The following is a 111,930-nucleotide window of genomic DNA, read 5'->3' as shown; positions in this document are numbered from 1 at the left end:
CGCTGGACGGGCTGCCCGGTACCCGCGTGGACAGGGCTTCCCGCCTTTACGCTACGCCGGCCTGGGGCAATGAAGACCAGCCGCCGTTCGTCAACGCGGTGGCTGCAGTCGAAACGGATCTGCCAGCCGACGAACTGCTGCAGGCGATGCTGTCGCTGGAGCGGCGCTTCGGCCGCGTGCGTGATCCGCAGGTGCACTGGGGGCCGCGCGCGCTGGATCTGGACCTGCTGATGCATGGCACGCAGGTGATCGATCAGCCTGGCCTGCAGGTGCCGCATCCTTACATGCACGAACGCGCCTTCGTGTTGGTGCCGCTGGCCGAAATCGCGCCGGATCTGGCCATTCCCGGCCATGGCCGCGTGCGGGATGCAGTGGTGCGGGTGGATGCCTGCGGGATCGCGCCGATAGGGTGATAATGCCCGGGTTATCTCCCCCGGTTATCAGCACATGAGCACCCACGCAGACAGCAAGCCCTGGACCGTTCCCGCCCTGGCCGAGGCCAAGCGCAATGGCCAGAAGCTGGTCATGTTGACCGCCTACGACGCCGGCTTCGCCCGCACCTTCGACGCCAATGGTGTCGATCTGATCCTGATCGGCGATTCGCTGGGCATGGTGGTGCAGGGGCATGACTCCACCTTGCCGGTGACCGTGGCCGACATGGTCTATCACACCCGCGCCGTGGCCCGCGTACTGCAGCGCGCACTGCTGGTGGCCGATCTGCCGTTCGGTGCCGATGCCACCCCGGAACGCGCACTGGACGCCTCGCTGCAGCTGCTGCAGGCCGGCGCCGAGATGGTCAAGATCGAAGGTGCCGGCTTCAAGGTCGACATCATCCGCTACCTGGTGGAGCGCGAAATTCCGGTCTGCTCGCACCTGGGCCTGACCCCGCAGTCGGTGCTGCGCCTGGGCGGCTTCAAGATCCAGGGCCGCGGCGATGCTGCGCGCCAGCTGGTGGAGGATGCCAAGGCCGTGGCGGCTGCGGGCGCCAGCCTGCTGGTGTTGGAGTGCATGCCGAGCCCGGTCGCCGCTGACGTGACCGCCGCCGTGGACGTGCCGACCATCGGCATCGGTGCTGGCCCGCAATGCGACGGCCAGGTGCTGGTGCTGCACGATTTCCTTGGCCTGGACAGTGGCCATCGCCGTCCCAAGTTCGTCAAGGATTTCCTTGCTGAAGGCGGTTCGGTGGCCGGTGCCACCCGTGCCTATGCCGACGCCGTGCGCGACGGCAGCTTCCCTGACGAACAGCACGCCTACGCCCAATGATCCAGACCTTCAACGAGCTCGGCGCACTGCGCGGGCAGATCGCCGAGTGGAAGCGCGAGGGCCTGCGCGTTGCGCTGGTGCCGACCATGGGCAACCTGCACGGAGGCCACCATTCGCTGGTGACCCTGGCGCGGCAATACGCCGACAAAGTGGTGGCCAGCATCTTCGTCAACCCGACCCAGTTCGGGCCGAACGAGGACTTCAGCCGCTACCCGCGCACGCCCGAGGCCGACGTGGCCGGGCTGGAGCAGGCCGGCTGCGATGCGGTGTGGCTGCCCAGCGTCGAGGCGATGTATCCGCTGGGCGTGGACAAGACCACGCAGATGCACGCACCCGGCGTCAGTGAAGTGCTGGAAGGCGCCAGCCGCCCGGGTCACTTCGACGGCGTCTGCACCGTGGTCGCACGCCTGTTCCTGCAGGTACAGCCGGACGTGGCGGTGTTCGGACGCAAGGACTATCAGCAACTGGCCGTGATCAAGCAGATGGTGGCCGAGCTGTCGTTCCCGATCCAGATCGTCGGCGCGGACATCGTGCGCGACGAGGACGGCCTGGCCAAGAGCTCGCGCAACCAGTACCTGAGCGCCGAACAGCGCCCGCTCGCGACCACCCTCCACCGCACCCTGCTGGGCATGCGCGAGGGGTATGTGGCTGGCCACTCGCGCACGCAGATCGAGGCCGATGCAGCCGCCGCGCTGCAGGCGGCCGGTTTCCAGGTCGACTATGCGGTGCTGCGCACGCCCGATTTGGCTGAGCCGACCTTCGATGGTGGTGGCCGAGTAGCGTTGATCGCCGCGCGCCTGGGTACGACCCGGTTGATCGACAACCTGGAATTCTGAGCTGCTGCGAGCAGCCTGGGAGGGCGCCCGCAATGGGCGCCTTTCACCTTCCCAAGGACGGGAGGCCGCAAATGAATACCCCCACCCATGACGCTGGCCGTCTTGCCCGGGCCTCGATCCTGGCCGTACTGGCAGCCGGCATGCTGCCCGCCCAGCTGTTTGGCGGGCTGTTGTTCGCGCTCGAATTCAAACGTACGCCGGTACCGGCGCTTACCGGTGGTGGGTTGATGTTCGTGCTGGCCGCCTGCAACGCCATCGCCGTACTGCTGCCGATGGCGCTGATCCTGCAGTCTCAGCAGCGCCTGCGCCGGATCTGGTTCGTGCTGGCTGGCTTCGGGCTGGGCGCGTTGGCGATGGCAACCTGCGCCTGGCCCGGCGCGGATAATGGCCCGCTGCTGCAGCGGCTGCGCTACGTCGATATGTTCGATGTGATCCGCTATGCCTTGTCAGTGCTGGCCGCAGGTGGCTTCGGGGTGGTCGCTGGGCTGGCTTTCCATGCGGTGTTCCGGCTGTCACTGCAGGGCGCTTCCGCCCATGCCGCGGCAGCGTCGCCGGGCGAGGGCGGCTGAACGGCCTTCAGCGTCCTGCCGCAGGCCCCTGACGACGGCCAAGCGGGTGCTAGAATCCGCTCTTTCCTTTGCCGTTGCAGCGCCCCCATGCACCTGTCCCTGCTCAAGACCAAGATTCACCGCGCCACCGTCACCCATTCCGAGCTGAACTACGAAGGCTCGATCGCCATCGATGACAACCTGCTGGCTGCCACCGGCATCCGCGAGTTCGAGCAGGTGCACATCTGGGACGTGACCAACGGTGCGCGCTTCTCGACCTACGCCATCCGCGCCGACGCCGGCAGCGGTGTCGTCTCGCTCAACGGTGGCGCCGCGCGCCACGTGCAGGTCGGTGACATCATCATCATCGCCGCGTTCGCCAGCATGACCGAGCAGGAAGCCGACAGCTTCAAGCCGAAGCTGGTGTACGTTGATGGCAAGAACCAGATCACCCACACCAACGACACGATCCCGACCCAGGCCGCATGACAACGAACAACGGATTCGACTCGCTGCATTCCCACGCCCAGCGCCTGAAGGGCGCAAGCATTCCCAGTCTGCTCGCCGCCGAACCTGGCCGCGTGCAGGACCTGGCGCTGCGGGTCGGTCCGTTGTATGTCAACTTCGCCCGGCAGAAGTACGACGCCGCCGCGTTGCAGGCGTTGTTGGCGCTGGCTGCCGAACGTGATGTCGGCGGCGCCATCACGCGCCTGTTCCGTGGCGAGCAGGTCAATCTGACCGAAGGCCGCGCTGCGCTGCACACTGCGCTGCGTGGTGACGTGGTCGATGCGCCGGTGGCGGCCGAGGCCTATGCCACCGCGCGCGCGATCCGCCAGCGCATGGGTGTGCTGGTGCGGGCGCTGGAAGACAGTGGCGTCACCGATGTGGTCAGCGTCGGCATCGGCGGTTCCGATCTGGGGCCGCGCCTGGTCGCCGACGCGCTGCGTCCGGTTACTGGCGCACGTCTGCGCGTGCATTTCGTGTCGAACGTGGACGGCGCCGCCATGCAGCGCACGCTGGCCACGCTGGATCCGGCCAAGACCGCCGGCATCCTGATCTCCAAGACCTTCGGTACCCAGGAAACACTGCTCAACGGCCAGATCCTGCACGACTGGCTGGGCGGCAGCGAGCGCCTGTACGCGGTCAGTGCCAATCCGGAACGTGCCGCCAGGGCTTTCGCCATCGCTGCCGATCGCGTGCTGCCGATGTGGGACTGGGTCGGTGGCCGTTATTCGCTGTGGTCGGCCGTTGGTTTCCCGATCGCACTGGCCATCGGTTTCGAGCGTTTCGAACAGCTGCTGGAGGGTGCTGCGCAGATGGATGCGCATGCGCTGGATGCACCGCTGGAGCGCAACCTGCCGGTGCTGCATGGCCTGACCGACATCTGGAACCGCAACCTGCTGGGTCATGCCACCCATGCGGTGATGACCTACGACCAGCGCCTGGCGCTGCTGCCGGCCTACCTGCAGCAGCTGGTGATGGAAAGCCTGGGCAAGCGCGTGCAGCGCGACGGCCAGCCGGTCACCACTGACACCGTACCGGTGTGGTGGGGCGGGGCGGGCACCGACGTGCAGCACAGCTTCTTCCAGGCGCTGCACCAGGGCACCAGCATCGTTCCGGCCGATTTCATTGGCTGCGTGCACAACGATGATCCGTATACCATCAATCACCAGGCACTGCTGGCCAACCTGTTGGCGCAGACCGAAGCGCTGGCCAATGGCCAGAGCAGCGAGGATCCGCACCGCGATTATCCGGGCGGCCGCCCGAGCACGCTGATCCTGCTCGACGCGCTGACCCCGCAGGCGCTGGGTGCGCTGATCGCCATGTACGAACACGCGGTGTACGTGCAGTCGGTGATCTGGAACATCAACGCCTTCGACCAGTTCGGTGTCGAGCTGGGCAAACAGCTGGCCAGTGGCCTGCTGCCGGCACTGCAGGGTGAAGACGTCGCGATTGCCGATCCGATGACCCGCGAGATCCTGGCGCAGTTGAAGGGCTGATGCTCTGGTAGTGCCGGCCGCTGGCCGGCATCCAGATGATGCGTCCCCCCGTCATGAGGTTGCCGGCCAACGGCCGGCACTACCCGTGACAGGCGACAGCGCCTCACCGGCTCGGGTCGCGCTCCGGGCTGGGCCGCTTGGCCAGCTTGCGCTGCAACGAACGCCGGTGCATGCCGAGCAGGCGCGCGGCCGCTGACACATTGCCGCCGGTCTCGTGCATCGCCTGTTGGATGTGTTCCCACTGCAGGCGGCTGATCGGTGTCATCGCATCTGGCACTTCCATTTCGCCATCGTCGGCCGGGCCGTCGTCTTCCTCACCGAGGGCGCGCAGGATCATCGGCACCGTGGACGGCTTCGGCAGGTAATCATCCGCACCCAGCTTGATCGCTTCCACTGCGGTGGCAATGCTGGCATAGCCGGTCACCAGCAGGATGCGCATGTCCGCGCGCAACGCGCGCAGCGGCTGGATCAGTGCCAGCCCCGAATCGCTGCCCAGCTTCAGGTCGATCAGCGCGAACGCCGGAGGGTGTTGGCGCGCCAGTGCCAGTGCACTGGCGGCGTCCTGTGCGGTCTGGGTTTCAAGCCCCTTGCGGGCCAGACTGCGCTGCAGGGTGCGCAGGTACAGCTCGTCGTCGTCGACCAGCAGGCCCAGGGTGGAATGGTGAAGGCTCATGGGGTGTCCTCGCGTGGGGCCAGCGGCAGGCGGAAACCGACGCGGCTGCCGGCCCCTTGGGCCGGGCGCATCCACATCTCGCCGTCGAGGCGTTCGATGGTGGCATGGGAAAGGGCCAGGCCGACGCCCATGCCCTCGCTCTTGCTGCTGCCGAACAGCTTGCCCGGCAGCACCGCGGCACGGGCGTCGAAGCCATGGCCGTAGTCGCGTACTTCGCCGATCAGGTCATCGCCTTCGATGCGCAGGTCCAGGTCTACGCGCGGCCGGCCGGCCTTCTCGCCGGCATCGGCGGCATTGTTGAGCAGGACCATCAGCAGATGGCCCACGCCCGGATCGAGTGGTAACCGCAAGGGTGCGTCATCGTTGCGATGCAGATCGATGGTCGGTCGCACCAAGCGCCACTGCTCCAGCACCTGCTGGGCGCTGGAATGGCTGCGTCCCGGTGCATCGGTCGAGGCCGGTGCGGCCAGTGCCAGCACGCGCTCCCGGCACTGCACCAGCAGTTCGCGCAGGGTTTCCATGTCCTCGCGCACTTCAGGCTCTTCGCTGCGCTCGGCCACATCGTCTGCGAGCAGGGTCATGGTCGCCAGCGGTGTGTTCAGTTCATGCGCTACCGAGGCCGCATGGGTGGCCAGGGCGACGATGCCCTCGTTGCGGGCGAAGCGCTCGCGCAGCGCCGACAGTTCCAGCTCGCGCTCCCGCAGCGCCAGTGCAAGGCGGGTGGAGAAGGTCAGCACCACGGCGGCGGAAATCAGGAAATTGGCGACCACGCCCCAACGGTTGAGGTCGTGCGCGCGGAAGTAACCGTCCGGCAGCGGCTGCCCGAAAATGCCACTGGCGGCATAGCCGATCAGGCAGGCCAGTGCCACCGCCAGCGCCCAGCGCAAGGGCAGGGCGAACGCGGCCAGCGCGATCAGGATCAGGAACAGCGAGCTGAACGGGTTGGCCATGCCGCCGCTCCAGCCGACCATCCAGGTCAGGATGATCACATCCACCAGGATGTGGCCGAATGCCGTCAGCGGTGCCGTGTCGGCCGCTTCCGGGCGCAGTTGGGTGTAGACGTTGAACAGGGTCAGCACCGCCACGCCGGCCCACAGCGGCAGCTGCGGCAATGGCAGGCCCAACACCCAGGTAGCAACCAGGATGGTGGCGGCCTGGCCGCCTACGGCAAGCCAGCGCAGGCTGCACAGGGTTCGGAGAAACGGGGCGTCGGGACCGGTCATTCACGCTCATCGTATGCGTTCATGCGTGACCGTGCCTGCGACAATCGGCCGCAGCCGTGCCGTCGGCTGAATGCGAGTCACCCGGAATGCAGAGCCGGGCGGTAGAATGCGCCCATGCACGACGCCGTCACCCGCCCGACTCCGCCCTCCGATGCCACTGCCTGGCCACGCCGCCAGACTCACGCCGTCCAGATCGGCGGGGTTACCGTAGGCGGAGGCAAGCCGGTGGTGGTGCAGTCGATGACCAACACCGACACCAGCGACGTGGCCTCCAGCGTGAAGCAGGTGGCCGAGCTGTGGCGTGCCGGTTCGGAGATGGTGCGGTTGACCGTCAATACGGTTGAAGCGGCCGCCGCGATCCCGCGCATTGTCGACAAGCTGGCAATGATGGGCATCGACGTACCGCTGATCGGTGACTTCCATTACAACGGCCACCAGTTGCTGACCGCCGAACCGGCGTGTGCCGAAGCGCTGGCCAAGTACCGCATCAACCCGGGCAACGTCGGCTTCGGCAAGAAAAAAGACCTGCAGTTCGCCCAGTTGATCGAGTTTGCGATCCGCTACAACAAGCCGGTGCGCATCGGCGCCAACTGGGGCTCGCTGGACCAGGCCCTGGCGGCGAAGCTGATGGATGAGAACAACCATCGCGAGCAGCCCTGGGATGCCGGCCGCGTGCTGCGCGAGGCCTTGATCCGTTCGGCGCTGGACTCGGCCGAACAGGCAGTGGAACTGGGCCTGCCACGCGATCGCATCGTGCTGTCGGCCAAGGTCAGCGGCGTGCAGGAACTGATCGCGGTGTACCGCGATCTCGCCCAACGCTCTGACTTCGCCCTGCACCTGGGCCTGACCGAAGCCGGCATCGGCAGCAAGGGCATCGTCGCGTCCTCGGCGGCGCTGAGTGTGCTGCTGCAGGAAGGTATCGGCGACACCATCCGCATTTCGCTGACCCCGGAACCGGGCCAGTCGCGCACGCAGGAAGTGATCGTTGCCCAGGAACTGCTGCAGACCACCGGCCAGCGCGCCTTCACGCCGCTGGTCACCGCTTGCCCGGGCTGTGGCCGCACCACGTCCGAGTTCTTCCAGGAACTGGCCAAAGTGGTGCAGAACCACGTGCGCGAGAAAATGCCGCTGTGGAAGATCCAGCACCCCGGTGCGGAGAACATGACCCTGGCGGTGATGGGCTGCATCGTCAACGGGCCGGGCGAGTCGCGCCACGCCAACATCGGCATTTCGTTGCCGGGCACCGGTGAAACCCCGGCAGCACCCGTATTCGTCGATGGCGAGAAGAAGGTGACGCTGCGCGGCGAAAACATCGCCCAGGAATTCGTCGCCCTGATCGATGACTACGTCGAACGTACCTATGTCCGAAGCGCCGGATAAGCCTGCGATCCTCGCTGCACCGGAGTCCGCCTCCGGGTTCCGCCACTGGATGGCGCGCAATGCCTGGCGCCTGCTCCTGCTGTTCGGCGGCGTGCTGCTGCCGCTGGCAGGCTTCGTCGCCTTGGCCGACGAAGTGCACGAGTTTGAATCGTTCCATTTTGACGCCCCTCTGCTGTGGCAGATGCATGGCCTGCATTCGCCGTTGCTGGACCGCTTCTTCGTGCTCATCTCGAAACTGGGCTACGAATGGTTCCTGATTCCGGCCGACGTGCTGATCATCGGCGTGCTGCTGGGCTGCCGGCGTTGGCGCGAGGCGACCTTCGTGGCGGTCAGTTTCGTGGGTTCGGCGCTGCTGAACATGGGCAGCAAGCATTTCTTCCAGCGCCAGCGCCCCAGCCTGTGGGAATCGATCGCGCCGGAATCGACGTTCAGCTTCCCCAGCGGCCATGCGATGGGTTCGATGACCCTGGCCGTGACCCTGGTGCTGCTGGCCTGGAACACCCGCTGGCGCTGGCCGGTGCTGCTGCTGGCGCCGGCCTTCAGCGTGCTGGTGAGCGTGTCCCGGGTCTACCTGGGGGTGCATTACCCCTCCGATATCCTGGCCGGATGGTGTGCCGCGCTGGTTTGGGTGGTAGGGTGCTATCTGGTCATGTTCAGTCGCCGGCACCCATGGCGACGTCACGGCTCGCCGCCAGCGAAGGCCAGCGAAGCATCATCACAGGGGGATTGACGTGGATGGCCCCTCCGGGACGTCTACGTGATAGAGCAGTTGTTTCGTTGCAGCAGGTTCTGCAAGACAGGGGGCAAGCACAACGCGCGGTAATGTGATGCGCAAGGCAGATCGCCAGCGCCGCATTCCAGACGCGCTTGCAGGGTATCGGCACCCTGCCTAGCTTGACCTGCAATGGCCGCATTCGAAGAGGTACGTGAATGACGATTCGAGTCTACCTGGTGGATGACCACGCGCTGGTCCGCACCGGGATGAAGATGATTCTGTCGGGGGAAACCGACATCGAGGTGGTGGGCGAAGCCGAGACCGGCGAAGACGCGCTGCGTGAAGTCCGCCAGCTGCTGCCCGATGTGGTGTTGTGTGATCTGCACCTGCCGGGCGTGAGTGGCATGGAAGTGACCGAGCGCATTGTCCGCAGCCACCGCAGCACCCGGGTGGTGATCGTGTCGGTGCTGGAAGATGGCCCGCTGCCCAAGCGCCTGCTTGAAGCCGGTGCTGCCGGCTACATCGGCAAGGGCTGCGATGCGCAGGAACTGCTGCGCGCGGTTCGCGACGTGGCCGGTGGCCGTCGCTACCTGGGTACCAGCATCGCGCAGAACCTGGCGTTGTCGACGGTGGAAGGCAACGGTTCGCCGTTCGACAGCCTGTCGCCGCGCGAGCTGGAGGTGGCACTGCTGCTGACCCAGGGCCTGCGCCAGGAGGACATCGCGCGTCGCCTGAGCCTGAGTGCGAAGACGGTGAACACGCACAAGGCGCGGTTGTTCGAGAAGATGGGGATCCACGACAACATCGCGTTGGCGCGGATGGCGAGCCAGTACGGTCTGGTGGATCCGGCGCGGCCGCTGTAAGGGTTTTCGGCCAACGGCGCAGCCCCTCGCGGTGGTGGTGCGGTTGGATTTCTGGGGTTGGCCCTGCGGAGGGACCGCGCAGGGGACGCCGTGAATCCATCCCTGGAGGCTCGGGCGCGCCATCCATGGCGCTTACGCCCCTGCGCGGTCCCTCCGCAGGGCCACGGACAATTTCCGTGCGCCGCCACCGCGGAATGAAGAAGCAAAAGCAGGAGCGGGTCGCGCGCTGCGCGCGCTCGTTGCACGGGGTCGGATCCCTTTCCCGGCGGGAAAGGGCTCTGACCCCGTGGTGATTCAGTGGCCGCGCACGCGCTTGATGATCTTCGCGGCGTCGGCGGCGCTGGCGCGCACCTTGTCCCATTCGCCCTCGGCGATCCAGTTGCCCGGCACCATCCACGAGCCACCGATGCAGACGACGTTCTTCTGCTCCAGGTACTCGGCGGCGGTGTTTTCGGTGATGCCACCGGTCGGGCACAGCTTCAGGTCAGCAACCGGCCCGGCCAAGCCCTTGATCATCGCCAGGCCACCCACAGCCGTGGCCGGGAACAGCTTGCAGACACGGAAGCCGCGCGCGTACAGCGACAGCAGCTCGGTCGGCGTCGCCGCACCCGGCACCACCGGCAGCGGGGCCGCAGCCAGCGCATCGGCCAGTACCGGCGGCGTGCCCGGGGTCACCAGGAAGTCAGCGCCCGCATCGATCGACTGCTGCATCTGCTCCACGGTCAGTACCGTACCCGCGCCCACCACCACATCCGGCAGCTCACGCTTGAGCATTGCCAGCGCTTCCATCGCCACCGGCGTGCGCAGCGTCAGCTCGATCGCCGGCAAGCCGCCTTCGAGCAGCGCCGCACTGACTGCACGTGCCTGGTCCAGCGTATGAATCGTCACCACCGGCAGGATGCCCGCCGCATGCAACAGCTCCGCCGCCTTCACCTGATGTTGTTCGATACCCATAGCTCTGCTTCTGCCTTTGCTTTCGAATTTGATTTTCAATGATCACTTCGCGGCGCGAGGGCGCCGGGAAACCGTCCTGAGGCGGCGGGTAGCCCCCACCAGGACCGTGAGCGGCATGGATGCCGCGACCGAGCCCCCATGGATGGGTTTACGGCGTGTCCTGGTGGGGGCTACCCGCCGCCTCAACCAGGACACTCACCGCCCACGCACACCCGCAACGCCCTTCAACCCTCAGGCGTCCTTCGCCTCATGCGGCGCCGCCGCCGCCGCGGCATCATGCCCCAGCTCATACTCCGCGTCGTACTCCCACGGCCCGCCATCGGCTGCCGCCGGCCCGCACGAAATCGAAATCGCGCCCTGATCCGCCGGACCCACTACACGCCGGTTGATCGCGAACAGGTTACGGCCCAGGTCATGGGCAGCCGGCGCCGTATTCGGCGCATGTGTACGCGCGGCCCATTCGGCCGCGTCCACCAGCACTTCCAGCGTGCCCGCTTCACCGTCGAGGCGGATCATGTCGCCTTCGCGCACTTTGCCCAGCGGGCCGCCACGCGCCGCTTCCGGCGTCACGTGGATCGCCGCCGGAATCTTGCCCGAGGCGCCGGACAGGCGGCCATCGGTGACCAGCGCCACGCGCCGGCCCTGGTTCTGCAGCAGGCCCAGCAACGGCGCCAGCGAGTGCAGCTCCGGCATGCCGTTCGCGCGCGGGCCCTGGTAGCGCACCACCGCCACGAAATGCTCGGGCAGCAGGCCACCAGCGTGCAGCTTGTTCAGTACCTGCGGGGCATCGACCACCACCGCCGGTGCTTCGATCGTGCGGTACTGCGGCTTCACCGCCGACAGCTTGATCAGCGACTTGCCCAGGTTGCCGCGCAGCAGGCGCAGGCCGCCCTGGTGTTCGAACGGATTGTCGACGCCACGCACCACTTCGTCATCGGCGCTGCGTTCCAGGCCTGGCAGGTAGACCAGCTTGCCGTCGCGCAGCTGCGGCTCGCGTGCATAGTCGGCCATGCCGCCACGCGCCACGCTGACCAGGTCGCCGTGCATCAGGCCGGCCTTGATCAGTTCGCCGAACACAAAGGCCGGGCCGCCTGCTGCAGCGAAGCGGTTCACATCGGCTTCGCCGTTCGGATAGACGCGCGCCAGCAGCGGAATCAGCTGCGACAGCTCGTCGAAATCGTCCCAGGTCAGCACGATGCCGGCCGCACGCGCCACGGCGATCCAGTGGATGGTGTGATTGGTCGAACCGCCGGTGGCCATCAACGCAATGACTGCATTGATGATCGCGCGCTCATCGATGATCCGGCCGAGCGGACGGAAGTCGTCGCCCAGTGCGGTGATGTCCAGCGCACGTTCGGTGGCTTCGCGGGTCAAGGCATCGCGCAGCGGCGTGTCCGGATTGACGAATGAGGCACCGGGCAGCTGCACGCCCATTGCTTCCAGCAGCACCTGGTTGGAATTGGCGGTGCCGTAGAAGGTGCAGGTGCCGACGCCGTGGTAGGAGGCGGACTCGGCTTCCAGCAGTTCCTCGCGGGTGGCTTCTCCGGCGGCATAGCGCTCGCGCACTTCGGCCTTCTGCTTGTTCGGAATACCCGGCGTCATTGGGCCGGCCGGCACGAACACCGCCGGCAGGTGGCCGAAGGCCAGTGCGCCGATCAGCAGGCCTGGCACGATCTTGTCGCAGACACCGAGGTGGATGGTGGTGTCGAACATGTCGTGGCTGAGGCCGATGGCCGTGGCCTGGGCGATCACATCGCGCGAGAACAGCGACAGTTCCATGCCGCCACGGCCCTGGGTCACGCCGTCGCACATCGCCGGCACCGCGCCGGCCACCTGGGCGGTGGCGCCGAGTTCGCGGGCGACCTCACGGATCTGCTCCGGGTAGGTTTCGAACGGCTGGTGTGCCGACAGCATGTCGTTGTAGGCGGTGATGATGCCCAGGTTCGGGGTCACGCCACCGCGCAGGCGGCTCTTGTCGGTACCGCCACAGGCGGCGAAACCGTGGGCGAGGTTGCCGCAGCTCAGGCGGCTGCGGAACGGGCCATCGCGCAGTGCGGCGTCGATCGCGGCCAGATAGGCGGCGCGCGAGGCGGCGCTGCGGCGGATGACACGTTCGGTGATGGCTTGCAGTTGCGGATGGAGGCTCATTGGCTACCGGCGTTCGTGGTGGCGAGAGGCTGGCGGCGGCACGGCACCGCCGCCGACATCAATCAGCCCAGTGGACGCGCAGGCGCGCGCCTTCCAGGTTGATTGCATTGAGAATCGGATACTGCTGGGCGTCGTTGCTGTCCAGCGCCTGGCGCAGCACCTGCAGCTTCTGCTTGCCGCGCAGCAGCAGCAGGCGCTGGCGGCACTGGCGCAGGCCATGCGGGGTGAGCGTGATGCGCAACGGCCACTGATTGGCGCCGGGGCAGCCGGTGGCATCCAGCGCCGCGTAGGGCAGGGTGCTTTCCAGCGCACGGACCAGGTCTTTCGACCCCGGGAACAGCGAGGCGGTATGGCCATCGTTACCCATGCCCAGCGCCACCAGGCTCGGTGGCTGGCTGTGCTGCGCCTGCAGGTTGGCGGTGTACACGCATTCCGGCAGCGGCTTGCCAACCCGCACCAGCGGATCGAAGTGGGCACCTTCGGCGCGCTTGAGCAGGTTCTCGCGCACCAGCCAGGCGTTGCTGTCGCGATCCTGCGGTGACAGCCAGCGCTCGTCGGCCAGGCTTACTTCCACCCGGTCCCAGTGCACGTCCAGTTCGGCCAGCGCCTGGTAGACCGGTGCCGGCGTGGTGCCACCGGACAGCAGGATGCGCGCACGGCCGACTTCGTTGATGTCGCGGTTGAGGGTCTGCGCCATCTCGTTGGCCACCGCCTCGATCCAGCCATCGGCATCGCCGTGGTTGATGAACTCGATGCGGTCGTCGTGGAAGGTGGGGCTCATGCGGCAACTCCAGGTGCGTCACGTTCGGCGTCGGCGGCATAGGCGGCGGCGCCCAGCAGTCCGGCGTGGGGATGCATCACGGCGAGCGAGGGGACCCGCGCCATGATCGAGGAGAACCGGCCCTTGTGTTCGAAGCGCTGGCGGAAACCGGAGTGCTGCAGCGAATCGAGCATTTTCGGGGTCAGCCCGCCGGTCAGGAATACGCCGTCCCAGGCACCCTGGGTCAGCACCAGGTCACCGGCGATGGCGCCGAACACGGCGCAGAACACATCAACGGTGCGCATCGCCTGCGGATCACCGTGCAGGGCGCGGGCGGTCACGTCCACCGGCTGCAGCTGGCCGGGATCGATACCGGCCATCTCGCATACCGCGCGATGGATGTTGACCAGGCCGGGGCCGCAGATCAGGCGCTCGTTGGAGACGCGGCCGAACTGCTCGGACAGGATCTCCAGGATGCGGATCTCCTCCGGGGTTCCCGGCGGGAAACTGACATGACCGCCTTCGGTTTCCAGCGGGTAGCAGCGGCCGTGGCGCAGGATGAGGCCACCCACGCCGAGCCCGGTGCCGGGCCCGATCACCGCGTAGTTGCGCGGCTGTCCTGGCTTGCCCGGTACCCAGGCGGCACCGCCGACCTGGATCACGTCTTCGGGCTGCAGCAGTGAAATCGCCATCGCCTGTGCGGCGAAGTCGTTGATCAGGTGCAGTTCGTCGAAACCGAGCATGGCCGCAGTACGGCTGCGCGAGATCACCCACGGATGGTTGGTGATGCGTGCTTCGTCACCATCAACACGCCCGGCGACTGCGAACACGCCGCGGCTGGCGGTGGCGCCGATCTGTTCCAGATGGTGGCGCGCGGCATCACCCAGCGACGGGAACTCCGCCACCGCGTACTCACGGATGCTGTCCTTCTGCAGCGGCGCATCCAGGCCGGTATCGGCCAGGGCAAAGCGGGCATTGGTGCCACCGATATCGGCGACCAGCACCGGCTGCGGGCTGGCACTCATGCCGAGGCCTCGCCGTCAGGTGCATCCACGCCCTGCGGCAGGAATCCGGTCGCGTTGTCCGGGCCCCACTGGCCCGCGGGGTAGGGTTCCAGCGGCAGCTTGGCTTCCTTCCAGGCATCGGCGACGCTGTCGATCCACGCCCAGGCAGCACGCACTTCGTCGTCGCGCACGAACAGCGTGTGGTTGCCGTTGAAGGCATCCAGGAACAGGCGTTCGTAGGCGATGCGACGGTGCAGGCCGGTCGGCACCGACAGCTCCAGTTCCAGCGGATGCAGTTCCAGTGCGCCCCATTCCGGGCCGGCCAGGCTGCTCATCAGGCCCAGCTCGATGTTCTCCTGCGGCTGCAGCTGGAACACCAGGCGGTTCGGTGCGGCCTGCGCGCGCTGCGGGCGCTCGAACAGCCAGTGGGTAACCGGCTTCAGCGTAACCACCACGCGGGTGGTGCGCTCGGGCAGGCGCTTGCCGGTGACCAGGTGGAACGGCACGCCGCTCCAGCGCCAGTTGTCGATGTGCGCGGTGACACCGGCGAAGGTCTCCACGTCGCTGCCTTCCGGCGGCTGGTAGGCCTGTGCCGGCTGGCCGTTGATGGTGCCGGCGGTGTAGCGGCCGCGGATGCTGTCACGCGCGGCGTGCTTGGCATCGAGCGGGCGCAGCGCGCGGAGTACCTTGACCTTCTCGTCGCGGATGCGATCGGCTTCCAGCGACGCCGGCGGCTCCATCGCCACCATGCACAGCAGCTGCAGGATGTGGCTCTGCACCATGTCGCGCAGCGCGCCGGAACGGGCGTAGTACGCGTCGCGGCCGTCCACGCCTTCGCTCTCGGCCACCAGGATGTGCACCGATTCGATGTAGTTGCGGTTCCACACCGCTTCCAGCAGCGTGTTGCCGAAGCGCAGCGCGATCAGGTTCTGCACCGCCGCCTTGCCCAGGTAATGGTCGAGACGGAACACGCGGTCCTCGTCGATCCACTGGCCGATGGTGCTGATGATTTCCTCGGCACTCTCGCTGTCGCTGCCGATCGGCTTCTCCAGCATCAGGCGTGCCGGCGCGGCGAGCGCGCCGCCCTTGGCCAGGCCTTCGCAGGTGGAGATGTACAGGCCCGGCGGGATGGCCAGGTAGCTGACGCACTTGCGGTCCACCAGGTCGGAGACTGCGGCGGCGACCGAGTCGACGTCGCGCAGGTCGACCGAGCGGTAGTCGATACGGCGCAGCAGGGCGCCGATGTCGTCCTGCGTGGCCATCGGCATGGCCTGCTGCAGGCGTGGCCGCAGGATGTCATGGAAGGCTTCGGTGTCATGCCCGGACAGGGCCAGCGCACGGATGCGGAAGTCCTCCGGCAGCAGGCCGTCGCCAAGCAGGCGAAGCAGCGAAGGGAACAGGTAGCGCTGGGCCAGATCACCTGTGGCACCGAACAGGAAGAGGGTGTCGTGCATCGCTCGAGTTTCAGATCCGGGTGACATCGTTGTCAATCGCTTCATGGCTGGGTTCGGGGGACATCCGCGCAACTGCCTGTCCAAGGTTCGTCTGCAGCGTTCTCCGGGCATCCGGAAGACCGTTCCATTCGAAACCACTACCTCGGCGGAACCTTCGTTCAATCGCCGACGCAGATCGGTGCGCACCGATCATCGGATAGTGCCACGTGAAAACGTTTACATGGCAGAATGGGCAACTGTATTCGATTGCAGTGCTCGCCGTCATGCGGCAAGCGCGCAATCATCACTGCCATCGGGAGGGCCGAGGCAGTCCCAAAAGACAGCCCGGCTTCGGGCGGACCGGATAGGTGATATGGCAAAAGTGCAGTTGCAGGGTGTGCGCAAGGTCTATGACAACGGCCAGGTCGCGGTGAAGGACGCCACCTTCGAGGTCGCCGATGGCGAGCTGATGGTGCTGGTCGGTCCCTCCGGCTGCGGCAAGTCGACCCTGTTGCGGATGGTGGCCGGCCTGGAAGAGATCAGTGGCGGCACGCTGACCATCGGCGACCGCGTGGTCAACGACGTGGCGCCGAAGGATCGCGACATCGCCATGGTGTTCCAGAGCTATGCGCTGTATCCGCACATGACCGTGGCCGAGAACCTGGCCTTCGGCCTGAAGCTGCGCGGCCACGACAAGGCCACGATCGAAAAGCGCATCAGCGAGGCGGCGCAGACCCTGGGCCTGACCGAGATGATGGACAAGCTGCCCAAGGCGATGTCCGGCGGCCAGCGCCAGCGTGTAGCGCTGGGCCGTGCGCTGGTGCGTGAGCCAGCGGTGTTCCTGCTCGACGAGCCGTTGTCCAACCTCGATGCCAAGCTGCGCCACAGCGTGCGCACCGAGATCGCGCAGCTGCACCGCAAGCTGGGCACCACCATGATCTACGTGACCCACGATCAGGTCGAGGCGATGACCCTTGGCCAGCGTATCGTGGTGCTGAAGGACGGCATCATCCAGCAGATCGATACGCCGATGGCGCTGTACGACCGCCCGGCCAACCTGTTCGTGGCCGGCTTCCTCGGCAGCCCGGCGATGAACGTGCTGCGTGGCACGCTGCAGGGCGATGCCGGCGGCGTGACCGTGGTCGATGGTGAATGGCGTGCTCCGCTGGGCCAGGCCACGATCGATCCGGCATGGCTGCAGAAGCCGATCGCAGTGGGCGTGCGCCCGGAGCACCTGCAGCCGGCGGGTAGCGACGATGCGCATGCGTTCACCGCGCGCATCGAAGGCATCGAGCCGGTCGGCAACGAGATTTTCGTCAACATGAGCAGTGGCCAGCATGCGCTGACCATGCGCGTGGCGCCGCAGTCGCTGCCGGCGGTGGGCGAGCAGATCCGCGTGGCGATCCACCCGCAGGGCCTGCATTTCTTCAGCCCGGAAACGGGCGAGCGCCTGTAAGGGGCGGTAGCGCCGGGCCATGCCCGGCGTCATCAAAGGCGTGCGGACCAACGGTCCGCACCTACCGGGTCGGTCAGTAGATCCACGCCATGCGTGGATGAAGGCCCTTCAAATTCAGCGCGCCAGCCCGTCCAGCAACGGCATGCGCTGCGCCACTGCATTGCCCGCCTGCAGATCCGCATCGCTGGCCTCCAGCGGCAGCACCGCCAGTGCCAGGTCGCCGGCCACGCTGGCAATCGTGCCCAGCGCCGCACCGTCCTGCTGCACGCCATCGCCGGCCTGCGCCGGTGCCGCGGTATGCAGCAGTTGCACCGCGCGCTTGGCCTTGCCGAGGAAGTGGGTGCGAGCAACGATTTCCTGGCCCGGGTAGCAGCCTTTCTTCACGCTGTAGCCATTCAGGCGGTCCAGGCCCAGCTGCTGCGGGGTCCATACTTCGCGCTGGCTTTCTTCCAACCGCGGCAGGCCGTAGCGCAGGTCGGCCTGGCGCCAGGCCAAAGCGAAAGCGGCCTCATTGGCTTCGCTGCCGGCGGCGAAGGCATCGGCGGCGCCAATGCGCAGGGTGCGCGGCAGGGCATCGCTGCCCAGGTCCAGCTCCCAGCCGTCACCTGCGGTCTGCGCAATCGCAGCGCCGCTGGCGGCCTCGGGGGCAGTGAAGGCACCGGCCACGGCCAGGTCGCTGCGCACTGCCACCTTCAGCTTGCGACGGAACACAAAACGCTGCAGTTGCGACGCAATCGCATCGGCATCACCGTCGGCCAGCACCAGCAGCACATGGTCTTCGGCCAGCCGAAGCAGCTGGAACACCGCCAGGGTGCGGCCTTTGGCGCTCAGCCACGCACTCCACTGCCAGTGGTGCAAGGGCAGGGCGGTGACGTCGCTGCTGAACTGGGCGTGGGCGAAAACGGCCGCATCCACGCCCTGCAGGCTCAGCAACTGGTGGCCGGGCAGGCGCGGATATCCGACGAAAGCAGGGGACAGGTTGTCAGGCACGTGAACGAGGTCTAAAATTTGTGCGTTGCGAGACCAACAATGATAGGCCAAACAACCCCCACTCCCGACGACGAATCTGAAGCTCCGCTGGTCCCCGCGGCACCCGTGCCCGTGGAACAGGAAAAAGCAGAGGAATTCGGCGGCCGCGGCGGACTTGATCCGGTGCGGTATGGCGATTGGGAGAAAAACGGACGCTGCATCGATTTCTGATCAGCATTGAGCCAACGCGGCCGTGTGCCGCCCAGCCGAGACAACGAGCCCAGCGAATGGCGACCAGACAACGCCCACTTTCCCCGCACCTTCAGGTGTATCGCTGGCAGATTCAGATGGCCACCTCGATCCTGCATCGAGCCACTGGCGTCTTTCTGTCTGTTGGTGCCCTCATCATCGCCGCCGGCCTGCTGGCCCTGATGATGGGGCCCGATTCCTGGAACTGCTTCACCGGCCATGCCGGGGCCTGGTATGGCCGCGTGTTCCTGTTCGCGTGGACATGGTCGTTCGCCTATCACCTGTGCAATGGCATCCGCCATGTGGTGCAGGACTTCGCCATCGGCTTCAGCATTCCCGCCTTCATCCGCAGCAGCTGGCTGTCGGTCATCGGCAGCCTGGTGATCACCCTGCTGGTGTGGGCCTATGTGATGTTCGGAGGTGCCGCGTGAGCAAGTTCCGTACTCCGTTGAAGGGTGTGCGCGGCCTGGGTTCGGCCAAGACCGGTACCGAGCACTTCGTGCACCAGCGCCTGACCGCCGCCGCCCTGGTGGCGCTGGGCATCTGGTTCCTGGTCTTCGTGCTGGGCCTGCTGGGCTCGGACTACGTGACCGCCGCCGCCGCCGTGGCCAAGCCGTGGAACGCAGTGCCGCTGATCGGCCTGCTGATCGCCATGTTCTGGCACGCGCAGCTCGGCATGCAGGTCGTGCTGGAAGATTACATCCACGAATCGCTGCTGGCCCTGGTGCTGCAGACCGCGGTGAAGTTCGTCGCCGTGCTCGGCATGATCGTCAGTGTGTTTGCGGTGGGCCGCATCGCCCTCGGCGTTGCCTGAGCCCAGGCACCAACACAGGAATCCAGATTAGATGTCCGCTTACAAGATCACCGAACACAAGTACGACATGGTCGTGGTGGGCGCCGGCGGTGCCGGCCTGCGCGCCACGTTCGGCCTGGCCGCCAAGGGCCTGCAGACCGTGTGCCTGACCAAGGTCTTCCCGACCCGCTCGCACACCGTCGCCGCCCAGGGCGGTATCTCCGCCGCGCTCGGCAACATGGGCGAGGACGACTGGCGCTACCACTTCTTCGACACCATCAAGGGTTCGGACTGGCTGGGCGACCAGGACGCCATCGAGTACATGTGCCGTGAGGCCATTCCGGCCATCATCGAACTCGAACACTACGGCGTGCCGTTCTCGCGTACCGCCGAAGGCAAGATCTACCAGCGTCCGTTCGGTGGCATGACCACCCAGTACGGCGAAGGCCCGGCGGCGCAGCGTACCTGCGCGGCGGCCGACCGTACCGGCCACGCGATGCTGCATACCCTGTACCAGCAGTCGCTGAAGCACGACGCGCGTTTCATGATCGAGTACTTCGCACTCGACCTGATCTTCGATGACGAAGGTGCCTGCCGCGGCGTACTGGCGCTGGACATGTCCGATGGCACGCTGCACCTGTTCCGCGCCCAGGGCGTGGTGCTGGCCACCGGCGGTTACGGCCGTGCCTACTTCAGCGCCACCTCGGCGCACACCTGCACCGGCGACGGTGGTGGCCTGGCCATGCGTGCCGGTATCGCCATGCAGGACATGGAGTTCGTGCAGTTCCACCCGACCGGCATCTACGGCGCCGGCTGCCTGATCACCGAGGGTGTCCGCGGTGAAGGTGGCATCCTGCGCAACAGCAGTGGCGAGCGCTTCATGGAGCGCTACGCACCGCACTACAAGGATCTGGCTTCGCGCGACGTGGTCAGCCGTTCGATGACCATCGAGATCCGCGAAGGCCGCGGCGTCGGCGAGCACAAGGACCACATCCTGCTCGACCTGACCCACCTCGGCCCGGGCGTGATCGACGACAAGCTGCCGGGCATCGCTGAAAGCGCCCGCATCTTCGCCGGCGTCGACGTGCACAAGCAGCCGATCCCGGTCATCCCGACCGTGCACTACAACATGGGCGGCATTCCGACCAACTACCACGGCGAAGTCGTCCGCAAGGATGGCGACAACCCCGATTCGGTGATCCCGGGCCTGTACGCGATCGGCGAAGCCGCCTGCGTGTCGGTGCACGGTGCCAACCGCCTGGGTTCGAACTCGCTGCTGGATCTGGTGGTGTTCGGTCGTGCGGTGGCCAACCGCTGCGCCGAGACCATCAAGCCGGGCGCATCGCACAAGCCGCTGGCGTCTGATGCCTGCGACAAGGCACTGGGCCTGCTGGACAAGCTGCGCCACGCCAACGGTGATACCCCGACCTCGGTCATCCGCGATCGCATGCAGCGCACCATGCAGGCCGACGCGGCGGTCTTCCGCACCAGCCAGACGCTGAAGGAAGGCTGCGAGAAGATGGACAAGATCTTCGACTCGTTCCAGGACGTGAAGGTCTCCGACCGTTCGCTGGTGTGGAACTCGGACCTGATCGAGACCTACGAGCTGAACAACCTGCTGCTGAACGCGGTGGCGACGATCAATTCGGCCGAACAGCGCAAGGAAAGCCGCGGCGCGCATGCGCACGAGGACTTCCCGAACCGCGACGACGTCAACTGGCAGAAGCACACCCTGGTCAGCGTCGACGAGAAGGGCAAGTGCAGCTTCGACTACCGTCCGGTGCACATGTACACGTTGACTGATGACGTGTCCGTAGTGCCGCCGAAGCCGCGCGTGTACTGATCCGCCCCCGCCTACCATGCAATCCGCGCCCAAGGGCGCGGGCCGCCTGAGCCAACGAGAGCAGCCATGGCCGAGTTTTCACTCCCCAAGAATTCCAAGATCACGAAGGGCAAGCACTTCCCCGTCAAGAACGGCGGCAAGAACGTGCGCACCTTCAAGATCTACCGCTGGAGTCCGGACGACGACAGCAACCCGCGCACCGATACCTATGAAGTCGATCTGGACGCCTGTGGCCCGATGGTCCTGGACGCCCTGATCAAGATCAAGAACGAGATCGACCCGACCCTGACCTTCCGCCGCTCCTGCCGCGAAGGTATCTGTGGTTCGTGCGCGATGAACATCGACGGCACCAACACCCTGGCCTGCACCCGAGCCATCTCGGACTGCGGCAAGAAGGAAGTGCCGATCTACCCGCTGCCGCACATGAACGTGGTCAAGGATCTGGTTCCGGACCTGACCCACTTCTACGCGCAGTACGCCTCGATCAAGCCGTGGATCCGCACGCAGACCCCGGCACCGCCGGACCGTGAGCGCCTGCAGTCGCCGGAAGACCGCAAGAAGCTGGACGGCCTGTACGAATGCATCCTGTGCGCCTGCTGCTCGACCAGCTGCCCGAGCTACTGGTGGAACGGCGAGCGTTACCTGGGCCCGGCGATCCTGCTGCAGGCCTACCGCTGGATCATCGACTCGCGCGATGAAGACACCGGTGCGCGCCTGGACGATCTGGAAGATCCGTTCAAGCTTTACCGCTGCCACACCATCATGAACTGCGCCCGGACCTGCCCGAAGGGCCTGAACCCGGCGCTGGCGATCGCCGAGATCAAGAAGCTGATGATGGAACGCCGCGCCTGATCGGGTCTGGCTGTACCCGGTAGAGCCACGCCAAGCGTGGCTGTGCCATCCCAGTAGAGCCACGCCATGCGTGGCTTTGCTGTATCTGGAGAAACACGATGGAAGAAGACGTTCTGCTGAAGAAGCTGCGCTGGCGCTGCCGCCGCGGCATGCGCGAACTGGACCAGCTGTTCGGTCGCTACCTGGACCGCGAGTGGAGTGGTGCGCCGACCGAAGAGCGCGAAGTTTTCCTGTTCCTGCTCGACTGCGAAGACGATAAGTTGTGGCGCTGGTTCATGGGCTATGAGGCCTGTCCGCATGCGCACGCGATCCCTCTCATGCAGAAGATCCTCGCCCTCAAGCCTTGAGTGGCGGCCATCGCGGTTGCAGGCTGCCGCTCAGCTGGCGGTGCTGCTGGCCACGCCCTGGCTCTTGCGCGCGACGGAGTTGCCGCCGCGCCTGCTGATGCCCGCAGTGTTGCTGGCCTGGGGCATCGGCCTGGCCGAGCTGGTATGGCGTCAGCGCAGGCCGCGCGTGCAGGTGCTTCTGCTGGCGCTGCCCGATCCGTTGCAGGTGGCCGGGCAGGACGTGGAGGCACCACAGCTGGTGGTGCGTGGGCCCTGGCTGCTGTTGCTCTGGCGTGAGGACCGGCGCCGCCGGCGCCTGCTGTTCTGGCCCGATGTGCTCGATCCCGGGCAGCGACGTGAACTGCGTCTGGCCGTGGCTGCACGTGCCGTTTCCCGTCGGCCCCGTACGATGGCACCATAAGCTGAATTGACTGGCGTGCCTGCATGTTCAAACCCCTTCCCGTAGCGATTGGCCTGCGTTACCTGCGCGCCAAGCGCCGCAACGGCTTCATCTCCTTCATCTCGATGGCATCGATCCTGGGCATCGCGCTCGGCGTTACGGTGCTGATCACCACGTTGGCGGTGATGAGCGGTTTCCAGAAGGAAATCCGCAGCCGCCTGCTGCAGATGACGGCCCATACCACCATCAGCCGCGACGGCGAGCCGATGCCGGACTGGATGCGGGTGGTCGACGTGGCCAGCAAGGACCCGCGCGTGGCCGGTGCCGCGCCGTACATCGAGATCCAGTCGATGATCAGCGGTCCGCGTGTGCAGGGGGCGATCATCCAGGGCATCGACCCGGCGCTTGAGCCGAAGGTGTCGGTGATCGACAAGAAGGTCACCAAGGGCAGCTACGACAGCCTCAAGCCGGGCAGCTTCAACCTGCTGCTGGGCAAGGAACTGGCGATCTGGCTCGGTGTGGACGTGGGCGACCAGGTGCTGGTGACCTTCGCCGAAGTGCAGGGTACGCCTGCCGGCGCGGTGCCACGGATGAAACGCTTCACCGTCAGCGGCCTCTTCGAGGCTGGCTACAACGAGGTTGACCGAGGTGTCGGCTTTGCCAACATGAAGGACCTGGAGCGCGTACTGCGTTCCGATGGCGCTACCGGCGTGCGCCTGAAACTGCACGATATGGACCGCTCGTTGGAAGTGGGCGTGGACCTGGCACAGAACCTCGGCGGCGCCTACCGCGTGAGCGACTGGACCCAGCAGAACGCCAACCTCTACCACTCGCTGCGCATGGAAAAAGTGGTGATGGGCATTCTGTTGTCGCTGATCATCGCCATGGGCGCCTTCAACCTGGTGTCCTCGCAGGTGATGCTGGTCACCGACAAGCAGGCCGACATCGCCATCCTGCGCACGCTCGGCCTGACTCCGGGCGGGGTGATGCAGGTGTTCATGGTGCAGGGCTCGCTGATCGGCATCTTCGGCACCCTGGCTGGCCTGATCGGCGGTATCACCCTCACCCTCAACTTGGAACGCATCCTCGGTGCCATCGAGAGCGTGTTCAACGTCAAGCTGATGCCGGAGGATGTCTACTACATCACTGGCCTGCCGACCGACATGCAGACCGGCGACGTGGTGGCGATCACCTTGGTCGCGCTGCTGATGAGCTTCCTGGCCACCCTGTATCCCGCCTGGCGGGCAGCACGCACCCAGCCGGCGGAGGCCCTGCGCTATGAATAAGGTCTTCAACCGCGGCGATGAAGTGATCCGCGCCGAAGCGCTTGGCAAAACCTATGCCGAAGGTCGCATGCAGACCCCGGTGTTCGATGGACTTGACCTGACCGTGACCGCTGGCGAGACGGTGGCGATCATCGGTGCCTCCGGTGCCGGCAAGAGCACGTTGCTGCACCTGCTGGGCGGGCTGGATACTCCGACCGCCGGCGAGGTCTACGTGACCGGCCAGCGCATGTCGACGCTGTCGGACACCGCGCGTGGCCTGCTGCGCAACCAGGCGCTGGGCTTCGTCTACCAGTTCCATCACCTGCTGCCGGAGTTCACGGCGCTGGAAAACGTGATGATGCCGGTGCTGCTGGCTGGCACCGCAGTGGCCGAAGCGAGCAGCCGGGCCACCACGCTGCTGGAAGCGGTCGGCCTCGGCCACCGCCTGGACCACAAGCCAGGCGAGCTGTCCGGTGGCGAGCGCCAGCGTGCGGCGGTGGCGCGTGCGCTGGTCAATCATCCGGCCTGCGTGCTCGGTGACGAGCCGACCGGCAACCTGGATGACCGCACGGCTGCAACGGTGTTCGAGCTGATGCTGGAACTCAACCGCGCGCGTCATACCAGCCTGGTGCTGGTCACTCACGACCGCAGCCTGGCGCGCCGCCTGGACCGGGTGTTGGAGCTGCGCGAAGGGCGCCTGCACGCACTGGCCCACGCCGACGTCTGAGGCGCTGGCCTGGCTCTGGTAGATGCCGACCTTGGTCGGCTGCTCCTGCTGGCAAGCGCCAACCAAGGTTGGCGACTACCGGTATCCGGAGCCTTGGGTCTGCTTTGGTAGAGGTCGACCTTGGTCGACCGCCGACCGGTGCCTGAATGGGGCTGCGGGTCGTCGCGCCAGCGTTGCCAGCCCAGGCGCATGATGGCGACAGTTCCCCGAGGAGATCGCCATGAAGACCCCGATCCTGATGGCTGGGCTCTGCCTGGCGCTGGCCGCCTGTGCGACCACCGGTCGGCTCAGCACTGCCGAGAAGCTTGACCTTTACCGTGCCCACGCCGGTGCGCCGCAGAACGACATGCAGTTCTTCGGCAGCCTCAATGGCTGGACCGAACTGGGTGACAGCGCACTGGCGGTATGGACGCGTCCCAGCGAGGCCTACCTGCTGGAGTTGAGAGGCCCCTGCCAGGACCTGCCGTATGCCACCGCCATCGGCCTGACCAGCCAGATGAACCGTGTTTCGGCGCGCTTCGACAAAGTGCTGGTGCGCGACCCTGCCGGCGGCCCACGCCTGCCGTGCTTCATCGACAGCATCCGCAAGCTGGACGTGAAGGCGCTGCGCGCCTCCGAGCAGGAGCTGCGCCAGGCGCAGGTGCAGGAGCGCGAGGAAAACGCGAAATAGCGTGGTAGTGCCGGCCGCTGGCCGGCATCGCGCAGATGCCAGGTTGCCGGCCAGCGGCCGGCACTACCTGTGCGTCAGGCTTCCGGAGTGAAGCCAGCCGGCTTTTCCGCGTCCTTCTCGAACAGGAACTTGACCAGTTCGCCTTCGAGGAACGCGCGATGCTCCGGCGTACGCGGCGACAGGCGGTTTTCGTTGATCAGCATGGTCTGGTGCGCCAGCCACGCGGCCCAGGCCTGCTTGCCGATGTTGTTGAAGATGCGCTGGCCCAGCTCGCCAGGGTAGGGCACGAAGTCCAGGCCCTCGGCATCGCGTTGTTCGTACTGGCAGAAGACGGTTCGGGGCATGGCACTCACTCGTGGTTGCGGGGTTTCTTGGAAGTTCGTTTCGGCGTCTTGATCGTGGCGCCGTCGAGCAGTTTGCGGATTGGCGCCGGCAGGCCCAGTGCGGGCAGCTCGTCGGCGGCGACCCAGCGCAGCGTGGGTGCTTCCACGCGCAGACCGTGCACCTGGCGCGACAGTACCTGAAGGTGCAGCTTGTAGTGGCTGAAGGTGTGTTGCAGTACCGGCAGCTCTTCGGCATCTTCCAGCGAGCCGTCGACATGGGCATCGAACCAGTCCTGCAGCACGCTGCCGGCGTCTGCCTGCGGCAGCGTCCACAGCTGCGCCCAGATGCCGGTGTCGGGCCGCTTCTGCAACAGCACGCGCTGCTGGGCGTCGCGCAGCAGCAGGGCCACTGCTTCGCGCTCGGGCAGGGTCTTGCTGGGCTTGGGCGTGGGTAGTTCAGCGGTGCGGCCTTCACGGCGCGCCACGCAGTCGTCCTGCAGCGGGCAGATCACGCAGGCGGGTTTGGCGCGGCTGCACACCGTTGCGCCCAGGTCCATCTGTGCCTGGGTGTAGTCGGCCATGCGGCCGTTGGGCACCCGTGCCACATGCGCCTCGGCGATCACCCACAGCTGCTTCTCGATGGCCGGCAGGCCGGGAAAGCCGTCGATGCCGTGGTAGCGGCTGAGCACGCGCTTGACGTTGCCATCGAGGATCGCGAACGGGTCGTTCCAGGCCTGGCTGAGGATCGCGCCAGCGGTGCTGCGGCCGATGCCGGGCAGCGCGTGCAACGCGTCGAAATCACGCGGCAGATCGCCGCCGTGCAGTTCCACGCAGCGCTTTGCAGCGGCATGCAGGTTGCGTGCGCGGGCGTAGTAGCCGAGCCCGGCCCACTGCGCCATCACCGCGTCATTGCTGGCAGCGGCGAGATCGGGCAGGGTCGGGAAGTGCTGCAGGAACCGCTGGAAATACGGGATGACCGTGGCCACCTGGGTCTGCTGCAGCATGATTTCCGACAACCACACGCGGTAGGGGCTGCGCGGGTGCTGCCAGGGCAGGTCGTGGCGACCGTGGTCGTCGAACCAGTGCAGCAGGCGGGCGACGAAGCCGTCTTCCTGGGTAGTGCTGGCGCTGGCGTGCGGCTGGCGGGGCATCGGTGTTCCGGAGGTGGGCAGCCACCCAAGGGGGGGCTCTACTGTGGTGGGTGCCGCCGCGATAAACCCCGCGCGGCCCGGAGCGCAGTAGAGCCACGCCATGCGTGGCTGCACGGTGTATCAGCCGCCCAGCGCTTCGGGCAGCAGGGCATCGACGAAGGCTTCCGGATCGAATACGCGCAGGTCTTCCGGGCGCTCGCCGATGCCGGCGAAGCGGATCGGAATGCCGAATTCGCGGGCCAGCGCGAACACCACGCCACCCTTGGCGGTGCCGTCCAGCTTGGTCACCACCAGGCCGGTCACGTTCACCGCCGCATTGAACTGGCGCAGCTGCGACAACGCGTTCTGGCCGGTGGTGCCGTCGATCACCATCAGCACTTCGTGCGGTGCGGTGGGGTCGATCTTGCCGAGCACACGGCGGATCTTGCCCAGCTCGTTCATCAGGCCGGACTGGGTGTGCAGGCGGCCGGCGGTGTCGGCGATCAGCACGGAAGTGCCGCGCGCCTTGCCGGCCTGCAGTGCGTCGAACGCTACCGAAGCGGCATCGGCATTCTGGCCTTGTGCGACCACGGCCACGCCATTGCGCTCGCCCCAGGCTTGCAGCTGGGCCACGGCGGCGGCACGGAAGGTGTCACCGGCGGCCAGCATCAGGCTGTGGCCTTCATCCTTGAAGCGCTTGGCCAGCTTGCCGATGGTGGTGGTCTTGCCGACGCCGTTGACGCCGACGGTCAGCACCACGAAGGGCTTGGCGTTGCGGTCGATCACCAGCGGCTTGGCCACAGGCTGCAGGATCGCGATCAGCTCGGCACGCAGCGCCGACAGCAGTGCGTTGGCGTCGACGAATTCCCGCGCCTTCATGCGCTTGCGCAGGCCTTCGACCAGATCGGTGGTGGCACCCACGCCGACGTCGGCGGTGATCAGTGCGGTTTCCAGTTCGTCCAGCAGGTCGTCGTCGAGCTTGGGGTTGCGCGAGAACAGGCCGCCAAAGCTGCGCGCGATGACACTGTTGCGCAGGCGCTCGCGCCAGCCGGGCTTGCCGGCGGGGGCTGGAATGGCATCGACCGAGGCGGCGGCCGGCAGATCGTCAGTGACCGGTACCAGTGCCGGGGTGGGCTCAGGCAGCGGTGTGGGTGCCGGTTCGATGGCCGGGGTCGCGACGGGGGCGACGTCGATCTGCGCCGCCGGCGCTGGAGCGCTCGGCGCCGGAGCTGCCGGAATCTGTGCCACCGGAGCCGGAACCACCGGAATGGGCTCGACGGCGACCGGAGCGATCGTCGGCGGCTCGACGGTAGCAGGCGCAGCCGGAGGCGCTACTGGGACCGGCTTCTTGTCCTCGGCCGGCGCGGCAGACGGGAACGCCGCCGCCAGCTCTTCAGCCGAGTAGTGCTGGGTCTTGGGTGCCTCCGTGGTGGGGGCATCCTGGGGCTTCTTGCGGCGGAAAAAACTGAGCATTGGCAAAAGGCGCTGAAATCAGAGGGATATGCTACCACTCGGGCCTGTCGGGCCGATGTGGACTCAAGGTCGCGGCCCATCAGCCGTTAACCGGTCCGAAGGGCTGCGCAGTGCGGCCCGGAAACCGCCATGAACAACGTGATGGGAATCGCCCTCGGCGGGATGCGCGCGGCTCAGCAGGGCATGCAGGTGGCCGCGCACAACGTGGCCAATCTGGCGACCGCCGATGCCCAGCGCCTGCAGTTGCAGCGCGGTGCCGCTGAGCAGGGGGGGGGCAGGCCTCGGTGATTCCCGCCGGCGCCGATGCCGCCGCGCCGCTGGGTGATCTGCTGGCGGCGAAAGCCGAGGTGGTGGCCTTCGCCGCCAATGCTGCGGTGATTCGTCGCCAGGATCAGATGCTGGGCTCACTGCTGGATCGCGAAGCCTGAGCCTCTCGGCAGGTGCCAACCGCCGCCCTTGGTGGGTGCCAACCTTGGTTGGCATGCTCGACCCGCCCTGGTAGGTGCCAACCTTGGTTGGCACGCTTATGTAGAGTCGAGCCATGCTCGACTGCTTTTCGAGCGCCAACCAAGGTTGGCCTCTACCAGGGCAGGAGCCGCCAACCAAGGTTGGCCTCCACCAGAGCATCGCCAGGTAGCGCCGGGCCATGCCCGGCGACCACCCTGTCGATCAGGCCGACAGCTCCAGCAGCAGCTTGTTCAGGCGTGCCACATAGGCGCCCGGGTCCTTCAAGCTGTCACCGGCAGCCAGCGCGGCCTGGTCGAACAGCACCCGGCCCAGATCGTCGAAACGCGCGCCATCGGCTTCGGCATCGAGCTTGGCGATCAGCGGGTGGCCCGGATTGATTTCCAGCACCGGCTTGCTGTCCGGCACCTTCTGCCCGCTGGCTTCCAGAATCTGGCGCATCTGCAGGCCCAGATCCTGTTCGCCGATGGCCAGCACCGCCGGCGAATCGGTCAGGCGGTGCGAGACGCGCACTTCGGCCACGTCATCGCCCAGCACCGTCTTCAGGCGCTCGACCAGGCCCTGCTTGTCCTTCGCCGCCGCTTCCTGTTCCTGCTTGTCGGCCTCGCTTTCCAGCGCGCCCAGGTCGAGGTCGCCACGAGCGATGTCGACGAAGCCCTTGCCGTCGAAATCGGTCAGGTAGCCCATCAGCCACTCATCGATACGGTCGGTCAGCAGCAACACTTCCACACCCTTCTTGCGGAACACTTCCAGGTGCGGGCTGTTGCGCACCTGGCTGTAGCTCTCGCCGGTCAGGTAATAGATCTTGTCCTGGCTTTCGGTCATGCGGCCGATGTAGTCGGCCAGCGACACGGTCTGCGCATCGGCGTCGCCTCGGGTGGAGGCGAAGCGCAGCAGGCCGGCCACCTTCTCGCGGTTGTTGTAGTCCTCGGCCGGGCCTTCCTTCAGCACCTGGCCGAACTCCTTCCAGAACGTGGCGTACTGCTCGGGCTTGTCGTTGGACAGCTTCTCCAGCATGTCCAGCGAACGCTTGGTCAGCGCCGCCTTCATCGAATCGATGACCGGGCCGGATTGCAGGATCTCGCGCGAGACGTTCAGCGACAGGTCGTTGGAATCGACCACGCCCTTGATGAAGCGCAGGTACAGCGGCAGGAACTGCTCGGCCTGGTCCATCACGAACACGCGCTGCACGTACAACTTCAGGCCCTTGGGCGCATCGCGGTGATACAGGTCGAACGGCGCGCGGCCGGGCACGTACAGCAGCGAGGTGTACTCCAGCTTGCCTTCGACCTTGTTATGGCTCCACGCCAGCGGGTCGCTGTGGTCGTGCGCCACGTGTTTGTAGAACTCGGTGTACTCGGCGTCGCTGATCTCGGTGCGCGGGCGGGTCCAGAGCGCGCTGGCGCGGTTGACGGTTTCCCATTCGACCGCAGCGCCTTCTTCGCCACCTTCCTTGGGCATCTGGATCGGCAGGCCGATGTGGTCCGAATACTTCTTGAGGATGCTGCGCAGGCGCCAGCCATCGGCGAAGTCATGCTCGCCGTCCTTCAGGTGCAGCACGATCTGGGTGCCGCGCTCGGCCTTGTCGATGGTGGCAACGTCGAAGTCACCTTCGCCGCGCGAGGTCCAGCGCACGCCTTCGCCCGCAGCCAGACCGGCGCGGCGCGAGGTCACTTCCACTTCGTCGGCAACGATGAAGGCGCTGTAGAAGCCGACGCCGAACTGACCGATCAGCTGCGAATCCTTCTTCTGGTCACCGGACAGCTGACGCAGGAAGTCGCCGGTGCCGGACTTGGCGATCGTGCCGAGGTGGGCGATGGCTTCGGCACGGCTCATGCCAATGCCGTTGTCTTCGATGGTGATGGTGTGGGCGGCCGGGTCGAAGCTGACGCGCACGCGCAGCTCGATGTCGCCTTCCAGCAGTTCCGGCTGGGTCAGGGCCTCGAAGCGCAGCTTGTCGGCGGCGTCGGCGGCGTTGGAGACCAGCTCGCGGAGGAAGATTTCCTTGTTGGAGTACAGCGAGTGGATCATCAGCTGCAGCAGCTGCTTGACTTCGGTTTGGAAGCCAAGGGTTTCGGTCTGGGTGGTCTCGGTCATCGATAAGGCTCCGTGTGCAATGCCGCGCCAGCGCGTGCGGCCTCGCCAAGGGGTATGGCTGATTGTCCCGAAATCAAGGGGTCGGTCTGGCAGGGCTGCGCCCTGCACCCGCAGAGGCCAAGGCAACAGCAACAGCAACAGCAACAGCAACAGCGGCATTCCGTGGGATGGCGGCGCACTGTGGGTTCGCGGGGACGCCGTGAACCCGTCCATGGGGGCTTGGTCGCCGCATCCATGCGGCTCACACCCCGCGAACCCACAGTGCCCCGCCTTCGACAGTTGGCCGGCGGCCAGTAGATCCACGCTATGCGTGGATGGAAATCTGTCAGATTCGGATTGCGTCTGGGGCAGAGCCCCCTGAGTCAGGGGGCGGCCGCGAAGCGGCGGGGGTATGGGCGTTGGTAAGGGGGGCCCGCGTTTCGCGCAGCGAAGCGTGGGAGCGACAGCGCGCATGCGTTGGCGCGTACCCGGGCAAAGCCCGGCCGAACTACAATCCCGCTCATGCTGAAATTCTCGAATGAACCCCACCGGGGGCGCTGGTGAGCGGCCGTGATGGCAATGACGGCCAGGTCCGCATCATCGGCGGGCGCTGGCGCAATACCCGCCTGCCGGTCCCGACCCTGCCGGGGCTGCGGCCCAGCAGCGACCGCGTGCGCGAGACCCTTTTCAACTGGCTGATGCCCAAACTGGGCGGCGCGCGGGTGCTGGACCTGTTCGCCGGCAGCGGTGCGCTGGGCCTGGAGGCGGTATCGCGCGGTGCCGCCCACGCCACCCTGGTCGAACGCGATGCGCAGCTGGGACGCAATTTGACCGCCGCCGTAGCCAAGCTGCAGGCCACCGACCAGGTCACCGTCGTGCAGGCCGATGCCCTGCGCTGGCTGCAGGGGGCGCAGGCGCAGCAGGCCGATCTGGTGTTCATCGACCCGCCGTTCGCCGATGGCCTGTGGCAGGACGTGCTGGCCCAGTTGCCGCGGCACTTGGCCGCCGATGCCTGGCTGTACCTGGAATCGCCGGCCGGCCACGTGCCGGTGCTGCCGCCGGACTGGCTGCTGCACCGCGAGGGCGGCACCCGCGAGGTGCGCTTTGCCCTGTACCGCCGCGCCACTGCTACACTTTGACCTCATCTGAACATCTGCAACCGCCCATGACCGTGGCCAATCGCCGCATCGCCGTTTACCCCGGCACGTTCGACCCCATCACCAACGGTCATATCGACCTGGTGAGCCGGGCCGCGCCGCTGTTCGAAAAGGTCGTGGTCGGTGTGGCGCAGAGCCCGTCCAAGGGCCCGGCGCTGCCGCTGGAGCAGCGCGTGCAGCTCGCGCGTGGCGCATTGGGCCATCACAGCAACGTCGAGGTGATCGGCTTCGATACGCTGCTGGCTCACTTCGTACGTTCGGTGCAGGGTGGCGTCCTGCTGCGCGGCCTGCGCGCGGTGTCCGATTTCGAGTACGAGTTCCAGATGGCCAGCATGAACCGCCATCTGATCCCGGAGGTCGAGACCCTGTTCCTGACCCCGGCCGAGCAGCACAGCTTCATCTCGTCCTCGCTGGTCCGCGAGATCGCGCGCCTGGGCGGCGACGTGTCCGGTTTCGTGCCGGCCGCGGTGCTCGAAGCCCTGCGCAAGGTCCGCGAAGCGAAGTCGGCACAGTCGTAAGCCCCGCTGTACCCGCACCCCCTTTACGTACAACACCACGCACCATTCCGGGAGGAAACCCATGAACACCACCATGCGCGCGATGCTGATCGCTTCGTTGGCCCTGGCCTTCACCGCCTGCAAGAAGGAAGAGGCCGCTCCGGTCGACGAGGCCAAGCAGGCTCTGGTCGCTCCGTCCAAGGACGACGATGCAGGCTGGAAGAAGTACCTGCAGGAAGTGGCGATCCAGAACATGGGCAACATCACCAACAGCCCGTTCCTGTACTACCTCTCGCCGGAATCGGACCCGGACTTCCAGGCCAAGTACGAGCGCCAGACCGAGAGCGCGACCCAGGCCGTGGCCCGTGGCGTGCAGCCGGGCAACATGCTGGCCTTCGGTTCGTCGGCCTCGGGCAAGATGGCTGACATGATCCAGGCCGTGTTCAAGGACGTGTCGCCGGACTCGATGAAGGGCGTGCGTGTCGTCTTCATCGGCCAGTCGGCCGACAACGCCCGCGTGCAGGCTGCGATCCAGCCGACCGGTGCCGAGTACATTTTCGTCGAAGCCAAGTAATACCGAGCCATGGCGGCCATGCTCCGGCATGGCCCGGGCGGCGCCCCGCAAGGGTGCCGCTGATGACCTGACCGGCCCGCGCGCCCGCGCTGGCCGGTCCTTTGTCCCAGGGCGCGGGCGAGGAGTATCGCCGTGTCGCTGAAAATCAACGAGCTCTGCGTCAACTGCGACGTATGCGAGCCGGCCTGCCCGAACCAGGCCATTGCGATGGGTGAAACCATCTACGTGATCGACCCTGCGCGCTGCACCGAATGCGTGGGTCATTTCGACGAACCACAGTGCGTGGTCGTCTGCCCGGTCGAGTGCATCGACCCGGACCCGGAGATCGTGGAAACGGAAGACCAGCTGCTGGCCAAGCTGCGCCAGCTGCAGCACGATCACCCCGAACTCTACGCGGAGCCCCCATCCGAATGAAGACGCTGATCGTCCGCCCCCTGTTGCTGCTCGGCCTGCTGCTGAGCCCGATCGCCTGGGCCGACAGCCCGGCCCGAGCCGAACACCCCGACGGCGCGGCCATTGCCAGTGGCCACCGGCTGGCCACCCAGGCCGGCATCGACATCCTGGCCCAGGGCGGCAACGCCTTCGACGCCGCGGTGGCGGTGTCGTCCACGCTGGCGGTGGTCGAGCCGATCAGTTCCGGCCTCGGCGGCGGCGGCTTCTTCCTGCTGCATGATGCGGCCACTGGCAAGGACGTGATGCTGGACGCGCGCGAAACCGCGCCGGCCGCTGCGACCCCGCAGGCCTACCTGGACAAGAAGGGCGACCTCGACCGTGACCGTTCGGTCAACGGGCCTTGGTCGGCGGGTATCCCCGGCCTGCCGGCCGCGTTGGTCGAACTCTCCACCAAGCACGGCAAGCTGCCGTTGTCGGCTTCGCTGCAGCCGGCGATCCGAATCGCGCGCGAGGGCTTCCCGGTATATGACCGCATGGCCAAGGGCTACGCCTCGCGCCGGGAAGTGATGGAGCGCTACCCCGGCACGCGCGAGGTCTACCTGCGCAATGGCAAGCCGATCGCTACCGGTGACCTGTTCCAGCAGCCGGAACTGGCGCAGACGCTGGAGCGCCTTGCAACTGACGGCTTCGATGGTTTCTACAAGGGCCAGACCGGCAAGCTGCTGCTGGCCGGCGTGAAGCAGGCCGGTGGCAAGTGGACTGCCGAGGAACTGGCCGGCTACCGCGTGAAGCTGCGCGAGCCGATCGTCTTCAACTACCGCGAATGGAAGATCACCACGGCCTCGCCGCCGTCTTCCGGCGGTATCGCCCTGGCCAGCATGCTGCAGATCCTGGAGGGTTGGGACCTGAAGTCGATGGATGAGGCCCACCGCACCCACCTGGTGGTGGAGGCGATGCGTCGTGCCTACCGCGACCGCACCTTCTTCCTTGGCGATCCGGACTTCGTGCAGATCCCGCAGAAGGTGCTGACCAGCAAGGACTATGCACAGGGCCTGCGCGCCACCATCCATCCGGACAAGGCCACGCCCAGCGACCTGCTGTCGGGCAATCCGACGCCGCTGGAAGACGACGAGACCACGCACTTCTCGATCATCGACCGTGACGGCAACCGTGTCGGCGCCACCCAGACCGTCAACCTGCTGTACGGTTCGGGCCTGATTCCGAAGGGCACGGGTGTGCTGCTGAACAACGAGATGGACGACTTCGCGTTGAAGCCGGGCACGCCCAATGCGTTCGGCGTGATGGGCTACGCGGCCAATGCGCCCAAGGCCGGCAAGCGCATGCTCAGCTCGATGACGCCGACCTTCATGGAGAACGCCGACAAGGTGGTGGTGCTGGGCACCCCGGGTGGCAGCCGCATCATCACCATGGTGCTGCTGGGCATTCTCGGCTACGACGCGGGCCTCGACGCGCAGCAGGTTGCCGCGCTGCCGCGCTACCATCACCAGTGGCTGCCGGACCTGATCGAAGCCGAGAACGATGCGTTCGACGCCGACACGGTGAAGCAGCTGCAAGCGATGGGTCACAAGATCGACCTGCCGGGCAATGTCGCGGCCGGTGGCCGCGGTTCCAGCCACGTGTGGGGCAACCTGCAGACCGTGGAATGGGACCGCAAGGCGAACACGCTGTTCGGCGGCAGCGACCCGCGCAATCCGGTGGGCAGTGCCCAGGTCGTACCGGCACGCTGATCCGGTAGCGCCGGGCCCTGGCTGGCAATCTGGCTCATTACCGAAACCCCGCCCGCACCGGCGGGGTTTCCTGTTTCCGTTCTAGCGATTATTTAACGACCCGGCGCCGATAATCGACACATGAAACTCTGGTCTATTCGTGGAAACTCGCAGCGCCTTGATGGCGGCGCGATGTTCGGCAACGCGCCGCGCGCGTTGTGGGAAAAATGGGCGGCACCGGACGAGCTCAATCGCATCGAGCTGGCCTGCCGTGCGCTGCTTGCCAGTCCGCTCGAAGGTAAGACGGTGCTGTTTGAAACCGGTATTGGTGCGTTCTTCGATCCGCGCATGCGCGAGCGCTACGGCGTGCAGGAAAGCCAGCATGTGCTGATCGATTCGCTGCGCGAAGCGGGGTTCGAGCACGAGGATATCGACGTGGTGGTGCTCAGCCACCTGCACTTCGATCATGCCGGTGGCCTGCTGGCGGCATGGAGCGAGGGGCGTGAGCCGGAGCTGCTGTTCCCGAACGCGACCTACGTGGTCGGTGCGCAGCACTGGCAGCGTGCGTTGCAACCGCATCCGCGCGATCGCGCCAGTTTCATTCCGGAACTCCCAGCCCTGCTGCAGGCCAGTGGCCGCCTGGAAGTGGTGGACGGTGAATACTCCAAGGCGCTGGGTCACAGCGTGCGTTTCAGTTACAGCGATGGCCACACGCCGGGACTGATGCTGGCCGAGATTGTCGGTCATGCACGCGCCGATGAATCACCGAAGGGTGGCGTGGTGTTCTGCGCCGATCTGATTCCGGGCCGCTCCTGGGTGCACGTGCCGATCACCATGGGTTACGACCGCAATGCCGAGCTGCTGATCGACGAAAAGCGGCGGTTCCTCGAAGACAAGCTGGCGCGCAATGTGCATCTGTTCTTCACCCACGACCCGCAGGTGGCGCTGGCGCAGCTGGGCCGCGATGACAAGGGCCGTTTCGTGACCCTGCATGAGCAGGGTGAACTGAAGGCGCGCGCCCTGGGGTAATGAAATGGCCGGGCGTCGCCCGGCCTTTCATCGATGGCGGTGCATCCACGCCATGCGTGGATGGATAGCCGTTGATATCAGTAGATCCACGCCATGCGTGGATGGGCCGCCGTTACGACGCCTTCAGGCAGCTGCTCATGAAGGTTTTGCGCGCATCACCGGCCAGCTTCTTCGTACCGGCATCGGCGTTGCATTTGCGCATGCGTTCCTGCGGAGTTGTCGCGGCCTTGGTATCGGCGGCGTGGCCGCTGAGGCAGGAGCTCTGCGCGGTCTTGTAGGCATCGCCCTTCAAGCCCTTGTTCTTGGCCGAGCAGTCGGCCATGCGCTGCTGCTGCGGCGTGGTGGCGTTGGCTGCCAGGGGCAGGCCGACCAGCAGGACAGCGGCCAGCAGGAAAGAGGCTTTCATCGGTGAGCTCCAAGGATGGCGGGTGCGCGGAGCATTCGCTTCCGGCCAGCAAGACCACGTGAAGAATCGCGCCATTGCCGCGCCTGCTTGCGGTGCCATTCAGAACGGCGTATTACTTAGCTATATGGGTAAGTATGATCCCGCCATTCAAGAGATCTTCCAGGCGCTGGCCGACCCGACGCGCTGCGCGATCGTGGCCGCGCTCGGGCAGGGGCCGTGCACGGTGTCGATGCTGGCCGAACCCTTTGAGATGGCCTTGCCTTCGTTGATGAAACACCTGGCCGTGCTGGAACGCAGTGGCGTTGTGCGCAGCCACAAGCAGGGGCGCGTGCGCACCTGCGAACTGGTGCCGGCGCGACTGGGCCAGGCCGAACAGTGGCTGGCCGGCCAACGCGCCGCGTGGGAGGCACGCGCCGACCGCATGGTCGATTTCGTTGAAACGCTTCACCGACAGGAGCAGGCCCATGGCCGTAGACGCAGGCAACAACCCTGACACCGATCTGATCATCAGCCGTGTGCTGAACGCACCGCGTGCCGCCTTGTGGCGGGCGTGGACCGACCCGGAACTGCTGCGCCAGTGGTGGTGCCCGAAGCCGTGGACCACCGAGGTGTGCGCATTCGATCTGCGCCCCGGCGGTGCCTTCCACACCTTCATGCAGGGCCCCGATGGCGGCAGCAGTGACAATCCGGGCAGCTTCCTTGAGATCGTGCCGCAACAGCGCCTGGTGTTCACCTCGATGCTGGGCGCGGGCTGGCGACCGCAGTCACCGTGGCTGGGCTTCACTGCCATCATCACGATGGAGGACGAAGGGCAGGGCTGCCGCTACACCGCGCAGGTGATGCACCCGGACAAGGCCCTGCGCGACCAGCATGAGCAGTTGGGCTTCTTCGACGGCTGGAACACGGTCATTGGCCAGCTGGAGGCCTTCGCGGCCAGCCTGTAGTGCCTCGCCTGGGGTCAGAGCCCTCTCCGCAGGAGAAGGATCCGACCCCGCATCTGTTGGGGTCAGATCCCTTTCGCTGCGAAAGGGATCTGACCCCGATTCGCCGGATCAGCCGACGCGGGTACCGAAGATGCGGTCACCGGCATCGCCCAGGCCTGGCAGGATGTAGCCCTTGTCGTTGAGCTGGGCATCGATGGCCGCGGTGTAGATCTCCACGTCCGGGTGTACGGCCTTGACCGCCTCGATGCCTTCCGGCGCGGCGACCAGGAAGATGCCCTTGATGCGTCGGGCACCAGCACGCTTGAGCATGTCGATGGTGGCGATCAGGGTGCCGCCGGTGGCCAGCATCGGGTCCAGGATCAGCGCATCGCGCTCTTCCAGGCGGCCGGTCAAGCGCTCGAAGTAGGGGACCGGCTGCAGGGTTTCCTCATCGCGCTGCAGGCCGACCACGCTGACGCGGGCGGCAGGGATCAGCGACAGCACGCCGCTGAGCATGCCCAGGCCGGCGCGCAGGATCGGCACCACGGTGATCTTTGCACCGGCGATGCGCTGCACGGTGACCGGGCCGGACCAGCCGGGCAGGGTATGCGGCTCGGTGTCCAGGTCGGCGGTGGCCTCGTAGGCCAGCAGGGTGCCCAGCTCGTTGGCCAGTTCGCGGAAATCCTTGGTGCTGAGCGCAGCGTTGCGCATCAGGCCGATCTTGTGCTGCACCAGCGGGTGGCGCACTTCGACGATCTTCATGGTCGGGAAGGGGATAAAGGAGAGAGGGCTTCATTTTGCCGGATCAGCGGGCCGAACCCAAACCCGGCCCGGACCGCCTTACACGAAATGTGCAGACGCATGTCACGGCCATGCAACCTTGCGGACATACCGTGCAGACCCATTCTTAACAGGAATGGGGATTCCCAGTGCATATCAAGACTCCGTTGGCCGTTGCCATCACCCTGACCCTGGCGATGGGGGCCGCAGCACCGCTGCAGGCCGCCGGGCAGCAGGCGGTTGCCGCCACCGGCGCCGTGGCCGCCGACGCGGTCGACCTGGACCGCATCGAAGTGCGCGCCCAGCTCGAATCGCAGATCCGCGCGGTCGATCTCAAGCGCAGCAGCGATGCCATCGAGGACGCCGTGTCTTCCGATGCCCTGGGCCAGTACCCGGACAAGAACGTGGCCGAGTCGCTGCAGCGCCTGCCAGGCATCAGCGTGACCCGCGACCAGGGCGAAGGCCGCTTCGTGGTCATCCGCGGCCTGGATGCCAGCCTCAACAGCGTCAGCGTGGATGGCATTGCGGTGGGTACCCCGGAGGATTCCAGCCGCGCCGCGCCGCTGGACGTGATCCCGTCCGACTCCACCGAGCGCCTGCGCGTGGTCAAGTCGCCGACTCCGGACATGCCCGGTGATGCCATCGGTGGCGCCGTGCTGGTGGAATCGGCATCGGCCTTTGACCGCGACGGTCGCAGCCTGCGTGGCAAGATCGAAGGCAGCCACCAGCAGCTGTCCGGCGAGACCAGCCCCAAGGCCGCTTTCAACTACAGCGAAGTATTCAACGATACCTTCGGCGTGGCGCTGGGCGTGAACTACCAGAAGCGCACGTTCGAGTCGGACAACACCGAAGTGGAGTACGACGGCGAGGACGATGCCGCCCCCGGCGATGTCACCGCGATCAACCTGCAGCACCGCAAGTACGAGATCGAGCGCAAGCGCATCGGTGCCAACCTCAACCTCGACTGGCGCCCCAACGAAGACAGCAAGTACTACCTGCGCACGCTGTACAGCCAGTTTGACGATGCGGAGACCCGCCAGCGCGTGATCTTCAACTTCGACGACGCCAAGATGGTCAAGACCGGCACCGACCAGTACCGCCTGGATGGCATGCCGAAGGATTCCATCGACAAGCGCATGCGCTACCGCACCAAGAAGGAAAACACCTTCGCGGCCAGTCTTGGTGGCGAGAACAAGCTGACCAACGCCGTGGTCGATTACCGGATCGGCTACACCCGCACCGAGGAGCGGGTGAACGACGAGATGGAGGCCCGCTTCAAGCTTGATGGCAAGGTCTTCAATGGCACCCTGGACCAGCGCAGCCGCCTGCCCAGCTACAGCTTCGACAACCCGCAGTGGATGGACAACAGCAGCTACGCGTTCGATCGCTTCGTGCTCTCGCCCAAGCAGGTCAACGACAAGGAGCACAGTGCGCAGGTCAACGTGCGTTTCGACGGCGACAGCAGCAGCATCAAGTTCGGCCTGCTGGGCCGCTGGCGCGACCGCGACGTGAATGTGGACGAGCGCGAACTGCGCGTCGGCCCGAAGGTGGCGCTGTCGAGCTGGGGCACCTCCTCGCCGGAACACCGCCACGGCAACCTGGGTGACGGCATGGATTCGGCCGCGATGCGTGCCTTCTGGGCGGCCAATGGCGGCCAGTACAGCGCACGCCCGCAGGACGTTGGTGGCAACGCGATGACATCGCTGGAAGAGGACTATGTGGCCAGCGAAGACATCTTCGCCAGTTATGCGATGGGTACCTGGGACGTGGGCGCGCTGCGCATCATCGGTGGTGTGCGCGTGGAAAACACCCAGTTCAAGGCGATCGGCAACCAGGTGGACGTGGCCGCCAACGGCCGCAGCTTCACCGTCACCCCGCGCGTGGCCAACAGCAGCTACACCAACGTGCTGCCGGGCCTGCACCTGCGCTATGACGCGGCCGATGACTGGGTGCTGCGCGCCTCGGCCAACAAGACCGTATCGCGCCCGTCGTTCGGTGACATCTCGCCGCGCGTGGGTTACAGCCGGGGTGATGGGGACGTGCGCCTGGGCAACCCGGAACTGGACCCGTACGAGTCGAAGAATATCGATCTGTCGGTGGAGAAGTACATCGGCAGCACCGGCATCGTCTCGCTGGGCCTGTTCCACAAGTCCATCGATGGTTACATCGTGGAAACCCTGCGCACCAATGATCCGGCCTACGGCGGCCTGGACGTGACCCAGCCGATCAACGGGCGCAAGGCCACCGTGCGCGGTGCCGAATTCAACTGGCAGCAGCAGCTGGCGTTCCTTCCGGCCGGCCTGGACGGGTTGCTGGTCGGTGCCAGCGGCACCTGGCTGGATACCAAGTTCGATGCCGGCATCAAGGACCGTGCAGGCGAGGACTTCACCCTCCCACGCGCCTCCAAGCATGTCTACAGCGCACACATCGGCTACGAGAAGTACGGAGTGAGCACGCGTCTGGCGGCCGTTTACCGCAGCGAATACCTGGACAGCATCGGCAAGGGCCGCGCCTTCGACATCTTCGTAGCCCCCAACACCCAGCTCGACTTCTCGCTGGATTACAAGTTCACTCCGCGCGTAAGCATGTACTTCGAAGCACAGAACCTGCTGGACAAGCCGCTGGAGCTGTACCAGGGTACGCGTTCGCGCACCCTGCAGATGGAAGAATATGGCCGCACCTATGCGCTGGGCCTGAAGGTGGCACTGTGATGGGGCGGGGCATCACTGTCCTGGCCGCTGCGCTGGCGGTAGCACTGGCTGCCGGCTGCACGCCGGCCACCGGTAACGATCCTGCCGCTGCCACAACGGCTGCAAAGGCCAGCGGCGAACGGGCGGTGGCCACCATCGCCGAGGCGTTCCTTTCGCCGATGACCCCGGCCGACAACATCGACTCGCCGGCGGCGTGGCGCGCTCCGGACGGCAGGTTGTGGCTGATCGCCACCGCAAAAGCGACCGACAAGCTGGTGGTCTACGACGGCAGCACCGGCCAGCACCTGCGGGATGTCGGCAGCAGCGGCACCGCACCAGGGCAGTTCGACCGCCCAAACGGCATCGCGGTGATCGACGATCTGCTGTGGATCGTGGAGCGCGACAATCACCGCGTGCAGGTGTTGAGCCTGCCGGACTTCGCGCCGCTGGCGACATTCGCTGCGGACGACCTGCGCAAGCCGTACGGGCTGTGGGTCGACCGCCGTGCCGATGGCTACAGCGTCTACGTCACCGACTCCTGGGACAACGGCGAGGATGCGCAGGGGCGTGACATCCTGCCGCCGTTGGCCGAGCTGGACAAGCGAGTGCGCCAGTACCACGTCACCCGCGACGGTGCGAAGGTCGAGGCGAAGCTGGAGGCCAGCATCGGCGATACCACCGAGGCGGGAGCGCTGCGCGTGGTCGAGTCGATCTGGGGCGACCCGGACAACGACCGTCTGCTGATTGCCGAAGAGGACGAGAGCTACGCCAGCGAGTTCAAGGTCTACACCCTGACGGGTCGCTTCACCGGTACCACCTTTGGTCGCGACGTGTTCAAGGCGCAGGCCGAAGGTGTGACTCTGCGCACCTGTGGCAAGGACGGCTGGTGGATCACCACCGAACAGGGCAAGCAGCGTAGCGTGTTCCACCTGTTCGACCGGCACACGCTGAAGCCGGTGGGTGCGTTCCAGGGCAATACCGTGGCCAACACCGACGGCATCTGGATGATGCAGCAACCCAGCGTGCGCTTCCCGCACGGTGCGCTGTATGCAGTGCATGACGACCAGGGCGTGGTGGCGTTCGACTGGGAGAGCATCGCCAAGCAGTTGGCGTTGCCGCTGGAGTGTGGCGCATGAGCGGGCATTGCGTGATGCGTACGCTGGCGCTGGGCCTGCTGCTGGCACTGCCGTCGCTGTCGTTCGCAGCGGCCGAACCGAATACCCAGGTGCCGGCGGGGAGCCGGCACTACGCAGCGACGACGGTACCGGACCGCATCGTCGCCTCGCCTGCGGTCGATTCCAGCCATGGGTTCGCCGTGGCCTGGCGTACCGACGGCAGCGTGCAGGCACCGCTGCTGGAGATTGCCCTCGCCGCTGATTCGCCGGCCATCGAGGGCATCCGCCAGGTTCGCGCAACGACCCGTGCGCTGCAGACCGAGAACGGTCTGTCGCATCATCATCGCGCCGACATCAGCGGCCTGCAGCCGGATACCCAGTACGTCTATCGCGTGCAGGGCAATGGCAGCTGGAGCGCCTGGAACCAGCTGCGCACGCTGGCCGCGGCCGACCAGCCGCTGACCCTGCTGTATTTCGGTGATACCCAGAACAAGAACGTCAGCCATGTCAGCCGGGTAGTGCGTGCCGCGCAGAAGGCTGCGCCGCAGGCGCGCATGAGCCTGTTTGCTGGCGACCTGGTCAGCGGCGGCGATAACATGGATGACAGCGAGTGGGGTGAGTGGTTTGCTGCTACCAGCTGGCTGGCGCAGGAAACTCTGGTGGCCCCGGCCATCGGCAACCACGAGTATTTCGAGGAATTCGAGGATACCCCGCAGGAACGTCGCGTGCTGGGTCGCCACTGGCCGGTGACGTTCGCGCTGCCGGGCAATGGTGCCACCGCCGCACAGCAGACCAGCTACTGGTTCGATGCGCAGGGTGTACGCGTGGCCGTGGTCGATGGCACGTCGGCACTCGATCTGGGCACCGCCAAGGCGCAGGCACAATGGCTGGACAAGGTGCTGACCGGTAATCCGCATCCGTGGACCATCGTGCTGCTGCACCAACCCTTCTACTCGCCGCGCGAAGGGCGTGAGAACGCCGCGCTGCGTGATGCGCTGCTGCCGGTGGTACGCCGCCACAACGTCGATCTGGTGCTGCAGGGTCATGACCACACATACGGTCGCCGTGGCGAAGGGCAGGCCGCGACGCCGCAATACGTGGTTACCGTAGCGGGGCCGAAGCAGTATCGCGTTTCCGACGAAGCACGCAGGACGATGGATCCGGTGGCCGAGGACACCCAGCTGTTCCAGGTGCTGAACATCGATCCGCAGCACCTGCGCTATGAGGCACGCACCGTGACCGGTCGTCTCTACGACGCCTTCGAACTGCGCCGCGACGCCAACGGTGGCAAGCAGCGCACGGAGCTGACCGAAGGCCGCATCACGCCACGCGACTGCCCGCGCGCGCAGACCGCCAAGGGTCGTGCCGACCGCTGCTGGGAATGAGGACGCACCGATGACCATGCCCCGTCGCATCCTTCCTCTCGCTGCCATCGGCGCCGCCCTGTTGTTGCTGGCCAGTGCGGTGACCGCGGGTGACGCGGTGCTGCACCCGTTCCTGGTGGCGCAGCCGAAGCAGGCGCCGGAGGAAGTCCTCCTGGCGGTGGAGATTCCGGCCGGCAGCTTCACCAAGTACGAGATCAAGGACGATGGTCTGGTGCATGTGGATCGTTTCCAGTCGATGCCGGTCGCCTATCCGGCCAACTACGGCTCGATGCCGCGCACCCTGGCCGGTGACAACGATCCGCTGGATGCACTGGTGCTGACTCGCGAACCGCTGCATCCGGGCGTGATCGTGCGCTTCCGGCCGATCGGCTACCTGAAGATGATCGATGGTGGCGAGCACGACGAGAAGATCATCGGCGTGCCGACCGACAAGGTTGACCCGACCTACGCCAATATCCGCGATCTGAAGGATCTGCCGGAGGTCGAGCGGCAGCGCATCGAGGCCTTCTTCCGGGTCTACAAGGACCTGCCGGCGGGGCGCAACCCGGTGCAGCTCAACGGCTGGGGCAACGCCGCCGAGGCGCGTGCGCTGATCAGCGAGGCGATGAAGCGCTTCGAAAAATAGATCCACGCCACGCGTGGATTCACCCTATCAATGTCTCGATGAACGACTTGGCCTGCAGGCGGTCGCCCAGCGCCCGGGCCACCGCCTGCATGGCTGCTTCCTGGTGTTCGGGGCGGATGCCGCCATCGTCATCGTCGTTGTAGAGGTCATCGCCGGCATCGAGGTACACCGTGCCTGCAGCAGCCAGAGCCGCCATCAGGGTCGGCGCATCGGCAATGATCTCGCCGGCATCCAGCAGGCCGGCACCGTGATGGCTGAACAGCACACGGCCGTCGTCCAGGTCGAGGATGAACGGATCAGCGCCGCGATCGGCAATCACCAGCCAGTTCGACGGCCAGCCGTCGATCGGTTCGCCGCTGATGCCATGCCATCGATAGCCGGCCTGATGGCTCCATAGGCGTTGCAGCGGCGGTATCCAGACATCAAGGCCGGGAATGGTGATGCCGGCGTTGCCCACCCTGGCATTGATCTCATGGCCCAGCGGCCCGACCTGCGCGTAGAAGCGCGCCAGTACCGGGGGCAACGGGAACGGGCCCTGCCAGTCATGCTCCTGCTGGGCATGCAGCAGCCCGAAGCGGGCGAATGAGGCGTGCAGATCATCCATGTCAGAGTTCAACGGGTAGCGGCCGGGCAGCCTAGCAGACGGCGTCTGCGTGCAACGCCTTCACCACCGCTGGCTATCATGTGCGCCTTCCACAACGAAGGCGATGCATGTGTCGGTAGCGTTGGTATGGTTCCGCCGTGATCTGCGGCTGCAGGACAATCCGGCCCTGCAGGCCGCGCTGGACGCGGGTCACGATGTGGTGCCGGTCTACGTTCACGCGCCGCACGAGGAAGGCGAGTGGGTGCCGGGCGCGGCCTCCGATGCGTGGCGCCACCGTTCTCTGGATGCACTGGACGCCGACCTGCGCGCGCGCGGTTCGTCGCTGGTGCTGCGCAGCGGTGACAGCCTGCCGGCCCTTCAGGTGCTGATTGAGCAGACCGGCGCCGAGGCGGTGTACTGGAACCGCAAGTACGAACCTGCTACGCAGCCACGTGACGCCACCATCAAGCGCACGCTGCGCGAGCGGGGCATCGACGCGCAGAGCTGCAATGGCAGCCTGTTGTTCGAGCCCTGGGACATCGCGACCCAGCAGGGCCAGCCGTACAAGGTGTTCACGCCGTACTGGCGCAACTTACTCAGTCATTGGCGCCTGCCTGCGCTGCAGGCTGCGCCGAAGAAGCTGGCATCGCATGGTGTCGACAGCCTCGCACTGGAAGAACTGCAGCTGGCACCGATGCTGGACTGGGACGCCGGCTTCTGGGAGCACTGGCAGCCGGGCGAGGCCGGTGCGCTGGAGGCGCTGTCGGTGTTTGAGGATGGCGCGTTGCGCGGTTACCGCGAGCAGCGCGACCTGCCGGATCGCGTGGGCACCTCTCGAATGTCGCCGCACCTGCATTTCGGTGAGATCGCGCCGTGGCGCATCGCCCATGCGCTGGAAGACCTGCGCAGTGCGGGCACTGATGCCGACATCGACGGTTACCTGCGCCAGCTCGGCTGGCGTGATTTCGCCTACCACCTGCTGCACCACTTCCCGAAAACGCCCACCGACAACCTCAACCCGCGCTTTGATCGCTTCGCGTGGGCTACGCCCAGTGCTGCGCAGCTGCACGACTGGCAGCGCGGCAATACCGGGGTGCCGATCGTCGATGCCGGCCTGCGCGAGCTGTGGCACACCGGCTACATGCACAACCGGGTGCGGATGATCGTCGCCAGCTACCTGTGCAAGCACCTGCGTGCGCACTGGCTGCATGGCGCGCGCTGGTTCTGGGACACCCTGGTCGATGCCGACCTGGCCAACAACACGATGGGCTGGCAATGGGTGGCCGGGACCGGCGCCGATGCCGCACCGTACTTCCGCGTGTTCAATCCGGTCACCCAGGCCGAGAAGTTCGACCCGCAGGCGCGCTACATCAGCCGCTGGGTGCCCGAACTGGCCGCGCTGCCGGTGAAGGCGCGTTTCGCGCCGTGGCAGCATCCGCTGCTGCTGGAGGCACATGCGCCCGGCTACCCGCGCACGCCGCTGGTGGATCTGGCGGCGGGTCGTGATGCCGCGCTGGCCGCTTACCGCCAGTCGGGAGCGGGGTAAAGAGCGCGCTGAGCGATCCGGTCAGATAGCTGAACGCGGCCCTGTCGGCGCGCTGCGTCATCATTCCGGCATCGCACCGGGCTGTTTATTCTCTTGGCGCCCGCAAGCCGCCGGCCGACCGGAAACCAAGGAGAACCCCATGATCCGCAACACCACCCGCAACGTCGCACTGGCCCTGATGAGTGCGGCCGTCCTGTCGGCCTGCGCCACCGGCGGCTCCTATGTGCAGAGTGACCAGTACGGCAACCCGACCGAGCAGCAGAACCGCACCGGCCGCAATGCGCTGATCGGTACCGCCATCGGTGTGGCCGCCGGCCTGCTGACCGGCGACAGCGCCACCGAGCGTCGTCAGCACGCACTGATCGGTGCCGGTATCGGTGCGCTCAGCGGCGCCGCCGTCGGCCAGTACCAGGATCGCCAGGAACGCGCGCTGCGCGAGCGCACTGCCAACACCGGCATCGATGTGCAGCGCCAGGGCGACAACATCATGCTCAACCTGCCGGACGGCATCACCTTCGACTTCGGCAAGGCGACCCTCAAGCCGCAGTTCTACGGCTCGCTCAACGGCGTGGCAGGCACCCTGCGTGACTACAACCAGACCATGATCGAAGTGGTCGGCCACACCGACAGCATCGGCAGCGACGCGGTCAACAATCGCCTTTCCAAGGAACGCGCCGACTCGGTCGCGCAGTACCTGGTCGGCCAGGGCGTGCAGAGCGTGCGCATCGAAACGCTGGGCGCTGGCAAGTCGTACCCGATTGCCGACAACAGCACCGATGCCGGCCGTGCCAAGAACCGCCGCGTCGAGATTCGGGTGATTCCGCTCAAGCAATAACGCTACGCGTTATTGCTTGAGCCGGTCCGGCCATCGGCCGGAACGAAAATGCCGCCCTTGCAGGCGGCATTTTTGTGGGTGCCGAGCGTTGCTCGGCACGCCGAGAGCGCTCCCGGTCGCGGTTTCTCCGAACGGCTCCGACCAAGGTCGGTATCTACCAGAAAATTGGCGCACGGCATCGTTGTGGGTCATGCAGCCGAAGCCGCGACCTTCTCCAGGATCCGCTTGCCGCTGTTTTCCAGCGCGGCGTCTTCCTTTTCCTTCTGCTGCTGCGCCAGCTTCGCGCCCGGGCACTGCGCCAGCATGTAGTTGGCGTCGAAGTTGAGCTTCTCGACCAGGAAGTCGACGAACGCACGCACCTTCGGCGAGACCAGGCGGCCACCGGCGAACACGGCATTGAAGTCCACTTCCGGGCCGGTCCAGCCGGCCAGCACGCGGCGCACCATGCCGGATTCAACGAACGGCTTGGCCATCACATCGCCAGTCAACAGCAGGCCTTCGCCACAGACCAGTGCGCCATTGAGTGCGGACATGTCGTTGGCCGTCATCAGCGGGGTGACCGGAAAGTCGCGCAGCTCGCCGCCGTTCTCGCCCAACTGCCAGGTGAAGCGCGGCGAGTTGCCGGTGTGGTACGGCTTGCGCATCGCCAGGATGCGATGGAACTGCAGTTCTTCCGGGTGCAGCGGCTCGCCATAGCGCTCGATGTAGGCCGGGCTGGCGAACACCTGGGTGCGCAGACTGCCGAGCTTGCGCGCGACCAGATTGGAATCGGGCAGGGCACCGACGCGCAGCGCCAGATCCGCTTCGCCGGCGATCAGGTCCAGCTTTTCGTTGCCCATGTGCATGTCCAGGCGGATCTCTGGATACTGCGCATGGAACTGGCCCAGCAGCGGCGCAATCCAGGTGATGCCGATGGAATAGGGCACGGTGAAGCGCAGCCAGCCGCGCGGGCCGGACTGCAACTGGCTGACCGCGCTCTCGGCTTCTTCAAGCTCGCGTGCGATGCGTTGGCAATGTTCGTGATAGATCGAACCGGCTTCGGTCAGGCCGAGGCGGCGCGTGGTCCGGTGCAGCAGGCGCGCACCCAGGCGCGTCTCCAGTTCCTGCACCTTGCGGCTGACCGTGGTCTTGGGCAGGCCGAGCGATTTGGCAGCGGCAATGAAGCTGCCTTGCTCGACCACTTTGACGAAGATCAGCGTCTCGTTGAGATCGTGGGACATGGTCGGGGATCCAGGACGTCGGGGATGGGACAATCGTGACAGAACGATTGGACCGGGAGCGGGATGATTATTCCCCTTAATCAGGACTAATCAAGTAAAGGTTTGAGGTCTATCGTGGCGCCATTCGTGAAATGGAGCCCCCCTCGCCATGAGCCTGCGCAACATTCTTGCCCGCCTCCGGCATGCCGGCCAGAACGCCCTGGATCTGGCGATGACCGTCGAAGTCCGCCCGAGTTCCTTGGTACACAAGGACTTTCGTGAGTTTACCGCGCCCATGCGTCAGCAGCGTGGCGGTGTGATCCGCCTGGCCCCGCACAAGGGGGACCGGCTGCGTCGAATCGGGACTATCCCGGATTTGGGAGGAAATGTCCCGTGAATGGGATGCTGACGCCCGAAGTCCTGGTCCTCGGCGGCACCGGTGCCGTCGGCCAGGGCGTGGTTGGCGCTTTGCTGGAAGCCGGTAGCCCGGTGCTGGTGATCGGTCGCGATCCGGGCCGGCTGGCGGCGCTGCATGAGCAGTTCGCCGACGAGCCAGGCCTGGAGACGTTGCTGGGCTCGCTCAGCGATGACGGTTCGGCACGCACGCTGGCCGAACGCATCGCGCAGCGCCCGCGCCCGCTGGCCGCTGTGATCGCCGCAATGGGCGGCCCCTACCGCCGCGGCCGGGTGACCGACCGCAACGGCGACGAACTGCTGGGCGCGATGCAGGCTGACCTGATGCCGCACGTGCATGCGGTGCGTCATCTGCTGCCGCTGCTGCAGGACAACGTGCATGCGCGCCGCTACGTGATGATCGGCAGCCCGGCCAACGCCAAGCCCTGGGCGGGTTACGGCGAGACCTCGATCACCACTGCCGCGCTGCGCATGTATGCGCAGGTGGTGCACCAGGAAGCGCAGGCGCTGGGCGTGCGTGCGCAGATGCTGGAAGTCTGCAGCCCGGTGTGTACGCCTGCCAACGCGGCCAATGCCTGCATCGAGTGGCCCAGTTCGCTGCTGGTCGGCCGCCGCGTGGTCTCCCTGCTTGATGGATGCCGCGATAACCGCGCCATTGTCCGGTGCGACACCAGCGATGCCGAACTGCCGCGCGGCCTGCTGCACCTTGAAATTCCTCCGCTGTGGCGCGACACCGCTGGCGTCGCTTGACCTCGACCATGGTTGAGGTCGCAGGATACGCCGCCTGTTTTTGCAACACGTTCTCATCTAGCTGTACCACCCCTCCGTACGGATGCATGCCATGACTTCCCCCAATTCCACTCCACATCGTTTTGGCCATCGCATCGCGATGGTCGGCGTGTCGATTCTTGCCGCGGCCGTGCTGGCGGCCTGCAGCGGCGGCCATGCCGAAGAAGCTGGCGCACCGCCGCCGCCGCAGGTCAGCGCCGCGCCGGTGCTGGTCAAGCAGGTCAGCCAGTGGGACGAGTTCAGCGGCCGCATCGAAGCGGTGCAGAGCGTTGAACTGCGTCCGCGCGTGTCCGGCTACATCGACAAGGTCAACTACGTCGAAGGCCAGGAAGTGAAGAAGGGCGAAGTGCTCTTCACCATCGACGCGCGCAGCTACCAGGCCGAGTACGATCGCGCCGCCGCAGAACTCGCCCGCGCGCGCACCCAGGCCACGCTGGCCCGCAGCGAATCCGAGCGTGCCAAGCGACTGTCCGAACAGCAGGCCATTTCCACCGAGACGGCCGAGCAGCGTCGTGCTGCGGCCGACCAGTCCGGTGCCGCCGTACAGGCGGCGCAGGCTGCGCTGGATGCGGCTCGCCTGAATCTGGAGTTCACCAAGGTGCGAGCACCCATCGATGGCCGTGCCGGCCGCGCGATGGTCACCGCCGGCAACCTGGTCACCGCCGGCGACAGCGCCAGCGTGCTGACCACGCTGGTCTCGCTGGACACTGTCTTCGTCTACTTCGATGCCGACGAAAGCACCTTCCTGCGTTATGCACAGATGGCACGCAAGGGCGAACGCCCGAGCGAGCGTGACAGCGATCTGCCGGTGAAGGTTGGCTTGTCCGGTGAAGAGGGCTACCCGCATTCGGGCAAGGTCGACTTCCTCGACAACCAGGTCGCCCGCAGCACCGGCACCATCCGCGTCCGCGCGCTGCTGGACAACGCCGACCGCCAGTTCACGCCGGGCCTGTTCGCCCGTGTGCAGCTGCTCGGCAGTGGCCAGTTCCAGGCCCTGCTGATCGACGACAAGGCCGTGCTGACCGACCAGGACCGCAAGTACGTGTACGTGGTCGACAAGGAAGGCAAGGCCCAGCGCCGCGACATCCAGCTCGGCCGCACCGCCGACGGCCTGCGCATTGTCGAACACGGCCTGGCTGCCGGTGACAAGGTGATCATCGACGGCGTGCAGAAGGTCTTCATGCCGGGCATGCCGGTGCAGGCCAAGGCTGTGGCGATGCAGCCGCAGGCCGCGCCGCCGGCACCGGGGCGCGATGCCACCGCTGCACTGAACCACTGATCCGCCGGCTCCTGAACCGCGTCTCCGCTTAGCTGCCGGCGCCAGCGGCAGCCGTTCCTGCCTTCGTCAACGTGACGAGGGGCGGGGCGGCTGTTGCTCGCCGAATGCCTTTCCCAGGAATTCCTCCATGGACTTTTCCCGTTTCTTCATCGACAGGCCGATCTTCGCGGCGGTGCTGTCGATCGTGATCTTCGCCGCAGGCCTGATCACGATTCCCATCCTGCCGATCAGTGAGTACCCGGACGTGGTGCCGCCGTCGGTGGTCGTGCGCACGGTGTATCCGGGCGCCAACCCCAAGGTCATCGCCGAAACCGTTGCCACGCCGCTTGAAGAGGCGATCAACGGCGTCGAAGGCATGATGTACCTGAAGTCGGTCGCCGGTTCCGACGGCGTGCTGCAGATGACCGTCACCTTCCGCCCGGGCACCGACCCGGACGCAGCGGCGGTGAAGGTGCAGAACCGCGTGGCGCAGGCGCAGGCGCGTCTGCCCGAGGACGTGCGCCGGCAGGGCGTGACCACGCAGAAGCAGTCACCGACCTTCCTGATGGTGGTGCATCTGACCTCGCCGCAAGGCAAGTACGACACCCTGTACCTGCGCAACTACGCCCGCCTGCACGTCAAGGATGCGCTGGCGCGTATTCAGGGCGTGGGTGACGCGCAGATCTTCGGTGGTGGCGACTACGCCATGCGTGCCTGGCTGGACCCGGACAAGGTCGCCTCGCGCGGCTTGACCGCCAGTGACGTGGTGCGCGCCATGCGCGAGCAGAACGTGCAGGTCTCGGCCGGCCAGCTCGGCGCCGAACCGTTGCCGAACAGCCAGTTCCTGACCCTGATCAATGCCCAGGGCCGCCTGAAGTCCGAGAAGGAATTCGGCGACATCGTGCTCAAGAGCGGCGTTGATGGCGAAATCGTGCGCCTGGCCGACGTTGCGCGCCTGGAACTGGGTGCGGGTGACTACACCCTGCGCTCGCAGCTGGATGGCAAGAACGCGGTCGGTATCGGTATCTTCCAGTCGCCCGGTGCCAACGCACTGGACATCCGTGACTCGGTCATCGCCACGATGGACGAGATGCAGAAGACCATGCCGGCCGACGTGAAGTACGAAGCGGTGTACGACACCACCATCTTCGTGCGCGACTCGATCAAGGCCGTGGTCTCCACGCTGCTGGAAGCCATCGCCCTGGTGGTGCTGGTGGTGATCCTGTTCCTGCAGACCTGGCGTGCGTCGATCATCCCGTTGATCGCGGTGCCGGTGTCGGTAGTGGGTACCTTCGCCGCGCTGTACCTGCTGGGCTTCTCGATCAACACGCTGAGCCTGTTCGGCCTGGTGCTGGCGATCGGCATCGTGGTCGATGACGCGATCGTGGTGGTGGAGAATGTCGAGCGCAACATCGAAGAAGGCCTGTCGCCCACTGCGGCAGCCCATCAGGCCATGCGTGAAGTGTCCGGCCCGATCGTGGCGATCGCGCTGGTGCTGTGTGCCGTGTTCGTGCCGATGGCCTTCCTGTCCGGTGTCACCGGCCAGTTCTACAAGCAGTTCGCCGTCACCATCGCCATCTCCACGGTGATCTCGGCGATCAACTCGCTGACCCTGTCGCCGGCCCTGGCCGCGCGCCTGCTGAAGGCCCATGGTGCTCCGAAGGATGCGCCGACCCGCATCATCGACCGTCTGTTCGGTTGGGTGTTCCGTCCGTTCAACCGCTTCTTCAAGTCCAGCTCGGAGAAGTACGAGCGCGGCGTGTCGAAGATCCTCGGCCGTCGTGGTGCCGTGTTCGTGGTCTACGCGGTCCTGCTGGTGGGTACCGGTGTGATCTTCAAGCTGGTGCCGCCGGGCTTCATCCCCACCCAGGACAAGCTGTACCTGATCGCGGGCGTGAAGCTGCCGGAAGGTTCGTCGATCGCGCGTACCGATGAAATGCTGCGCAAGGTCGCCAAGATCGCCCAGGAAACCGACGGCGTGGCCCACACCATCTCGTTCCCGGGCCTGAACGCGCTGCAGTTCACCAATACCCCGAACACCGGTGTTGCGTTCATTCCGCTCAAGCCGTTCGCCGAGCGTCATGGCCGTACCGCCGCGCAGATCAATGCGGAGATCAACCAGAAGATCGCCGGTCTGCAGGAAGGGTTTGCCTTCGCGATGATGCCGCCGCCGATCCTCGGCCTGGGCAATGGCAACGGCTACCAGATGTTCATCCAGGACCGTGGCAACCTGGGTTACGGCGCACTGCAGAATGCCGTGCAGGCAATGCAGGGCACCGTTGCGCAGACGCCGGGCATGGCCTTCCCGATTTCCAGCTATCAGGCCAACGTGCCGCAGCTGGATGCCGAGGTGGACCGCGTCAAGGCCAAGGCGCAGGGCGTGCAGCTCACCGAGTTGTTCGACACCCTGCAGACCTACCTGGGTTCGGCCTACGTCAACGACTTCAACCAGTTCGGCCGTACCTGGCAGGTGATCGCCCAGGCCGATGGCCCGTTCCGCGAGAGCGTGGAAGACATCGGCAAGCTGCGTACCCGCAATGACCGCGGCGAGATGGTGCCGATCGGTTCGATGGTCACCATCAAGCAGACCTTCGGCCCGGACCCGGTGCTGCGCTTCAACGGCTACCCGGCAGCGGACCTGGCCGGTGAAGCCGACCCGCGCCTGCTGTCCTCGGCCGAGGCGATGAACAAGCTGACCGAGATCGCTGGCAAGGTGCTGCCGGTGGGCATGGCTACCGAATGGACCGACCTGAGCTACCAGCAGGCGACCCAGGGCAAGGCCGCCTTCATCGTGTTCCCGGTAGCGATCATGCTGGCCTTCCTGGTGCTGGCAGCGTTGTACGAAAGCTGGTCGCTGCCGCTGGCAGTGATCCTGATCGTGCCGATGACCCTGCTGTCCGCGCTGTTCGGCGTATGGCTGACCGGTGGCGACAACAACGTGTTCGTGCAGGTCGGCCTGGTGGTGCTGATGGGCCTGGCGTGCAAGAACGCGATCCTGATCGTCGAGTTCGCCAGAGAGCTGGAAATGGGGGGCAAGGGCATCGTTGAGTCGGCACTGGAAGCCTGCCGCCTGCGTCTGCGCCCGATCGTGATGACCTCCATCGCGTTCATTGCCGGCACCGTACCGCTGGTGCTGTCGCACGGTGCAGGCGCCGAGGTGCGCTCGGTGACCGGTATCACCGTGTTCGCCGGCATGCTGGGCGTGACCCTGTTCGGCCTGTTCCTCACACCGGTGTTCTACGTGGCCCTGCGCAAGTTCGTCACCCGCAACGGTGGTGGCCAGCTGGTGCAGCACGGCGAGCCGACCATCCACCACTGACATGGAACCCCGTCGCCGCCGGTCACTGGCCGGCGGCGACTTTTCCCTCACAAGGCATGAATCCATGAACACCCATCAGAACAAGATCGCGCTGGTCACCGGCGCCACCCGTGGCATCGGCGCCGAGACCGTGCGCCAGCTGGCCCAGGCCGGCGTGCACACGCTGCTGGCCGGCCGCAAGCGCGAGACCGCTGTGGAGCAGGCGCTGAAGCTGCAGGCCGAGGGCCTGCCGGTGGAAGCCATCCAGCTGGACGTGACCGATGCAGCCAGCATCGCCGAAGCGGTCGAGCAGGTCCGCCAGCGTCATGGGCGCCTCGACATCCTGGTCAACAACGCCGGCATCATGATCGAGAACCCGGCGCAGGCGCCGTCCGAACAGTCGCTGGATACCTGGAAGCGCACCTTCGACACCAACGTCTATGCACTGGTCGCGGTGACCCAGGCCTTCCTTCCGCTGGTCAGGCAGGCCAAGTCCGGGCGCATCGTCAACGTGTCGAGCATGCTCGGCTCGCAGACCCTGCATGCTGATCCGACCTCGGGCATCTACGATTTCAAGATTCCCGCGTACAACGCGTCCAAGGCGGCGGTGAACAGCTGGACGCTGGCGCTGGCCCATGAACTGCGTAGCACCCAGATCAAGGTCAACACCGTGCATCCGGGCTACGTGAAAACCGATATGAACGGCGGCCATGGCGAGATTGAAATCAGCGAAGGCGCGCGCTCCAGCGTGCAGATGGCACTGATCGGCCATGAAGGCCCGAATGGCAGCTTTACCTACCTGGGCGAGGTGCTGCCATGGTGATCCGCACGTTGGCGATGGCCGTCTCCAGCCTGGTGCTGGCAGGCTGTGTCAGCGTCGGCCCGAACTACAAGGCGCCGGTACAGGAGCCGGTGGTGCTGCAGGGTGCGCAGCAGCCGGTGTTCAGCACCACCTCGCCGGTGGCGAGCTGGTGGGCGCAGTTCGATGATCCGGTGCTGGAAGAACTGGTTCACGGCGCACTCTCGGACAACCTGGACCTGCGCGTGGCCGTGGCCCGCGTCAGCCAGGCTCGTGCGGTGTTCGTCGAGAGCCGCTTCGACCAGGCGCCGCACGTTACCGCGGGCGGCAGCTACGATCGCCGCAAGCAACCCGATCCGCAGCTGGGTGGGCAGCGGGTGTTCAGTGAAAGCTACCAGCTCGGCTTCGATGCGGGCTGGGAGCTGGATCTGTTCGGCCGCAAGCGCCGTGCTGCAGAAGCTGCGCGTGCCGACCTCAACGCCGAGCAGGCCAACCTGGCCGACGCGCAGGTGCTGGTCGCCGCCGAAGTGGCACGCAACTACTTCGAACTGCGCGGCACGCAGAAGCGCATCGCGGTGGCCCAGCACACCCTGGTCAATCTGCGCGAAACGCAGAAGCTGACCGAGGCGCGCTGGGAACTGGGCGCCGGCAGCGAGCTGGACGTGCAGAGCAGCCGGGCGCGACTGAAGGCGATCGAGGCCGACATTCCGCTGCTGGAGGTAGCCGAGACGCAGTCGCGCAACCGTCTGGCGGTGCTGCTGGGCCAGCGCCCGGAAACGCTGACTGCCATGCTGGCGCCGCACGAAGTGCCGGCCTATGCCAAGGCCTTGCCACTGGGTGACACCCGCGAGCTGCTGCGCCAGCGTGCGGATGTGCGCGTGGCCGAGCGTCGCTTGGCCGCTGCCACCGCGCGCGTGGGTGTGGCTACCGCCGACCTGTTCCCGCGGCTGTCGCTATCCGGCTTCGTCGGCTTCCTCGGTGGCGATGCCAGCGGCCTGGTCAATGGCAACAACAAGGCTTGGTCGCTGACCCCGTCGCTGAGCTGGGCGGCGTTCGATTTCGGTACGGTCAAGGCACGCCTGCGTGCCAGCAAGGCCGAGGCCGAAGGTGTCGCAGCGCAGTACGAACAGGCGGTGCTGCTGGCGCTGGAAGATACCGAAAACGCGCTGACCCGCTACTCCAAGCAGCAGGCGCGCCTGTCCATTGTGGTCGAGCAGGCGCAGGCGGCACGGCGTGCCGAGTCGCTGGCGCAGATCCGCTATCGCGAGGGCTCGGAGGACTTCCTGACCTTGCTCGATGCACAGCGCACGCAACTGTCCGCCGATGATGCGTTGGCCGCGGCCGAAGCCGAGGTCAATGTCAGCGTAGTGGGGGTGTACAAGGCGCTGGGCGGCTGGGGGCAGTCGCCGCAGCAACCCAGCGTGGCGCAGGTGCAGTAAACCGAAGGGGACGGACGCGAAGGCTGCCGTCCCCTTCTTCTTCAGGGCCGTGATTGGATGGCACGGTGTGAGCCGTGCACGCGATCACAGTCGTGACGTATCTGACTCTGCCGAAAGCCGTGTCCGCCGTGTAACTAGTGGAGCAGGCTCTTGGGAGGACAGATGATGACCCACGGTAAACGGGATACCCAGCGGATGCTGTTCGGTGATCCGGGGCTGCCTGGCGCCGGGCTGTCGGTGGCGGTGGTGGTGTTGCTGGTGCTGGCGACGATGGCCGCTGCCATCGGGTTCCTGCGCCTGCCCGATCAGATGCTCGGCCTGGGCCTGATCGGAATCGCAGTGTTCGTCGCGGTGGGCGCGCGCATCTGCCAGGCGCGCGAGCACCATCAGGCCTTGTACCGGCTCTTGTCACGGCAGCCGCCACCGTAGCCGCGGCTGCCGCAGGCGTTCAGCGTTTCGGCCAGTCCAGCTCGACCACCAGCGGGAAATGGTCCGACGGCAGCACGCCACCAATGCGCCGATCATCGGTGAGGAAGCTGCGCGCATGGAAGCCGCGCACCAACACCCAGTCCAGTTGTGTGGTGGCTTTGCCGGTGAAGTCGTGGAAGGTCAGGCGCGGGCCCTGCGGAGCCTTCACCTGGGTGCGGGTGTCCTGCAGCACGCGGGTGAATGCCTTGTAGGTGTCACCCCCGGGCTCGCTGTTGAAGTCACCGGTCAGCACCACCGGTAGATCGGCCGGCAGAGCTTCCAGGCGCTTGCCGATCAGCTCCGCACCTTTCACCCGGCGCGGTTCGTCCTCGTCGCGATAGGGCAGATGGGTGTCCATGAAGTAGAAACGACGGTCATCATCGAGACGCCGGAACAGGGCCCAGGTAACCATGCGCGGGTACAGGTTGCCCCAGCTGATGCTGCCGGGCACCTCCGGCGTATCGGACAGCCAGAAGTTGCCCGACGCCTCGATGGCCAGCACCTTGCTGTCGTAGAACACGCCCATGTGTTCGTCGCCACTGCCACCGCGGCGGCCTTCGCCGAACCAGCGGTAGCCGGGCAGGTGCTCGGCCAGGTAGTCGGCCTGTTCCTTCACCAGTTCCTGGGTGCCGATCACGGCCGGGTGCGCGTCGAGGATGACCTTGACCATCGCATCGCGGCGGTCGGGCCAACGCTTGCCCGGCTCGCTATCGGCCGGTGTGCGGACATTGAACGACATCACCTTCAGGGGCGCCGGTGCTGCGGCCCAGGCGGCAGTGGGTAGCGCAAGCGCCAGCAACGCGAACAGCGCGGGGCGATGGAAATGCGGCAGCATCGTGGAATCCCTCCATTCCATGAAAACGATTTCAAGAAGCATCGCACGGATCCCCGGTCCATTGCTGTGCGCGCGCTGGCGTTTCCGGGGCCACCGCTGGCGCATTCAGGAGAACCTTGACGGGATCTTGACCTGGGCGAGCGGGTCTGCGTGCTAGAACGGCGGTGCCGGCCATTGAACCCGGCATCCGCAACAGCAACCCACAACGGAACCACAAGGAGCTGTGCCATGACACGATTGATTCGCGCCCTGCAGGTGTCGCTGAACCTGCGTTCGGACAATTCCACGCAGTGCATCCGTTCCAAGTATCGCTACTGGAATATCTTCTGACCGGAAGGACTCCACGTATTCGATGACATCGCCAGGGAAGGTCGATGATCTTCCCTGGCATCGGGGGCAGGGCATGGATGAGCGTGCAACGGATGCGGAAGTAGTGTCCATCGACGACCTGCTTGAGCGGGTGCGGCGCGAAGGGCCGGTACTGCGGTTCCAGAATGATGTGGTCGGCATCTTCGATCCGGCCCTGGCCGTCAAGATCGACAAGGCCAATACCGACCGGCATACCGTGCCGGATTCACTGATCGATTTTCTCGGCCTGCGCAGCAGCAAGGATCCGGTTGCGTGGCGCGAGGTGCGTGCGCTGTTGAGCGAACAGGCCGGACGGCTGGCCAGCCCGGCGCACATGCGCTCGCTGTATGCACGCATGCAGGATTTTCTGGCCGAGCGTGCAGGCCGCCCGCATGACCTGAGCGAACTGAGCTGGTGGATGATTTCGCAGTCGTTGCTGCCACTGCTGATTGATGGGTTGAGCCGATCCGATATGGATGCGCTCGTCGGCGAGCAGAAGACGCGATACAACGCCATCGTGCTGCAGAACTTCTCGTTCTGGCGGCGCATCATCGACTTCCACCTTTCCCGCCGCGCCGCACGCACCGTGTCGCGCCATATCCGCCGCCGATCGCGCGACGCCCACCCGCGCGAGGATTTCCTGCAGTCGCTGCTGCCGCTGGTACAGCGGGTGGGCGTGGACCGGGTGGCCTATCTGGTGTCGATGGTGCTGGCCGGCATGTCGGGGCTGCCGGGCATCACGGCGGCCAGCCTGCTCTACGCCATGCATCGTTTCCCGCAATGGCATGAGCGGATCCGTGAGGAAACATCAGCGCTCAGTCTGGATGAACTGTGCGCGGTGCCGATCAAGTCGCTGCCGTGCACTTCACGTTTCGTGAAGGAGACCCTGCGGCTGTGGCCCGGGCTGTTCGCCCTGCATCGCCCGGCGTCGCATGACATCGATATGGATGGGGTCTGCATCCGGAAAGGGGGGGCGTATGAGCTGTCGTCGTACTTCCAGCATCATTCGCCGGAATACTGGCAATCGCCTGACAGCTTCGATCCGGATCGCTGGTTGCCCGAGCGCCGGCAGCCGAACAAGGGCGCCTATGTTCCGTTCGGATTCTCTTCGCGCGCGTGCATCGGCAGCGCTGTGGGCCACGCACAACTGCTGTTGTTCTGCGCATTGGTGACGCGTGACTTCGAGTTGAAGGTGCAGGACGAACCGGCGCCGTGGATGCAGCTGGAAGGGTTCGCGATCCCGGTGGATTTCATCGGCACACTGACGCCCCGTCGGGCTTGAAGGCCGCCGGCACGCGAACCGGATGGCCGAAGTGCCGTAGTGGTGCTCAGTCTTCGATCTCGCCGCGACGGCTGGCAGCGCGTACCGCCTGCGCGGTGGTTGCCACGCCCAGGCGTTGGCGTGCGCGGCGCAGGTGGTTTTCCACGGTGCGCGCGGACAACCCCAGCGTGGCGGCGATCTCGGCCTGGCGCCGGCCCGCGGCGACCCAGCGCAGCACTTCACGCTCGCGCGCGCTCAATGCGCCGGCCGGCACCTCGGCGGGCACTTCGGCCAATCGTCGCGCCGCGCGGAAGGCTGCGGTCGCAACCGCTTCCAGCCGCAGGCGCGCGTGTGCAGATGCATCGATCGAGGTTCCGGCGAAGCTGATCGCACCCTCCAGCCCAGTGGTGCCGAACACCGGCACCTGTAATCCATGCAGGCCCTCACCGCGTGGTTGCTTCACCACCTGGTAGCGCTCGCCGCGTACACCTTGGCGCTTGCTCCAGAAAAACGGTGCATCACTGTCCAGCACGTGACGGTTGACCGGGCAGGCATGCAGGTAGCGGGCGAGGTCGGTATCGCTGCCATTGCCCAGCCAGTCGCCTTCAATCCAGTACACCCGCTGCGCATCGCGCTCCAGCCCGGTGCCGGTGGCGAACACCAGCACACGGTCGTAGCCGAGTGGTGCAGCGATGCCGCGCAGTGCCGCGCCCACGGCACTCAGCGCGTCGGCGCGTTCAAGCCCAAGCAGTGCCTGCACCAGCTCGGCCACTGGTATCAGCGCCCGGCCAGCGTGTCGAGCAGGGTGCGTGCGGCCAGCTTGCCCAGGGCGTTGCCGGCAAGCGGGCTGTCGCCGGTCAGCAGCAGACGATCCTGCAGGACGCTGCCATCGATGCCGTCGTTGACGATCTGCACGCCCTGCTGCGCCAGCCGTTCGCCGAAGAACCATTGAAGCTGTCCCGGCATGTAGCCGATCTCGGGCGTCTGCCGGTCCATTGCATCGGGGAAGGCACAGATGCGATAGCCACGGAACAGCGAGCCGCCATCGGCTTCGTCGACGCCTGCGGCCAGCAATGCGGCCGGACCGTGGCAGAGAGTGATGATGTGGCGTTGCTGGGCCATTGCCCACTGCAGGGTGGCCTTCACTGCGCGGCTTTCCGGCAGGCCGATCAGTGCACCGTGGCCACCGGGGATGAACACCGCTGCGTAGTCCGAATCGGCACCAAGGCCCGCCACCACGTCGTCCAGCTGCAGTGGCTGGCGGAAGCGCTCTTCATAGCGCTCATACAGTCCACCGATCTCCTTGTCCTCGCGCGGGAACGCCCACCATTCGAACTTGGCGGCATTGCCCGACAGCGTCGCCACGTCGATGTCGAAGCCGGCCTTGTCCAGGTGGTACATCGGCAGCAGGGTTTCCACCGGGTGGTTGCCGGTGGAGAAAAGGTGGCCGTTTGCGGTTGGCAGGTAACGTTCGTCGGCGGCGATCATCAGCACCTTCCAGCGGCCATCACGGCGTGCGTCCGGATAGTCGGCGCCAGACAGGTCGCTCTTCGCGGAAGTGAACTGCGACAGCGAGTACGGAGAAGGGAAGAAGGCATCGCGCTCGGCCGGGTCGGGGCTGGGCTGACGGCTGGGCTCTTGCGTGTTCATGCGGACCTCCGGTGGGGATGTGGGGCCAGCATAAGAGGCCGGGTGCACGCGCGCGATGAGGGAATTCCCCTCACGCCTTCGGCGCCGGCGCCTGTTGACGCCAGGTATTGGGGCTTACACCGAACTGGCGGCGGAACGCGCGGCTGAACGCGGGCTCGGAGAGATAACCGACATCCCCGGCGATCTGCGAAACCCGCCGGTTGCCGCTGCGCAGCAGCTGTGCGGCCAGTTGCAGTCGGGATTCCGCCAGATAGCGCATCGGCGACATGCCGGTGGCGAGGCTGAAGCGCTGGGCAAAGTTCGAGCGGGACTGGTTCAGGCACGCGGCCAGGGATTCGACCGTCCATGCGCGCGCGGGGTGTGCCTGGAGCAGGGCCAATGCCCGTCCGATCAGCGGATCGGCCAATGCGTGCAGACGCTGGCAGTTGTGAGGGCTGGAGGTTCCCAGCCAATAGCGCAGTGTCCAGACAAACAGCAGATCGAGCAGGCGTGACAGCATCAGCCCGCTGCCCAGCGTGGGCCGGGTCGCTTCAGCCTGGATCGCTGCCAGGGTTACCGCCATCCAGTCAGCGGAGTTGGCAGGAAATCCGCTGGGCATCCGGTCCACTCCAGGAACGTGAATCCAGCCGGGCAGCGCGTCGAGCAGCAGGCGGCTGCCCGGGCCCTCGAAGCCAAATGATGCCGTGGTCAAGCATGACGGCCCCGCGGCATCGGCTGCGCAGTCGATGCGGTGCGTGCGTCCGTGCGGCATCAACAGCAGCTCACCGGCCTGCAGAGATACAACGGCTGCGTCCGCGTGCAGGCGCGCGGTGGCTTGTTCGATGAAATGAAAACAACCTTCACCCTCGCCAATCACCAGCGATTCCCCGGGCTGCAGGAGATGACGAGTGACGGTGCCTCCCTGCATGCGCGAGGACTGGAAGATTGCGAACAGGGCGTCCGATCCGGCGTGCAGCGGAGGTGTGTCGTGGAGCCTTGGCATGGATTTCAGGAGTCCGTGCATCGTCGCTGGCCGAGGCGATGCGTAGTCTGGTCGAGGGCGTCAGGCAGCCGGAACCGCCACCCGCCAACCATCCCATCCAATCGAGGAGTTCTGCAAGATGAGCAAGCCAAGCATCATTCTGGTTCATGGATTCTGGGGCGGCGCCGCGCATTGGGCCAAGGTGATCCTTGAGCTTGATCGTCGCGGCTTCCACGACCTGCATGCCGTTGAACTGCCACTGACCTCGCTGGCCGAAGACGCCGAACGGACCCGTCGCATGATCCGCCAGGTGCAGGGGCCGGTACTGCTGGTCGGCCATTCCTATGGTGGCGCGGTGATCACCGAGGCGGGCAACGAACCCAATGTCACGGGACTGGTGTTCATCGCCGCATTCGCGCCGGACGCAGGTGAAAGTCCTGGCGGCATTACCCAGCAACAGCTGCCGCAGGCGGCGGCCAACCTGGCGCCGGACAGCGACGGCTATCTGTGGTTGCAGCCGGACAGGTTCCACGAAAGTTTCTGCCAGGACCTGCAGGCCGGCGAGGCGCGGGTGATGGCGGTCACGCAGAAGGCGCCGCTGGCGAGCACGTTCGGCGATGCCGTCAGCGATCCTGCGTGGCGGCACAAGCCGAGCTGGTACCAAGTGTCCAGCGCCGACCACATGATCCATCCGGACAATCAGCGCCGTATGGCGGAGCGGCTGCAGCCACGCGAACTGATCACCCTGGAAGCGAGTCATGCATCACTTGCTTCACAACCGGTGGCAGTGGCCGAACTGATCGAGAAGGCGGCTGTGGCCAGTTCCTGAAGGGTTGAACAGCGACGTCCATCGTGCCGAAACGCAGCGATCAACGCTGGCACCTGCAGCATCGGTTGCTGCGCTGCGGCATCGGTCCGGATTGGACAGCGGGATTATGTCGTGTTATCTAGCCGGTGCCGGGATAATCCCGGCATAACCACACAGCAAGCAAAGGAATGAAAATGAAAAGATTCGCCCGAGCATTGCGCGTCACTCTGAATATCCATCCGAACGAGAAGAGTAGTGTGTGGAATACCTGGCCGCTCTGGGTCGAGTTCTGATCCTGCGGGACACCCCCGCGACTGAGCGGTAGCAAGACGAAGGGACTCGTCTTTCGAGTCCCTTCCTGCCGGAGGCGCACTGCATGCAAGGGATGTCGAATGAAGGCAGCGCCGTTGCTGCCGAGCGGTTGGCCGCGCGCGTCGAGCGCGAAGGGCCGGTGCTGAAGCTGGAAACGGGCGGTATCGGGGTGTTCTGCCCGGAACTGGCCGGCAAGGTCGACAAGGAAAATTCCGAGCATCTGTTCGTGGTCGAATCGCTGGCTGACCTGTTCCGCCGGCACGAGCGCGTGCGCTGGACCGAAGTGCGCAGCTTGATCGCCGCCTGCAGTGCTGAACTTACCGGCGTGGATACCCTGACGGCGCTGCAGTCGCGCATGCGGCAGGCACTGGATGCACTGTGTGGGCATGAACTGGATGCGACGCCGGCAGTATGGAAGGTCATGGCGCATCCGCTCGTTCCGATGGTGATCGGTGGGCTTGATGCGCGCGGTACCGCCGCCATCGAGCGCGCCCTGCATCTGCGGTATACCACCCAGGTCGAGCAGGTCATTCATCGACGCCACCTGCTGCGCAACTTCTTCATCGGCCGTGGCGAGTCGCGGGCGATCCACGCAGAGCTGAAGCGCCGTGTCCGGAGTGGGCGCTCTGCACGCGACTACGCACAATCATTGCTGACGTTGCGTGAGCGCATCGGCCTGGACAAGGTCACCTATCTGGTCACGGTGCAGTTGATTGCCATCTCCGGGGTCCCGGGCATGATGGCCGCCTGCCTGCTGATGGCCCTGCAGATGCATCCGCAATGGCGGCAGCGCATTGAAGATGAATTCGCTCCGCTGTCGGACGCCGAGATCCATGCACTGCCCATCGCGCGCATTCCCTGCACGATGCGCTTCCTGAAGGAAGTGATGCGGCTGTACTCCACGCCCTTCAACAACCGGCGCGTGGCCGCCTGCGATCTGCAGGTGGAAGGTCAGTCCATCGCCGAAGGCACGGTGTTTGAGCTGAGCTCGTTCATCCAGCACCGGTCAGCGAAGTACTGGGACGATCCGCTGTTGTTCGATCCCGACCGCTGGTTGCCCGAGCGTCGCAAGCGGACGGCCGGCATCTATGTTCCTTATGGTTTCCCATCGCGTTCCTGCGTGGGATCTGCGGTGGGCAACGCGCAGCTGGTGCTTTTTTGTGCGTTGCTTTCACGCGAATATCGTTTCACCCCCAGCGCGGAGTACCGTCCCGAGGTCCGCATGGAGGGCTTCGCGATCCCAGCGGCGCTGCACGGCACGTTTTCGCGCCGCACGTCGGGTTCCTGAGGACAGGACAGGGCGGGTCAGTTGCCCGCCTGGTCATGGGCCTGCATGTCCTCATGCAGGATCCGCCGAAGTTCGACGATCGCCGGTGTGGCTTCCTGCACGCTGTGGCCGGACACGATCACCTTTTCCGATACGGCATGCGGCAGGTGCGAACTCCAGTAAGGCACCAGCCCATCGTCGGTCTTTTCCAGCGGGCCGTCGGCCTTGGCGCGGGCGATGATCGAGTGATAGTGCACCGTCGGAGCCATCGGCAGGTCGGCTATGGCGCGCACGAAGGGATCGTCCTTGTCCAGGTTCTGGATGCTGTTCATCTGGTAGCCGTGCTTGCCGTCATTGCGATCGATCTGGCCGTCATTGGCAATGGTGGCCACGTCCTCCAGTACGGTCAGCGGCAGCCGCACCAGGCGGCCGATCCAGCGGCCCAGGCGGGTGCCGGCCACATCGGTGCCGCGGTGTGGCGTAGCGATGAACACCACGCGCGATACTTCCGGCTCCGGCAGGAAGGTCAGTACTGGCGCACCCTTGGTACGCAGCAGCTCGCGCTGCGCCGGCGACATCTGCGCGGTTGCCAGCAGCGTGTCCACCAGATGGTCACCGGATGAGGAAATCATCAGTCGTGCGATCACCCCACCCATGCTGTGGCCGACCAGCACCATGTCATGCGCGGCCTGCGTCCTGCCGCTGGGGTCGAAATGCTGGAAGACCTCGTCCAGGGTGTGGCGCATCGCATCGTGGCTCATCGCGATGGGCATGTTGGTCGGGTAGTAGAACTGCCAGATCTGGAATTCCCGGCGGATCTCGTCGTCGCGCATCAGTTCGTTGGCAACGTTGACCCAGGCTTCCGGGCTGCTGGCCAGGCCATGGATCATCAGCAGCACGCGGCGGTTCGGATCGTAGGGCTGCATCATGTACAGATGCGGTGTATCGATGCCGCCCTTGCCGCCGAACAGCGAGCGCAGCGACTGGTGGCTGAAGTTGGAGCGGGCCAGCCACAGCGCGTAGCCAGCGGTGAAGTTCGCGGCCAATGGCACCTGTTGCCCGTGCAGGGTGACTTCGGTGATCTGGTAGGGATCGTGAATCTCCAGTTCCGGCTCGTCGTCGTGCAGCACTTCCCACAGGTTCTTTCCGGAGAAGCGCAGCAGCACGGTCATCGACGGCGAGGGCATCTCGCTCCAGCTGCGCTGCGCCGCTGCCGTCGCCACGGTGGAGGCGGTCGTGGGTGTGGCAGTGGCAGTGGCTGGATCATCCATCACCGCCACCAGTTCCGCGCCAAAGCCATCGCGCCGGTGCACGCTGCGCAGCGTGCCGGTGAACGACAGTGAGGCGGCCGGCACCAGCTCGGTGGGGGTACGCGTGTCCAGGGGCGATGCCTCGCCCGATGGGGCCAGCACAAAGGTCCAGCGACCCAGCTGGAAATGGCTGGCTTCGCTGTGTACCCGGCCGGTGGCATAGGCGTTGTACAGCTGCACGGAGGCTTCCTGCACGGCCAGGTTGTAATAGTCGCGGACCTGGGTCTGGCGATCTTCGAAGCCGCGTTGGTTGGCAGTGCGCTCAGTGAAGAACAGATACCCATATGCCTGCCGCGCGACCTGCATCCAGGCATCCAGGCGCGGCTGGAAGTCGGCATCCAGTTCGGTGATGGCGGTCTTGGCCCGGCCCGAAGCGGAGTACTCGCGTTTCGGTGCGGGCAGGGTCATCGCGTACTGCAGCCACAGCTCGGCCAGGCTCGAGCGCTTGTCTTCCTCGCGGACCACGATGGTGGCTTCCATCGCTTCGATGCAGGGCAGGCCGGGTTTGGCGCAGACACCTTCGTCCAGGCCGGCCACGCGCAGGGTCTCCAGGGTGGCCGAGCTGAGTTTGCCGGTGGTGAGGATGTCGCCGCGCTTGAGCGCGATGTACTGGCCGGGCGTGACCGAGGCCACCTGTACCGACGGCCCGAACTGGCGCAATGTCGCGCAGCCACCCAGGGTGAGCAGCACGGTGATGATGAGGGTCGTGCGGCCGATGAAGCCCAAGCCCGTGGTTGCCATACGATCCTCCTGCGCGGTGGCGCCACTCTAGCGGTCGGCATGTCAAAGCGGAAGATACCGGGCGGTCGGTTTGGGGCGCTGAAGCGCTGGCCTTCAAGCGATTCAGGCATTCCCGTGTGACACTGGGATGAATGGGGCGATGCAGGGACCGCGATGCGCTGGCTTGAGACCCGGATTCCTCCACCGCTGGTGATGCTTTCGTGCGGGGCGATCGGCGGGTTGGGCAGCCGGCTGTGGCCGGGTGCGGCGTGGTCGCTACCGATGCCGGCACTGCTGGCAGGTGGGGTGGTGGCCCTTGGCGTGGCGTTGAACCTGCTGCCCAAGTTGGCCTTCCGGCACGCGGGCACCACGGTCAATCCGCTGCGGCCGACGACGTCGAGCGCGCTGGTCACGCACGGGGTATATCGCTACACGCGCAACCCGATGTACCTCGGCCAGGCCACGGTGCTCGCCGGCGCCATGTTGTACCTGCAGAACCCGGTTGCGTTGCTGGCCGTGCCGCTGTTCGTGCTGTACATCACCCGTTGGCAGATTGTGCCGGAAGAGCGGGCACTGTCGGCCCGCTTTCCCGAGGCCTATGCCGGGTTCCGCCAGCACGTGCGGCGCTGGATATAGACCTGCGCCATCAAGGCGTGATCTGGCACTTCACGGCAGCGGAATAGCCTTCGTAATCGTCACCGGCAATCACGTGCAGGGTGTGGCGCTTGTCGATGCGCTTTACGTAGGAGGGCGCTTCGGTATTGGCATGTTCGTTGACCGTGGTCACCGACCAGGTTCTGGCCAGGCGCTTCGGATCGACACCGTTCAAGTACACGAAGAGGCTCTTCTCGCCCTCGGCAACATTCACATCGGCATGGGTGACGGTGCCGCCGAACAGGGCGACCGGCGTGGTCTCCGGCTCGAACGTGCCGCCCGGCTTCCTGGCCAGGCCTGCCGCCTGCAGGGCATCGATGGCCTCGGCTTCGCTGAAGTTCGAACCTGCCTTGCAGGCCAGCAGGGCTTCGAGCGTCGCGGTGCCGGGCGGCGCGATGGCGGATGCGGCCGCGTGCGCAGCCGGGACTGCGGCGAGAGCGGCCAGGAGCAGGGCAGAGGTGATGATCGTGGTTTTCATCGCAGATCCTTCTGTGGGTGGTGGGCAGGAATGCGGACGGAGAATGCCGCCTCATTGTGCGTTGATTCAATCGGTTCCGCGTGCAGCAATCGATCACGGGTCATCTCGATTGCCGTCGTCCGCTTCAAGCAGCACGGCGCCGCCGCCCCGTTGTGACAACTGGTCGCCAGGGTTTCGCAACGGGCAGTCCTTCAGTGACAGGCAGCCACAGCCGATGCAGCCGTCGAGCTGGTCGCGCAGCTGGATCAGGCTGCGGATGCGCTCGTTCAGCATGTCACGCCAGTTGCTGGACAGCCTTGCCCAGTCCTTCGAACTGGGCGCCCGTTCGGCCGGAAGTTCATCCAGCGCGACCTTGATCGTGGCCAAAGGAACGCCTGCCCGCTGTGCGACCTTGATCACGGCAATGCGTCGCAGCACGTCGCGGCGGTAGCGGCGCTGGTTGCCGTTGTTGCGCCAGCCATGGATCAGTCCCTTGGCTTCATAGAAGTGCACGGTGGCGATGCTGACCCCACTGCGACGCGCGACCTCGCCCACGGATAGCGGAATGCTGACATCGATCTTCATGGCCGGGGTTCCTTGACCTCATCAATACATGAGGTTTTATAAGACAGTTCCTTTTTTCCTGCATGTGAATCCTGGGCTGCAGGTCATGAATCATAGGTTTGAACGAAAATGGAACAGCAAGGCATCGCCGTCCCCGGCACCCGCTGGGGCGATCTCCTTTCCGGCCGCAATGCAGTGCGCTCACTTGCCCTGGCAGGTGGGGTCGCACTGCTTGCAGTCAACGTCTATATCGCCACCACCATGCTGCCAACCGTGGTGGAAGACATCGGTGGCCTGGATCTTTACGCATGGAACACCACGCTCTTCGTGGTCGCGTCCATCCTGGGGTCGGCACTGTCGATCAAGCTGCTTGAACGTGCCGGGCCCCGTGGAAGCTACGCGCTGGCCACGCTCATCTTCGCGACCGGTGCCGTGATCTGCGCTTTCGCAACCTCGATGCCGATGATGCTGGTGGGGCGGCTGGTGCAGGGTGTCGGCGGTGGTTTCCTGTTCGCGCTGGCCTACGCCATGATCCGGCTCGCGTTCGAAGAGCCACTATGGCCCCGCGCGATGGCCCTGGTTTCGGGGATGTGGGGCGTAGCGACGTTGATCGGGCCCGCAGTGGGCGGGGTCTTCGCCGAATGGGGCGTGTGGCGGGCCGCGTTTTGGTCGGTCACCGCCGTTGCCGTGCTGTTCGCACTGCTGGCGTCGAAGGTCCTTCCACAGCGGGAGGCATCGTCGTCAGCGACCGCCAGGTCCTCGGTCCCGTGGCTGCAGATCCTGCTGCTGACCCTGGCCGTCATCAGCATCTCACTCGGCAGTACGTCATCGAGCGCAGTCAACAACTTCATCGGCATCGTGATGGCCGTGTTCCTCGTGGTGGTGCTGGTGAGGATCGAGTCCCGTGCGAAGCAGACGCTGCTTCCCTCAGGCGCTCTCCAGTTCCGTTCACCCCTGGCTGCGCTGTATGGGCTGATGTCGCTGCTGGTGTTGATGATCACCAGCGGCGAGGTCTTCGTTCCGCTGTTTCTGCAGGTACTGCACCAACAATCACCGCTTGCTGCAGGCTACCTCGCTGCGTTGATGGCGGCCGGTTGGACGCTCGGGTCGCTGATCGGCTCTGGTTTCAGCGGCCGTGGCATCGACCGGGCGTTGATGATCGGCCCGGCGCTGGGATGGGTGGGCATGATCGGGCTGGCGCTGTTGGTGCCAGCTGCGGGCAGCGGTACGTGGTTGCAGATGGTGCCGATCTGCGTGGCACTGGCCGTTATCGGAATCGGCGTGGGCCTGGCCTGGCCGCATCTGCTGACGCGCGTGTTGACCTCTGCACCACCGGAGCAGCAGGAGCGCGCCGGTGCGTCGATCACCACCATCCAGCTGTTCGCCACCGCGGCCGGGGCAGCGCTTGCCGGCATGGTCGCCAATGCCGCGGGATTGATCGATCCGGGTGGAGCCGAGGGAACCGCCCATGCGGCCCGGTGGCTGTTTGCCACATTCGCGCTGGCGCCGATGCTGGGGATGCTGCTGGTGAAGCGGTGCCGCCTGCAGGTGGATGTGAACTGAGCAATGGAGGAGGGCGCAGCGACCTTGCCCGGCCGCTGCGCCATGCCATCAGTTGCTGGCCGCCTTCACGGCTTCCGCCGCGTCCACGATGCCTGGCCCGCAACCCCCCGGGCAGTTTGCTGCCGCGATCGGGTGTGCGGTTCGACGCAGGATGTCCTTGACCTGGTCGGTGGTCTTGGGCACCGGCGCCACGGCCTGCATGAGTGCGACGATGCCGGCGACGTGCGGCGCCGCCATCGAGGTGCCGGACATGAAGTCGAAGGCGTTGTTGCCCACGGTGGACAGAATGCCCTGTGCCGGATGCTGGCGGGTCGGTGCGCAGTTGCTCTGGCTCGGCGGCGTAGCCAAGGGCAGGAACTCGCCTACCGACGCACGGCACGACCAGGTCTCACCACCAGGCGCAGTGATGTGGATGCCTGCGCCATAGTTGGAGTAGAACGCACGACGACCGCCCTGATCGTTGGCGGCCACCGCGATCACGCCCTTGCAGTTCGCCGGGGCGAACTCGGACACATCCAGATTGCTGTTGCCGGCCGCGACCACCACGATCGTGCCTTGGGCAGTGATGTCGTCGATTGCATCCTGCTCGGCCGGCGAGCAGGCGCGGCGACCGCCCAGGCTGAGATTGATGACTTCGGCCGGGTTGGCATTGGCCGGGACATTGGGCACGTTGATACCCGCGCTCCAGAGCATGCCGTCGATGATGTCGGCGGAACCGCCATTGCCCTGGTTGCCCAGTACGCGCACCGGTACGACTTTCGCGTTGTAGGCCACGCCGGCCACGCCGATCTGGTTGTTGGTCACCGCAGCGACCGTTCCGGCGACGTGGGTGCCGTGTGCGATGCCCGAGGCATCGAAGGCATCAGCGTCGCGTCCGTCGCCATCGTCGGAGCCACCACAGCCGGGATTGAGACCCCCGATGATGCACTGCCAATCACTGAACGGACGGGTCGACGAGATCATGTCGTAACCCGGCAACAGGTTGGCCTGCAGGTCGTTGTTGTTGAGGTAGCCCGAATCGACCACCGCCACCACCACGCCCTGGCCGGTGGAGCGATCCCACGCAGCCGGCAGGCGCGCACCACTGGTCGGATTGCTGTAGTGCCACTGCTCGCCGTAGCGCGGATCGTTCGGTGTGGCGAACGCGCTCATCATGTAGTTCGGCTGCACGTACTCGACGTCCGGATCGTCGGCGATGCGCTGCATCAGGATCTGCGCTTCCGGAAGGTCCAGTGCCTTGTCCGTAGTAACGACGTCGGCACCACCGCCCATCCGACGCTGGTGGGTCACTGCTGCGGCCGGCGCAGCGCCGATCGAGCGTTTGCTGCGTTGCTGGATGCCGAGGCGTTTCTTCAGCGCATCCTGCGCGGTGGTGGCGGAGACGCGCTTGCTGCTGCCGTCCCGGTACTTGACGATGAAACTGCTGTACTGCTCGTTGCTGGCCATGCCTCGCGTCCATACCCGTTCGGTGGGTTGGGCGAAGGCGGGAGCGCTGACCAGGACCAGGGTGATGGCGCTGGCAAGGGAAACCCGAAGCGACGTACGCGTGGATACAGTTCCTTTGTGAAAGATGTGTCGAACAGGCCGTGCCCCCTCGGGCGCGGCTTGACGTGATGGGTGCAGGTGTCCCGTGGTCTCCTCTTGATGGCGACCAAGGACGAACGGCTTCGCGGACACATCCCCCCCAAGGAGAGGGTGGGAAAATTCTGAAGTGATTTAGTGATGTCGAAAGCGAGAGAAGATGCGCGGTGCCGACATTGCTTGACGGCATCGGACCGCGATTGCGCCGCGGCGTCGAACTTCGCAGCGAGGTGAGGTGGACAATAAAACGCCCGGAAACCCACATTGATGTGGAGTTTCTGGGCTTCTGCGGTTCGTGACTAGCTGTCTATTGACGCGGGTCCAATCGAGCCATCGCGTATTAGTCCTTCAGCCTTCCGGACACGGAATAGAGCGGTTCCAGTAGCCATTCATAAAGTTTGCGACGCTCTCCAATGATATCTGCCTCGAACTGCATGCCAGGGCGAAGCGGCTCCATCTTCCCGTATGCCAGCACCCCCTGCTGATCCAATGCGACCAGGACTCGATATAGAGACTGCTTCGTGTCGCCGTCCTTCTGGTTCTCCGTGAAGGCGCTGCGAGAGATGCGGATGACCTTTCCTTGGTGGGCTCCAAATTTCTGATGGGGATAGGCCTGGTAGCGCAGCAGAACCCGGTCGCCTGATTTAACGAAGCCTATGGCCGAGCTGGGCACCAGCAGCTGTGCTCGAAGCTCGGACCCCTTGGGAAGCAGGCTGAGAATGGGTTGGCCGGGCTGCACCGCCTGGCCAGCCTCAACGAGTCGATTTGCCACCAGCCCAGTTACCGGGGCTCGAAGGAGCAGCTCTCCGTCGGCCTCCATCCGGATGAACTCCTGGTTCAACGCGGCAAGGTCACGCTCAGACACTGCTTTGGCGGATAGCCTTTGATGGGGAATCTCTGCAAGTCGCTGCTCCAGTTCGGCCAGGTTCCGCCGAATCGAGGTTGCTTGGCGTTGAAGGGCTTGTTGCGCATTGACCGCTTCAAGCATCGATTGCTCCTGCTGGTTGATCTGAATCCGGCTTACGTAGCGCTCATCCTCGACGCTCCGATAGCGGGCGAGGGTCTCGCGCCCGATTCTCACCTGCTCGCCACGGGTATGGATCTCCGCGTCGATCTGCGAAAGCTCACGCAACATTGCAGCGCGCTGGGTATTGGCGCCATCCTGTTGAGCTGCCAACTGTCTATCCTGAAATTCGCTCATCGCATCCACACTGGCTATGCGGGAGCGTTGTGCGTCGAGCAATGTTGATACGGCGTCCTGGCCAGAGGACGTTACCCGAGGCACGTTGATCGTCAGCAGCCCATCCTGGCGTTGCACATGATCACCCTCTTCGACGTCCAGTCTTGCGACCACTCCAGCGGACGGAGCGACGACCGTGGAAAGCCCGAGGTCGGGCACAAGCTCACCAGGAACTCGCGATCTGCGCGAGTACTCGCCGATCCAGAAGAAGCTGACGATTCCTATGGCAGCTATCGCTGCGAATACCGCCAAACGCCAGAACCGGAGTGGCTGTACGAGGGATATCCCGCCCAGCCAGCTTTGCCGCTGGGCATCAATCGCCTCCTTGCGGAAGAGGCTGCTCATACAGTGAGCTCCGCTGCATCGCCTCGTTCCGGCGCCAGGGGGCTGGACGTGCTCTGGGTCAGTACGTGCGCCACCGCTCCCGCCTGCATGATCAGAACGCGGTCGGCGCTGGCGATGGTTTCTGGCCGATGGGCGATGATCACCCGAGTCAGTTCAAGCCGTTTTACGGCCTCATTAACCAGTCTTTCGCGCTCCACATCAAGGTGGCTGGTTGCCTCGTCCAGGAAGAGCAATCGAGGTTTTCGATACAGGGCGCGAGCGAGGATCACCCTTTGTTTCTGGCCTCCAGAGAGAGTCGTTCCCATGTCGCCGATCAGGCTGTTGTAGCCCATGGGCATGGCCACGATGTCGTCATGCACAGCAGCCAACTGCGCCGCCTCAAGCACTTTTGCTTCATCATGGTGATCATCTTCGAAGGAAATGTTGTCGCTGACACTTCCTGCGAAAAGCTGGTCATCCTGCATCACCGCTCCGATCATGCGGCGGTAGTCGCTTATGCTGATCCTTGATAGGGGCACGCCGCCAATGCGGACCTGACCCTCGGTCGGCTGTAGGAGTCCAAGGAGTATCTTGACCAGCGTAGTCTTCCCGCAACCCGAGGGGCCGATGATTGCGACCGACTCACCGGCGTCCACCACAAAGCTGCAGTTCTTCAACACCCATGGCTCCCCAGGGGCGTAGCGGAAGCCAAGTCCCTCGACCTCAATGCGGAGTCCGTCTGGCAACAGGGCGTTTCCGTTGGTAGTGTCGTGCTCTGGCTCGGTGAGAACAATGTCGGAAAGTCGCTCGCCATGAAGGTGAAGCATGCGGAACTCTATCCACTTATCGATCAACGCTCCGACGCGCTGCGAGAACTGGTCCTTGTAGGCAAGGTAAGCAATCAGCATGCCGACGGAGAACACATTGTCCATGGCCAGTAGTGCCCCGAGCCAGATCACTGCAATGCGTTCCAGGCCAAACAGCAATTGATTGGCACCATCGAAGCTCAGCCCAAACCTCGAGAGCCAAACCTCTTGATTGACAGTCTCGTTCATGAGGTTGAAGTAGCCCGCTTGGCGAACTGATTCGCGGCCAGCGACCTTTACCGACTGCACTCCCCGAATCGACTCAAGAAGATGGCTCTCCTGTCGTGCCCCGGCGATCAGGTGCTTCTCCGTACCTCGCCGCAGGGGATGGAATGCACAGGCACGTGCAATTGCATACAGAACAACCGCGAGCAGCGTGACCAGCGCTAGTTTCCAGCTGTACAGCAGCATCATTCCCAGGGTCACAACTGCCATGAGGCCGTCGATGAGTGCCTCTACGAAGCTGGTTGTCAGTGTTCTCTGAATGGCTTGGATGCTTCCCATCCGTGACGTGACATCACCCAGATGGCGCTTCTCGAAATAGTCCAAGGGCAGATGCTGGAGGTGGCGGAAGACGTTACCACTCCATTGCAGGTCGAGTCGATTTGATAGATAGATGACCGCCCTGCCTCGAATCTGCCCAATACACACCTGCAGCAAGAGCGCCAGAGCGAACCCCGTGCCTAGCACGGTCAGCAAGTCTCTGTCATAGGCGACGAGCGCTTGATCTACGGTCCACTGCATGAAGAAGGGTGCTATCAGGACGAATACCTGAAGTGCACCGGACAAGAGCACCAGTAGCCCAAAAGCTCGCCAGAGTCCCTCTACCTTTCCTGTCAGCTGTGCGAGCGAGACCGCTGGCGGGCGAGGGGTTACCTGGAACTCGGCAGTTGGATGCAACTCCAAAGCAATCCCGGTGAAGTGGCGCGAGACCTCCTCCAGGGAAAGCCTACGCTTGCCATAAGCAGGATCCAGAAGGGTGACGCCGTTGCGATGAACTTTGCTGATTACAACAAAGTGGTTGAGATCCCAGTGAGCGATGCAGGGCAACTGAAGTTGGCTCAGGTGCTTCAGGTCCAAGCGCAGGGGCCGACAACGGAATCCGAGATTTCCCCCGATCTCTACTATCTGGGCGAGGGTGGCACCTTTGAGGGAAAGTGCATGGCGGCGGCGAAGCTCCCGGAGTCCGATGTTGTTGCCATGATGCGAGGCGACCATGGCCAGGCAGGCGATTCCGCATTCAGCTGCCTCGGATTGAATCACGACTTCAATGGGCTAGACCCTCAATAATGTGATCTTGGGATGGAATGAGAGGGCAGCGGAGACGCAAAGCGATGGTGCTGTCAGAATCGCCAAGCGGGCAAAAGCAGGGGAGGCAATTGTTGGTTCCCGTTCCCGATGCGTTAGCGATAAATTATTCTAAAAGAGCGCCAACCCCGCTCCTGCGGTTACGATGACGAACCAAAGGTTGACTGAATAAATTCACGGAGTGTCGGATACAGAAGAACCCAATGCAGCATAGATAAATTGATGATGCCGTGAATTATTGATCGCTGCGCCGAGTTGAGATTGAAGAATTGCGTTCCGATGCAGAGGGTTACCGAGACGAGGAAGGCCGAAATCATTCCATCGACATGAACCGCTGCAAATAGCGCGCTTACGCCGATGGTGGCTGCCAGTCTCCCAAAGTAATGGGAGGCTCCATCCCAAAGGAGATGCCTCACAGTCTTCTCCTCAAATAGTGGAGCTACGATGCAGCTTGTCACTAGACCGAGGATATAGAACTTCAAGGGCACGTCCGATAGGGAGGGGAAGTTGGTTTCGTGCCTCTGGGGAAATCCAATGAAAAAAACCCAAATTGCCCCCCCCAATAGCCCGATAGTCACCAAGCTCAATCCAAGAGGGAATGTCCATTTTCTCCCGGGCTCATTGGGGAAAAGCCAAGCGCAGACAAGGAAGGCTAGCAGTTCGGTCATGGCTTTCGAGCCGAAAACGTCGAAATGGTTTAGAATTCCTTGCGCCGCACCGACGCTAACTATTGCGATCGCCGCCGCGAATATTTTGTTTTCTGCGATGGGGCGGGGCTTCCAGCGAGTCATTCTATTGAGCACAGATTTCGTTCTCCTATGCCTCGGCCCAGGCGAAAGCCTTGGCCGGGGCTGTTTCATTACCTCATCATGATGTGCTTCCAGATCATGCCTGCGGCGCCGACTCCGCTAAAGGGCGCGATTCTTCCATAGCGATACGCCATCTCTCCGATGTCGCGGAAGTTTCCACGCATGTGAGTGCCATTGCTCTGACCAATCTGGAATTGAATGCTGCCCGAACCACCCGAAATCTCTGCAACTTCAAGTCTATTTAGATCACGCATATGGAATCCTTGTTTCCCTGTTGTTGGGGTGGTCATCCTTGCGAGCCCCCTCTGGACCTGTCAACCGTGTTGTGAGATTTCGTTTCTCGCAGCGCCGCCGCCGAGACATGAACTTCGCCGAAAATGATCTGAAATCTCCGCAGCGATGGCTTCAGCACATGGGGCGAGTTCCAATTCTGCGATGCTCGATGGAATTCGAGATGCAGCGACTTTAGTGCTGAGTCCTCGTTGGGGCGGCAGGGTGGATGTGGTCGAAGGCGACACCAAATGGTTCTGCAGCCCAATTAGTAGGCGCGCCTAGGGTCAGAATTGATGTCGGAGATCATGAGTTTCAGCGACAACGAAGTGCAGACCTCCCGCCGGGCATGAAGTGGGAGGGTGCGTGAGAGCGACCGAAGCCGGTGCAATGGTCGTAGGGATTGACCAGCTGGAGGCGGGCAGCCGATTGAGAAATTGGTCCGGCTACAGGCCAATCGTCAGCAGCTTCTCCTTGCCGGCGATGCGGTACTTCCAGCGCCCGCTGTGTGCACCGGTCGGGGTGAGGTAGAGGTACAGGCCGCCGCCGTCGGTGATCTTCTGCGGCTTGTCGCTGGGCTTGGCGCGCCTGATGGCTGCGTCTGTCAGAGGCATTGGGGGTATCGCTTCAGTGGGTGCGGTCGGATACCCCTTGATATACCCCCACCGTCTCATGGATTGAAACGGATTGCCCCGGTCTGCTGCGGACAATAAAAAAGCCCGGAAACCCTTGTGATGCGGGGGTTTCCGGGCTTCTCCGGTCTTTGACGGACCGTTCGTTGGTGGAGGTGGGCGGAATTGAACCGCCGTCCGAAGGCACTCCATCCCCAGCACTACATGCTTAGCTCACCGTTGAATCTCATCCCCGAGCAGCACGGTGTGCAAAGCGCACCCGGGAACCAGCCTGTTGTGTTCTAGTGCCGGACTGACAGGCAGCCGCCCAGCGCGATTCCATGATAATGACTCTACGCTGCGAGCATGGACACAAGCAGTTTCGAGGCTCCGCCTAAGTCGGCAGAAGGTCACGCACCGCAGTTTTTAGGCTGCGAGAGCGACCGGAGCGTAGTTGTCGTCGTTGGCAACTAGAGTTTTGCAGCTGGATTTACGAGGAAAGCTACCCCCTCGGCATGCGCCAGGCGACTTCACAACCCCCGTCGAAACCAATGCACCCCCGGTTTCTTCAAGCATTGCAAGGCTTTGGGGCCAATGCCGGCAAAAAAGCTGACACTGGCCCTGCCCAACGACACGGATGTTACGGCAATCTTCCTGAACAGTCACGCGGGTGACCGTCCGGCCCCCTGCTGTTTGGCACGTTGCCATCCCTCGGGAGGCCATGCTCGAATTTCCGGACGCTACTCCACGGGGGTCTCATGGCCGTTTCCGTCAGCCCCGGCAAGATGCGGCTGGGATGGGCAGGTGCGCTTGCCGCAGCCGTTCTGGCGATGCAGGCGTGGCCCGTCGCAGCGACTGAATCTCCACGCCCGACGGTGGAGGTGGGCTACAGCCCTTCGCTGGACCTGTTCAATCTGCTCGACAACCTGCCGGATTGGTTGCCGGGATACACCTCGTCGCTCTACCAGAAGGCCTGGCAGCAGCGCTTTGGTCTGGACGGGCGGGACCGCGCGCTGCTCGCCGCCTACGCGGCCTTCCGCCGGCGCACTTCTGCCTTGGCACAGGACCATGAGGCGACGGCCGCGCTTGCCGACCGGCTGTTCGCTGGCGCAGAGACTCGAGACGGAGATCCTTACGTCAGCCATTTCCTGGTCGCAGGCTCATTCGATATCGCTGCGGAGGCAGCGATTGCTGACCAGAGCCGGGGAGATCAAGTGCTGTTGCGGCAGTACTACGCACGCTTCGTCCCACGTGCGCGGCAGCTGTTGGCAGGGCAGATGCCTTTCAGTGCGCAGCAGAACGAGCTTGTCCGGCAACTGGGGTCTGAGCGGGTCGGAGAGCTCGCGGGCCAGATGAGGTCCTTTTTCAATGTCGATGCTGCACCCACGTTCCAGGTGCGCTTCCTGTGGTGGCCGGAGGCGGCGCAGACCCAGGCAAAGCTGCGGGGCGGATACATCTTTCTGTTCTCGACGTTCGATGCCGGGGAAGACTGGGCGCCGATCGTGATGCACGAGTACAGCCACTTTCTTTCTGCCTGGCAGCCGCCGGCGCAGCGCCAGGTATTGGCCGAAGCCTTTGCCGCGCTCTGTCCAGCCGCGTTGACGCTACGCAACCCGTTGAACGCCCTTGAAGAGCCCCTGGCGATCTACTGGGGACAGTATCGGTTCGAGCATGAGCTGCGCGGTGGCATGCTGCCGGCTGAATCGTCCTGGTACATCCAGCCACATGCAGACCGTGCGGCGAAGGCCCTCGCGGGAGCGTTCCCGGCAACAGGTCCTGCACCAGGGCTGCAGGCCGATCCGTTGTTGAAGGCAGCGGCATCGGTCTGTGCTCAAGTCAGGCCGCAATAGCGCCGAAGGTTGGAGCGGGCCGGTGTAGGGGCGGGCAGGCTTGATAGCATCCAGATTCCTGAAGTGGAACCAGTGGAAGGACACCATGACGCTTGACGTTGCAGTAACGGATGCACCCAGCGACGAAGCGCTGGAGGTGATTGGCGCTGGCTTGGATCAGTTCAATCTTGACGCTGCCGGTTACACCGATCGGCGCGCGCTGGCGGTGCTGGTCACCGATCCGGCCAGTGGCGAGGTGGTAGGGGGCCTTACCGGGCGAACCTCACTGGGCCTGTGGTTCGTGGATCTGTTCCATCTGCCAGCGGCCTGCCGCGGCAACGGGCTGGGGTCGCGTGTGCTGAAGGCCGCAGAGGATGAAGCGCGGCGCCGCGGTTGCCGTTCCGGCGTGCTGTACACCCTCAGCTTCCAGGCGCCTGACTTCTATGTGAAGCATGGATGGGCCGTGTTCGGCCGGGTGCCATGCGATCCGGCCGGTACATGCAGGGTGTTCCTCAGCAAGGATCTGTCGACGGGCTGAGCGCTGCTGCCGTCCCGCGCATCCTGTCAATCCGCAACTTGTTGTACAGCGCCTGTCATAGCGGATTGCTAACTTCGTCGGCACGAATTTGCGACACACTGGCGACGACCATCCAGGCTAGGACAGACACGGAGACGGTGGGTGACCGATGCAAGCCAACAACGCAGCCTGCGGCAGCTGATCGGGCCGGTCGGTGCCGATTACCAGCGGCGCGCGTTGCCGCCGGGCTGGGTCTGGGCGGTGCTGGCGGTGCTGCTCGCAGCGACCTGGGTGACTGAGTTGCCGGCCACGGCCGCGGCGGCACTGGTCGCCAGTGCGGTGGTGGTGCACTGGTCGCAGCGCGGTCGCATCCATTGGCTGGGTTGGCGCCTTCCGGGCCTGGCAGTGCTGGCGGCCCTGCTGTGGGGGCCAGAAGTACTGTCGCAGTGGTTCGAGCACGGGCTGGCCGTGGTGCTGATGTCGCTGGCCAGTCTCAGTATTGGCGTGCACGTGTGGCAGTCGCGACAGATGGCGCGCCAGCTGCAGGGCGCGGCCGATGCACTGGACGACGCCCAGCTGCTGGCGTTGCTGCCGGCTGATGCCGCGAACCTGGCCCAACAGTGGCGCTCGGGCGATGACCGTTACGCGCCGGAGCTGGCGGTGGTGATGCACCTGGCGGTGATGCACGCAGCGCTGGCGCCGCGGATGCGCAGGCAGGGCATGCTGGCGGGTTGACCGGCCGGCGGCTTCTACAGCCGCTGCGGCCAGGAACCAGACAATGGTTTGCGCAGGTAGATCCGCTCATGACCGGGTGGGCAGTCGGGCAGTCGCCCATATACGGTGTAGCCCTGCCGCAGGTAGAAGGCTTCGGCCTGCCAGTCGAAGGTATCCAGCATCACGCTGCGGGCGCCATGGCGGTGCGCAACGGCTTCTGCTTCCGCCAACAGCCGCTGGCCGATGCCTTGCCCGCGCAGTTCCGGGTCTACCCACAGCACATGCACCTGCAGCCAACCGGCGCAGACGTCGGCCAGCACACCGCCGCGCAGCGTGCCTTGCTCGTCATGCCAGACCAGGCGGACTGGAGTCTCATCGAATGAATCGCCGCCGTGGGCCTGGTTGAAGGCCAGCAGGCGCGCGCACAACGTGCGCGTTTCATCGGCGCTGGCAGTCACCATGGCGCCGATGGGAGTGATCATGCGTCGCGGTTGCCGCGACGCATCACGCGCTGCTTCTCGATCGCCCAGTCGCGGTCCTTGGCGGCATCGCGCTTGTCGTGGGTCTGCTTGCCCTTGGCCAGCGCGACTTCGAGCTTGATCTTGTTCTTGCTCCAGTACATCGCCGTCGGCACGATCGTGTAGCCATCACGCTCGACCTTGCCGACCAGCTTGTCGATCTCGCTCCGGTGCAGCAGCAGCTTGCGCTCGCGCCGGTCGTTGGCCACCACATGGGTCGAGGCCTGGATCAACGGAGTGATCTGCGCACCGATCAGGAAGATCTCGCCATCCTTCACGTAGGCGTAGGCGTCGACGATGTTGCCACGGCCGGCTCGGATCGATTTCACCTCCCAGCCCTGCAGGGCCAGGCCGGCTTCGAAGCGATCTTCAATGTGGTACTCGTGGCGGGCACGCTTGTTCAGCGCGATGGTCTTGGTGGCCGTCGCGCTCTTTGCTTTATCCTTGACGCTGTTCTTGCTCATTTCCGTATTGTCTCCGATTCGGGCCCGCCCGGTCGATTGCCGAAACGTCCTGTATTCATGCCAACTATCCGCCGCAGTGCCCTGGTCGAACATTCGGCCGCACGCATGTTCGACCTGGTCAACGATGTCCAGGCTTATCCGCGCCGCTTCCGCTGGTGCTCGGCTGCCCAGATCCTGGAGCAGGGCGAGGACCGCCTGGTCGCGCGCCTGGACCTGGGCCTGGGTTCGTTCAGCACCTGGTTCCAGACCGAAAACACCCTGCAGCGCCCGCACAGCATCGACATGCAGCTGCGCGATGGCCCGTTCAAGCAGCTGCATGGCCGCTGGGAGTTCCATGCGCTGGCAGAAGATGCCTGCAAGGTCACCCTGACCCTGGACTTCGAGCCCAGCTCGCGGCTGTTGGGCCCGGCGCTGGCGCTGGGCTTCCAGAGCCTGGCCGACCGCATGGTCAACGACTTCATCCGCGTCGCCGACGAGGCCTGAACGATGATCGAGGTCGAGGTGCTGCTGGCCTGGCCGCAACACGTGTTGTCACGCCGGCTGCAGCTGGAAGAAGGCGCCACCGTGGCCGACGCCATTGCCGCTGCGGCGCTGGAGGGCAGTGACACCTGCCCGGCGGTGGCCGTGCATGGCGTACTGGCACGCCCGCAGCAGGTGCTGCTGGAGGGTGACCGCGTCGAGCTGTTACGTCCGTTGCAGGCCGACCCCAAGGACAACCGCCGGCGTCGCGCGCTCGGCGGTTGATTCCCGAAACCCGTCCTTATGGACGGGCAGGGAGCCTCAGCGGCCCTTCTTCTTCTTGTCCTTCGGCAGGTTGCGGCCGAACTGGCGGACGGTCTGCTGGGCCAGGGCCTTGTCGTTGCCCGGGAAATACTCGCCTTCCCAACGGGTCACGTTGTCGTTGTCGAAGAACACGGTGAAGTTCTTCACCTCGGTACGACCCAGGCGATTCACGCGCTGGCTGGCGGTGTAGTCCCAACGCTGGGCGTGGAACGGATCGGGAATGGACGGGGTGCCCAGCAGCGCGGTGACCTGCTGCTTGCTTTGCCCGACCTGCAGCTTGGCCACGGCATCTTCCCGGATCAGGTTGCCCTGATAGATGGGTTGCTTGTAGATGATGCCGCACCCGGTGGTGGACAGGGCGACGGCGGCGACCAACAGGAGATTGCGCATCGGGACTGGCGGTTGGGGAAATCAAACCGATGATACACTCCCGGCGTGCCACCGCGACCCAATCCGAGGCAGCTGGCGCTAAATCGCCAATGAACGGAGACCTATGGAAACCCACGACCTGCGTAAAGTCGGCCTGAAGGTGACCCATCCGCGGATGCGGATCCTGGCGCTGCTCGAGCAGCGCAATGCCCAGCACCACATGACTGCCGAAGACATCTACCGCCAGCTGCTGGAGCATGGTGACGAGATCGGTCTGGCCACGGTGTACCGGGTGCTGACCCAGTTCGAGGCTGCCGGCCTCGTGCTCAAGCACAATTTTGAGGGCGGCCAGGCTGTCTACGAGCTGGATCGCGGCGGCCACCACGACCACATGGTCGACGTGGACAGCGGCAAGATCATCGAGTTCGAAAGCCACGAGATCGAGGAGCTGCAGCGCAAGATCGCAGCCGACCACGGCTACGAGCTGGAAGAACACTCGCTGGTGCTGTACGTGCGCAAGAAGCGCAAGTAAGCCGTTCCGGCCAGCTGGATGCGACGAAACCCCGGGCTTGCCCGGGGTTTTTCGTTGTTTACAGTAGATCCACGCCCTGTGTGGATGGCCCCATCAGCGCCTCCAGATCCACCGCCTCGGCCATGGCCCGGTTACCCGCATCCCCCGGGTGCAGATGATCGCCCGAGTCGTAGGCAGCGGCCATCCGCGATGGAACGGCCGGGTCACGCAGCGCCGCGTCCAGGTCGATCACCGCGTCGAACGGGCTGTCCGAGCGCAGCCAGGCATTGAGCTGCTGGCGCAGGGCGTCCTTGTCCGCAGCGTAGTAGTCATCCAGCGGCGTGCCGGGCAGGGCGCCGGCGAACGGCGTCAAGGTGGCGCCCAGGATGCGGAGCCCGCGGGCATGGGCGCGTTCGACCAGGGCGCGATAGCCGGCCTGCAGCTGGGCCAGCGTCGGTCTGTCCTCGTTGCGGGTAAAGGCGGTGCCGGGCCAGCTGATGTCGTTGATGCCGATCAGGACGATCACGCTGGCCACCCCGGGCTGGTCAAAAACGTCACGCTGCATGCGGGCCAGGGCGGCGTGCCCCATGCCATCGCGCAGCAGGCGGCCGCCGGAGATGCCGGCGTTGACCACCGCCACGCCATGCGGGGCCAAGCGCCCGGCCAAGTGATCGGTCCAGCGCTGGTCCTGGTCGAGGCTGGCAGTGGCGCCGTCGGTGATCGAATCACCCATGACCACCACGCTGCGTGCGCTGGCCGGCGCTTCCACGTCGATACCGGTCAGGATCAGGCGCGCGGTGGTGGGTTCGGCGGCGCGCAGGGCCGGGGCCCTGCTCTGGTCGCCGGGCGCGATCCAACTGGTCTGGCGGCCTTCCCAATGGAATGTCTGCACAGGCATCGGTCCCGGCACAAAAATGCTGACCTGCAGTGCCTGGTGGTCATCCGTGGCCAGCGCCAGCGGATCACTCAGCCGCGCTTGTCCGGGTCCGATCGATACGCCGGGCTGGCCGTCGAAGCTGAGCCGCTGCGGTGTGGCGCCCGCCCGTGCGGCCACGCTCGCCGCGCCGATCCGCAGTGGCTGCGTGCCATACGCATTGCTCAGCCGAACCCGTAGGCGCGGCCCGCCCAGGCTGATGCGCGCCGTCTGGCGGAAGGTCTGGTCTTGCAGCTGCGCTGGCACCAGGGTCGGGAACAGAAAGTCAGGACCCCACACCGGTTGCGGGCTGGCCTGCCAGCTGGCGACCCAGTGGCTGGGGCTGGCAGGTTCAGCGTTGGCGGCGCCGGACAGGGCGATCAGGGCGGTGGCGGCAAGATGGCGGAAGCGGTTCATCGGGCGATCCCGGCAGGAGGGAACGCCATGGTGATTCCGCGCTCATCTGTGAACTAGACTGCACATGGACATTCATCTGTGAACTGGATTCATCGCCATGGCGCGACCCGACATCAACCGATCCGGCGAACTGGAAGTGTTCGTGCGTGTGATCGAGACCGGCGGTTTTTCCGCTGCGGCCCGCACCCTGGACATGACCCCATCGGCGGTGAGCAAGCTGGTGGCCCGCCTGGAGCAGCGGCTGGGTACGCGCCTGCTGCAGCGTTCCACCCGCCAGCTGCAGCTGACCCCGGAGGGCTGCGCGTTCTACGAGCGTGGCCTGCGCGTGCTGGCCGACCTGGAGGAGGCCGAGCGCTGCGCCAGCGCTCATGCCGAGCCGCGCGGGCGGCTGCGGGTCAATTCCAACGTACCGTTCGGCCAGCATTTCCTGTTGCCGTTGCTGCCGGCGTTCCTCGAGCGCAACCCGCAGGTGGGTGTGGATCTGACCCTCAACGACGAGGTGATCGATCTGCTTGAGCAGCGCACCGATGTGGCGGTGCGGGCCGGGCCGCTGAAGAGTTCCAGCCTGGTGGCGCGGCGGCTGGGCGCGACGCGCATGATGATCGTGGTTGCGCCGGCCTATGCGCAGCGCCATGGGCTGCCGCGCACCGCCGAGGAACTGCAGTCGCACAATCGGCTGGACATCGGCCATGCGCGCGCCATGCAGGGCTGGCCGCTGCTGCAGGACGGCCGCGAGCGGATGCTGCTGCCCAGCGGCAATGCCCGTGCCAGCAACGGCAACGCGCTACGGCAGCTGGTACTGGGCGGGCTGGGCATGGCGCGGTTGGCGACCTACCAGGTGCAGGAGGACATCGCCGCCGGGCGCCTGCTGCCGGTGCTGGAAGAGGCCAACCCCGGTGACCTGGAAGAGGTGCACGCGGTGTTCCTGGGGCAGGGCGGTTACCTGCCGTTGCGGGTGCGAGCGTTCCTGGATTTCCTGGTGGAAAAGGTGGATCTGGCACGGCCCCTGGGGTAAAGCGGGTAGTGCCGGCCGCTGGCCGGCAACCTCACGATCTTCGCCCACCCGCATCGGGGTGCCGGCCAGCGGCCGGCACTACCGCGCGCGTTGTAGATCCACGCCATGCGTGGATAACCGCGAACAGGCGTTACACCTGCAGCAGCTTGCGTGCGGCGGCGCGCGCTTCCTTGCTCACTTCCACGCCGCCCAGCATGCGCGCCAGTTCTTCTTCGCGCGCCTTGCTGTCCAGCTTTTCCACGGCGCTCTGGGTCATGCCTTCCACCGGGGCCTTGCTGACCCGGTAGTGGGCGTGGCCCTTGGAGGCGACCTGCGGCAGGTGGGTCACGCACAGCACCTGGCGCTTCTCGCCCAGGGCGCGCAGCTTCTGGCCGACGATATCGGCCACCGCGCCACCGATGCCGGAGTCGACTTCGTCGAACACCATGGTCGGCACCGCATCCAGGTCCAGCGCGGCCACTTCGATGGCCAGCGAGATGCGCGACAGTTCACCGCCCGAGGCGACCTTGCGCAGTGCGCGCGGCGGCTGGCCAGCGTTGGCCGCCACCAGGAATTCCACGCGTTCGGCGCCCTGTGGATCGGGCTTGCCGGCGTCCTGCGGCTCCAGCTCGATCAGGAACTGACCACCGCCCATGCCCAGCTCGGCGATGATGCTGGTGGTGGTGGCCGAGAGTTCGGCGGCGGCGCTGCGGCGGCTGGCGGTCAGCACTTCGGCCTGTGCGCGCCAGGCGGCGGCGGCCTTCTCGATCTCACCGGCCAGGCGCTGCAGGCGCTCGTCGGCACCGCGCAGCTGTTCCACTTCGGCATGCATGCGCTCGCGCTGCGCACCCAGCTCGTCCATCGGCACGCGGTGCTTGCGGGCCAGGTCGTGCAGGCGGCCCAGGCGGCGCTCGTTCTCCTCGAACTGTTCCGGGTCGGCATCCAGATCGTCGTGCACGCGGTCCAGCAGCGACAGGGCTTCGTGCAACTGGATCGAGGCGTTCTCGATCAGGTTGTCGACGTCGCCCAGGCGCGGGTCGTGCTCGATCAGGCGCGACAGCTCGTGGCGGACCTGCTGCAGAAGGTCCAGCGCCGAATTGCCGTCGTCACCGTTGAGCTGGTTGCTGGCGGCCTGGCAGGCGCTCAGCAGGGCGCTGGCATGGGCCTGACGGCGGTGGCTGGCACCGAGTGCGACGATCGACTCCGGCTCCAGGTCCTCGCGGTCCAGCTCGCGCAGCTGGTGTTCCAGGAAGCCGATCCGGTCAGTCACGTCGCCCTGTTGCGACAGCGCCAGCGACTCATCGACCAGTGCCTGCCAAGCGGCGGCAGCGCGGCGCACCTGACGGCGCTCGTCCTCGTTGCCGGCATAGGCATCCAGCAGGGCGAGCTGCGACGGGCGCGTCAGCAGGGCCTGTTGTTCATGCTGGCCATGGATTTCGACCAGCAATCCGGCCAGATCGGCCAGCTGGGCCAGCGTCACCGGGCGGCCGTTGATCCACGAGCGCGAACCGCCGTCGGCGCGGATTACCCGGCGCAGCTGGCACTGTTCCTCATCGTCCAGCTCGTTGTCGGCCAGCCACTGGCGCGCGGCCTGCAGCTGGTCCAGCGCGAATTCGGCCGACAGCTCGGCACGGGCGGCGCCGTGGCGGACCACGCCGCTGTCGGCGCGCAGGCCGGACAGGAAGCCCAGCGCGTCGACCATCAGCGACTTGCCGGCGCCGGTCTCGCCTGAAACAACGGTCATGCCGGGCCCGAACTCCAGTTCGGTGGCACGGACGACGGCAAAATCCTTGATCGAAAGATGTCTGAGCATGGGTACAGGGGTGTCTGAGCCGCGCAACGCTAGCACGCGCGGCGGGGAGGTCCAATGACTTGCCAAGGTGACGCGCCGCCATTATCTAGTGTCCGTGTCTCACAGGTTGATTCCATGCACGGTTCCCCCGACCAGCTTGCCCCGCGTGCGCGCCATCTGCTGCGCACGCTGATCGCACGTTACATCCAGGACGGCGAGCCGGTTGGCTCGCAGACACTGGCGCGCGTGGCCGGCCTGGAGGTCAGCCCGGCCACGATCCGCAACATCCTTGGCGACCTCGAAGATCTGGGGCTGCTGGCCTCGCCGCATACCTCGGCAGGGCGCGTCCCGACCGCGCATGGCTACCGGGTATTCGTCGACAGCCTGCTGCAGATGCAGCCGCCGGGCGAGGGCGAACTGGCCCGCCTGCGACAGGAGTTGGCCGGAGGCGGCAGCACCCAGGCCCTGCTGGGCAGCGCGTCGGAGCTGCTGTCGGCGATGAGCCACTTCGTCGGCGTGGTCAGCGCGCCGCGGCGCGAGCAGTTCGCCTTCCGCCAGATCGATTTCGTGGCGCTGGACGGGCGCCGGGTGCTGGCGATCCTGGTGTTTGCCGACAACGAGGTGCAGAACCGGGTCATCGAAACCCGACAGGACTTTGCCCCGGGCGAGCTGGAGCAGGTCGCCAACTACCTCAATGCCCATTTCGCGGGCCTGCCGATGGCCGAGATCCGCACCCGCCTGTTGCTGGAGCTGCGTGATGCCCGTTCCGAGCTGGAGCAGCTGTTGGCGCACAGCATCGAGTTGGCCGAGCAGGCCCTGCAGCCGCCGGCCGACGACATGCTGGTGGCTGGCCAGACCCGCTTGATGGGGGTTCAGGACCTGTCCGACCTGGAGCGCCTGCGCGAGCTGTTCGAGTTGTTCTCCAGCAAGCGCGAGATCCTGCAGCTGCTGGAGCGCACCATCCAGGCCCCGGGCGTGCGCATCTTCATCGGCGAGGAGACCGGGATGATGCCGCTGCAGGGCGTCTCGCTGGTCACTGCTCCTTACACGGCCAATGGTCAGGTGCTGGGCGTGCTGGGGGTGATTGGACCGAAGCGGATGGCCTACGACCGCATGATCCCGCTGGTCCAGGCCACCGCGGATGTGCTCGGTGCGGCCTTTTCACCGGCCGGGCGCGCTCCCGGAACATCCGACGCTTGAAACGCAGCATCCCGCCCACACTAGGGTGGGTGGAGGCGGAGATTGACCGCCAGGGACCCAGACATGAACCACGAACATCCAGATATCGAATCCCAGCAGAGTGCCGCCGATGCGGCCGCCGCCGCAGGCGTGAACGACGAAGTGGAGCGCCTGCGCGCCGAGCTTGATCAGGTCAAGGCCGACGTACTGCGCGAACGCGCCGACCTCGAGAACCAGCGCAAGCGCGTCGCGCGCGACATCGATCAGGCCCGCAAGTTCGCCAACGAGAAGCTGCTGGGCGAGCTGCTGCCGGTGTTTGACAGCCTGGATGCCGGCCTGAAGGCCGCAGGTGACGATGCCCATCCGCTGCGTGAGGGCCTGGAGCTGACCTACAAGCAGCTGTTGAAGGTTGCCGGTGACAACGGCCTGGTCCTGTTGGATCCGACCGGTCAGGCGTTCAATCCGGAGCATCACCAGGCCATCAGCCAGGTACCGGCCCCGGGCGCGGCCCCGGGCAGCGTGGTCACCGTGTTCCAGAAGGGCTACCTGCTCAACGAGCGCCTGCTGCGGCCGGCGCTGGTGGTGGTGGCCGCCGATTGATTGCCACGTCGGGTGAGGCCGTCGGGCATGGCCCGGCGCTACCTGACCCCGATCGGTATCGTCGGGCCCGCCCGGTTCGGTAGCGCCGGGCCATGCCTGGCGAAGGTTTTCCAGGCGCTGAACACAGCGTTCGGGGGATGGCTTGAATGTTCCACGGGCATCCCCCACTTCGTATTCATCCACCGGCCGAGCGGCCGGACTGACCCCAACTAGCAATCTTCAGGAGTCTCCCCCATGGGCAAGATCATTGGTATTGACCTCGGCACCACCAACTCGTGCGTGGCGATCATGGACGGCGGCAAGGCCCGCGTCATCGAAAACTCGGAAGGCGATCGCACCACCCCGTCGATCGTCGCCTACACCAAGGACGGCGAAGTCCTGGTCGGCGCCTCGGCCAAGCGCCAGGCCGTCACCAACCCCAAGAACACCTTCTACGCGGTGAAGCGCCTGATCGGCCGCAAGTTCACCGACGCTGAAGTGCAGAAGGACATCGCCCACGTTCCGTACGGCATCCTGGCCCATGACAATGGCGACGCCTGGGTGTCCACCAGCGATGCCAAGAAGATGGCGCCGCAGGAAATTTCGGCCAAGGTGCTGGAAAAGATGAAGAAGACCGCCGAGGACTTCCTCGGTGAGAAGGTCACCGAAGCGGTCATCACCGTGCCGGCCTACTTCAACGACAGCCAGCGCCAGGCGACCAAGGACGCCGGCCGCATCGCCGGTCTGGACGTCAAGCGCATCATCAACGAGCCGACCGCGGCCGCGCTGGCCTATGGCCTGGACAAGGGTGACAACAAGGATCGCAAGATCGTGGTGTACGACCTGGGCGGCGGCACCTTCGACGTCTCGGTGATCGAGATCGCCAACGTCGATGGTGAAAAGCAGTTCGAAGTGCTGGCCACCAACGGCGACACCTTCCTGGGCGGCGAAGATTTCGACAACCGCGTCATCGAGTACCTGGTTGAAGAGTTCAACAAGGACCAGGGCATCGACCTGCGCAAGGATCCGCTGGCCCTGCAGCGCCTGAAGGATGCTGCCGAGCGCGCCAAGATCGAGCTCTCCAGCGCCCAGCAGACCGAAGTGAACCTGCCGTATGTCACCGCTGACGCCTCGGGTCCGAAGCACCTGAACATCAAGCTGACCCGCGCCAAGCTGGAGTCGCTGGTGGAAGAGCTGATCAAGAAGTCGATCGAGCCGTGCCGCGTTGCGTTGAATGACGCCGGCCTGCGTTCGAGCGACATCAGCGAAGTGATCCTGGTCGGTGGCCAGACCCGCATGCCGAAGGTGCAGCAGGCGGTGACCGAGTTCTTCGGCAAGGAACCGCGCAAGGACGTCAACCCGGACGAAGCCGTGGCACTGGGTGCGGCGATCCAGGGCGGCGTGCTGGGCGGCGACGTCAAGGACGTGCTGCTGCTGGACGTGACCCCGCTGTCGCTGGGTATCGAAACCATGGGCGGCGTGTTCACCAAGATCATCGAAAAGAACACCACCATCCCGACCAAGGCCTCGCAGGTGTTCTCCACTGCCGAGGACAATCAGTCGGCGGTGACCGTGCACGTGCTGCAGGGTGAGCGCGAACAGGCCCGCTTCAACAAGTCGCTGGCCAAGTTCGACCTGTCCGGCATCGAGCCGGCGCCGCGCGGCCTGCCGCAGGTGGAGGTGTCCTTCGACATCGACGCCAACGGCATCCTGCACGTGTCGGCCAAGGACAAGAAGACCAACAAGGAACAGAAGGTCGAGATCAAGGCCGGTTCGGGTCTGTCCGAGGAAGAGATCGCACGCATGGTTGCCGACGCGGAAGCCAACCGCGAAGAAGACAAGAAGTTCCAGGAGCTGGTGCAGGCCCGCAACCAGGCCGACGCCTTGATCCACGGCACCCGCAGCGCGATCACCGAGCACGGCAGCAAGGTCGGCGGCGAAGTGATCGGCAAGGTTGAGGCGGCACTGGCCGATCTGGAGACCGCGATGAAGGGTGACGACAAGGCACAGATCGAAGCCAAGTCGAAGGCACTGGAAGAAGCCGGCCAGGCACTGTTCGCCGCTGCTTCGGCCGACCAGGGCGGTGCAGCCCCGGGTGCCGATGCCGGTAACGCGGGCAAGGCCCAGGATGACGTGGTGGACGCTGAGTTCACCGAAGTCAAGGACGACAAGAAGTCCTGATCCGGACCGACGCGGGACGCTGCTTGCCAGCGTCCCGTTGTCGTATCAGGGTCCTGACCGCCTTCTGGCGTGTCGGGGCGCCCGACGCAAGAGCGGACCTGGTTCCGCTCTTCCGCTTTGACGAATCCCGACTTTCCGGAATGCGATCCACGATATGAGCAAGCGCGATTACTACGAAGTGCTGGGCGTTGCCCGCACCGCCACCGACGAAGAGCTGAAGAAGGCTTACCGCCGTTGCGCGATGAAGTTCCACCCGGACCGCAACCCGGGTGATGCGGCGGCCGAAGCCTCCTTCAAGGAGTGCAAGGAAGCCTACGAAACGCTGTCCGACGGCAACAAGCGCCGCATGTACGATGCCCACGGCCACGCCGCGTTCGAGCACGGCATGGGCGGTGGCGGCGGTGGTCCGGGTGGCCCGGACATGAACGATATCTTTGGCGATATCTTCGGCAACATCTTCGGTGGTGCCGGCGGCGGTGGCCCGCGCCAGGCCCGCCGTGGTGCCGACATCGGTTACGTGATGGAGCTGGATCTGGAAGAAGCGGTGCGTGGCGTTGAACGCCGCATCGAGATTCCGACTCTGGCCGAATGTGGCGACTGTGATGGCAGCGGCTCGGAAGACGGCAAGGTGGAAACCTGCAACGTCTGCCACGGGCGTGGCCAGGTGCGCATCCAGCGCGGCATCTTCGCCATGCAGCAGGCCTGCCACAACTGCGGCGGCCGTGGCCAGATCATCGCCAAGCCCTGCAAGACCTGCCACGGCAACGGCCGTGTGGAGGAAGACAAGGTGCTGTCGGTGAAGGTGCCGGCGGGCGTGGACACCGGCGACCGCATCCGCCTGTCCGGCGAAGGCGAGGCCGGTCCGGCCGGTACGCCGCCGGGCGATCTGTACGTGGAAGTGCGCGTGCGTGAGCACGACATCTTCCAGCGCGATGGCGACGACCTGCACTGCGAAGTGCCGATTCGCATCTCGCAGGCCGCACTGGGCGACACCGTCCGCGTGGCTACCCTCGGCGGTGAAGCGGAAATCCGCATCCCGGCCGAAACCCAGACCGGCAAGCTGTTCCGCCTGCGTGGCAAGGGTGTGCGTTCGGTGCGCAGCCGCAGCGAAGGCGACCTGTACTGCCGCGTGGTGGTGGAGACCCCGGTCAACCTCACCAGCGACCAGCGCAAGCTGCTGGAGCAGTTCGAGGCCACGTTCAACGGTGAGGATGCGCGCAAGCACTCGCCGAAGTCGGCCACCTTCATCGATGGCGTGAAGGGCTTCTGGGATCGGATGACATCCTGAGTTCTTCAGCAGTAACGTACAACGGTAGCGCCGGGCCATGCCCGGCGTTTTCGTTTGCGGCCATTCAATCAATTCCGCAAAGCGCCGGTGGATCCCGCCATGCGTGGATACGCGGTGCCTGGCATCAACGGAAAAATGCCGCCGGTGTCTGCCCCAGCTGCCGCTTGAACATGCTGGTGAACGCACTCGGGCTGTCGTAGCCCGTCGCCAGCGCGACATCGATGACCTTGTCGCCAAGCGCGAGTTGCTCCATCGCTGCCAGCAGTCGTGCCTGCTGCCGCCACTGCCCGAAGGTCATGCCCAGTTCGCTGGCGAAATGGCGCTGGATGGTTTTCACATCCACCTGCAGTGCCTGCGCCCAGTCCTGCAGCGTGGCGTCATCGGCAGGATGCTTCTGGATGTGCAGGCAGATCTTCCGCAGGCGGGGATCGGAGGGTTCCGGCAGATGCAGCGGCAGCGCGTCCATCCGGTGCAGTTCGTCCAGCAGCAGGCGCACCACGCGGCCATCGCGGCTGTCTTCGACGTGCTCACCCTTGATCAGCGTGGCCGCCTGCAGCAGTTCCCGCAGCAGCGGTGCCACCAGCACCGCGAACGGTTCGGCCGGCAATTGCGGGGCGAACGATGGCTCTATGTAGAGGCTGCGCATGTGCACGGCGGCGATGCAGTCCACCGCGTGCACCATGCCCGCCGGCATCCAGATCGCGCGGGTCGAGGGCACCACCCAGCGACCCACCTCCGAGCGCACCACCATCAATCCCGACATGGCATAGACCAGCTGGTGGCGCTGATGCTTGTGCCCCGCGATGTGGGTACCGGCCGGGTACTGGGTGACCCGATAGGTGACCGGGCGGTGCTGCGGCACGTCCCGCCACGGCGCGGCCGGATCGACATCGCTGGCAATGTCCTTTTTGCGATAGGCCATGACCCGAACGCGGCAGAAGGGAGGAGGGGGGCAACCGTAGCATGCGTGGCTCGCCCCCAACCTGACTGCGTCCATGTCGACCCTGGCTTCCCCCGCAACGACCTCACGCCCGGTGGCTCCCGGCGTGCTGGCCGCCATCTCCACCTCGCATGTCGTCAACGACATGATGCAGTCGCTGATCCTGGCCATCTATCCGGTGATCAAGGGCGGCTTCAACCTCAGCTTCACCCAGATCGGCCTCATCACGCTGACCTACCAGCTCACCGCTTCGATCTTCCAGCCGCTGATCGGTATTGCAACCGACCGCCGTCCTGCGCCGTACTCGCTGCCGATCGGCATGGCCTCGACCCTGTGCGGCATGCTGCTGCTCGGCTTCGCGCCGAACTACACGATGGTGCTGCTGGCCGCGGCGATGGTCGGCATCGGTTCGGCCATCTTCCACCCCGAGGCCTCGCGCATTGCACGGCTGGCCTCGGGTGGCCGTCATGGTTTCGCGCAGTCGGTGTTCCAGGTCGGCGGCAACTTCGGCACTGCGTTGGGCCCGCTGATCGCAGCGGCAGTGATCGTGCCGTATGGCCAGCGCGCGGCCTCGTGGTTTGCCGGCGCCGCCCTGATCGGCATCGGCCTGTTGACCTATGTCGGCCGCTGGTACGCACTGCACCTCGGCACACCACGCCCGGCCAGCACTGCAACGATGGCACCTCGGCACCCGTCGCGCACCGTCGCCAAGGTGCTGGCGATCCTGCTGGTGCTGATCTTCAGCAAGTACTTCTACATGGCCAGCATCGGCAGCTACTTCACCTTCTACCTGATCCACCATTTCGGCATTCCGGTGGCACAGGCACAGCTGCACCTGTTCGCGTTCCTCGTGGCGTCGGCCGCAGGTGGCTTCCTCGGCGGCCCGCTGGGTGACCGCATTGGCCGGAAGCCGATCATCTGGACCTCCATCCTGGGTGTTGCACCGTTCGCGTTGATGCTGCCGCATGCCGATCTGTTCTGGACCACGGTGCTTGCAGTGTTGATCGGCTTCGTCCTGTCCTCGGCGTTCTCGGCGATCGTGGTCTACGCGCAGGAAATGATGCCGCACCGCATCGGCATGGTGTCGGGGCTGTTCTTCGGGTTTGCGTTCGGCATGGGCGGACTGGGTGCCGCTGTGCTCGGCCTGCTGGCGGACAAGACCAGCATCGAGTACGTCTACCAGCTGACCGCGTTCCTGCCGCTGTTGGGCATCGTGGCAGCGTGGTTGCCGCCGTCGCGACCTGCTGCTCACTGAGGGGGGGCTTTTGCAGGGCTTGCAGCCCTGCACCTGCCGAAGCAATGTCAACGTCAACAGCAGAAGCTGGCTATCCGTGGGTTGGCGGGGTGGGTCCGGTTGAGGGGGACGCTGCAAGTACGTCCATGTAAGCTCGGTCGCCGCATCCATGCGGCTCACGCCCCCTCAACCGGACCCACCCCGCCTTCGACAGTTGGCCGCGATCTGTTGGAGCAGCACTCTGCTCTGGTGGGTGTCGACCTTGGTCGACACGGTAGATCCACGCCATGCGTGGATGAATTCATTCGATATCTGACAGATGTGTCGACCAAGGTCGGCACCTACCAACAGCCGCGCGGAACGACAGCCGCAGTTACCAACAGCCGCGTGAACCTGTCGAAGGTGGGGCGGTGTCGGATTGCGGGGTGTCAGCCGCATGGATGCGGCTGCCAAGCCTACAAGGACGTACTTGCGGCGTCCCCGCAATCCGACACCGCCCCACCACCCCACGGAATGCCGCTTTGGCTTTGGCTTTGGCCGTTGCCGTTGCCGTTGCATTGAGCAGGTGCAGGGCGCAGCCCTGCCGAACCCTCCACCGGGCGTAGAATGCGGGCATGAGCGAATCCCTTGACAACCACCTGGTCCACGGCCGCCGCCAGCGGCCGGACGGGCCCTCGCCGATCGATGTCATCTCGGTCCAATCGCAACTGGTCTACGGCCACGCAGGCAACAGCGCCGCCGTCCCGCCGATGCGCGCACTCGGAGTGCGCGTAGCGGAAATCCCGACCGTGCTGCTCAGCAATGCGCCGTTCTACGACACCACGCGTGGCCGGGTGCTGCCTGCCGACTGGTTCGCCGACCTGCTGCTGGGTACCCGCGAGCGTGGCCTGCCGCAGCGGGCGAAGATGCTGGTGTCCGGCTACTTCGGCAGCACCGCCAACGGTGCCGCGTTCGCCGACTGGCTGGATGAAATCCTGCCGGCCTGCCCGCAACTGCGTTACTGCCTGGACCCGGTGATCGGCGATACCCATACCGGGCCCTACGTGGAACCCGGCCTGGAGGCGATCTTCGCCGAGCGCCTGTTGCCGCATGCCTGGCTGGTGACCCCGAACGCCTTCGAATTGAACCGCCTGACCGGCATGCCGGCGCTGGCCGAAGCCGATGCCATCGCTGCCGCACGCACGCTGCTGGGCCGCGGTCCGCACTGGGTGATCGCGCACAGCGTGGGCGGCAACCCGGGTGAGCTGGTGACCCTGGCGGTCGGTCGCGAGGAAACCTGGCGCTGGACCTCGCCGCTGCTGCCGGTGGATGTGGCCGGCACCGGCGACGTGCTGATGTCATTGGTGGTGTCGTTCCTGCTGCGCGGTGAGTCGATGCAGCAGGCGATCTCGCGCGCTATCGCCGGTACCCATGCGGCGCTGGAAGCGACCCTGGACAACGGCTTCGAGGAATTCGACGTTATCGCCGCAGCGCCCGCCGCGCTGGCCGAGGGGACGCGCTTCCGCGCCGAACGCGTGGCATGAGCGGCCTGCTCGAACGCACGCCGCGCACGGTCGGCATCGTCGGCAGCGCCGGCGCCTACGGGCGCTGGCTGACCCGCTTCTTCCAGCAGCACATGCAGCTGCAGGTAATCGGTCACGACCCGGCCGATCCGGACTCGCATACGCCGGAACAGCTGCTGGCACAGGCCGATGTGCTGGTGTTCTCGGCACCGATCCGGCATACGCCGGCGCTGATCGCCGAGTACGTGCGGCAATCGGCCGGCCGCGAGCAGGGCCGGCTGTGGCTGGATGTGACCTCGGTGAAGGATGCACCTGTGCAGGCGATGCTGGCCTCGCAGGCCGAAGTGGTCGGGTTGCACCCGATGACCGCACCGCCGAAGGCGCCGACCCTGAAGGGCCGGGTGATGGTGGTCTGCGAGGCGCGGCTGCAGCACTGGCAGCCGTGGGTTGAAGCACTGTGCGCCGCGCTGCAGGCCGAGTGCGTGCGCGCCACGCCACAGCATCACGATCAGATGATGGCGCTGGTGCAGGCGATGGTGCATGCCACCCACCTGGCCCAGGCCGGCGTACTGCGCCAGTATCAGCCGCAGCTGGGCGATCTGGCCGCGATGATGCCGTACCGTTCGGCGTCGTTCGAGCTGGATACCGCGATCATTTCGCGCATCCTGTCGCTGAACCCCGCGATCTACGAAGACATCCAGTTCGGCAACCCGTACGTGGCGCCGATGCTGGAGCGACTGGTCGGTCAACTGCAGGCCTTGCAGGCGCAGGTGGGGCAGGGCGACGACAGCGCACGCCATGCATTCCGTGAGCAGCTGTTGTCGGCCAATCGCAGCGCGTTCGGCGAGCAGGCCGTGGCCGACGGCAACTACACCTTCGAACGCGTGGGTTACCTGTTGGCCGACCTGACCGAACGCAACGCGTTGTCGGTGCACCTGCCGGAAGATCGACCCGGTTCGTTGCGAGAGTTGCTGAACGTGTTCGAGCAGCACCGCATCAGCCTGGCTTCGATCCATTCGTCGCGCACACCGGGCGGCGAAGTGCATTTCCGTATCGGGTTCGTGGAGGGCAGCGACCCGGCGGCAATGGCGCGCGCGGCAGCAGAAGTGGACGCCAGTGGCATCGGGCGGGTGCTGGGCTGATCGCATTCATCCACAGGCGGTGTGGATGGTTTCTGAGCAAACGTGTGGATAACCGCGTGCAGCCCTTGGCAGGCAAGGCTGTCAAGATGGTTGATCAAAAATTGGTCACGCTCTTTGTAGAGTCGAGCCATGCTCGACTGCCGTTGGCAAAAAGCGTGTCGACCAAGGTCGACGCCTACCAGAGCGGGGCGATGCGGAATCCGGTAGCGCCGGGCCGTGCCCGGCGAACCTCAGATCATCAGCCGCAGCTCACCGCCACTGGTGGTGAACTCGCGACCATCGCGCACCAGCGGCCGTCCATCATCCAGTTCATAGCGTGGCGTGGTTTCGGAACTGTGCCCGCTGCCATTCGCCTCGGGCTTGAACTCGATGATGATGTGGCTGTCGCCATTGCTGTCGACTGCAGGAAACTGTCGGAACGACATCGTCTACCTCCTTCAGCGGATGCTGCTGATGCGAGGCCAGCTTGGTCCGGCCGATGTTAGCGGGCCGTCATCAATCGATGAACTGCAGCCTTGCCAGTTCAGCGTACAGACCGCCTTCGGCCAGCAGCTGCGCGTGCGTTCCCTCGGCCACGATGCGGCCCTGGTCCATCACCACGATGCGGTCGGCCTTGAGCACGGTGGCCAGGCGGTGCGCGATGACCAGCGTGGTCCGGCCTGCCATCAAGCGCTCCAGCGCCTGCTGCACACCATGCTCGCTCTGCGCGTCCAGCGCGCTGGTGGCTTCGTCCAGCAGCAGGATCGGCGCGTCCTTCAGCAGCGCACGGGCGATCGCCACACGCTGCTGCTGGCCGCCGGACAGGCGGGCACCGCGTTCGCCCAGTTCGCTGTCATAGCCCTGCGGCAACGCACGCAGGAAGCCGTCAGCCTCGGCGGCGCGTGCGGCGTCCTCGACCTCGGCGTCGCTGGCCTGCAGGCGGCCATAGCGGATGTTGTCGCGCGCGCTCGCCGCGAACAGGGTGGGCTGCTGCGGCACCAGCGCCAGCTGGTCGCGCAGCTCGGCCGGATCGACCTCGCGGACATCGATACCGTCAACGCAGATGCGTCCAGCGGCCGGATCGTGGAAACGCAGCAGCATCGACAGCACCGTACTCTTGCCGGCACCTGAGGGGCCGACAAGGGCCACGGTCTCGCCCGGGCGCACATGCAGATTGAAGTGGTCCAGCGCTGCCTGGTCCGGCCGCTGCGGGTAGTGGAACACCACGTCGTCGAACTGGATCTCGCCGCGCAATGGCCGCGGCAACGCGTGTGGCTGTGCCGGTGCGCGGATCTCGATGTCTTCCTGCAGCAGCTCGCCGATGCGGCCCATGCCGCCAGCCGCGCGCTGCAGCTCGTTCCACACTTCGGCCAGCGCGCCGACTGAACCACCGCCGATCAGTGCATACAGCACGAACTGGCCCAGCGTGCCGGCGCTGAGGCGACCGTCGATGACGTCGTGCGCACCCAGCCACAACACGCCAACGATGGCACCAAACACCAGCAGGATGGCGCTGGCAGTCACCAGCGACTGTGCACCGATGCGACGGCGCGCGGCAGCGATGGCATCGCCCAGGGCCGTGTCGAAGCGACCACGCTCGTACGGCTCGCGCGCGTGCGCCTGCACCGTGCGCACCGCGCCCAGGGTTTCGCTGGCCAGGCTGTTGGCGTCGGCGATGCGGTCCTGGCTGTTGCGTGCCACCGTGCGCAGCTTGCGCGCGCCGATGATGATCGGCAGCACCGCCAACGGGATGCCCAGCAGCGACCACGCCGCCAGCCGCGGGCTGGTGACGAACAGCATCGCCAGGCTGCCGATCACGGTGACCGTGCTGCGCAGGGCCACCGACATGGTCGAGCCGACCACGCTGCGCAGCAGTTCGGTGTCTGCGGTCAGGCGCGAAACCAGTTCACCACTACGGCTGCGGTCGTGGAAGCCAGCGCCCAGGTGGATGAGGTGGGCGTACAGCTGGCTGCGCAGGTCGGCCACCACTTTTTCGCCCAGCAGCGAAACGAAGTAGAAGCGCGCCGCCGTGCCCAGTGCCATGACCACCGCCACCAGCATCAGCAGGGCGAACGCGCGGTTGATCTGGCCGCCACTGGTGAAGCCGTGGTCGATCATCTGCTTCACTGCCGGTGGCAGGCTCAGTGTTGCCGCCGAAGACACGGCCAGGGCCAGCAGCCACGCCGTGAACAGGCCGCTGTGGCGGCGCACGAACGGCCATAGCGTACGCAGGCTGCCGAGGCGGCGCAGCGGCGGGGTCGAAGCGGGGGCGTCGTCCTTGTCAGTCATCCTGGTCGTCATCTTGTATGCGGATACGGTCACGGGTGGCGTCGCGCAGGCGGATTTTCAATGCGTCGACCTGATCGGCAGGCAATTCGACCCGCAGGCACACACCGTCGGCATCGAACTGTTCATCGCGCTTTTCCGCGGCGAAGGCGGGCAGGCTGGCGTGCAGGGTACCCAGATCCTCGAACCCGGCCAGCAGCCGCAACCGGGCCATCGCCACCAGCGGCAGCCGCGGCGCAGTACGCAGGCATTCGGCCGCCGCACCACCGTAGGCGCGCACCAGGCCGCCCGCACCGAGCTTGATGCCGCCGAACCAGCGCGTCACTACCACCATCACCCGGTCGAAGCCCTGGCCGTCGATGGCGGCCAGGATGGGGCGCCCCGCGGTGCCTGCGGGCTCGCCGTCATCGCTGGAGCGGTAATCCTGTCCGTGCCGGTAGGCCCAGCAGTTGTGGGTGGCATCGGCCACCGCAACCTGCTGCAGGAATGCCATCGCTGCCGCGCCGTCATCGATCGGTGCGGCAAGGGCGATGAAGCGGCTGTGCTTGACTTCCAGCGTGTGGCTGACCGGTTGGACGAGGGTATCGGGCATCCCCACCATTCTACGGGGTTGCTGCGTGCCCCGGTCCGGCTCAGTCGTCCAGCAGCGGGCGCAGGTCACGTGGCAGGCGCGATTCCGGGTACTGCTGGATGTAGCGCTCCAGGCTGGCCCGGGCGAGGTCGCGCTGGCCTTCGTCGCGGCGTTCGCGGATCTTCTGCAGCCACTGCCGCCGTGGCAGCCGGGCGTCGGCAGCCACCTCGGCCTGCACCGTGTCCGCACTCAAACCAGCATCGCTGCCGCGGCGCATGACGCCCGGTGCCGAGCGGCTGGCAGCCTCGCGCTTCATCGAGGTGATCTCTACCCGATCCAGCGCCTGCGCCCGCTCGATCTCGGCGGCATTGGCTGCCGGTGCCGCAGCCGTGCGTGCTTTCAGTGCCCCGGACGCTGTCGGCGCGAATGCCGGTGCGGGTGCCGAGTAGGCGGCGGGTGCAGGTGGCGCAGGCGGTGCTGCTGCCGGCGCTGCGGCCGGAGCGGGCGGGAGGGCCGCAAAGGAGGTATCGGCGGCCGCATCCGCAGCCATCGAACGTGCAGCCTGGGTCGGCGCTTCAGCGGTCTCGGCCGGCGCAGGCATGGGCGCGCGTGCGATGGCCGGTGCCGGCGCAGCGGCAACAGGGGCTGCCTCGGGTGCTGCGGGCGCAGCGGCCGGTTCTGCAGCCGCCACAGCGCTGTCAGCTGCACTGCTCTCAGCGGACTGGTCGGCAGCCACGACGTCTTCTGCCGCAGCCGGTGCCGCAGCAACAGCGGCCTCACCCGCTGGAACCGGCGGCGGTTCCGGGCGCAGCTGCCAGGCGATGCCGATCGCGAACACCATCGATGCGGCGATACCGAACACCGCCGGCCAGCGCGGACGCACGCGGCGCGCGCGGGGGGCGTCAGGCGAGGCAACGGCATCGGTGGCCGGCGCATCCACGGCGGCACGTGCCGCGGCCAGGATGGTGGCATCCAGTGCGGCCGGCGGCGCCTGCTCGGCGCGACGGCCGAGCAGCTGGGCCAGCTCGCGTTCTTCTGGCGTCAGGGGTTCGTCTCGGTTCATGCGTTCAATCCCGCACGCAGCTTGTCCATCGCATAGCGCAGCCGCGATTTCACGGTTTCCCGGCCTACGCCGGTGATCTGGCCGATCTCCTCAAGGCTCAGTTCCTGATCCAGCCGCAGTTGCAGCACTTCGCGCTGCTCGGGCGGCAGTTGTTCCATCGCCAGTTGGATGCGGCGACGCTGTTCGAATTCGGAAAGCTCGGCTTCCGGGGTCTGCCCATCCTCGATCGCCGCCAGGCGCAGGTCGGCATCAGCCGGTGCGGCGGGGCGATGGCGGGCGGCGCGCCAATGGTCGTTCAAGCGGTTGTGGGCGATGCGGAACAGCCACGTGCTGAATGCCGCCTCGGGCTGCCAGCCGGCGCGGGCGCTGATCACCCGTTGCCACACATCCTGGAAGATCTCCTCGGCCAGCGCGGTGTCGCGCAGTTGCCGCAGCAGGAAGCCGAACAGGCGCTTGCGATGGCGCGCATACAGGCTTTCGAACGCACGCAGGTCGCCACCGGCCCAGGCCAGCATCAAGGCTTCATCGGTTGGCAGTGCGCTGGCTTCCACGGCGTACAGGGTAAGGCCTGCGGGCGATGGCGCATAGCCGGTGGGGAGGGCGTGCAGGGCGAGGTTCATGGCTCGGAAGGGGCTACGGTCAGCAGGAAAAACGTACGGGCGCACGATTCGGGGTTTACGGGCTTCCATTGCCCCCCGGGTGGCGCGCTATGCTCGGCGGCTCAGGGGAGGCGACGCACAGACGGCGCCAAGAGATTGTCATTTGTCCACGCATGCTGAACCGGCGGAAGAGCCATCACACGAGGTCGTGCTGAGCACGGCGCTGGTGCGCGCGTTGCATGCGCTTTTGCCTGAAACCGCCGTGGTCCGGGTTGGCTGGGACGACCCGCAGCTGGGCCATGGCCAGGGCGGCTGGCCAACACCTGTCGCCGCCGGGCACCGGCTGTCGGCGGTGGGTGCCGGCGATGGCCAGCATGGTTGGGAATATGACGGCGCGCGCCTGCTGCTGTCGGTGGAAGGCGCGATACCGTCGCCGGCCTGGTGGGGGCTGGCGCGGCAGGCGATGGAGCTGGCCCTGCAGCGCGGCCGCCAGGCCGGGCAGATCAAGGCACTGGAAGAAGCCGAGCGGCTGCAGCAGGCGCTGTTCCAGATCGCCGATCTGGCCGGTGCCGACCTGGAAATGGGCGAGATGCTGCGCCACGTGCATGGTGTGCTGGGCACGCTGATGTATGCGGAGAACTGCTACATCGTCGAGTACGACGACGTGCACGACCAGATCCGTTTCCTGTACTTCGCCGATCAGGTCGACGATTTTGTTGCCGACCCTTCGCAGAGCCATGCCGCCAGCGAGATGCCGCGCAGCCTGACCGTGGCGCTGCTGCGCCATGGCCGGCCGCTGAGTGGCCCCTCGCGGGAGCTGCTGGCGCGGGTGGTCGAACAGGAGCACGATCCGCAACGTGGCCCGGAAAGCCGCGACTGGCTGGGCGTGCCGATGCTGCGCGATGGCCGCGTGTGTGGCGCCATCGTGGTGCAGAGCTATGTGCAGGCCGACCGCTATGGCGAGGCCGAACGCGCCCTGCTGGGTTTCGTGGCACAGCACGTGCAGACCGCGATGGACCGGCGTCAGGCGCAGGTGCGGCTGGAACAGCAGGTGGAGCGCCGTACCCAGCAACTGCAGCGTGCCAACCACAACCTGCAGGACGAAGTGGCCGAGCGCCGCCGGGCCGAACAGCTGCAGACCGCGTTGTACAACATTGCCGAGATGGCGATGTCGGCCGACAGCCTGGCCCAGTTCTACGGGCAGGTGCATGGGGTGGTCGGGCGCCTGCTCGATGCACGGAATTTCTATATCGCGCTGGTCAACCCGGCCGGCAATGGCCTGGATTTCGTCTATTCGGTGGACGAGCACAATGCCAGCCGCGCGCCACGGCCGTTCAGCCGTGGCCTGACCGAATACGTGGTCCGCAACCGGCGACCGCTGTTGGCGTCACGCGCGCAGATCGATGCGCTGCTGGCCAATGGCGAGGTACGCGAATCCGGTGCGCGTTCGCATTGCTGGCTGGGCGTGCCGCTGTTGCGCGATGACGAAGTGGTCGGCGCCATCGTGGTGCAGAGCTACAGCGAGAACATCACCTTCAGCGTGCATGACCAGCGCCTGCTGACCTTCGTCGCGCAGAACATCGGCACCGGGCTGGCCCGCCAGCGCGACCAGCAACGCCTGCGTTCGGCGCATGCCGAGCTGGAAAAGCGCGTGGAAGAGCGCACCCGCGAGCTGGCCGAGGTCAACGAGAAACTGCTCGGCCAGATCGGCGAGCGCCTGCGTGCCGAGCAGCGCCTGACCCATCAGGCCATGCACGATGCCCTGACCGGCCTGCCCAACCGCCTGCATCTGCTGGACCGCTTGCAGGATGCGCTGGCGCTGGCCCGGCGCGAGGGCGGACCGGTGTTCGCCGTGCTGTTCCTCGATCTGGACCGCTTCAAGCTGGTCAACGACAGCATCGGCCATGCCGCCGGCGATCGCATGCTGGTGGAAGTGGCCAAGCGCATCGTGTCGATGGCCGGCACCGAGGACGTGGTGGCCCGGCTGGGCGGTGACGAGTTTGCAGTGTTGCTGCAGTGCCCGCAGGGCCTGGCGCAGGCGTTGGACTTCGGCCAGCGCCTGCTGCTGGCGTTGCAGGAATCGATGTGGATTGCCGGACGTGAACTGTTCCCGTCCGGCAGCCTCGGCATTGCCTTGTGGAACCCGCGCTACCGGACCGGTGAGGAGCTGCTGCGCGACGCGGATGCGGCGATGTACCGGGCCAAGGCGCAGGGTCATGATCGTTGCGCGATCTTCGACGAGGACATGCGCGAGCAGGCCATGCGCAGCCTTGATCTGGAAGCCGATCTGCGCCGTGCGATCAACAACCACGACTTCGTGCCGTTCTATCAACCGATCGTGCGCCTGTCCGATGGCGAGGTGGTCGGCCACGAGGCACTGCTGCGCTGGCAGCACGAACGCCGTGGCCTGTTGCTGCCAGGCGCTTTCCTTGAGTTGGGCGAGGAGAGCGGATTGATCGAACAGGTCGACTGGCTGATCTACGAACAGGTCATCGCCGGCCTGGCCGAACGCGGGCACAGCTATGTGTCGGTGAACGTGTCACCGCGTCATTTCCGCTCTGCGGAGTTCAGCGGCCGCCTGTTCGGCCTGCTGGATGCATACGGTGCCGATCCGCAGCGGCTGCGGCTGGAGATCACCGAGGTCGCGCTGCTGGATGACGGCCCGCATACGCTGCGTATCCTGCAGGGGCTGCGCGAGCGCGGCATCCAGGTGCAGCTGGACGATTTCGGTACCGGCTTCTCCGCGCTGTCCTACCTGCACCGTTTCCCGATCAGTACGCTGAAGATCGACCAGAGCTTCATTGCGGGGCTGCACGGACCGGAAGTGCAGAGCACGCGCGCACTGGTCGAGGGCGTGCTGTCACTGGCGCGCACGCTGGGCATCGAGACCATCGGCGAAGGTATCGAAACCGAGGCGCAGCAGCAGACCTTGCGCGAACTCGGCTGCGATTACGGCCAGGGCTATCTGCTGGGGCGGCCCGCCCCGTGGTCGCACGCGGCGGCCTGAGCCACCGCGTGCATGCGCTCATCGCAGGGCGGCGCGGCGCTTCTCGTCAATCCATTTCGAGGCCTGGGCCGGCTGGTAGTTCTTCATCCACGCCAGCATTTCTTCGATGTCCGAGCCGTACCACAGGTCCTGGCGCTGGTCCGGGTGCAGGAAGCGCTCTTCCACCATGCGATCGATCATGCCGATCAGCGGTGCGTAGAAGCCTTCCACGTCGAGGAACGCGCACGGCTTGTTGCCGATGCCCAGCTGGCGCCAGGTCAGCATCTCGAAGATCTCTTCCATGGTGCCGAAGCCACCGGGCAGGGTGACGAAGCCATCGGCCAGATCGAACATGCGCGACTTTCGCTCATGCATCGAACCGACGATCTCTAGTTCGGTCAGGCCGCGGTGCGCCACTTCCCAGTCGGCCAGCTGGCGCGGGATCACACCGGTCACTTCGCCGCCGGCAGCGAGCACGGCATTGGCCACGGTTCCCATCAGGCCGACGTTGCCGCCGCCGTACACAAGGCGCATCCCATCGCGGGCAATACGGTCACCCAGGGCAAGGGCGCGCTCGGTATAGGCCGGCTTGCTGCCAGCGTTGGAACCACAGTACACACAGATCGACTTCATGGATCTTCCTGTCTCTTGGCCGGAAACGAAAACGCCCCGTCGCCGACCGCAGAGCGGTCAGTGGACGGGGTGTCCTTGGATTATGGGCCCTTCCGTAGAGCCGAGCCATGCTCGGCTGCTCTTCGTTCAGATCGCGGCAAAGGCTGAGTCGAGCAAGCTCGACTCTACAAACACCGAGCCAGGCTTACGCGGCAGCGGCCTGTTCGCGGCGTGGGCCTTCACGCAGGGCGCGGCCGACCATCCCCACCAGCAGCTCCAGCTCCTCGCTGTCCATGCCGAAGTGCGGGGTGAAGCGCAGCGAGTTCTCGCCGCCGTGGATCACGTTGATGCCGTGCTGGCGCAGCCATTCTTCGGTGGAATTGGTGCCGTAGCACTTGAACTGCGGGGCCAGCTCGCAGGAGAACAGCAGGCCGGTGCCCTGTACCTTGGTGATCAGGCCGCCCAGTTCACCCTTGAGCTGCTCCAGCTTGCGCACCGCCTCGGCACCGCGCTCGGCGATATTGGCACGCACCTGCGGGGTCAGCTGGGCCAGGGTGGCGCAGGCCACGTCCAGCGCACGCGGGTTGCTGGTCATGGTGTTGCCGTAGATGCCCTTGCGGTACAGCTGCGCGGCATGCTCGGTCACCGCCAGCACCGACAGCGGGTACTGCGCGGCGTTGAGGGCCTTGGAGTAGGTCTCCATGTCCGGCGGGTCCAGGCCTTCGAAGCCCGGGTAATCGACCACCGAGAGCACGCCATGCGCACGCAGCCCGGCCTGGATCGAGTCGAGCAGCAGCAGGCTGCCATGCGCACGGGTCAGTTCGCGGGCCACGGCATAGAACGCCGGCGGCACCGAACGGCCCGGATCGCCTTCGCCCATCACCGGCTCCAGGAACACCGCCTCGATGAACCACTGGTTGCGTGCGGCGTCCTCGAACACCTTGCGCAGGCCGGCCTCATCGTAGGGTGCCACGGTGATCACCGAGTCCTCGCCACGGTAGCTGGCCAGGTGCTGCATGTAGCTCTTGCGGCTGGAATCCGAATACAGGGCGGGGCGGTCGGTACGGCCATGGAAACTGCCCTTGATCACCACGCGCTTGATCGCAGCGCCGGCGTGGCGGGCACCTGCGTCGGTCTGCAGCTTGGCATTGACGTCGGCGATGCGCGCGGCCAGGCCGACCGCCTCGGAACCTGAATTCAGGCACATGAAACGGGTGAACGGGCAGCCGCCGCGACGGTGGCCGATCTCGGCGCGCAAGGCGGTGATGAAGCGCTGCTGCGACAGGCTGGGGGTCATGATGTTGGCCATCACCTGCGGGCGGGCCATTGCCTCCAGCACAGCATCCGGGGTGTGCCCGAAGCCGAGCATGCCGTAGCCGCCGGCGTCGTACAGCACGGCGCCCTTCAGGGTGACCACCCACGGGCCGCGCGCGGCCAGCGCCACATATGGGGTCACCGCATCATCGGCGTAGAAATTGACGAAACCGTCCTGCATCGCGTCGATCTGCGCCTGTTCGTCCTGTGCCAGCAGCGGCCCCAGGTCGGCCTGCACGCGCGCGAATTCCTCGGCGGCGGCATCCACCGCGGCAATCAGCTGCGGGTGGCTGGCGGACAGGGCAGCCAGGGAGGCATCGTCCAGGCCGGTGGTGAGGCGGGTGCCGGGCTGGTTGCGCAGGGGGGCGAGGCGTTCGATGAAGCTCATTGCAGATCTCCTGAAACAATGGGTCGCACGGGTCTTCAAAAGCAAAACGCGCGTCATCACGCGCGCTTGGGGCAGGCTCGTGCAGCGGACTTCCAACTCGATGCTAGCACTTGTTTTTTTGCGCGATAACCCCGCAGAAACCTGCTGCATAGCAGCATTTTGCGCGACGTTCGCCGCGAAGCACGCGGGGTCGCAGACGCTGGACGTACAATGCGCGCCATTGTCGACCTGTTGCCGCCCACTGCCTTGAAGAAGTCCGATTTCCACTACGACCTGCCGGCTGAACTGATCGCGCAGGCGCCCCTGGCTGAACGCTCCGCAAGCCGCCTGCTGCTGGTGCCGCCGGCGCCGGATGCCTTCACCGACCTGCAGGTGCGCGACCTGCCGTCACTGCTGCAGCCGGGCGACCTGCTGGTGTTCAACGACACCCGGGTGATCCCAGCGCGCCTGTTCGGGCAGAAGGCCAGTGGTGGCCGCGTCGAGATCCTGATCGAGCGCCTGCTCGGTGGCCAGCAGGCCCGTGCCCAGGTGGGCGCGAGCAAGTCGCCGAAGGCCGGCAGCCGCATCGCGCTGGATGCCGGTGGCGAAGCCGAGGTGCTGGGCCGCGATGGCGAGTTCTACGTACTGCAGTTCCATGTACCTGAATCGCTGGAGCAATGGCTGCTGCACGCCGGTCGCCTGCCGCTGCCGCCGTATATCCAGCGCGAGCCGGGCATGGACGACCGTGAGCGCTATCAGACCGTGTTCGCACGCGAAGTGGGCGCGGTGGCAGCACCGACCGCAGGACTGCATTTCGACGAACCGCTGCTGGCTGCGCTGAAAGACAAGGGCGTGGACTTCGGCCACGTCACCCTGCATGTGGGTGCGGGCACCTTCCAGCCGGTGCGTGCCAATGACCTGAAGGACCACGTGATGCACCGCGAGTGGCTGAACGTCGGCGCCGAGCTGGTGCAGCAGGTGCGGCGCACGCGCGCCGGCGGCGGCCGCGTGATCGGCGTCGGCACCACCGTGGTGCGCGCGCTGGAAAGCGCGATGCGCGATGGCGAACTGCTGCCGTTCGCCGGTGAAACGCAGATCTTCATCACCCCGGGCTACCGCATCCGCAGCGTCGACGCGATGGTGACCAACTTCCATCTGCCGGAAAGCACGCTGCTGATGATGATCTCTGCGTTCGCCGGCAAGGAGCGCGTGTTCGAGGCCTACCAGCACGCGATCGAGCAGCGCTACCGCTTCTTCAGCTACGGTGACGCGATGCTGCTGTTCCCGCAGGCGGGGTAGGGTCGCAGCCTCCGCTTGTGGTGGGTGCGCACCGTTGGTGCGCACTTGCCGATACCTGGATGGGCGGAAAGCCACGCATGGCGTGGCTCTACTGCCGCTGGAATCAGTAGATCCACGCCATGCGTGGATGAATCCCAACCGAGTCAGCCAACCCGCGCCGTGCGTGAATTAAGCCGGTCCGTTGGCTGGATCTGCTGGAGTGGCTCAGCCGAAATCCACCTTGCATTCGCTGAGCGGGACGGACTGGCCGTCCGAAACCATCAAATGGTCACCTTGAATACGGGCTAGGCGAAGGCCCAGGGTCCTTGCCCCGGCTTCTACCGCCTTCCGCCATCCATCCAGATCGCCGTGGAACGAAAGGGCGAGGAAGCACTGGCCGTTGGGCAGGGTTATCCGGCAACTGTCCGATACGATGCCACCGCTGCTCGCGGTGAACTCGCCAGCAGAGTCCAGCAGTTTGCGGAACTGACTTGAAGCGCGGCTGGTTTCGAAATCCTCGTAATAGATGAACTCCACTCCGGCTACAGGGTTTATACCCGGGGCGGTTCGATCGGCTCGTTGCTCGATTTTTCCACCAAGGATTCTTTCCAGATTCTCTCGGTCGTTGTTCATTTGCTCGCCTTTGCTCATTCGTATGTGCGTGGATGCTGCCGCGCAAGTCTTGCTTCGTGGATCGGAATCTCAGAAGCATCGACTTCAAATCGACGCATCCACTGATCGGCGAGCCGGCCGATCAGCCTCGGCTCTGCGGACTTTGGATTGAAATGGAGATTGCCGACCGACGCAGGTCGGAGACCCCGGAGTTGATGGTCGAGCAGTACATATTCAGGGGGTCGAGGATCTTCTGCATCAACGCAGGCGAGGGGTCTTGCTCCAGCCTGGATCAAGACACCACTTCCATACCCCTGGAACCTGAAATATTGCTCCGGAAGAGCGCTGCGGAGCCGATCAAACCCTCCAGCCGCTGCCAGCCGGGCGTCATCCAGTAGGGTCAACCAGCTCACCGTCTTGAACTTGAGATGCTTGAGTTCCGCCCGGTTCGCCAGGAGGGCAGCGTTCCCCGCATCCAGGCCTGGAAGGCGCTGGGCCAGCACTGCTTCAATGGGCTCATTGCGCTCTCGGCGCACTGGGCTCAGATTCAAGGCGTAGCCCGCATGCCCATGTGCGGCCCTCAACCAGTGTGCACATTTGATCGCCAGTTCAATGAATTGGCATTTCTCTCCTGAGAAATGGCCGGTCGGGACCGACAACTCGAGGACACTCATGTCGTCGCCCATCCGGGTTTGCCAGCCGCGCTTGCCGTAAACAAGGAACTGCCAAGCTCCAGCGTCCTCGGCATTGGCGCCGCTGGTGTAGCAGAAGCTGAGGTGGTCGTCTTCCGACAGCGGCTCGATCATTTCGCGCAGATTTTTACTGTCCTTGACGCGCTGCCGGGGTGGGCCGTCCTTCGGTATCTCGCGCCAGAGCCATTGCAAAGCATCCCCCGCGAGCTCGCGGAACGCGTCGAAGCAAAGGCATAGGTTTTCTCTCGTGGAGGCCAGGTGTGCGCCCTTGAAGTACAGCGTCAGGCGTAGACACATCACTGCGCCTACGTAGTTCGCTGGGCCGCTCGGAAGAAAGAGGTCGCCAGGAAGCTCGAGTGACGTCTGTGCGTCCGGAGACCATTCAATTTCCAGGGGAAGGTCGTGCGGGGAGGGCATGAGTGGGGTGGCAGCATGTGGAGCTGGCCACACTAGGAAGAAGGTGTTCTGCCGCCAAGGCCAATTGCGACAAGCAGGTGTCGGATGGAGGCCCATTCAGGCCTGAATGGGCGACCGGCCCGATTTTGGGAGACAATGAACAACTATTTGCCCGAATGACCGTTCCATGTCCCGATTGCAGTTCCAGCTCCAGACCCGCGACGGCCGTGCCCGCCGTGGCCGCCTGACCTTCCCGCGTGGCACGGTGGAAACGCCGGCCTTCATGCCGGTGGGAACCTATGGCTCGGTCAAGGGCATCCTGCCGGACGATGTGCGCGCGCTGGGCGCCGAGATCATCCTCGGCAACACCTTCCACCTGTACCTGCGTCCGGGCCTGGACATCATCGCCGACCACGGCGGCCTGCACGGCTTCTGCCGCTGGGATGGCCCGATCCTGACCGATTCGGGTGGTTTCCAGGTGTTCTCGCTGGCCCACCGCCGCAAGATCACCGAGCAGGGCGTGACGTTCGCCTCGCCGACCGACGGCGCCCGTGTGTTCCTGGGCCCGGAGGAGAGCATGAAGATCCAGAAGGTGCTCGACTCGGACGTGGTGATGATCTTCGACGAGTGCACGCCGTACCCGGCCACCGAGGACGTTGCCCGTCGCTCGATGGAGCTGAGCCTGCGCTGGGCCCAGCGCAGCCGCAACGCGCATGACGAGCTCGGCAACGACGCGGCCCTGTTCGGCATCGTCCAGGGTGGCGTTCACACCGGTCTGCGCAGCCGCTCGGCCGAGGCCCTGCAGGCCATCGGTTTTGATGGCTATGCCATTGGCGGCCTGGCCGTGGGCGAGCCCGAAGACGAGCGCAACGCCATGCTCGACCACCTGGACCCGGAACTGCCCGCCGACCGTCCGCGCTACCTGATGGGCGTGGGCCGACCCGAGGACCTGGTCGAGGGTGTCGCGCGTGGCGTGGACATGTTCGATTGCGTGATGCCGACCCGCAATGCCCGCAACGGCCACTATTTCACCTCGTTCGGCACCGTCCGCATCCGCAATTCCCAGTACGCGCGCGACATGGACCCGATCGAGCCGGGCTGCGGCTGCGTGGCCTGCACCGGCGGCTACACCCGTTCCTACCTGCGCCACCTGGACCGCTGCAACGAGATGCTGGCGCCGATGCTGGGCACCCAGCACAACCTCTTTTATTACGAAAAACTGATGGCCGACATCCGCGCGGCGATCGAGGCGGGAACCTTCCTGACCTTCCGTGAGTCTTTCTACGCAGCACGCGGGGCGGTAGCGCCGCCCCTGTAACCCGAACGCCCCTGCCAAACGGCCCAAGGACGAACGCCCGGGGCCGTGGCATACTTCAAGGCTGACCCAGATCCGCGGTCGACACCCCGTGCCCGTGAAAGGGCCGGAGCGCCGCCCAACCAAAGGACCAACGATGAACCTGCTTGCCTTCCTGATTCCCGCCGCCCACGCCCAGGCCGCCGGCGGCCAACCGCAGGGCATGGGCCTGACCACGCTGCTGTTCCCGGTCATCCTGATCGCCATCATGTACTTCCTGATGATCCGCCCGCAGATGAAGCGGCAGAAGGAGCACAAGTCCATGCTGGAGAAGATCAAGCGTGGCGACGAAGTGCTGACCAACGGCGGCATCGCCGGCAAGGTCACCGACATCGGCGACAACTTCGTCACCATCGAAGTGGCCGAGAACGTGCGCATCCGCGTGCAGAAGGGCGCTGTTGGCAGCGTGCTGCCGACCGGCACCCTGGATTCGGCCAAGTAAGCCACTCCCTTTCCGATGCACAACCGCGGCGCCGGGGATGGCGCCGCGCGGGACCCAAGCAATGCTCGAATTTCCACGCTGGAAGTACGTCGTCATCGTGATCGTACTGGCGCTCAGCGCGCTGTACGCACTGCCCAACATCTACCAGAAGGACCCGGCCATCCAGATCACCGCCAACCGTGGCGGGCAGGTTGACGATGCGCTGCGCGACCGTGTGCTGGCCGACCTGAAGAAGGCCGGCGTCGCCACGCTGGGCGCAGAAAAGGAAGGGGACAGCCTGATCGTCCGCCTGTCGGACCTGAAGTCGCAGTCCGCCGCCAGCGATGCGCTGCGTGACACCGTCGGCGAGAACTACACGGTGGCCCTGAACCTGGCCTCGACCGTGCCGGACTGGCTGGCCAAGCTCGGCGGTCGTCCGATGGTGCTGGGCCTGGATCTGCAGGGCGGCGTGCACTTCGTGCTGCAGGTCGACCAGAAGGCCGCACTGGACAAGCGTCTGGATGCCTACGCCGAAGACGTGCGCAGCACCCTGCGTGACGCGCGCATCCCATACCAGTCGGTGGAGCGCCGTGCTGACAACAGCATCGTGGCCAACCTGAGCCCGTCCGCCGGTGACGACGCCGCGCAGCGCGCCCGTGCCGCGCTGGCCAAGGCGCAGCCGACCCTCGGCTACGACGTCAGTGGCAATCGCATCACGGTGACCGTGCCGGAAACCGAGATCACCCAGATCGCCAACGGCGCCATCGAGCAGAACATCAACACCCTGCGCAACCGCGTGAACCAGCTCGGCGTGGCCGAGCCGATCATCCAGCGCCAGGGTGCCGACCGCGTGGTTGTTCAGCTGCCGGGCGTGCAGGACACCGCCGAAGCCAAGCGCATGATCGGCGCCACCGCCACCCTGGAATACCGTGCGGTGGTCGAGGGCAACGCGCAGGACGCCATCGCCGCCGGCCGCATTCCGCCGGAAGCGAAGGTCTACCAGCAGCGTGATGGCCGCGGCCCGATCCTGCTGAACAAGCGCGTGATCGTCACCGGTGACCAGATGGTC

The 111,930-nt window shown here is 65.7% G+C and carries 109 protein-coding genes, 1 other RNA gene and 1 pseudogene (2 of these 111 cut by a window edge); 66 read left to right on the top strand and 45 right to left on the bottom strand.

Annotation, left to right across the window (positions count from 1 at the left end):
• The 6 genes from folK to pgi all read left to right on the top strand — a co-directional run.
• A protein-coding gene (folK, locus tag ABR323_RS17935) for a 2-amino-4-hydroxy-6-hydroxymethyldihydropteridine diphosphokinase (RefSeq protein ID WP_439450265.1) crosses the window boundary here: on the top strand, positions 1–413 show its 3' portion. The gene continues 73 nt to the left of window position 1, outside the view; 413 of the gene's 486 nt are visible here — the last part of the coding sequence; its start codon lies beyond the left edge, outside the window; it ends in the stop codon at positions 411–413.
• Positions 414–447: 34 nt separating this feature from the next.
• Complete coding sequence (gene panB / locus ABR323_RS17930; RefSeq protein ID WP_135273160.1) at positions 448–1,263, top strand: 3-methyl-2-oxobutanoate hydroxymethyltransferase; 816 nt, start codon at positions 448–450, stop codon at positions 1,261–1,263.
• Positions 1,260–2,099 carry a pantoate--beta-alanine ligase gene (panC, locus tag ABR323_RS17925; protein ID WP_439450264.1) on the top strand — a complete coding sequence of 280 codons (840 nt, stop codon included), beginning with the start codon at positions 1,260–1,262 and terminating at the stop codon, positions 2,097–2,099. Before panB ends, panC begins: the two co-directional genes overlap by 4 nt.
• A 71-nt stretch (positions 2,100–2,170) precedes the next feature.
• Positions 2,171–2,668, top strand: coding sequence for a hypothetical protein (locus tag ABR323_RS17920; RefSeq protein WP_439450263.1), 498 nt, complete (start codon positions 2,171–2,173; stop codon positions 2,666–2,668).
• A gap of 87 nt (positions 2,669–2,755) precedes the next feature.
• Positions 2,756–3,136 carry an aspartate 1-decarboxylase gene (gene panD / locus ABR323_RS17915; protein WP_439450262.1) on the top strand — a complete coding sequence of 127 codons (381 nt, stop codon included), beginning with the start codon at positions 2,756–2,758 and terminating at the stop codon, positions 3,134–3,136.
• On the top strand, positions 3,133–4,647 hold the full coding sequence (pgi, locus tag ABR323_RS17910; protein WP_439450261.1) for a glucose-6-phosphate isomerase: 1,515 nt from the start codon (positions 3,133–3,135) through the stop codon (positions 4,645–4,647). Before panD ends, pgi begins: the two co-directional genes overlap by 4 nt.
• Before the next feature lie 103 nt (positions 4,648–4,750).
• On the opposite strand, the gene ABR323_RS17905 is transcribed toward pgi, so the two are convergent.
• Positions 4,751–5,320 carry a response regulator transcription factor gene (locus tag ABR323_RS17905; protein WP_135273165.1) on the bottom strand — a complete coding sequence of 190 codons (570 nt, stop codon included), beginning with the start codon at positions 5,318–5,320 and terminating at the stop codon, positions 4,751–4,753.
• Positions 5,317–6,543, bottom strand: coding sequence for an ATP-binding protein (locus tag ABR323_RS17900; protein ID WP_439450260.1), 1,227 nt, complete (start codon positions 6,541–6,543; stop codon positions 5,317–5,319). The genes ABR323_RS17905 and ABR323_RS17900 overlap by 4 nt, the downstream gene beginning before the upstream one ends.
• A 114-nt stretch (positions 6,544–6,657) precedes the next feature.
• Here ABR323_RS17900 and ispG point away from each other — a divergent pair, with 114 nt between their 5' ends.
• The 3 genes from ispG (at position 6,658) to ABR323_RS17885 (ending at position 9,501) form a co-directional block, all read left to right on the top strand.
• Complete coding sequence (gene ispG, locus ABR323_RS17895; protein ID WP_135273167.1) at positions 6,658–7,923, top strand: flavodoxin-dependent (E)-4-hydroxy-3-methylbut-2-enyl-diphosphate synthase; 1,266 nt, start codon at positions 6,658–6,660, stop codon at positions 7,921–7,923.
• Positions 7,904–8,653, top strand: a complete 750-nt coding sequence (locus ABR323_RS17890) for a phosphatase PAP2 family protein (protein WP_135273168.1) — start codon at positions 7,904–7,906, stop codon at positions 8,651–8,653. Before ispG ends, ABR323_RS17890 begins: the two co-directional genes overlap by 20 nt.
• A 200-nt stretch (positions 8,654–8,853) precedes the next feature.
• The gene (locus ABR323_RS17885) at positions 8,854–9,501 is read left to right on the top strand and encodes a response regulator (protein ID WP_135273169.1); all 648 of its coding nucleotides are present in this window, start codon (positions 8,854–8,856) and stop codon (positions 9,499–9,501) included.
• Between the two features lie 294 nt (positions 9,502–9,795).
• On the opposite strand, the gene eda is transcribed toward ABR323_RS17885, so the two are convergent.
• The 5 genes from eda to zwf all read right to left on the bottom strand — a co-directional run bounded on the left by eda (position 9,796) and on the right by zwf (position 15,821).
• Positions 9,796–10,455 carry a bifunctional 4-hydroxy-2-oxoglutarate aldolase/2-dehydro-3-deoxy-phosphogluconate aldolase gene (gene eda, locus ABR323_RS17880; protein WP_135273171.1) on the bottom strand — a complete coding sequence of 220 codons (660 nt, stop codon included), beginning with the start codon at positions 10,453–10,455 and terminating at the stop codon, positions 9,796–9,798.
• 231 nt (positions 10,456–10,686) lie between these two features.
• Positions 10,687–12,603: a phosphogluconate dehydratase gene (edd, locus tag ABR323_RS17875; protein ID WP_439450259.1), complete on the bottom strand. Its 1,917-nt coding sequence runs from the start codon at positions 12,601–12,603 to the stop codon at positions 10,687–10,689.
• A gap of 58 nt (positions 12,604–12,661) precedes the next feature.
• Entirely contained in the window at positions 12,662–13,384 is a 723-nt protein-coding gene (pgl, locus tag ABR323_RS17870) for a 6-phosphogluconolactonase (RefSeq protein ID WP_135273173.1), read from the bottom strand.
• Entirely contained in the window at positions 13,381–14,388 is a 1,008-nt protein-coding gene (glk, locus tag ABR323_RS17865; RefSeq protein ID WP_439450258.1) for a glucokinase, read from the bottom strand. The genes pgl and glk overlap by 4 nt, the downstream gene beginning before the upstream one ends.
• Entirely contained in the window at positions 14,385–15,821 is a 1,437-nt protein-coding gene (zwf, locus tag ABR323_RS17860) for a glucose-6-phosphate dehydrogenase (protein WP_439450257.1), read from the bottom strand. Before zwf ends, glk begins: the two co-directional genes overlap by 4 nt.
• 352 nt (positions 15,822–16,173) lie before the next feature.
• Here zwf and ABR323_RS17855 point away from each other — a divergent pair, with 352 nt between their 5' ends.
• Positions 16,174–17,256 (top strand): ABC transporter ATP-binding protein, encoded by a 1,083-nt coding sequence (locus ABR323_RS17855; protein WP_135273176.1) that lies wholly within the window; start codon positions 16,174–16,176, stop codon positions 17,254–17,256.
• A 114-nt stretch (positions 17,257–17,370) separates the two neighbouring features.
• On the opposite strand, the gene ygfZ is transcribed toward ABR323_RS17855, so the two are convergent.
• Positions 17,371–18,246, bottom strand: a complete 876-nt coding sequence (gene ygfZ, locus ABR323_RS17850; protein ID WP_439450256.1) for a CAF17-like 4Fe-4S cluster assembly/insertion protein YgfZ — start codon at positions 18,244–18,246, stop codon at positions 17,371–17,373.
• Between the two features lie 39 nt (positions 18,247–18,285).
• Here ygfZ and ABR323_RS17845 point away from each other — a divergent pair, with 39 nt between their 5' ends.
• The 10 genes from ABR323_RS17845 to ABR323_RS17800 all read left to right on the top strand — a co-directional run bounded on the left by ABR323_RS17845 (position 18,286) and on the right by ABR323_RS17800 (position 25,350).
• Positions 18,286–18,456 (top strand): DUF1674 domain-containing protein, encoded by a 171-nt coding sequence (locus tag ABR323_RS17845; RefSeq protein WP_005409075.1) that lies wholly within the window; start codon positions 18,286–18,288, stop codon positions 18,454–18,456.
• A 56-nt stretch (positions 18,457–18,512) separates the two neighbouring features.
• Positions 18,513–18,905 (top strand): succinate dehydrogenase, cytochrome b556 subunit, encoded by a 393-nt coding sequence (sdhC, locus tag ABR323_RS17840; RefSeq protein ID WP_004153151.1) that lies wholly within the window; start codon positions 18,513–18,515, stop codon positions 18,903–18,905.
• On the top strand, positions 18,902–19,288 hold the full coding sequence (gene sdhD, locus ABR323_RS17835; RefSeq protein ID WP_439450255.1) for a succinate dehydrogenase, hydrophobic membrane anchor protein: 387 nt from the start codon (positions 18,902–18,904) through the stop codon (positions 19,286–19,288). The genes sdhC and sdhD overlap by 4 nt, the downstream gene beginning before the upstream one ends.
• 31 nt (positions 19,289–19,319) lie before the next feature.
• Positions 19,320–21,110 (top strand): succinate dehydrogenase flavoprotein subunit, encoded by a 1,791-nt coding sequence (sdhA, locus tag ABR323_RS17830; protein ID WP_439450254.1) that lies wholly within the window; start codon positions 19,320–19,322, stop codon positions 21,108–21,110.
• A gap of 66 nt (positions 21,111–21,176) precedes the next feature.
• Positions 21,177–21,962, top strand: coding sequence for a succinate dehydrogenase iron-sulfur subunit (locus ABR323_RS17825; RefSeq protein ID WP_005409079.1), 786 nt, complete (start codon positions 21,177–21,179; stop codon positions 21,960–21,962).
• Positions 21,963–22,060: 98 nt separating this feature from the next.
• The gene (locus tag ABR323_RS17820; RefSeq protein ID WP_126929116.1) at positions 22,061–22,309 is read left to right on the top strand and encodes a succinate dehydrogenase assembly factor 2; all 249 of its coding nucleotides are present in this window, start codon (positions 22,061–22,063) and stop codon (positions 22,307–22,309) included.
• Entirely contained in the window at positions 22,260–22,709 is a 450-nt protein-coding gene (locus ABR323_RS17815) for a hypothetical protein (protein WP_439450253.1), read from the top strand. The genes ABR323_RS17820 and ABR323_RS17815 overlap by 50 nt, the downstream gene beginning before the upstream one ends.
• Positions 22,710–22,732: 23 nt before the next feature.
• Positions 22,733–23,974, top strand: coding sequence for a lipoprotein-releasing ABC transporter permease subunit (locus tag ABR323_RS17810; protein ID WP_439450252.1), 1,242 nt, complete (start codon positions 22,733–22,735; stop codon positions 23,972–23,974).
• Positions 23,967–24,680: a lipoprotein-releasing ABC transporter ATP-binding protein LolD gene (gene lolD / locus ABR323_RS17805; protein ID WP_135273180.1), complete on the top strand. Its 714-nt coding sequence runs from the start codon at positions 23,967–23,969 to the stop codon at positions 24,678–24,680. The genes ABR323_RS17810 and lolD overlap by 8 nt, the downstream gene beginning before the upstream one ends.
• Positions 24,681–24,900: 220 nt before the next feature.
• Positions 24,901–25,350 carry a DUF6491 family protein gene (locus tag ABR323_RS17800; protein WP_439450251.1) on the top strand — a complete coding sequence of 150 codons (450 nt, stop codon included), beginning with the start codon at positions 24,901–24,903 and terminating at the stop codon, positions 25,348–25,350.
• 74 nt (positions 25,351–25,424) lie between these two features.
• On the opposite strand, the gene ABR323_RS17795 is transcribed toward ABR323_RS17800, so the two are convergent.
• The 3 genes from ABR323_RS17795 to ftsY all read right to left on the bottom strand — a co-directional run bounded on the left by ABR323_RS17795 (position 25,425) and on the right by ftsY (position 28,276).
• Positions 25,425–25,694, bottom strand: a complete 270-nt coding sequence (locus tag ABR323_RS17795; RefSeq protein WP_014036808.1) for an oxidative damage protection protein — start codon at positions 25,692–25,694, stop codon at positions 25,425–25,427.
• A gap of 5 nt (positions 25,695–25,699) precedes the next feature.
• Entirely contained in the window at positions 25,700–26,824 is a 1,125-nt protein-coding gene (gene mutY, locus ABR323_RS17790; protein WP_439450250.1) for an A/G-specific adenine glycosylase, read from the bottom strand.
• A gap of 120 nt (positions 26,825–26,944) precedes the next feature.
• On the bottom strand, positions 26,945–28,276 hold the full coding sequence (gene ftsY, locus ABR323_RS17785; protein ID WP_439450249.1) for a signal recognition particle-docking protein FtsY: 1,332 nt from the start codon (positions 28,274–28,276) through the stop codon (positions 26,945–26,947).
• 129 nt (positions 28,277–28,405) lie between these two features.
• Here ftsY and ABR323_RS17780 point away from each other — a divergent pair.
• Positions 28,406–28,704 (top strand): annotated as a pseudogene (locus tag ABR323_RS17780) (hypothetical protein).
• Between the two features lie 241 nt (positions 28,705–28,945).
• Here ABR323_RS17780 and htpG read toward each other — a convergent pair.
• On the bottom strand, positions 28,946–30,838 hold the full coding sequence (gene htpG, locus ABR323_RS17775) for a molecular chaperone HtpG (protein ID WP_439450248.1): 1,893 nt from the start codon (positions 30,836–30,838) through the stop codon (positions 28,946–28,948).
• A gap of 539 nt (positions 30,839–31,377) precedes the next feature.
• Here htpG and rsmD point away from each other — a divergent pair.
• The 6 genes from rsmD (at position 31,378) to ABR323_RS17745 (ending at position 36,194) form a co-directional block, all read left to right on the top strand.
• Positions 31,378–31,956 carry a 16S rRNA (guanine(966)-N(2))-methyltransferase RsmD gene (gene rsmD / locus ABR323_RS17770; protein ID WP_439450247.1) on the top strand — a complete coding sequence of 193 codons (579 nt, stop codon included), beginning with the start codon at positions 31,378–31,380 and terminating at the stop codon, positions 31,954–31,956.
• 26 nt (positions 31,957–31,982) lie between these two features.
• A complete protein-coding gene (gene coaD, locus ABR323_RS17765) occupies positions 31,983–32,492 on the top strand; it encodes a pantetheine-phosphate adenylyltransferase (protein ID WP_008267036.1) in 510 nt (169 codons plus the stop codon).
• Positions 32,493–32,553: 61 nt separating this feature from the next.
• A complete protein-coding gene (locus ABR323_RS17760; RefSeq protein ID WP_004153167.1) occupies positions 32,554–33,045 on the top strand; it encodes a hypothetical protein in 492 nt (163 codons plus the stop codon).
• Positions 33,046–33,177: 132 nt separating this feature from the next.
• Positions 33,178–33,459 (top strand): YfhL family 4Fe-4S dicluster ferredoxin, encoded by a 282-nt coding sequence (locus ABR323_RS17755; RefSeq protein WP_004153175.1) that lies wholly within the window; start codon positions 33,178–33,180, stop codon positions 33,457–33,459.
• A complete protein-coding gene (ggt, locus tag ABR323_RS17750; RefSeq protein ID WP_439450246.1) occupies positions 33,456–35,186 on the top strand; it encodes a gamma-glutamyltransferase in 1,731 nt (576 codons plus the stop codon). Before ABR323_RS17755 ends, ggt begins: the two co-directional genes overlap by 4 nt.
• Positions 35,187–35,306: 120 nt before the next feature.
• Positions 35,307–36,194: an MBL fold metallo-hydrolase gene (locus ABR323_RS17745; RefSeq protein ID WP_439450245.1), complete on the top strand. Its 888-nt coding sequence runs from the start codon at positions 35,307–35,309 to the stop codon at positions 36,192–36,194.
• Between the two features lie 112 nt (positions 36,195–36,306).
• Here the strand turns inward: ABR323_RS17745 and ABR323_RS17740 are convergent, their stop codons facing one another.
• A complete protein-coding gene (locus tag ABR323_RS17740) occupies positions 36,307–36,600 on the bottom strand; it encodes a PsiF family protein (protein ID WP_135273189.1) in 294 nt (97 codons plus the stop codon).
• A gap of 58 nt (positions 36,601–36,658) precedes the next feature.
• Here ABR323_RS17740 and ABR323_RS17735 point away from each other — a divergent pair, with 58 nt between their 5' ends.
• Positions 36,659–37,093: an ArsR/SmtB family transcription factor gene (locus ABR323_RS17735; protein ID WP_439450244.1), complete on the top strand. Its 435-nt coding sequence runs from the start codon at positions 36,659–36,661 to the stop codon at positions 37,091–37,093.
• Positions 37,065–37,544 carry an SRPBCC family protein gene (locus ABR323_RS17730; protein ID WP_439450243.1) on the top strand — a complete coding sequence of 160 codons (480 nt, stop codon included), beginning with the start codon at positions 37,065–37,067 and terminating at the stop codon, positions 37,542–37,544. Before ABR323_RS17735 ends, ABR323_RS17730 begins: the two co-directional genes overlap by 29 nt.
• Positions 37,545–37,652: 108 nt before the next feature.
• On the opposite strand, the gene upp is transcribed toward ABR323_RS17730, so the two are convergent.
• Entirely contained in the window at positions 37,653–38,285 is a 633-nt protein-coding gene (upp, locus tag ABR323_RS17725) for a uracil phosphoribosyltransferase (RefSeq protein ID WP_126929103.1), read from the bottom strand.
• A gap of 215 nt (positions 38,286–38,500) precedes the next feature.
• Between upp and ABR323_RS17720 the strand changes: the two genes are divergently transcribed.
• The 4 genes from ABR323_RS17720 to ABR323_RS17705 are packed head-to-tail and all read left to right on the top strand — an operon-like array spanning position 38,501 to position 44,118.
• The gene (locus ABR323_RS17720; protein WP_439450301.1) at positions 38,501–41,014 is read left to right on the top strand and encodes a TonB-dependent receptor; all 2,514 of its coding nucleotides are present in this window, start codon (positions 38,501–38,503) and stop codon (positions 41,012–41,014) included.
• The gene (locus ABR323_RS17715; protein WP_439450242.1) at positions 41,014–42,129 is read left to right on the top strand and encodes a phytase; all 1,116 of its coding nucleotides are present in this window, start codon (positions 41,014–41,016) and stop codon (positions 42,127–42,129) included. The genes ABR323_RS17720 and ABR323_RS17715 overlap by 1 nt, the downstream gene beginning before the upstream one ends.
• Positions 42,130–42,143: 14 nt before the next feature.
• Positions 42,144–43,493: a metallophosphoesterase gene (locus ABR323_RS17710; RefSeq protein ID WP_439450300.1), complete on the top strand. Its 1,350-nt coding sequence runs from the start codon at positions 42,144–42,146 to the stop codon at positions 43,491–43,493.
• Between the two features lie 10 nt (positions 43,494–43,503).
• Complete coding sequence (locus tag ABR323_RS17705; protein WP_439450241.1) at positions 43,504–44,118, top strand: inorganic diphosphatase; 615 nt, start codon at positions 43,504–43,506, stop codon at positions 44,116–44,118.
• A 19-nt stretch (positions 44,119–44,137) separates the two neighbouring features.
• Here ABR323_RS17705 and ABR323_RS17700 read toward each other — a convergent pair whose 3' ends face one another.
• Positions 44,138–44,722, bottom strand: coding sequence for a hypothetical protein (locus tag ABR323_RS17700; RefSeq protein ID WP_439450240.1), 585 nt, complete (start codon positions 44,720–44,722; stop codon positions 44,138–44,140).
• 109 nt (positions 44,723–44,831) lie between these two features.
• Between ABR323_RS17700 and ABR323_RS17695 the strand changes: the two genes are divergently transcribed.
• Together ABR323_RS17695 and ABR323_RS17690 are read left to right on the top strand one after the other, a co-directional pair.
• A complete protein-coding gene (locus ABR323_RS17695; RefSeq protein ID WP_439450239.1) occupies positions 44,832–46,247 on the top strand; it encodes a cryptochrome/photolyase family protein in 1,416 nt (471 codons plus the stop codon).
• A gap of 139 nt (positions 46,248–46,386) precedes the next feature.
• Positions 46,387–47,082, top strand: coding sequence for an OmpA family lipoprotein (locus ABR323_RS17690; RefSeq protein ID WP_012510724.1), 696 nt, complete (start codon positions 46,387–46,389; stop codon positions 47,080–47,082).
• A 188-nt stretch (positions 47,083–47,270) separates the two neighbouring features.
• On the opposite strand, the gene ABR323_RS17685 is transcribed toward ABR323_RS17690, so the two are convergent.
• Positions 47,271–48,302 carry a LysR substrate-binding domain-containing protein gene (locus ABR323_RS17685; RefSeq protein ID WP_439450238.1) on the bottom strand — a complete coding sequence of 344 codons (1,032 nt, stop codon included), beginning with the start codon at positions 48,300–48,302 and terminating at the stop codon, positions 47,271–47,273.
• A 148-nt stretch (positions 48,303–48,450) separates the two neighbouring features.
• On the opposite strand from ABR323_RS17685, the gene ABR323_RS17680 reads away from it, so the two are divergent.
• The 7 genes from ABR323_RS17680 to ABR323_RS17650 all read left to right on the top strand — a co-directional run bounded on the left by ABR323_RS17680 (position 48,451) and on the right by ABR323_RS17650 (position 56,707).
• The gene (locus ABR323_RS17680; RefSeq protein WP_439450237.1) at positions 48,451–48,678 is read left to right on the top strand and encodes a hypothetical protein; all 228 of its coding nucleotides are present in this window, start codon (positions 48,451–48,453) and stop codon (positions 48,676–48,678) included.
• Entirely contained in the window at positions 48,675–49,445 is a 771-nt protein-coding gene (locus tag ABR323_RS17675; protein WP_439450236.1) for an SDR family NAD(P)-dependent oxidoreductase, read from the top strand. Before ABR323_RS17680 ends, ABR323_RS17675 begins: the two co-directional genes overlap by 4 nt.
• Positions 49,446–49,536: 91 nt before the next feature.
• The gene (locus ABR323_RS17670) at positions 49,537–50,763 is read left to right on the top strand and encodes an efflux RND transporter periplasmic adaptor subunit (RefSeq protein WP_439450235.1); all 1,227 of its coding nucleotides are present in this window, start codon (positions 49,537–49,539) and stop codon (positions 50,761–50,763) included.
• A 127-nt stretch (positions 50,764–50,890) separates the two neighbouring features.
• On the top strand, positions 50,891–54,061 hold the full coding sequence (locus tag ABR323_RS17665; RefSeq protein WP_439450234.1) for an efflux RND transporter permease subunit: 3,171 nt from the start codon (positions 50,891–50,893) through the stop codon (positions 54,059–54,061).
• Between the two features lie 64 nt (positions 54,062–54,125).
• Complete coding sequence (locus ABR323_RS17660; RefSeq protein ID WP_126929095.1) at positions 54,126–54,863, top strand: SDR family oxidoreductase; 738 nt, start codon at positions 54,126–54,128, stop codon at positions 54,861–54,863.
• On the top strand, positions 54,857–56,278 hold the full coding sequence (locus tag ABR323_RS17655; RefSeq protein WP_439450233.1) for an efflux transporter outer membrane subunit: 1,422 nt from the start codon (positions 54,857–54,859) through the stop codon (positions 56,276–56,278). Before ABR323_RS17660 ends, ABR323_RS17655 begins: the two co-directional genes overlap by 7 nt.
• Before the next feature lie 165 nt (positions 56,279–56,443).
• Positions 56,444–56,707 carry a hypothetical protein gene (locus ABR323_RS17650; RefSeq protein ID WP_439450232.1) on the top strand — a complete coding sequence of 88 codons (264 nt, stop codon included), beginning with the start codon at positions 56,444–56,446 and terminating at the stop codon, positions 56,705–56,707.
• Positions 56,708–56,726: 19 nt separating this feature from the next.
• On the opposite strand, the gene ABR323_RS17645 is transcribed toward ABR323_RS17650, so the two are convergent.
• The gene (locus ABR323_RS17645; protein ID WP_439450231.1) at positions 56,727–57,581 is read right to left on the bottom strand and encodes an endonuclease/exonuclease/phosphatase family protein; all 855 of its coding nucleotides are present in this window, start codon (positions 57,579–57,581) and stop codon (positions 56,727–56,729) included.
• A 433-nt stretch (positions 57,582–58,014) separates the two neighbouring features.
• Between ABR323_RS17645 and ABR323_RS17640 the strand changes: the two genes are divergently transcribed.
• Positions 58,015–59,211, top strand: a complete 1,197-nt coding sequence (locus tag ABR323_RS17640) for a cytochrome P450 (RefSeq protein ID WP_439450230.1) — start codon at positions 58,015–58,017, stop codon at positions 59,209–59,211.
• A gap of 46 nt (positions 59,212–59,257) precedes the next feature.
• Here the strand turns inward: ABR323_RS17640 and ABR323_RS17635 are convergent, their stop codons facing one another.
• The 3 genes from ABR323_RS17635 to ABR323_RS17625 form a co-directional block, all read right to left on the bottom strand.
• Entirely contained in the window at positions 59,258–59,962 is a 705-nt protein-coding gene (locus ABR323_RS17635; RefSeq protein ID WP_439450229.1) for a PA1136 family autoinducer-binding transcriptional regulator, read from the bottom strand.
• Positions 59,963–59,967: 5 nt separating this feature from the next.
• A complete protein-coding gene (gene hchA / locus ABR323_RS17630) occupies positions 59,968–60,840 on the bottom strand; it encodes a glyoxalase III HchA (protein WP_135273208.1) in 873 nt (290 codons plus the stop codon).
• Between the two features lie 70 nt (positions 60,841–60,910).
• A complete protein-coding gene (locus ABR323_RS17625) occupies positions 60,911–61,843 on the bottom strand; it encodes a cupin domain-containing protein (RefSeq protein WP_439450228.1) in 933 nt (310 codons plus the stop codon).
• Between the two features lie 97 nt (positions 61,844–61,940).
• On the opposite strand from ABR323_RS17625, the gene ABR323_RS17620 reads away from it, so the two are divergent.
• Positions 61,941–62,630, top strand: a complete 690-nt coding sequence (locus ABR323_RS17620; RefSeq protein ID WP_439450227.1) for an alpha/beta hydrolase — start codon at positions 61,941–61,943, stop codon at positions 62,628–62,630.
• Positions 62,631–62,985: 355 nt separating this feature from the next.
• Positions 62,986–64,209 (top strand): cytochrome P450, encoded by a 1,224-nt coding sequence (locus ABR323_RS17615; RefSeq protein WP_439450226.1) that lies wholly within the window; start codon positions 62,986–62,988, stop codon positions 64,207–64,209.
• 17 nt (positions 64,210–64,226) lie between these two features.
• Here the strand turns inward: ABR323_RS17615 and ABR323_RS17610 are convergent, their stop codons facing one another.
• Positions 64,227–66,239, bottom strand: a complete 2,013-nt coding sequence (locus ABR323_RS17610) for an esterase/lipase family protein (RefSeq protein ID WP_439450225.1) — start codon at positions 66,237–66,239, stop codon at positions 64,227–64,229.
• 153 nt (positions 66,240–66,392) lie between these two features.
• Here ABR323_RS17610 and ABR323_RS17605 point away from each other — a divergent pair, with 153 nt between their 5' ends.
• Complete coding sequence (locus ABR323_RS17605) at positions 66,393–66,854, top strand: methyltransferase family protein (RefSeq protein WP_439450224.1); 462 nt, start codon at positions 66,393–66,395, stop codon at positions 66,852–66,854.
• A 10-nt stretch (positions 66,855–66,864) separates the two neighbouring features.
• On the opposite strand, the gene ABR323_RS17600 is transcribed toward ABR323_RS17605, so the two are convergent.
• Both ABR323_RS17600 and soxR read right to left on the bottom strand, forming a co-directional pair.
• Positions 66,865–67,350 (bottom strand): hypothetical protein, encoded by a 486-nt coding sequence (locus tag ABR323_RS17600; RefSeq protein WP_439450223.1) that lies wholly within the window; start codon positions 67,348–67,350, stop codon positions 66,865–66,867.
• A 93-nt stretch (positions 67,351–67,443) separates the two neighbouring features.
• Positions 67,444–67,914, bottom strand: a complete 471-nt coding sequence (gene soxR, locus ABR323_RS17595) for a redox-sensitive transcriptional activator SoxR (RefSeq protein ID WP_439450222.1) — start codon at positions 67,912–67,914, stop codon at positions 67,444–67,446.
• A gap of 108 nt (positions 67,915–68,022) precedes the next feature.
• Here soxR and ABR323_RS17590 point away from each other — a divergent pair, with 108 nt between their 5' ends.
• Entirely contained in the window at positions 68,023–69,456 is a 1,434-nt protein-coding gene (locus ABR323_RS17590; RefSeq protein WP_439450221.1) for an MFS transporter, read from the top strand.
• A gap of 48 nt (positions 69,457–69,504) precedes the next feature.
• Here ABR323_RS17590 and ABR323_RS17585 read toward each other — a convergent pair whose 3' ends face one another.
• The 7 genes from ABR323_RS17585 to ssrA all read right to left on the bottom strand — a co-directional run bounded on the left by ABR323_RS17585 (position 69,505) and on the right by ssrA (position 77,026).
• Complete coding sequence (locus ABR323_RS17585; RefSeq protein ID WP_439450220.1) at positions 69,505–70,902, bottom strand: S8 family serine peptidase; 1,398 nt, start codon at positions 70,900–70,902, stop codon at positions 69,505–69,507.
• 475 nt (positions 70,903–71,377) lie between these two features.
• Positions 71,378–72,622, bottom strand: a complete 1,245-nt coding sequence (locus ABR323_RS17580) for an HlyD family secretion protein (RefSeq protein WP_439450219.1) — start codon at positions 72,620–72,622, stop codon at positions 71,378–71,380.
• Positions 72,619–74,739: a peptidase domain-containing ABC transporter gene (locus ABR323_RS17575; RefSeq protein ID WP_439450299.1), complete on the bottom strand. Its 2,121-nt coding sequence runs from the start codon at positions 74,737–74,739 to the stop codon at positions 72,619–72,621. Before ABR323_RS17575 ends, ABR323_RS17580 begins: the two co-directional genes overlap by 4 nt.
• Positions 74,740–74,915: 176 nt before the next feature.
• Positions 74,916–75,566, bottom strand: a complete 651-nt coding sequence (locus ABR323_RS17570; RefSeq protein ID WP_439450218.1) for a CPBP family glutamic-type intramembrane protease — start codon at positions 75,564–75,566, stop codon at positions 74,916–74,918.
• A 68-nt stretch (positions 75,567–75,634) separates the two neighbouring features.
• Complete coding sequence (locus ABR323_RS17565) at positions 75,635–75,838, bottom strand: hypothetical protein (RefSeq protein ID WP_439450217.1); 204 nt, start codon at positions 75,836–75,838, stop codon at positions 75,635–75,637.
• A 462-nt stretch (positions 75,839–76,300) separates the two neighbouring features.
• The gene (locus ABR323_RS17560; protein WP_439450216.1) at positions 76,301–76,468 is read right to left on the bottom strand and encodes an Arm DNA-binding domain-containing protein; all 168 of its coding nucleotides are present in this window, start codon (positions 76,466–76,468) and stop codon (positions 76,301–76,303) included.
• A gap of 165 nt (positions 76,469–76,633) precedes the next feature.
• Positions 76,634–77,026: a transfer-messenger RNA gene (gene ssrA / locus ABR323_RS17555) on the bottom strand.
• Between the two features lie 197 nt (positions 77,027–77,223).
• On the opposite strand from ssrA, the gene ABR323_RS17550 reads away from it, so the two are divergent.
• The 3 genes from ABR323_RS17550 to ABR323_RS17540 all read left to right on the top strand — a co-directional run bounded on the left by ABR323_RS17550 (position 77,224) and on the right by ABR323_RS17540 (position 79,546).
• Complete coding sequence (locus ABR323_RS17550) at positions 77,224–78,315, top strand: hypothetical protein (protein WP_439450215.1); 1,092 nt, start codon at positions 77,224–77,226, stop codon at positions 78,313–78,315.
• 85 nt (positions 78,316–78,400) lie between these two features.
• Entirely contained in the window at positions 78,401–78,832 is a 432-nt protein-coding gene (locus ABR323_RS17545) for a GNAT family N-acetyltransferase (RefSeq protein ID WP_439450214.1), read from the top strand.
• Between the two features lie 141 nt (positions 78,833–78,973).
• Entirely contained in the window at positions 78,974–79,546 is a 573-nt protein-coding gene (locus tag ABR323_RS17540; protein ID WP_126930175.1) for a hypothetical protein, read from the top strand.
• 14 nt (positions 79,547–79,560) lie between these two features.
• Here ABR323_RS17540 and ABR323_RS17535 read toward each other — a convergent pair whose 3' ends face one another.
• Positions 79,561–80,007, bottom strand: coding sequence for a GNAT family N-acetyltransferase (locus ABR323_RS17535; protein WP_439450213.1), 447 nt, complete (start codon positions 80,005–80,007; stop codon positions 79,561–79,563).
• A complete protein-coding gene (gene smpB, locus ABR323_RS17530) occupies positions 80,004–80,507 on the bottom strand; it encodes an SsrA-binding protein SmpB (protein ID WP_439450212.1) in 504 nt (167 codons plus the stop codon). The genes ABR323_RS17535 and smpB overlap by 4 nt, the downstream gene beginning before the upstream one ends.
• 57 nt (positions 80,508–80,564) lie before the next feature.
• Here smpB and ABR323_RS17525 point away from each other — a divergent pair, with 57 nt between their 5' ends.
• On the top strand, positions 80,565–80,990 hold the full coding sequence (locus tag ABR323_RS17525) for a type II toxin-antitoxin system RatA family toxin (RefSeq protein WP_010484449.1): 426 nt from the start codon (positions 80,565–80,567) through the stop codon (positions 80,988–80,990).
• Positions 80,991–80,993: 3 nt separating this feature from the next.
• Entirely contained in the window at positions 80,994–81,251 is a 258-nt protein-coding gene (locus ABR323_RS17520) for an RnfH family protein (RefSeq protein ID WP_439450211.1), read from the top strand.
• A 36-nt stretch (positions 81,252–81,287) separates the two neighbouring features.
• On the opposite strand, the gene ABR323_RS17515 is transcribed toward ABR323_RS17520, so the two are convergent.
• Positions 81,288–81,680 (bottom strand): outer membrane protein assembly factor BamE, encoded by a 393-nt coding sequence (locus ABR323_RS17515; protein WP_135273223.1) that lies wholly within the window; start codon positions 81,678–81,680, stop codon positions 81,288–81,290.
• 103 nt (positions 81,681–81,783) lie between these two features.
• On the opposite strand from ABR323_RS17515, the gene fur reads away from it, so the two are divergent.
• The gene (gene fur, locus ABR323_RS17510) at positions 81,784–82,191 is read left to right on the top strand and encodes a ferric iron uptake transcriptional regulator (RefSeq protein WP_005409235.1); all 408 of its coding nucleotides are present in this window, start codon (positions 81,784–81,786) and stop codon (positions 82,189–82,191) included.
• A 58-nt stretch (positions 82,192–82,249) separates the two neighbouring features.
• Here fur and ABR323_RS17505 read toward each other — a convergent pair whose 3' ends face one another.
• Positions 82,250–83,500, bottom strand: a complete 1,251-nt coding sequence (locus ABR323_RS17505) for an SGNH/GDSL hydrolase family protein (protein ID WP_439450210.1) — start codon at positions 83,498–83,500, stop codon at positions 82,250–82,252.
• A 97-nt stretch (positions 83,501–83,597) separates the two neighbouring features.
• Between ABR323_RS17505 and ABR323_RS17500 the strand changes: the two genes are divergently transcribed.
• Positions 83,598–84,515, top strand: coding sequence for a LysR family transcriptional regulator (locus ABR323_RS17500; RefSeq protein ID WP_439450209.1), 918 nt, complete (start codon positions 83,598–83,600; stop codon positions 84,513–84,515).
• 130 nt (positions 84,516–84,645) lie between these two features.
• On the opposite strand, the gene recN is transcribed toward ABR323_RS17500, so the two are convergent.
• Positions 84,646–86,307, bottom strand: a complete 1,662-nt coding sequence (gene recN / locus ABR323_RS17495; protein WP_439450208.1) for a DNA repair protein RecN — start codon at positions 86,305–86,307, stop codon at positions 84,646–84,648.
• Between the two features lie 114 nt (positions 86,308–86,421).
• Here recN and hrcA point away from each other — a divergent pair, with 114 nt between their 5' ends.
• The 4 genes from hrcA (at position 86,422) to dnaJ (ending at position 91,513) form a co-directional block, all read left to right on the top strand.
• Positions 86,422–87,486 (top strand): heat-inducible transcriptional repressor HrcA, encoded by a 1,065-nt coding sequence (gene hrcA / locus ABR323_RS17490; RefSeq protein WP_135273227.1) that lies wholly within the window; start codon positions 86,422–86,424, stop codon positions 87,484–87,486.
• Between the two features lie 63 nt (positions 87,487–87,549).
• On the top strand, positions 87,550–88,065 hold the full coding sequence (gene grpE, locus ABR323_RS17485) for a nucleotide exchange factor GrpE (protein ID WP_135273228.1): 516 nt from the start codon (positions 87,550–87,552) through the stop codon (positions 88,063–88,065).
• Between the two features lie 234 nt (positions 88,066–88,299).
• Complete coding sequence (dnaK, locus tag ABR323_RS17480; protein ID WP_135273229.1) at positions 88,300–90,225, top strand: molecular chaperone DnaK; 1,926 nt, start codon at positions 88,300–88,302, stop codon at positions 90,223–90,225.
• A 154-nt stretch (positions 90,226–90,379) separates the two neighbouring features.
• Positions 90,380–91,513, top strand: coding sequence for a molecular chaperone DnaJ (gene dnaJ, locus ABR323_RS17475; protein ID WP_439450207.1), 1,134 nt, complete (start codon positions 90,380–90,382; stop codon positions 91,511–91,513).
• Positions 91,514–91,637: 124 nt separating this feature from the next.
• Here dnaJ and ABR323_RS17470 read toward each other — a convergent pair whose 3' ends face one another.
• Positions 91,638–92,435 carry an AraC family transcriptional regulator gene (locus ABR323_RS17470; protein WP_439450206.1) on the bottom strand — a complete coding sequence of 266 codons (798 nt, stop codon included), beginning with the start codon at positions 92,433–92,435 and terminating at the stop codon, positions 91,638–91,640.
• Positions 92,436–92,508: 73 nt separating this feature from the next.
• Between ABR323_RS17470 and ABR323_RS17465 the strand changes: the two genes are divergently transcribed.
• The 3 genes from ABR323_RS17465 (at position 92,509) to ABR323_RS17455 (ending at position 96,331) form a co-directional block, all read left to right on the top strand.
• Positions 92,509–93,708, top strand: coding sequence for an MFS transporter (locus tag ABR323_RS17465; protein WP_439450205.1), 1,200 nt, complete (start codon positions 92,509–92,511; stop codon positions 93,706–93,708).
• 593 nt (positions 93,709–94,301) lie between these two features.
• On the top strand, positions 94,302–95,210 hold the full coding sequence (pdxY, locus tag ABR323_RS17460) for a pyridoxal kinase (RefSeq protein ID WP_439450204.1): 909 nt from the start codon (positions 94,302–94,304) through the stop codon (positions 95,208–95,210).
• Complete coding sequence (locus tag ABR323_RS17455; protein ID WP_439450203.1) at positions 95,207–96,331, top strand: prephenate dehydrogenase; 1,125 nt, start codon at positions 95,207–95,209, stop codon at positions 96,329–96,331. The genes pdxY and ABR323_RS17455 overlap by 4 nt, the downstream gene beginning before the upstream one ends.
• 230 nt (positions 96,332–96,561) lie before the next feature.
• Here ABR323_RS17455 and ABR323_RS17450 read toward each other — a convergent pair whose 3' ends face one another.
• The 5 genes from ABR323_RS17450 to ABR323_RS17430 all read right to left on the bottom strand — a co-directional run bounded on the left by ABR323_RS17450 (position 96,562) and on the right by ABR323_RS17430 (position 100,745).
• On the bottom strand, positions 96,562–96,756 hold the full coding sequence (locus tag ABR323_RS17450) for a hypothetical protein (RefSeq protein WP_439450202.1): 195 nt from the start codon (positions 96,754–96,756) through the stop codon (positions 96,562–96,564).
• 70 nt (positions 96,757–96,826) lie between these two features.
• A complete protein-coding gene (locus ABR323_RS17445; RefSeq protein ID WP_135273236.1) occupies positions 96,827–98,599 on the bottom strand; it encodes an ABC transporter transmembrane domain-containing protein in 1,773 nt (590 codons plus the stop codon).
• Positions 98,592–99,188, bottom strand: a complete 597-nt coding sequence (locus ABR323_RS17440; protein ID WP_439450201.1) for an IMPACT family protein — start codon at positions 99,186–99,188, stop codon at positions 98,592–98,594. Before ABR323_RS17440 ends, ABR323_RS17445 begins: the two co-directional genes overlap by 8 nt.
• Before the next feature lie 40 nt (positions 99,189–99,228).
• Positions 99,229–100,230, bottom strand: a complete 1,002-nt coding sequence (locus ABR323_RS17435; protein ID WP_439450200.1) for a hypothetical protein — start codon at positions 100,228–100,230, stop codon at positions 99,229–99,231.
• Entirely contained in the window at positions 100,227–100,745 is a 519-nt protein-coding gene (locus tag ABR323_RS17430; RefSeq protein ID WP_238378638.1) for an RNA polymerase sigma factor, read from the bottom strand. Before ABR323_RS17430 ends, ABR323_RS17435 begins: the two co-directional genes overlap by 4 nt.
• A 247-nt stretch (positions 100,746–100,992) precedes the next feature.
• On the opposite strand from ABR323_RS17430, the gene ABR323_RS17425 reads away from it, so the two are divergent.
• Positions 100,993–103,836: a bifunctional diguanylate cyclase/phosphodiesterase gene (locus tag ABR323_RS17425; RefSeq protein WP_439450199.1), complete on the top strand. Its 2,844-nt coding sequence runs from the start codon at positions 100,993–100,995 to the stop codon at positions 103,834–103,836.
• Positions 103,837–103,854: 18 nt separating this feature from the next.
• On the opposite strand, the gene ABR323_RS17420 is transcribed toward ABR323_RS17425, so the two are convergent.
• Together ABR323_RS17420 and ABR323_RS17415 are read right to left on the bottom strand one after the other, a co-directional pair.
• Positions 103,855–104,448, bottom strand: a complete 594-nt coding sequence (locus ABR323_RS17420; RefSeq protein WP_012510766.1) for a TIGR00730 family Rossman fold protein — start codon at positions 104,446–104,448, stop codon at positions 103,855–103,857.
• Between the two features lie 184 nt (positions 104,449–104,632).
• Complete coding sequence (locus tag ABR323_RS17415; RefSeq protein WP_439450198.1) at positions 104,633–106,129, bottom strand: aminotransferase class III-fold pyridoxal phosphate-dependent enzyme; 1,497 nt, start codon at positions 106,127–106,129, stop codon at positions 104,633–104,635.
• 210 nt (positions 106,130–106,339) lie between these two features.
• Between ABR323_RS17415 and queA the strand changes: the two genes are divergently transcribed.
• Positions 106,340–107,407: a tRNA preQ1(34) S-adenosylmethionine ribosyltransferase-isomerase QueA gene (queA, locus tag ABR323_RS17410; RefSeq protein ID WP_439450197.1), complete on the top strand. Its 1,068-nt coding sequence runs from the start codon at positions 106,340–106,342 to the stop codon at positions 107,405–107,407.
• Between the two features lie 204 nt (positions 107,408–107,611).
• Here queA and ABR323_RS17405 read toward each other — a convergent pair whose 3' ends face one another.
• Both ABR323_RS17405 and ABR323_RS17400 read right to left on the bottom strand, forming a co-directional pair.
• Positions 107,612–108,037, bottom strand: coding sequence for a hypothetical protein (locus ABR323_RS17405; protein ID WP_439450196.1), 426 nt, complete (start codon positions 108,035–108,037; stop codon positions 107,612–107,614).
• Complete coding sequence (locus tag ABR323_RS17400) at positions 108,034–108,987, bottom strand: type VI immunity family protein (protein ID WP_206141063.1); 954 nt, start codon at positions 108,985–108,987, stop codon at positions 108,034–108,036. The genes ABR323_RS17405 and ABR323_RS17400 overlap by 4 nt, the downstream gene beginning before the upstream one ends.
• Positions 108,988–109,273: 286 nt before the next feature.
• On the opposite strand from ABR323_RS17400, the gene tgt reads away from it, so the two are divergent.
• From tgt to secD, 3 genes are all read left to right on the top strand, one after another.
• On the top strand, positions 109,274–110,404 hold the full coding sequence (tgt, locus tag ABR323_RS17395; protein WP_439450195.1) for a tRNA guanosine(34) transglycosylase Tgt: 1,131 nt from the start codon (positions 109,274–109,276) through the stop codon (positions 110,402–110,404).
• A gap of 133 nt (positions 110,405–110,537) precedes the next feature.
• The gene (yajC, locus tag ABR323_RS17390) at positions 110,538–110,882 is read left to right on the top strand and encodes a preprotein translocase subunit YajC (RefSeq protein ID WP_012510769.1); all 345 of its coding nucleotides are present in this window, start codon (positions 110,538–110,540) and stop codon (positions 110,880–110,882) included.
• A gap of 61 nt (positions 110,883–110,943) precedes the next feature.
• Positions 110,944–111,930 carry the 5' portion of a protein translocase subunit SecD gene (gene secD, locus ABR323_RS17385; protein ID WP_439450194.1) on the top strand. Its footprint extends 870 nt past the window's final position, so only the first 987 of its 1,857 coding nucleotides appear in the window; its start codon is at positions 110,944–110,946; its stop codon lies beyond the right edge, outside the window.

Origin of the sequence: Stenotrophomonas sp. ATs4, from assembly GCF_051861585.1 — a bacterium.
In the GTDB taxonomy this organism is placed as follows: Bacteria; Pseudomonadota; Gammaproteobacteria; order Xanthomonadales; family Xanthomonadaceae; genus Stenotrophomonas; species Stenotrophomonas maltophilia_AS.
The sequence above is the reverse complement of the archived record's forward strand: the minus strand, read 5'-3'. Positions and strand labels throughout refer to the sequence as shown.

Bases quoted from the DNA above. Each gene is read 5' to 3' on its own strand.
- queA (WP_439450197.1), top strand. From the start codon at position 106,340: ATGCGCGCCATTGTCGACCTGTTGCCGCCCACTGCCTTGAAGAAGTCC.
- ABR323_RS17590 (WP_439450221.1), top strand. From the start codon at position 68,023: ATGGAACAGCAAGGCATCGCCGTCCCCGGCACCCGCTGGGGCGATCTC.
- dnaK (WP_135273229.1), top strand. From the start codon at position 88,300: ATGGGCAAGATCATTGGTATTGACCTCGGCACCACCAACTCGTGCGTG.
- ABR323_RS17570 (WP_439450218.1), bottom strand. From the start codon at position 75,566: ATGACTCGCTGGAAGCCCCGCCCCATCGCAGAAAACAAAATATTCGCG.
- ABR323_RS17420 (WP_012510766.1), bottom strand. From the start codon at position 104,448: ATGAAGTCGATCTGTGTGTACTGTGGTTCCAACGCTGGCAGCAAGCCG.
- ABR323_RS17455 (WP_439450203.1), top strand. From the start codon at position 95,207: ATGAGCGGCCTGCTCGAACGCACGCCGCGCACGGTCGGCATCGTCGGC.
- ABR323_RS17465 (WP_439450205.1), top strand. From the start codon at position 92,509: ATGTCGACCCTGGCTTCCCCCGCAACGACCTCACGCCCGGTGGCTCCC.
- soxR (WP_439450222.1), bottom strand. From the start codon at position 67,914: ATGAAGATCGATGTCAGCATTCCGCTATCCGTGGGCGAGGTCGCGCGT.
- recN (WP_439450208.1), bottom strand. From the start codon at position 86,307: ATGCTCAGACATCTTTCGATCAAGGATTTTGCCGTCGTCCGTGCCACC.
- ABR323_RS17415 (WP_439450198.1), bottom strand. From the start codon at position 106,129: ATGAGCTTCATCGAACGCCTCGCCCCCCTGCGCAACCAGCCCGGCACC.
- ABR323_RS17855 (WP_135273176.1), top strand. From the start codon at position 16,174: ATGGCAAAAGTGCAGTTGCAGGGTGTGCGCAAGGTCTATGACAACGGC.
- ABR323_RS17705 (WP_439450241.1), top strand. From the start codon at position 43,504: ATGACCATGCCCCGTCGCATCCTTCCTCTCGCTGCCATCGGCGCCGCC.
- ABR323_RS17520 (WP_439450211.1), top strand. From the start codon at position 80,994: ATGATCGAGGTCGAGGTGCTGCTGGCCTGGCCGCAACACGTGTTGTCA.
- pgi (WP_439450261.1), top strand. From the start codon at position 3,133: ATGACAACGAACAACGGATTCGACTCGCTGCATTCCCACGCCCAGCGC.
- ABR323_RS17615 (WP_439450226.1), top strand. From the start codon at position 62,986: ATGCAAGGGATGTCGAATGAAGGCAGCGCCGTTGCTGCCGAGCGGTTG.
- glk (WP_439450258.1), bottom strand. From the start codon at position 14,388: ATGAGTGCCAGCCCGCAGCCGGTGCTGGTCGCCGATATCGGTGGCACC.
- ABR323_RS17600 (WP_439450223.1), bottom strand. From the start codon at position 67,350: ATGAAAACCACGATCATCACCTCTGCCCTGCTCCTGGCCGCTCTCGCC.
- ABR323_RS17920 (WP_439450263.1), top strand. From the start codon at position 2,171: ATGAATACCCCCACCCATGACGCTGGCCGTCTTGCCCGGGCCTCGATC.
- coaD (WP_008267036.1), top strand. From the start codon at position 31,983: ATGACCGTGGCCAATCGCCGCATCGCCGTTTACCCCGGCACGTTCGAC.
- panB (WP_135273160.1), top strand. From the start codon at position 448: ATGAGCACCCACGCAGACAGCAAGCCCTGGACCGTTCCCGCCCTGGCC.
- ABR323_RS17795 (WP_014036808.1), bottom strand. From the start codon at position 25,694: ATGCCCCGAACCGTCTTCTGCCAGTACGAACAACGCGATGCCGAGGGC.
- ABR323_RS17550 (WP_439450215.1), top strand. From the start codon at position 77,224: ATGGCCGTTTCCGTCAGCCCCGGCAAGATGCGGCTGGGATGGGCAGGT.
- ABR323_RS17505 (WP_439450210.1), bottom strand. From the start codon at position 83,500: ATGAACCGCTTCCGCCATCTTGCCGCCACCGCCCTGATCGCCCTGTCC.
- ABR323_RS17405 (WP_439450196.1), bottom strand. From the start codon at position 108,037: ATGAGCAAAGGCGAGCAAATGAACAACGACCGAGAGAATCTGGAAAGA.
- ABR323_RS17710 (WP_439450300.1), top strand. From the start codon at position 42,144: ATGCGTACGCTGGCGCTGGGCCTGCTGCTGGCACTGCCGTCGCTGTCG.
- ispG (WP_135273167.1), top strand. From the start codon at position 6,658: ATGCACGACGCCGTCACCCGCCCGACTCCGCCCTCCGATGCCACTGCC.
- ABR323_RS17685 (WP_439450238.1), bottom strand. From the start codon at position 48,302: ATGTCCCACGATCTCAACGAGACGCTGATCTTCGTCAAAGTGGTCGAG.
- ABR323_RS17625 (WP_439450228.1), bottom strand. From the start codon at position 61,843: ATGCACGGACTCCTGAAATCCATGCCAAGGCTCCACGACACACCTCCG.
- ABR323_RS17690 (WP_012510724.1), top strand. From the start codon at position 46,387: ATGATCCGCAACACCACCCGCAACGTCGCACTGGCCCTGATGAGTGCG.
- hchA (WP_135273208.1), bottom strand. From the start codon at position 60,840: ATGAACACGCAAGAGCCCAGCCGTCAGCCCAGCCCCGACCCGGCCGAG.
- ABR323_RS17445 (WP_135273236.1), bottom strand. From the start codon at position 98,599: ATGACTGACAAGGACGACGCCCCCGCTTCGACCCCGCCGCTGCGCCGC.
- ABR323_RS17580 (WP_439450219.1), bottom strand. From the start codon at position 72,622: ATGAGCAGCCTCTTCCGCAAGGAGGCGATTGATGCCCAGCGGCAAAGC.
- ABR323_RS17665 (WP_439450234.1), top strand. From the start codon at position 50,891: ATGGACTTTTCCCGTTTCTTCATCGACAGGCCGATCTTCGCGGCGGTG.
- ggt (WP_439450246.1), top strand. From the start codon at position 33,456: ATGAAGACGCTGATCGTCCGCCCCCTGTTGCTGCTCGGCCTGCTGCTG.
- hrcA (WP_135273227.1), top strand. From the start codon at position 86,422: ATGCACGGTTCCCCCGACCAGCTTGCCCCGCGTGCGCGCCATCTGCTG.
- ftsY (WP_439450249.1), bottom strand. From the start codon at position 28,276: ATGCTCAGTTTTTTCCGCCGCAAGAAGCCCCAGGATGCCCCCACCACG.
- ABR323_RS17715 (WP_439450242.1), top strand. From the start codon at position 41,014: ATGGGGCGGGGCATCACTGTCCTGGCCGCTGCGCTGGCGGTAGCACTG.
- ABR323_RS17720 (WP_439450301.1), top strand. From the start codon at position 38,501: ATGGGGGCCGCAGCACCGCTGCAGGCCGCCGGGCAGCAGGCGGTTGCC.
- ABR323_RS17660 (WP_126929095.1), top strand. From the start codon at position 54,126: ATGAACACCCATCAGAACAAGATCGCGCTGGTCACCGGCGCCACCCGT.
- ABR323_RS17845 (WP_005409075.1), top strand. From the start codon at position 18,286: ATGATAGGCCAAACAACCCCCACTCCCGACGACGAATCTGAAGCTCCG.
- ABR323_RS17545 (WP_439450214.1), top strand. From the start codon at position 78,401: ATGACGCTTGACGTTGCAGTAACGGATGCACCCAGCGACGAAGCGCTG.
- smpB (WP_439450212.1), bottom strand. From the start codon at position 80,507: ATGAGCAAGAACAGCGTCAAGGATAAAGCAAAGAGCGCGACGGCCACC.
- ABR323_RS17905 (WP_135273165.1), bottom strand. From the start codon at position 5,320: ATGAGCCTTCACCATTCCACCCTGGGCCTGCTGGTCGACGACGACGAG.
- zwf (WP_439450257.1), bottom strand. From the start codon at position 15,821: ATGCACGACACCCTCTTCCTGTTCGGTGCCACAGGTGATCTGGCCCAG.
- ABR323_RS17605 (WP_439450224.1), top strand. From the start codon at position 66,393: ATGCGCTGGCTTGAGACCCGGATTCCTCCACCGCTGGTGATGCTTTCG.
- upp (WP_126929103.1), bottom strand. From the start codon at position 38,285: ATGAAGATCGTCGAAGTGCGCCACCCGCTGGTGCAGCACAAGATCGGC.
- ABR323_RS17470 (WP_439450206.1), bottom strand. From the start codon at position 92,435: ATGGCCTATCGCAAAAAGGACATTGCCAGCGATGTCGATCCGGCCGCG.
- ABR323_RS17440 (WP_439450201.1), bottom strand. From the start codon at position 99,188: ATGCCCGATACCCTCGTCCAACCGGTCAGCCACACGCTGGAAGTCAAG.
- sdhC (WP_004153151.1), top strand. From the start codon at position 18,513: ATGGCGACCAGACAACGCCCACTTTCCCCGCACCTTCAGGTGTATCGC.
- ABR323_RS17450 (WP_439450202.1), bottom strand. From the start codon at position 96,756: ATGTCGTTCCGACAGTTTCCTGCAGTCGACAGCAATGGCGACAGCCAC.
- htpG (WP_439450248.1), bottom strand. From the start codon at position 30,838: ATGACCGAGACCACCCAGACCGAAACCCTTGGCTTCCAAACCGAAGTC.
- ABR323_RS17645 (WP_439450231.1), bottom strand. From the start codon at position 57,581: ATGCTGCCGCATTTCCATCGCCCCGCGCTGTTCGCGTTGCTGGCGCTT.
- ABR323_RS17800 (WP_439450251.1), top strand. From the start codon at position 24,901: ATGAAGACCCCGATCCTGATGGCTGGGCTCTGCCTGGCGCTGGCCGCC.
- yajC (WP_012510769.1), top strand. From the start codon at position 110,538: ATGAACCTGCTTGCCTTCCTGATTCCCGCCGCCCACGCCCAGGCCGCC.
- ABR323_RS17670 (WP_439450235.1), top strand. From the start codon at position 49,537: ATGACTTCCCCCAATTCCACTCCACATCGTTTTGGCCATCGCATCGCG.
- ABR323_RS17825 (WP_005409079.1), top strand. From the start codon at position 21,177: ATGGCCGAGTTTTCACTCCCCAAGAATTCCAAGATCACGAAGGGCAAG.
- ABR323_RS17730 (WP_439450243.1), top strand. From the start codon at position 37,065: ATGGCCGTAGACGCAGGCAACAACCCTGACACCGATCTGATCATCAGC.
- panD (WP_439450262.1), top strand. From the start codon at position 2,756: ATGCACCTGTCCCTGCTCAAGACCAAGATTCACCGCGCCACCGTCACC.
- ABR323_RS17760 (WP_004153167.1), top strand. From the start codon at position 32,554: ATGAACACCACCATGCGCGCGATGCTGATCGCTTCGTTGGCCCTGGCC.
- ABR323_RS17585 (WP_439450220.1), bottom strand. From the start codon at position 70,902: ATGGCCAGCAACGAGCAGTACAGCAGTTTCATCGTCAAGTACCGGGAC.
- ABR323_RS17680 (WP_439450237.1), top strand. From the start codon at position 48,451: ATGAGCCTGCGCAACATTCTTGCCCGCCTCCGGCATGCCGGCCAGAAC.
- ABR323_RS17650 (WP_439450232.1), top strand. From the start codon at position 56,444: ATGACCCACGGTAAACGGGATACCCAGCGGATGCTGTTCGGTGATCCG.
- ABR323_RS17900 (WP_439450260.1), bottom strand. From the start codon at position 6,543: ATGACCGGTCCCGACGCCCCGTTTCTCCGAACCCTGTGCAGCCTGCGC.
- ABR323_RS17745 (WP_439450245.1), top strand. From the start codon at position 35,307: ATGAAACTCTGGTCTATTCGTGGAAACTCGCAGCGCCTTGATGGCGGC.
- ABR323_RS17740 (WP_135273189.1), bottom strand. From the start codon at position 36,600: ATGAAAGCCTCTTTCCTGCTGGCCGCTGTCCTGCTGGTCGGCCTGCCC.
- ABR323_RS17430 (WP_238378638.1), bottom strand. From the start codon at position 100,745: ATGCTGGCCTGGGCCGGTGGCGACCTGCGTGCGTTCGAAAGCCTGTAT.
- ABR323_RS17890 (WP_135273168.1), top strand. From the start codon at position 7,904: ATGTCCGAAGCGCCGGATAAGCCTGCGATCCTCGCTGCACCGGAGTCC.
- dnaJ (WP_439450207.1), top strand. From the start codon at position 90,380: ATGAGCAAGCGCGATTACTACGAAGTGCTGGGCGTTGCCCGCACCGCC.
- ABR323_RS17810 (WP_439450252.1), top strand. From the start codon at position 22,733: ATGTTCAAACCCCTTCCCGTAGCGATTGGCCTGCGTTACCTGCGCGCC.
- ABR323_RS17610 (WP_439450225.1), bottom strand. From the start codon at position 66,239: ATGGCAACCACGGGCTTGGGCTTCATCGGCCGCACGACCCTCATCATC.
- ABR323_RS17820 (WP_126929116.1), top strand. From the start codon at position 22,061: ATGGAAGAAGACGTTCTGCTGAAGAAGCTGCGCTGGCGCTGCCGCCGC.
- ABR323_RS17525 (WP_010484449.1), top strand. From the start codon at position 80,565: ATGCCAACTATCCGCCGCAGTGCCCTGGTCGAACATTCGGCCGCACGC.
- tgt (WP_439450195.1), top strand. From the start codon at position 109,274: ATGTCCCGATTGCAGTTCCAGCTCCAGACCCGCGACGGCCGTGCCCGC.
- pdxY (WP_439450204.1), top strand. From the start codon at position 94,302: ATGAGCGAATCCCTTGACAACCACCTGGTCCACGGCCGCCGCCAGCGG.
- fur (WP_005409235.1), top strand. From the start codon at position 81,784: ATGGAAACCCACGACCTGCGTAAAGTCGGCCTGAAGGTGACCCATCCG.
- ABR323_RS17885 (WP_135273169.1), top strand. From the start codon at position 8,854: ATGACGATTCGAGTCTACCTGGTGGATGACCACGCGCTGGTCCGCACC.
- edd (WP_439450259.1), bottom strand. From the start codon at position 12,603: ATGAGCCTCCATCCGCAACTGCAAGCCATCACCGAACGTGTCATCCGC.
- lolD (WP_135273180.1), top strand. From the start codon at position 23,967: ATGAATAAGGTCTTCAACCGCGGCGATGAAGTGATCCGCGCCGAAGCG.
- pgl (WP_135273173.1), bottom strand. From the start codon at position 13,384: ATGAGCCCCACCTTCCACGACGACCGCATCGAGTTCATCAACCACGGC.
- ABR323_RS17700 (WP_439450240.1), bottom strand. From the start codon at position 44,722: ATGGATGATCTGCACGCCTCATTCGCCCGCTTCGGGCTGCTGCATGCC.
- eda (WP_135273171.1), bottom strand. From the start codon at position 10,455: ATGGGTATCGAACAACATCAGGTGAAGGCGGCGGAGCTGTTGCATGCG.
- panC (WP_439450264.1), top strand. From the start codon at position 1,260: ATGATCCAGACCTTCAACGAGCTCGGCGCACTGCGCGGGCAGATCGCC.
- ABR323_RS17515 (WP_135273223.1), bottom strand. From the start codon at position 81,680: ATGCGCAATCTCCTGTTGGTCGCCGCCGTCGCCCTGTCCACCACCGGG.
- ABR323_RS17560 (WP_439450216.1), bottom strand. From the start codon at position 76,468: ATGCCTCTGACAGACGCAGCCATCAGGCGCGCCAAGCCCAGCGACAAG.
- sdhA (WP_439450254.1), top strand. From the start codon at position 19,320: ATGTCCGCTTACAAGATCACCGAACACAAGTACGACATGGTCGTGGTG.
- ABR323_RS17435 (WP_439450200.1), bottom strand. From the start codon at position 100,230: ATGAACCGAGACGAACCCCTGACGCCAGAAGAACGCGAGCTGGCCCAG.
- mutY (WP_439450250.1), bottom strand. From the start codon at position 26,824: ATGCCCCGCCAGCCGCACGCCAGCGCCAGCACTACCCAGGAAGACGGC.
- ABR323_RS17400 (WP_206141063.1), bottom strand. From the start codon at position 108,987: ATGTGTCTACGCCTGACGCTGTACTTCAAGGGCGCACACCTGGCCTCC.
- ABR323_RS17620 (WP_439450227.1), top strand. From the start codon at position 61,941: ATGAGCAAGCCAAGCATCATTCTGGTTCATGGATTCTGGGGCGGCGCC.
- ABR323_RS17655 (WP_439450233.1), top strand. From the start codon at position 54,857: ATGGTGATCCGCACGTTGGCGATGGCCGTCTCCAGCCTGGTGCTGGCA.
- ABR323_RS17815 (WP_439450253.1), top strand. From the start codon at position 22,260: ATGCGCACGCGATCCCTCTCATGCAGAAGATCCTCGCCCTCAAGCCTT.
- grpE (WP_135273228.1), top strand. From the start codon at position 87,550: ATGAACCACGAACATCCAGATATCGAATCCCAGCAGAGTGCCGCCGAT.
- ABR323_RS17535 (WP_439450213.1), bottom strand. From the start codon at position 80,007: ATGATCACTCCCATCGGCGCCATGGTGACTGCCAGCGCCGATGAAACG.
- ABR323_RS17565 (WP_439450217.1), bottom strand. From the start codon at position 75,838: ATGCGTGATCTAAATAGACTTGAAGTTGCAGAGATTTCGGGTGGTTCG.
- ABR323_RS17500 (WP_439450209.1), top strand. From the start codon at position 83,598: ATGGCGCGACCCGACATCAACCGATCCGGCGAACTGGAAGTGTTCGTG.